This is a genomic window from Sphaerochaeta sp. PS (genome assembly GCF_032144095.1).
Taxonomy (GTDB): Bacteria; Spirochaetota; Spirochaetia; order Sphaerochaetales; family Sphaerochaetaceae; genus Sphaerochaeta.
Window position 1 is genome coordinate 55,536 of record NZ_JAVSNJ010000004.1, and the last position, 103,038, is coordinate 158,573.

Sequence of the window (103,038 nt, forward strand, 5' to 3'; positions counted from 1 at the left end):
CTCCTTTTGCTGGACGAACCTTTTGCCTCGCTTGACGAACAGACGAGGGAACGGCTACAGGATGAGGTAAAGACCTACGTCAGGGAACGTGGCATTACCTTGCTCATGGTAACCCATAGCATCAAGGAGGCTGTTTTTATGGGGGAGAGGATCGTGGTGATGACCCCTGGGGGCATCTCCCATGAGACAGCCAATCCCTACCATGGAGTTGGCGACCTGCGCAGCAGCATTGAGGCCTTTGCCTTGGAGAGGGAACTACGCTCCCATCTAGGAGGAAAGGCATGAAATACCTGCGAGGTTCCCTGGTCGTGCTTGTAGCCTGGTACCTGCTTGCCTTGGCTGTACACTCCCCTATCATCCCCTACCCCCATGCCGTATTTGTCTTCCTGCTACGGAGCATGCAAAAATCCAAGACCTATCTGCACCTGGCATTTTCCCTCTATCGCATCCTCATGGGAATGGCCCTTGCCTTACTGTTCGCCATTCCCACCGGCATGGTAGCCGGCCGTACGAAACGGTTGGACCAGATCATCTCACCGGTGCTCTATCTGCTCTATCCCCTTCCGAAGATTGCTTTTCTGCCGGTGTTCATGGTGCTCTTCGGTATCGGGGAATTGTCCAAGATCATCCTCATAGCCGTCATCATCTTCTTTCCTGCAGCAGTTACCATCCGCGATGGGGTAAAGGAAATCCCCCCGGACTACCTGCAGCTTGCCCAGGCCTACCACCTTTCTCCGAAACAGGTGACCAGAGCCCTCATCTGGCCGGCTATCCTGCCCCGGATCTTCTCTTCGCTGCGCATTACCCTCGGCATCTCTCTTTCGGTACTCTTCATCAGTGAAAACTACGCATCCACCTTTGGTCTTGGCTACTACATCATGAACAACTGGATCATGGCCCAGTATGTGGGCATGTATGCAGGCATCGTCCTGCTCAGCCTGCTTGGGTTGGCCCTCTATGTAGCCCTCGATGGTCTAGAGCGTTTGGTCATTCCACCGCAGACCCGCTAGAAGGCAAAAGGAGGAACAAGCATCATGCTTCTTCCTCCTTCTTTCTCTGTGGCTACGCTATTGTTTGTGTGCTCAACCTCGTTCGCGTGCATCCTTGAGAGCTGTCGCCCACCAGGAAAGCTGGTCAAGCATCGCACCTACCTGTGGTTCAAGCCCGGCTAGGTCCTTGACCTGTTTCTGCCCGTTCATGATCGGGTAGAAGTCATTCCCCTGTATCAGGACGGATTGCCTGACCGGCGCCATCTGAAGCTCGACGCAGATGTCCTTGAGATGCTGGACTGCACGGGCACCACCGGCAGAGCCGTAGGAGAAGTATGCAGCTGCTTTGCGGTTCCATTCGGGGTAGGCATAGTCAAGGGCATTCTTCAAGGCTGCGGTAATGCTGTTGTTGTATTCGGCAGTGACGAAAATGAAGCCGTCAAGACTCGCAACCTTTTTCTGCCAAGCCTGGGCAACCGCATTGGTTGAGGGGACATAGGCGTTCGAGGCAACCTCATCAAAAAACGGCATGGGGTAATTCCGAAGGTCAACTATCTCAAAAGAAAGATCGGTGCGCTTCCTTGCGACCGACGCAACATATTCTGCTGCCTGCTCCCCTATTCTTGCTGCTCTGGTACTGCTTATGACAATTCCTATCTTTGGTACGCTCATGGTACATCTCCTTATCGATTCTAGATTGCTATATATATAGTAGCATACAATAATATTTTGATATCGTCAAATGGTAGGAGCATCTTTTCTTGACCTCCTTGTGAGCGGCATCTTCTGACAAGATTGCTTTTCAACCGGTGCTTCCTCATGTATACTGGCCCTATGCAAGAGATACCCATCAACACAGTGACCTCGCCCAATGTCATTTTGGAACTGATCTACCGCCTCAAGGTCAAGGACGTGATGACCACCGACCTGGTGACCGCCACCAAGGAGACCTCCCTCAGGGAGATCCAACACATCATGCGCGAAAGGCAGGTTACCGGGCTTCCCATCGTCATGGGCAAGCGCCTTATCGGGATAGTGAGCATGGACGACATCATCCAGGCCCTCGACAAGGGCTACATCAACGAGAAGGCGCAGGACCACATGACGCGCAACCTCATCGTCCTGGAGGACGACATGCCCGTCTCCTTTGCCATCAACTATTTCGACAGGTTCTCCTACCATAGGTTCCCGGTGCTCAACAAGCACAAGGAGCTGGTCGGGATGATCACCAACCGCGACATCACCAGCACCCTGCTGGTCGAGATAAACCGGGAGATCGAGGAACTGGAGAGAAGGACCAGCTCATCCAGCATGAGCGATGAGATGAACGGGGAGATCCACACCTACTCGATCATGAAGAACGACTTCGAGAATGCCGGCTTTGCCAGCACGGAAATAAAGAAGCGTCTCAAGAAGGCCGGGGTCATGCCCCACATCATCCGCCGCGCCGCAATCGCAAGCTACGAGTTGGAGATGAACCTGGTGGTCCATTCCGATGGCGGGGAGCTCATAGCGGAATATACCCCGCAAACCCTGCAGATAACGGCAAGGGACAGCGGACCGGGGATACCCAATGTGGATGAGGCTATGACCGCCGGATGGTCCACTGCAAGTGAGTGGATCCGGTCTCTGGGTTTCGGTGCCGGGATGGGTCTGCCCAACGTCAAGTCTGTTGCAGATGAGTTTGCGATCGAGAGCGACATGAATGGAACAACCGTCTGCTGTAGCATCAAGCTACAGAGCGATGAGGAGAAATAGCATGCAAGTAAAGGATTTGGCCGCCTTGGAAGGGTTTGTCACACAAACCATGGAGAATGGGGATGATAGTGTCCTTGATGCCTATGCAGGGGACCTGCTGAGCGACGTGATGGGCAATGCCCCCTCAGACAGTGTGCTCATCACCATCCAGGCCCACAAGAACACCGTAGCAGTGGCCTCCTTGGCAGGGATCAAGGCAATCATAATCTGTAACCAGAGATCCACTCCCCCTGATATGCTTCAGGCAGCAAAGGAAGAGAGCATAGCGGTCTTCACCTTTGACGGGACACAGTTTGAGGCGAGTTGCAAGGTAGCATGTCTGCTAGGAAAGGTTGATGCTCGTAAAGGTTGACCTGCACAACCACTCCTGTCTCTCCCCCTGTGGAGACGACGACCTAACCCCTGCCCTCCTCGCTGTAGAGGCGATGGAGCAGGGCATCGAGATCCTTGCACTCTCTGACCACAACTGTGCGCGCAACCTCCCGGCCTTTGACCAGGCCTGCCAGCTCTGCTCCATCATGGGCCTGTTCGGCATCGAGGTTACCACCGTGGAAGAGGTCCATGTCCTTACCCTGTTTGAAAAGCTCAAGGATGCGATGGAATTCGGCAAATTCATAGAATTCCTTCTTCCTCCCATAAAGAACGACATCCGGCTCTTCGGCAACCAGCTGGTGGTCAATCTGGAAGGGGAGGTGCTGGAGCGTGTGGAGAGGCTGCTCATCACCACCAGCGGCATCAGTTTCGGGGAGGTTGTGGAAGAGGCCCTCAGCAGGGATGCCCTGGTCATCCCCGCGCATATCGACCGGTATGCAAACAGCGTCCTCGCCAACCTGGGCTTTCTTCCCGACCTTCCCTACTCTGCGCTGGAAGCGATACGGCTCCCTGTCCAGGCAGAGACCTACCACAAGACCATTCTCACCGCCTCCGATGCACACAGCCTTGCACAGGTCGGCAGACGATCCTGTTTTCTCGAACTCGAGGAGATCTCCTTTGAGGGCCTCAAGGCAGGTCTTTGTCGCGGATTAGTTTCGTACAAGTCATAACTTCTCCGCAACTTATCCCACCCACACCTAGGTCATATGGGCTGTCAGTAATCGCTAGATGTCTTTTGACACAACCCCACATCGTTCAAAAACCTCTTACCAACAAACATGCGTTTGGAGTGTCTACCGATAGTTTCTTCACTGTCATAAGTACTCTGTTACGCAACTTATACAAAAACATACAACATTGCCGAACATGTGATATGTTATAAGTTACACACATCAACCTCTCACATGTGACATTCTATAATTTTCTACAATATAACGATTTACATAATTTTTATGTTGACATCTTCTTTCACTTATTCCATCATATAGATGTAACAAGTACAAAAAAGGAGAGAGCACATGAAGAAGTTAGCAACCACATTGACAATCATCATTCTTTTGGCAGTAGCCACTTCATCCCTCTTTTCTGCAAACGCAAACAACACTGCAGTCCTGAGACTGACCGCCTATATTGCCGAAAAGACAACCATCACAGCCAATGACGATGGATTCATCATCACCAGCAATACGGACAACTTCTCCTATTCAGTTCAGGAGAACGCAAATGCGAGGATGTTGTTTGTGGTAGCAAACTAGAACAGAGAAGAAACAAAGCGGGTCCGGACAGACAAGCTTGCAAGCTAAGGGGCCAGGGGATTTGGGAAGATCCACTGGCTCCTCCTTTTATTTCCCCCGATCCTTCAGAAAGACAGAGATCAGGTGCCGCCCTTCCTTTCCTGAAGTATGGAAGCATATGGGCCTGCACCAAAACGGGGCTGTTCAACGGAACAGCCCCATGGGTACATATACTGCTTGCCAAGATGGCCTACCTGTTGGAAGACCTTCCGAAGATCCTGAGCAGGAACAGGAAGATATTGAGGAAATTGAGGTAGAGGGAGAGGGCGCTGATGATGCTCATCTTGGTGAAGGTATCCTCATCCATGGAAGAGCCATACTCGTTGTTCATCCGCACAAGCTTCTGGGTATCGTAGGCGGTAAGGCCCAGGAACACGGCTACCCCAAGAAAGCTGAGGATATAGTCGAAGCCTGAGGAGCGGAAGATGAAGTTCATCAAGGATGCGATGATCAGGCCCCAAAGAGCCATCCTGAGGTAGTAGCCCAGGCCGGAAAGATCTCGCTTGGTGGACATTGCATAGACGCTCATTCCCGCAAACATCAAGGCCGTTGTCAGGAAGGTCTTGTAGATGACCGCCCCGGTGTATACGACAAAGAGGGAGCTGAACATGATCCCGGTAAGGACCGAATATGCCAGGAAGGCCCCGATGGCACTGCTTTGGCTCATCTTGTCCAGACGTGCCGTAAGATAGATGATGAGGGCGAACTCACCGATGACCACAAGCATCAGGCCCATGCCATTGCCGATGAGGGCTTTCATCAACGGTGGATTGCTTGCCAAGAAATACGCCACTACCCCGGTCAAGCCAAGGCCTGCTGTCATCCAGAGATAGACATTCCTTACTATACTCTTTTCTCGAGCCACTACATTATGAAGCATCGAAGTCTTGTTTTCTGCCATATGGGCCTCCTACTGAAACACTCACCTATAATGTCAGCATTTTTATCCTTATAGTCAAGCTATGGTACCGCTTGTTCTGCATTCTGCAACCCTTTTTCCCCTCAAGTAGAAGCTAGGCAAGAGAAGGATGCAATGGTATAGTCAAACCCATGAAAAGGTATCTTCCCCTACTCATCCTACTGCTCCTCATCAGCGGATGCTCCACACTACCTAAACAAAAGGAGCAGAACCTTGAGGAGATCAGCACAGCCCTGAGGGAGGTGGTCGTCACAGCCAGCGAACGCATTGAGGCGGGCTTGCATGCCCAGACCTCCCTCATCACCCTGGTACCCCCCTCCTCTTCCCCCTTGCTGGACCAGGCCCAGATTCCTCGGCTGGATGAACACCTGCAGCTCTGGTCCAAGCAGGTCCTTGCCGCATTCAGGCAGGCGACCATTGCCATGCCGGCCCTGCTCAAGCCCTACATCGAGGCGATGGAGTTCGATAACCCCATCGCTACCAGGAAACTTAGCGAAAGCAGCGCCTCAGAAGCATTGGAAACACAATTCCGATCGGAAATTGAGCACGATACCCGCCTGATGCTCGGCTCCTATCTTTCCGAAAGCAAGGGGACGTGGGACCTGTTGACAGACCGCTACGCCATCTGGTCACGTGCAAAGACCCTGCTTGGTGAACAGGCCCTGCCGGCCCTTGGGGGGGATCCAGACGACTACCTCGTAGGGTTGTTCCTCTCCACATACAGGGACCAACTTGCAAAAGAGGAGACCTACCTCAGGACAACTCCTGTATTCCAGGGAACAGGCTCATTCTATGAACTACTCAACCAAAGGGCAGAACCATGAACCTATTTGAAGAAGCGAGCGAAAAACAGGCCGAGAAGAACCAACCACTGGCCTATCGCATGCGCCCCAGAAACCTGGATGAGTACATCGGCCAGGATGAAATCATCGGCCAGGGACGGCTGTTGAGGCGGGCCATCCAGGCTGACCAACTATCCTCTGTCATCTTCTATGGCCCTCCAGGGACAGGCAAGACTACCCTTGCCAGGGTGATAGCAAACACCACCAAAAGGCATTTCAGCACCCTCAATGCTGTGCTTTCGGGGGTGAAGGAACTGCGCTATGAGATTGACGAGGCAAAGAGCAGGCTCCAGCTCTACGAGCAAGGGACCATCCTCTTCATCGATGAGGTACACCGCTGGAACAAGAGCCAACAGGATGCCCTCCTTCCATGGGTAGAGAATGGGACGTTCATCCTCATCGGAGCTACGACAGAGAACCCCTTCTTTGAGGTGAATGCGGCTTTGGTGAGCCGTTCGAGGATCTTCCAGCTCAAGAGCCTGACAAGCGAGGACCTGAAGAAGATCGCCATACAGGCCCTGGAGGACAAGAGCCGGGGGTATGGCAGATATACCGTCACCTTTGACGAGGGTGCTCTCGACCATCTCATAGAGGTTGCCAACGGTGATGCCCGTTCCCTGCTCAATGCGCTGCAGCTTTCGGTGGAAACCTCCGTCGACAGCTACCCGCCACCGGAAAAGAGCCATATCCACATCACCTCGGATGCGGCAGAACAGAGCATCCAGCGCAAGGCGGTGCTCTATGACAAGGAAGGGGACTACCACTTCGATGTCATCAGCGCCTTCATCAAGAGCCTGAGGGGAAGCGACCCCGATGCCTCCCTCTACTGGCTTGCAAGGATGGTCAGTGCAGGGGAAGATCCCAAGTTCATCTTCAGGAGGATGCTCATCAGCGCCTGCGAGGATGTGGGTCTTGCAGACCCCAACGCCATCGTTGTGGTTGAGGCAGCTGCACAGGCCTTTGAGAGGATAGGGTTCCCTGAAGGGAGGTTCCACCTCACCCATGCCGCCCTATACCTTGCAACAGCTCCCAAAAGCAACTCGTCGATGGCATTCTTTGATGCACTGAAGGGTGTGGAAGAGGAGGCCCAGGACGAGGTGCCCAACCACCTCAGGGATGGCAACCGCGATGCCAAGGGCTTCGGCCATGGTCAGGGCTACCTCTATCCCCATGCATTCCAGGACCACTGGGTGGCCCAGCAGTACCTGCCCACATCACTGCAGGGGAAAATCTTCTACCAGCCAACCGACCAGGGCTATGAGAAAGGGATCAGAGGCGAGGTCAACCGGCGCAGGGAAGAACAGCTTGAGAGTGTCGAGCCCGATTCCTTTGTGGAGAACCTGACCTACTCGCCTGGGGACAAGGAGCGACTCAGGTGGCTGAGCAGAACAACCAGCGAACGGGGACAGATGCTGCATTCCATCCGCACCACCCTCTTCGAAAACCTCAAGAGCAGGCGAAGCGACAGGGTATTGGTCTGCAATGCAGGCCATGGCCTGTTGCTTTGGGAAGCCTTCAGGCAGACTCCGGAAGGCCTGGTTGTAGCCCAGGTGAATAGTGCTGAGCAGGCCCAGCATATCAACCACTATGCCTCTTCCCTGCAAAGCCTTGAACGGCCCAGAATCGTGTGTGAGCCCTTGCCCAAGACGCTGCTCTCCCTTGAACCAGGGCTGTTGTTCGAGACAATTCTGGGACGCAACGTCATCTCCCGCCTTTCCGAGGCAAAGCCCATACTGGAGCTGCTCCATGACCGTCTAGCCAGAGGCGGAGAGCTGCGTTTTGCCGAGGGAGTCCCCTCAGAAGGTTCCCGACTATCAGACTTTTGCACCTCGCCCCTTCGGGAAAGCTTGCTTGCCGCTGAAGCTTTCATCTATGGTCCTGAGGGCAATGCCCTCTCCAACTGGGGTTCCAAAGACCTTCTTCCTACCTTCGAATCCATGGGGTTCAGCGCCTGCATAGAAGAGAGGGATATGTTCGAAAACCGCTTCATCACCCAAACGGACATCAGCCGCTGGGTCCGCGGTGCCTATCTCGCTGCCTGGGAGAAACGAAACATACAGGTCGACCTCCCTGCCTTGGAGCTGGAACTTTCCGCTCTCCTGGGCAATAGCAGCATCAGGTGGAAACACCATCTGGTATTTGTGAAAGCTGTCCACGATTCGGATAGAAAGTAGGGACAAAAGAGAAATGTGAGAAGGGCCTGGAGGGATGGCAAAAGCCAACTAATTATCAGGCAAGGCTTTGCCTGAAAACAGTGAAAAGTTATAAAATTTCCCATAGGGTTGTTGACAAACAAATAGGTTTAAGGCATAGTAAGCAACGTTGAAACGCACTGGTAAAAACCACTGCTTCAGCTAGACATGGTGGAAGTAGTTCAAAGGTAGAGCACCAGATTGTGGATCTGGCTGTTGCGGGTTCGATCCCCGTCTTCCACCCTTAGGGTAGTGAAGCGCTCGTAGCTCAGCTGGATAGAGCGCCGGACTTCGAATCCGTAGGTCGAAGGTTCGAATCCTTCCGGGCGCAACGGTACTTGTTTTGGGTTCTTGGTTTAGGTTCTTGTTTTTTGTTAATATATTTGTCATGGGCCGCTAGCTCAGCTGGTAGAGCAGCAGACTCTTAATCTGCGGGTCAAAGGTTCAATCCCTTTGCGGCTCATCCATGGCGTGTCTCTTCGGAGGCAAGACATGCACTGCGAGAGTGGTGAAATTGGCATACACGCCAGACTTAGGATCTGGTACCTTACGGTGTAGGGGTTCAAGTCCCCTCTCTCGCATAGTACTTTTCCAATCTGTCGTTACTGCTGATTGGTATTTGCGAAAGTAGCTCAGTGGTAGAGCTCCACCTTGCCAAGGTGGATGTCGCGGGTTCAAGTCCCGTCTTTCGCTCTCAAGGCAACTATCTACTGGACGGTAGGTAGTTGCCTTTTCTTTTACCCCATGGGAACCCAACAAAACAGAAATCAGGGCGACGTAATAGACCAATTGATTTATTGCCCTCTCTTCTGTATCATGGCAATTCGTTGGACTGTACTGTGTGGACCCTACTCAGTATATGCTTGGGATGGAATGATCTCTTCTTCACTCCCAGGTTGGTTTTTTGGGGCTTTTTCTGTTTTTTTGGCAACAGGACACCCAAGTGGTGGTTGCTCTGCAACATTTGTTGTATATTAGTAGCATTGGTTTGCGTGAATTTGTGCGATGGTGCCTCTATTGTGGTCTGTCGCCTAGGATATACAGGTCTGATTGGACCGAAAGGATGAGGATAGCATGATCGCTGAAAAGAGTATTAAAGAACTGGAGAATTCCTCCGTCGCGCTGACGGTCACTGTGACCGCTGACACCATTGAAGAAGGCTACAAAGCTGCTCTGAACAAGTACGCAGCCACAGTCCAGCTCAAGGGTTTCAGAAAGGGAAAGGCTCCCCTTTCCGTGCTGGAAGGAAAGTTTGGTAAGGAAATTCGTGAAGAGAGTACCTTCAATACCATTGAAGATGCATTGAAAGATGTCCTTGAAGGCGTGGAAGAGAAGTACAAGCCTCTCTCCTACAGTACCCCTGAGCTTCAGGATGAGGAGACACTCCTTCCCTTCAAGAGCAACAGTGATGTAACCTTTACCGTCAAATATGACGTGATGCCCACCTTTGAAATGCCCACCTATACCGGCCTGACCATCACTGTTCCCAAGGTAGAGCTTCCTGAAGAGATCGTTACCGCAGAGATCGACAAGCTCAGAGAGCAGAATGCCATGGTCATCGACAAAGAGGGTAAGGCAGAGAATGGCGATATCGTTACGGTTGACTATGTTGAGCTCGATGAGGAGAACAACGAGGTTGCCGCAACCGATCGCAAGGACTTTGTATTTACCCTGGGCAGTGGCTCAAACTTCTATGAGATCGATACAGATGTCATCGGCATGCAGGTTGGGGACGAAAAAATCATCACCAAGACCTATGCCGACGACTCCACTGTCGAAGGATATGCAGGAAAGACCATCCAACTCAAGGTTGCCCTCAAGGCCCTCAAGTTCCGCGATGTCCCAGCCTTGGACGATGATTTTGCCCAGGATGTCAAGGATGAGTACAAGAGTGTCGCAGACCTGGTAAAGGCAACACGCGAGAAGCTTGAGAAGGCCCTTGCCGCAAAGCTTGAGCAGGTCAAGCTCGATGCGCTTTCCGAAGAGTTGCTCAAGGGAACGACCATCGGTGTCCCAGCCAGCATGATCGACATGGAAGTCGACCAGGCATGGAAACGGTATGTTAGGCAGACCGGCCTCACCGAAGAGCAGATCCTGAAGTTCCTCGAATACCAGCAGAAGACCAAGGAAGACATGACCGCTCCCTGGAGAGAGTCTGCCGAGAAGTCACTTCGCATCCAGCTGATCATGGAGCAGGTCAAGGAGAAGGAAAACTTCCCCGTCGACCAGGCTGATGTGGAGAAGGCTGTTGAAGAACAGCTTAAGGACGTGACCGATGAGGAACAGATCAAATACTACCGCACAATGCTTGAAGATGAGCTGAAATTCCAGAAGATCGCTCCTTTCCTCCAGGAAAACAATACCTTCATCGAAGGGGAAACGATCGGCTACAATGAGTTCATGCAAGATTCCTACGGTGCATAACAGGCCTTTGCTGCAGTAGAACATGTTGTGAAAAGGCGGTTCCTACCCGGGTTCCGCCTTTTTAATCCAAAGAATTATGAGGGGGCTTTTGCTATGAACATTCATCCTGAAAGGATGCAATCAACCATACCGATGGTAGTCGAACAGTCCGGAGTTGGAGAGCGTGCCTACGATATCTTCAGCCGGTTGCTGAAGGACCGTATCATCTTTCTCGACGGTGAAATCAATGACGCTACTGCGGACCTTGTTGTCGCCCAGATGCTTTTCCTCGAATCAGAAGACGTAAAGAAAGATATCAGCCTCTATATCAACAGCCCCGGTGGTTCAGTCACCGCGGGTTTGGCTATCTATGATACCATGCAGTATTTGCGTAGCGATATCCAGACCATCTGCATGGGACAAGCTGCCAGCATGGCGGCCGTACTCCTTGCCGCGGGAAAGGAAGGCAAGCGTTACATCCTCCCCTCCTCACGGGTCATGATCCACCAGCCTTGGGGCGGGGTGCAGGGCCAGTCAACCGACATCTCCATCCAGGCAAAGGAGATTGGCAGGCTGAAGAAGCTTACCATCGACATCTTTGTCGAGCACACCCACCAGAGCCTGGAACAGATAGCCAAGGATGTCGAACGTGATTTCTTCCTCAGTGCCGATGACGCCGTAGCCTATGGCCTCGTCGACAAAGTCATGAGAAGGAGTAAATAATGGCACGAAACTCGAAAGTCTGTTCCTTTTGTGGCAAAAGCCAGGAAGAGGTGAAGAGACTCATAAACGGGCCAGGGGTGGCCATCTGCGACGAGTGCATCAAAGTATGTAACGACATGCTCTCAGGCGACCCCAACCTACAGGAAACTGCTGTAGGGCTACCGGAAACCATACCAACTCCCCAGGAGTTGAAAGACTATATGGATGAGTATGTGATAGGTCAGGAAGACGCCAAGCGTGTCCTGGCTGTTGCAGTATACAACCACTACAAGCGGGTGAAGTACCAGAAGCAGATCACCGACCAGGGCGTTGAGCTGGACAAGTCCAATATCCTCATGGTGGGTCCTACCGGAACAGGAAAGACCCTGCTTGCCTCAACCCTTGCAAAGAAACTGCAGGTCCCCTTCGCAATCGCTGACGCCACCACCCTCACCGAGGCTGGGTATGTCGGTGAGGATGTGGAAAACATCCTGCTCAAACTGATCCAGAATGCAAACGACAATATCAAGGCAGCCGAGTTCGGCATCATCTTCATCGATGAGATCGACAAGATAGCCAAAAAGGGTGAGAACCCTTCAATAACCCGTGATGTAAGCGGAGAAGGTGTCCAGCAGGCGTTGCTGAAGATCATCGAAGGAACCGATGCCGCCGTCCCCCCTCAGGGTGGAAGGAAGCATCCGAACCAGGAGATGCTCAAGATCAACACAAGGAACATCCTCTTCATCTGTGGTGGTGCATTCGTTGGCCTGGACAAGGTCATCGAGAAGCGTACATCCTCCCATGCCATGGGCTTTGGTGCCAACATCACCAATACAGGCGACAAGGACCTTCGGGCCATCTACAACGAACTGATGCCCGACGACCTGGTTAAGTTTGGACTTATCCCGGAATTCATCGGAAGGCTCCCCATCCATGTTGCCCTGAACAACCTTTCAAGGGAAGATCTCAAGCGCATCATCGTGGAACCGAAGAACTCCATCATCCGCCAGTACGAAGCTTCCTTCAGGCTTGACGGGATAGAGTTGAGCTTCAAGGATGAGGCTGTCGCGGCTGTCGCCCAGAAGGCATTCGACCAGAAGACCGGTGCTAGAGGGCTTCGCTCCATCGTTGAGAAACTCATGATGGGCATCATGTACGAACTTCCGTCCATGAAGGGAGTCACCAAGGTCATCGTCGGTGAGGAGAGTGTCCTCAATGGTAAGGAGCCGGAAATTATCCGGGGAGCCTAAGATGTTCACCTACCCCCCTTTCGATGACGAGCTGCTGAACATCCTCAAGAGCCGAGAGGAGTTCATTGTGGTAGGACATGTCAGCCCCGATGGGGACTGCATATCCAGCCAGATGGCGATGAATGCCCTGCTCCTGAAGTTGGGCAAGACTGTCCATCTTGCAAATGCAGGTCCTTTCGAACGATCTGAGATAACCCACCTGCGGGCTGACTTTCTCAACCATATCGATGAGGAGTTGCACGCTCGCAACCCGATAGTCGTTGTGGTGGACTGCTCTGCCCCAGAAAGGCTGGGACACCTTGCCAAGGAGATCGAGGGCCTCACTACAGTGGTCCTGGACCACCATAGCAGTGGGGAACAGTTTGGTACCTATCGCTACATTGTGCCCAGGTCGGTTTCCACCACCCTGATCATCATGCAGCTCTACAGGACCCTGGACATCGAGATAACCGAGGAGATCGCAGAACACCTCTTCTTTGGCTTTGCCACAGATTCCGGTTTCTTCAGGTTCATCAATGCCTATAGGGGCGAAACCCTGCGCATGGCTGCCGATCTGGTAGACCTCGGGGTCTCACCCAATATGATGAATGACCGGATGACCGGTGGAAAGAACCTGAGCTATGTGAAATATCTGGGCAAGCTCATCGACAGAAGCGAATCCCATTTTGATGGCAAGCTCATGACAAGCACCAGCTGTCTGGCTGACAACGAGACATACGTCACCAGCGACAAGCCAAGTGACGCACTCTATTCGATGCTGCTCTCCATCAAGGGTGTTGAGGTTGTGCTGTTCTTCAAGCAGATCTCCTCCCAGGTCACTGAGGTCGGGTTCCGTGCCAGCCATCAGAGCCACATCGATGTGGGCGCCCTTGCGGAGAGTTTTGGCGGTGGCGGCCATAAGAAGGCAGCCGGGGCTACCATACCCCACCCTATCGAGCAGGTTCGCACCATGTTGCTTGAAGCGGTAGGGAATCTGGTCTAGACAAGAGTTGGCATACACATTGCATGTTCCTTGTGGAGAAAACCCACAAGGAGCAAAGCATGTATAGTACTGGTATTTCGGAAATTCAAAGCGACAGGCTTACCAAGGCCGTCCTCTCCCTACAAACACAGAAAGACAACCACGACCTGCATACCCGGGTTCACCTGATAACCCAGCAATTGCTGTACACCATCCCTTCACGCCTTAGGCTCTTGCCGGAAGAGGAGTGCTGTGAATTTCTGTTCTACTGCTATGAGACCATCGAACACTACATAGCCTCCTACAGGGCGGGAAATCTCTCCTACGTTGGGTACATCACCCAGGTGGTTCGCAAGAGAAGCCGCTACTTCATTGCCCTGAAACGTAGCCAACTCAACAAGGAACGTGCCCTGCTCGAAAGCGAACAGGATAGCTGGGATGAGGACAATGGAGCCGATGCAGTTGCAGAGGAGAAGTACTACACTCCCCTAACCTCAATATCGACAGTTCCCACATCCCTGATGCCCTCCTTGTTCGAGGAGATCCTCACCGCCCCCAAGAGTAGAGTGAACGCCCAGATAAAGCTTGACGCTGTCCAGAAGAGGCTGCAGGAAAAATTGCGGCAGGAGGTCAACCGAAAGCGGTTTGTCATCATGCTCGCCATCTCCCCTCACCTTACCAATCTCCACCTCTTGGAGGAGGTGGCATCCCTGCTCGAGGTGGATGTACTGTTGCTACACCGCTTCCTCTGCAGTGCAGAGCAGCTGCTGGAACAGAAGAGGGTATGCAAACAACAGTTTGAACAGACTTCACACCGTCATTTCAGGCGCATGATGGAGATACAGGCTGAACTGGCCCAGTGTGTCGATCCCGACAAGCAGGCAGAGCTGAAAAACCTCCTCACCTGGACCGAACGGGTCTATCGGGCAAAGGTCGAGCAGATACGGACCATGGAGTTCCACCTGAGCCACTCCCAGATCAGCAAGCTGCTCGGAGTCCCCAAGGGCACTGTCGCCTCCTCGGTGCACTATATCAAGCGCCTGATCAGGGAATGTATGGACTAAACAGGACCCAATGAGTATCTTTTCCCCTATGAACATACTATTGGCAACATCAAATACCCATAAAAAAGAGGAATTTGCAAGAATTCTAACAGAGCATACCATCGTGCTTCCCTCTGAGCTCAACCTATCATTCGACTTTGAGGAGAATGCTGAGACCTTTACCGAGAATGCCTTGGGAAAGGCTCTCTCCCTCTCCAAAGTGGTTCCCAAGGGATATGCGGTCCTTGCAGATGACTCAGGCCTCTGTGTGGACGCTTTGGGAGGCAACCCCGGGGTGAGGACCGCACGCTATGGGATGGAAGAGTTTGGACACCTGCTGGAAGCTGGACCACGCAACGAGTACCTTTTGAAGAACCTCAAGGCCTTCACCAGGAAAGAAGAACGCAAGGCCTCGTTTGTCTGCGCCTTGGCTCTTGTTGTAGACACCCATAGGATCTACACGATCGAGGAATCGGTGGAAGGCTACATCACAGAGGAGGCCGATGGCAGGGGTGGCTTTGGCTACGACCCTGTATTCTTCGTGGAGGAAGCGGGATCGACCATGGCAGCCCTGGATAATGGGAAAAAAGACCTGTATAGCCACAGGGGACGGGCAACCCGTCTCCTGAATACCTTATTGGGAGAGATATGATGGAAATCAAGAGACGATCAGAAGCAGCAACAAACGATACATGGGACCTTACCTCGCTTTTTACCGATGAGAAAGCATGGGAATCTGGGATGAAGACCCTCAAGGAGGAGATCGACAGGGCGCCCTCCTTCAAAGGAAAGCTGGGTTCGGGCAAGGAAGGCATGCTCGAAACCTTTGCCTGGTATGAGAAGACCGGCATCCTTGCCGAACGGCTCTATAGCTGGGCTTTTCTCAACTATGCCGCCGATGCCTCGGACAGCTCCAACGTCAAGCGCTACTCCCTGGTAAGCCAGGCCCTTGCACAGCTTGGTGCAAACATGGCCTATTTCGACCCTGAGCTCCTGGCCATTGAGGACAAGAGAGTCGCTTCATATCTTGCAGACCCAGCATTTTCTTCCTACAAAGTCTACCTGGAGAAGTCCCGCCGCTTCAAGGCACATGTGCTGAGCGAAGCTGAAGAGAGGATCATGGCCCTGCAAAGCGAGGTGGGCTCTACTGCACGGACCACCTTTGGGGACCTAACCAATGTGGACTTTGACTTTGGGACCATAGAGACTGAAGAGGGGCCAAAACCCCTTACCCAGAGTACCTACAGCTCATTCCTCATGAGCGAGGACAGGGCCCTGAGAGCCCTCGCCTACAAGCAGTTCTACTCAGCCTATGACAAGCACAAGCACACCATCGCACGCCTCTATGAAGGGCAGGTCAAGCAGGACAAGTTCAGCTGTACAGCCCGCCTCTATGAGAGCTGCCGCCAGAAGGCTCTCTTTGCAGACAAGGTTCCGATGAGCGTCTACGACAACCTCATCGATTCGGTACACGAGGCCCTTCCTTCCCTGCACCGCTACTATGCGTTGCGCTCCCGCCTCATGAACCTAGAGAAGCTCGCCCACTATGATGTCTATGTACCCCTGGTTTCAGGCGTACAGAAGAACACCCCCTATGAGGAGGCTGTCGAGATAATCTGCAAGGCTCTCGCCCCATTGGGGGAGGAGTATGTATCCACCCTGAAGAAGGGGCTGACAACCGACAGGTGGGTTGACCGCTATGAGAACAAGGGCAAGCGCAGTGGGGCCTTCTCCAGCGGAGGCTATACGGGCAAGCCTTACATCCTGCTCAACTACAAGGAGGATGTCCTGAAGGACCTCTTTACCGTTGCCCATGAAGGCGGCCACTCCATGCACAGTTACTTCAGTGCAAGGAACAACCCTTTCTTCCACTATGACTACACGATCTTTGAGGCTGAGGTAGCATCAACCTTCAATGAGCAGCTGGTGGCAACCTACCTGTTCGAGACAGCCGAAGACAAGAAGACCAAGGCCTTCATCCTGAGCAAGGGGCTGGACGATATCGTGGCAACCCTGTTCAGGCAGACCATGTTTGCAGAGTTTGAGGATATCACCCACCGCCTGAGTGAGGAGGGGGTCCCCCTGACCGTTGACCTGCTCAGGGAGGAGTACCGCAAGCTGCTGGTCCTCTATTTCGGACCTTCTGTGGAACTTGAGGAGGTCAGTGACCTGGAGGGACTTCGGATCCCACACTTCTACTCTTCCTTCTATGTCTACAAGTATGCCACAGGGATCAGTGCTGCAATCGCACTAAGCCAGAAAGTACTCAACGGCGGGGAAAAGGAGAAGAATGACTATCTTTCCTTCCTCAAGAGTGGTGGCAGCACCTACCCTATCGAGTCACTGAAAAAGGCCGGAGTGGACATGGAGAAGCGCGAGCCCGTACAGTCAGCACTCAAACATTTCTCCTCACTTCTCGATGAGTTTGAGGCTTTGCTGTAAAAGTTTTCGTCCAAGCCCTTTTTTCTAAAAGGGGGCTTGACGCATCACCCCTCATTGTTGTAATGTAGCCAAGGTCAGTTCGAAAGAATGACAACTATAACCTCAGTAATGCGGTAGTGGTGGAATTTGGTAGACACGCCAGCTTGAGGTGCTGGTGGGAGAAATCTTGTGCTGGTTCAAGTCCAGTCTACCGCATACACTAAACCCCTTTCAGATAAGAGATTATCAGAGAGGGGTTTTTTTATGGCAGTGTCATTTGGTCCTTTTTGGCGCATGATAGCCCATGAACCCCTCTGTAATGATCCTATTTCCCTTGATCCCCAACCCTTTCAAAGCTTTCTTGACCGACCGGACAGAATGGGAGGCTCCTGATACATAATACAGGGCAGTTTGTCCGTAGGTTGCGACAGCTGAGGTATAGGACTGCCTGAACTGTTCACGATCCTGCACAAAGGCAAGTTGCATCTGGCTATTGTTTTTCTCCAGTGCCTTGAGTTCCTCAGAAAAAAGGTGGAAATCAGAAGAAGTGTGGACCAGGATGAGTGGACGAGTCATATCATCTTTCAAGGAGTAGAGGATGGAACGGGCCGGCGTAATGCCTACCCCCATGGCAAGAAGGACTATTGGGCTGGTGGCATCCCTGACCACAAACCAGCCCAATGGGCCACGGATCCTCACGACATCCCCCTTTTGCATTGTAGTCAAGGTGTGCTTGAAGGAACTGATGGGGCTTCTTGCATGGGTGCCAAGAAGGATCATCTTCTCACTGGGGGCGCTTGCTACCGTAAAGGCCCGAAAGGGCATGCCTGTAACCCTCTTCCCTGGAAGGGTGAATGCACCATGCTGGCCAGCTTCCCATTTCATGGGGTAAGGGATCTGCAACTCTATCGTCCAATAGTCGCCGAAGACATTCTCGGCTCTCACAAAATGCAGGTCATGGGTTTCAAACAATCCCTTTAGATATCTCAATTTCATGTTCGTCCTCCGTCACTGGCAATACTACGCTGCCCAGTGGAGGAAAACAATCCTAGCCCAGGATGGTTGAGGCAGCCATCCTGACGGCCGAATACACAAGCAACAGGGAAAGTATGGCGTTCATGGCCCTTCGCGTTCTTGTTCGTTGCACGGCCAACCCGATGAGTGAGCCAAACCTTGCCCAGGTGGAGACCGCAGCAAAGCTCATCAGGGTAAAGCCAAGGGCTGAGAGGGTGATATTGGACCACGTATGGGGCATATAGAGCAGGAAGGTCGAGTAGACGGTAAGGCCAAGGATGACAACCTTGGGGTTGAGCACCTGAAGGGCCAGACCCCGGAGATAGCCCATTGGCCTGGGAAGCCCCAGCTCAGCAGCATAGCCGCTTCTGAAAATATGATAGGCAAGATAGAGAATATAGAGGGAACCGCCATAGCTGAGGGTCATGACAAGCTTGGGAAAATAGAGCTGTATGTATGCAGAAAGCAGGGAGCTGGCTAGCATGACCAAAAAGAACCCGGTTGCAATACCCAGCATATAGCCAAGCGAACGCCTATAGCCGTAGGTCAGGCCCATCGAGGCGCTGCTTATCGTATTGGGACCAGGGGTGAAGGTGGTGATGAGGGCAAAGGTGCACAGTGAAAGTATATCGACGTCCATATTCCTGCTCCCAAACAGTGATGTCAGTCTATCGATGGAGGATCCCAGATACAAGCAAATTCTACCTCCCAATTCCTTATATCATATGAATAATCCATAAATTTTATAGATTTATAATGAAATATTCCTAACACTGCCAAGATACCTATGGTAAAATATAGCTCTACGTTAAGATTGTAAAGGGAAATTACAGTGCTTTTTCACAAGCCCCGATCATGCCACTCCATGTTCCTCATATTGCTCATTGTTTTGCTGGTCTCGCTTTTTCTATTGGTACCAGCACAAACCCTCTACAATACCTATACCCATACCATCACAGAAGAGATGCAAAACCATGCACACAGTATTGCCTACACGACTGCCCTGCTGATTGCAATGGACAGTGACTCCTATAAGAATCTTGTCAGGATAGCACAACAAGACCCTACAGCAATGGACCAACACTATGCCGAGAAGATGCAAGGGCTCCTTTCCAGGCTACAACAAGAGACAGGCGTGGATTTCCTCTACATAGAGTACGATATTGAGGGTGCCTCTCCAATCATCCTTCTGAATGGAGATGTACCCAATGCAACTGCCTGCCAGATCAAAACAGGGCTAGAGGCAGAACGTGTCTGTGCACACTGCCCTATCATAGGGATCCAGGACGGTTCTTCCCTGGGCATGGTTACCGCAGGCTTCCTGAACGAAACCCTGGACAAGCAATTGCAAAACATGTTTTGCCTTATTTTGCTGATGTTTTTTCTGATCAACGTTTTGGCATCGTTGACTATCTTCATACTGCTGCGCCTGCGAAATACGTCTCTCCAGATAGAGTACCTTACCCAACTCAGTAGCAAGCAGTATTTTGAAAAACAGCTTGGGAAGATAGTCGAAAGTGCAAGAAAGAGCAAAAACCCATTCTCGCTCCTCTTGATAGACATAGACGGATTCAAGTCCATCAACGACACCTACGGCCACCTGGAGGGCGATCGTGTCCTGCAGTCAGTGGCATCGACCATCCGGGCTCAGACGGCAGGACCTGACATCTGCGCCCGAATTGGCGGTGATGAATTCTCTGTTATCCTGAAAAAAACGTCTCTGCAACAAGCCCTCACCACCGCCCAGGCAGTACAAAATGCAATCCAGGATAGCAGCATTGAGGGTAATGCTGATATGACCATTACGGTAAGCATTGGAGTGGCCCAATGGGAAGAAGGAACGAGTGCAGATGAGCTTGTCGAACAGGCTGACCGGGCATTGTACAAAGCGAAGCTCAGAGGAAAAAACAAGGTTGTCCATTAGAAACAAGTAGGGCCTTACAATGCAAATGCATCGCAAGGCCCTGTATCAGAACTCGGTAGAGTTATTTCTTTGGTCCAGCAGCAAAGGCATTCTGAGCCAAGGTAAAGAAATCACTGACGTGCATAGAGACTCCAGCGATATCATCGGTCAGACCGTCAGCACTGGTGAATTTGATCTTCTTGGGATCCTGGGTCTTGAGGAGATAGGCCTCAGTGGTCTTGGCCTGCTCATTCCATTCCTTACCAAGCTTGCTGCCCTTGATCATGCCGTATTTACCCTCAGAGGCAAAGACCTGCTTGTCATCACCGGCGGCATTCACGCCACTGTAGTAGGCATTTACAATGTTGCCATTGCTGACATACAAGGATACAAAGGACTTCCAGCCATTGGAATCAAAGGAATCGAGGCTTGCATAGTAGGTTCCGTCGGTATAGGGACCGATTTTGGTAGGACCTGCAGCAAGGGCCTTTTCGACCAGGTCATACATGGAACTGACATGGATGGAGACTCCAGCGATATCATCGGTGTGGCCTTCAGCATCGGAATATTTGATGGCCTTGAGGTCCTGTGCATCAACCAAGTGGTTCTCAACACGGCTAGCCTGCACTGACCATTCATCCTGGGCCTTGCCAAACTTCACCATATTGTAGTTTCCCGCCTTGTCGAAAGCCTTCTTGTCATCACCGGCACGGTTTACACCACTCCAGTTGATGGCAGCAATCCTACCGTTCAGTACGGTGAGGGAGACATATTCCTTCCAACCAGAAGAGCCGAACTCGTTGTCGATTGCAAAATAGGAACCGTCAGCATAGGAGCCACGACCGACAGGGCCTGCAGCGAGAGCCTTCTGGGCAAGGGAGAAAAAGCCACCTACATGAACGGAAACTCCGGCAATGGCATCAGTGTGCCCTTCGGCATCCTTATAGGTGATGGCAGCAGGATCCTGGGTTGCAAGCAGATAGTCTTCTGCACGCTCAGCCTGTACGGACCACTCGGCCTGGGCCTTTCCGAACTTGACCATGTTGTATTTTCCGGCCTTGTCATAGGTCTTCTTGTCCGCACCGGCAGAAACATTCACACCATTCCAGTCAGCCTTGGTGATCAAGCCACCGGCAACGGTAAGGGTAACATTTTCTTTCCAGCCAGAGTCGGCAAAAGCCTCATCAGCGGCAAAATAGATTCCATCCTTGTAGCCTTTATTGGTAGCAGGGGTAGTGACATTTTTGGCAACAGGGGCTTCTACAGTCTTGGCAACAGGGGCTTCTACAGTCTTGGCAACAGGGGCAGGTGTGGCCTTTGCTTCTTCTTTTGCACAACCCACGGCAAGGGTTGCTACAAGAACTGCTAAGGCAACAAGTGCCAATCTCATAGGTTTCTTCATGACTTTCTTTCTCCTTGATAGCAAGTAATCTAGTATTCTTTTATCTATAATCATATACGCATTTGTTATACAGTATCAATAATGTATACATAAAATCACTGGCAAATTCGAAAAATACTTTTTTTTACTTGTATTTTACAATATATAAAGGTTTTATTCGCATTTTCAAGCTTTTTAAAACAATATTTTTTTATCTATTTTGTTTTTATGGAAATTAATTCAATAAATTTTAATCAATATACCCCTTTTTTTAGAGTCATATAGTTACAAAAACTTAAAAATGTGCGAGACTCTACTTCGGTAAACGCCAAGGCAAGAGTCTGTATAGCATACTATTTTGCTGGTATTTATTGTGATGAATTCGTACACATCGTGCGACATAATCAGTAAAAGGTACAAAAAGGGAGCAGTAGGGAAACAACCATGGAAAAGAAACATATTGTGATACTTGGTGGGGGCTATGCAGGTGTGCATGCCGCTAAAAACTTACACAAAGCATTTCGTAAAATGCAGGACCAGGTATCCATTACCCTGATCGACCGCGGCAAACATCACATTCTCATGACTGAACTGCATGAAGTTGCAGGAAACAGGGTCAAGCAGAATTCCGTCAAGATCTCCTTTGACCGGATCTTCTCCGGGAAAATGGTCAATGTTGTCCAGGACGAAATCAAGGACATCAACTTCAAGGACCAGATACTTACAGGTGAGAGGGGTTCCTATCACTATGACCAGCTAATCCTCGGAACAGGTGGCCAGACTGCCGACTTCAGGATTCCTGGTGTCAAGGAAAACGCCTTCTACCTCTGGAGCCTGGAGGATGCCCTGGCTATCCGATACCACATCGAGACCATGGTCAAGGAAGCAGCCAAGGAGGCTGACGCAGACAAACGCAAGCAACTGCTTACCTTTGTTGTCGCAGGCGGTGGCTTCACCGGAGTGGAGCTGGTCGGGGAACTCATCGAATGGCTGCCTGTACTTTGCGAGAAGAACAAGGTCGACCACAGTGATGTGCGGATTATCAACTGCGAGGCTCTAGGCTCAATCCTCAACATGCTGCCCGAGAAACCCCGCAATAAGGCTGTGCACTACATGCAGAAGAAAGGTGTTGAGATCATGCTCAACTCCCTCATTACCGAAGTTACTGAAGACGGTTTCACCATCAGAGGCGGGGAGACCATCATGACAAAGACCCTGGTCTGGACCTGTGGTGTCCGTGGCACTGAGTTTGGCGAGAGCCTTACCATCACCGATGGCAAGATGGGCCGCAAGCTCGTCAATGAATATATGCAGTCACCCGACTACAAGAATGTCTATGTCGTTGGCGATGGCATGTACTTCCAGGAGGACAACCGCCCTGTCCCTCAGATCGTCGAGGCAGCAGAACAGAGTGCCAAGACAGCGTGTGACGGGGTCATCTACACCATCAAGACAGAACTCGGCAAGAAAGCCGAGCCACCAAAGCCCTTCAAGTCCAACTTCCATGGATACATGGTCTCGATCGGCGGCAGGTATGCAGTTTCCCATACCGCAGGTGTCTCGATGTCAGGTTTCTTTGCCCAGGCCATGAAACACATGGTCAACATGTACTACCAGTTCGGTGTATGTGGGGTCAATGGAGCATGGACCTACCTCAAGCACGAAATCCTCGAGATCAAGAACAAGCGCTCCCTCATCGGGGGTATGGCTTCCTACCGGGTCCCTTCCTATTGGACAACCTTCCTCAGGATGTTCCTTGGAGTGATGTGGCTCATTGAGGGCTTTGGAAAGATCGCCGAAGGGTGGCTTACAGACACCACAGGTTCAAAGGTCTACTGGAGTACTGCTGCTGACGCCGTTGGTTCAGCTTCAGAAGCCGTGGGTGATGCCGCTACAGCAGTAGCCGGGGTGGCAGCAGAAGCGGTCAAGCAGTTTGCACCGCCACTTCTTGCACAGCCCTTGGCCCTCTACACCTGGATCAATGAAACCTTTGTCTCCCAGGCTCCCTACCTCTTCCAGATCATGATTGTTCTGGCTGAAGTGGGCATCGGACTCTGCTTCCTGGGCGGTCTTTTTACCTTCCCTGCAGCTATCGTCTCGCTCGGATTGTCAGTCATGTTCCTGATAGGAGCCTTGGCAGGCAAGGAGATCCTCTGGTACATGGCAGTCTCCATTGTGATGCTCGGAGGCGCAGGACGTGCCTTTGGCCTCGACTATTGGGTGATGCCCTACCTGAAGAAACTCTGGAACAAGACACCGCTTGCAAAGAAGACCTACCTGTTCATGGGCGAACCTGAATTCACCAAAAAGCAGATGAAGCGCAAACTTGACAGGACCCAGGACTGAAGCAATGCATGAGTTCTACGAAGATGAGCCTGAATTACAACAAGAACTAACCAGTGTGCGGGCAACCATTGTGAAAACAGTGGAAAGCTCGCACGGCTTCATACGAGCCCTTCTCCTTTCCCATGTGCAGTCCGGGGGCAAGATGTTGCGCCCGGCTCTTGTCCTTCTCTGTTCTTCCCTTGGGGAAAACAGTGACCGGAAAAGAGCCATAGAGGTTGCCAGCGTCCTGGAACTGATCCATCTCGCTTCGTTGGTGCATGATGATATCATCGACTCTGCAAAGACACGCAGAGGGGTGCCGACCATCTTTGCCCAGGTCGGTGCAAAACAGGCCGTCCTTGCAGGAGACTACCTGCTGGCACGGGCCCTCTCCCTTGTGGGATCTGACAGTGGCGAGATGGATAGCCGTGTGATATCGAATGCCTTGGGCCGACTTTGCGAAAGTGAGCTCGAGCAGGATGCCGGGCAAGGGGATTTCTCCATTTCCAAGGCCACCTACTATAGAAGGATTGCAGGAAAGACAGCATCGCTGTTTGCCCTCAGCTGCTATGCAGGCTCAGCCGTTGCAAAAGTGACAGAAGTTGAAAAAATGGTCTGTCATCGCATAGGCTACGCCATGGGCATGTCTTTCCAGATACAGGATGACATACTCGACTACGTGGGTAGCGAAGAAAAATTGGGGAAACGCACAGGAAAGGACCTCAAGGAGGGTGTACCTACCCTTCCGCTTCTCCTTGCCCTGGAAGCAGAAAAGGCGATGCCTGAGCATGATAGGAAACTAACCATCCTCCTTTCAAAAAAATCAGGGCCGTTGTCGAAGGCAGCAGTGGCCAAGGCAGTTTCCCTGGTAGTAGCCCTTGATGGTGTACAAAAAGCTGATTCTATTGCACAATCCTACAAAGACCGAGCCCTGAAGGATATTCAGACTCTCAGGGATCGGAAAACAGCAATACAACTGACCCAGCTCTTTGAAAAGTTGGCTGTACGGTCAGGATAGGAAATGTTACTCATGCAAGATTTTGACGATGAAAAGCCATCCTCAGAAGAATTGGCTTTTCGTGATGCCTATGAAAATACGCTCCAGTTTCTGGAAAACCGAATCAAGCTTTCCAATCTGGCTCTCAGTGACCTGGAAGGGGAACTCCACCACCTGACCATCTATGAAGGCCAGGACTGGGGTGGCCGGGGAGAGTTGAAGAACTCTGAGATCCAAGGCCAGATCTACGCCTACCTGGCTGTGATAGACAGGGTAAAGAAAAACAAGGAAAAGCCTAAGAGAGGATGAACCTCCCCTAGGCTTTTTTTCGTCAGTCAGAGAGGAGCTTATTACCTTCCAGGCTTCTCAAGCTTGAGATCTCCTCGGTCACTTCCATGACTCCAAGATACTCCCCTTTCTCCGAACGCACAGCATAGTAACGGATAAGGACAAAGGCACTCCCTCTCTGTAGCCAGAAGGACTCCTCATCCTTTTTCCCTTGCTTGAATTCTTCAACAAGTTTTTCTACCACATGGAGGCTCTTCGGTGGATGGCAGTGTGCAACATCGCGGCCGATGATGCTGCGTGTCCTTGGGAATACCCGCTCCTTGCCTTCCGAGAAATAGCGGACCTTGTCATCCTTGCCTACAAAGGTAATATCGGCTGGCATGGTGTTGAGCATGGAGGTCAGTTCTTCGAGACTCAGGGTTCCGCTAGGAAGTATTACCCTGTCCCCTTCCTGCTCAAGAACATCTTCCTTGCCGCTGAGGCTGGCATTCCAGCGATACCAGGTAAGGGCATCGGAGGGTGATGCACCCTCAATCCCACCATTGAAACAGTACCCGATGTCTGCACTATCACGGGCAACGGTCAGCCAGTCTTCGGCATCCATGTTCTCCAGCAGCATCGGGGTAAGGATGTTGTTCTCCTTGGTGATCATGCTCCTGACCTGTGCCAACAGCTTTTCCACATCCGGCAGCACGGCCTTGCCTTTGCTTGGTAGGTAGGCAAGCACTCCTTTCCAAAGGGAACGGATCTCGTCATCAACACCCCACATCACCTTTGGGGGTGCAGTAATCCCGGCCTTCTCCAGGTATGGGAAGAAGAGGTTCTCCTTTCTCTGGTAGTGGAGATGCAATTTGGAAAGACTCTTCACTGCCTGCATCAGGTCCTCCTTGTTGGACTCAGTGCCGTCGGCAGCATAGGCGTGTAGTGCAGGTTCAAACTCCTTATCAAGAAAGGCCGTCAGCCCAGCATTCTCGCCTTTGAAGACAAAGGCAGGGTGTCCTGGGATGGAGTCAACCTTCTTGCTTGAGTGGACAGCCTGAAGATTGTCCTCAAACACAAAGGCATGGACATCACAGAGCTTTTGCACCTGCTCGAGCTTCATGCCCTCTTCCATCAGCTTCTTCTCCGCTGCCGCCAGGTCTTCGGCGCTGACGCTGCCGAACTCCCGTAGGAACTCCTGCTTCACCGACTCCGGGGATGCTCCGGCGTGAAGCTTGCCTATGATATTCTTCAATACATCTTGTTTATCTATATCCATGGTATTCTCCTTCTATGAATGTAATAATATTAGGCCTACGCGGCTACCCTAAACAAGGGGAGCTGCATAGACCTAGTATGTGCTGCAAATCCGGTCAATATGGGCTGGTAATGTACTGTTCCAGTTCCCCTATCTGGAAGTCACGCTCGTGCAGGGAGAGCTTGACCACATCCCCTATGGAAATCATTCCCACCAGCTTTCCTTCAGACACAACCGGGAGATGGCGGAAATGGCCGGCTGTCATCAGTTTCAGGCAGTCATCCAGGCTCTGACTTGGGTTAACATGGGTTACGGCTGTTGTCATCACTTCCCTGACATTGATGGATGCAGTATTCAGATGTTCCAGCTTCCGGGAAAAATGGCGTATGATATCACGCTCTGAGAGTATGCCCTTGATGTTTTTTTCCTCATCGACAACCAACAAAGCTCCGATCTTATGTTCGGTCAACTTCAATAAGGCGTGGGCGAGAGAATCCTCTGTACCAATGGTGAAAACTTTGCTTCCTTTCTCATCCAAAATAGTCTGAACATTAGCCATACACTACCTCCATTTTGTAGTTACATCGACACCCTAGCCAAAGGGTAGCTTACCGATGACCAAAGCGCAAGGTAATATTACCGGTTGTATATGAAAATCCGTTTTTTGCTGGTAAAAGTTCATAAGGAACATAAAATTGTCCATCAGCTACCATTAAAGGGGGGAGGGATCTGTCCTCCTCCCCCCTTTGGTCAAGATTGGGTAAGCCTACACGGTGCTACTTGCTTGCAACCTATGGAGGGGAAGAGACAAATCCCCAGCAAACTAGTTGCTATTAACAATAATTTACTGTATATAATGGTCATCTCCTCTTGGAAAAGGACTTACCGATGAATATCGTACTCTATGGAGGGACAGCAATCCTGTTGTCTCTCTCTTTCCTGAAAGACAGGGAAAAGACAAAAAAAGCCCTCATGAAAGCGTGGAAGGCGTTTGAGAACATCCTGCCCCAGCTATTGGTTGTCATACTGGTTGTGAGCCTGTTGCTCTCCCTCATGGACAATGCCATGATCCTACGCATCATAGGTTCAGAATCGGGCTGGCTGGGTGTTGTCCTTGCTTCCCTTGTGGGCTCTGTAACCCTCATCCCCGGCTTTGTGGCCTTCCCTACCGCAGCCATGCTGCTGAAGGGTGGAGCGGGCTATATGCAGATAGCGGCCTTCATCTCATCGCTAATGATGGTAGGCATCGTGACCCTCCCTGTTGAGATGAAATACTTTGGAAAACGCCTGGCTATCTATAGGAATATCCTGGCCTTCTGCTTTTCCTTTGTCGTCGCAGCGGCCATCGGGTATACAGTAGGAGTCCTGTCATGAAAGCATTTCTTCTCCGTTACAAAGCCTTTTTCATTGTCCTATCGCTTCTGCTGCTCTATGGGGCCTTCAACTGGGAAGTGGGAGAGAAGGTAGTGAAGACCACCATCTTCCAGCTCAGGGAGATGATGATGGTGATCCCTCCGATCTTTGTGCTGTTGGGACTGCTCGACATCTGGGTACCCAAACAGACCATGGTCAGATTCATGGGTGAGAAGTCTGGACTCAAGGGGATAGTGCTTGCACTCTTCATCGGTTCTGCTGCGGCAGGACCTCTCTATGGAGCCTTTCCAGTAGCGGCTGTATTCATGAAAAAAGGGGTGAAATTCACCAATATCCTCATCTTCCTGGGTGCCTGGTCAACCACGAAGATCCCGATGTTCCTCTTCGAAGTAGCCTCCCTAGGAGCAGTTTTCGCCGTCACAAGACTGCTCATCGACATCCCTGGGATCATCATCATTGCCTACCTGCTCTCAGCCCTGATGCCCAAGGCCGAGGTCCAGGCCATCTATGAACGGGCCCAGAACCTCTGAGGCGCTCACTCCACCAGTACCGATAGCTCCTGCAGACGCGCAAGGTCGAGGATGCGGATGGTCTTGGCCCCTACGCTTTCGATCACCCCTTCCTCTTCCATCTGTGCCATCTTCCGGCTGAGCGTCTCCCGGGCCAATCCAAGATAGTTGGCCAACCCTTCCCTACTCAGGGGAAGGGCAATCTCCAGGTACTCTCCTTGCTTCTGGCCATAGGTATCCTTGAACTCCAACAGCAGGGAGGCTATCCTCAACTCCGCATTGCGGGAGCCCATGCTCTGCATTACCAGTTCCAGGCGGCTCATCCGGTTTGCCATAGCCTCTATGATCTGCAAGGCCACCTCGCTGTGCTCTGCCAGAAGCGCTATGAACTGCGCCTTGGAGAGGATACAGACCTTGGCATCCTCCAAGGCCTCGACTGAATAGGGAACCTTCTCCTCGGTCAGCAAAAAACGTGCCCCAAAATAATCATTGGCAGGAAAAATATAGAGAATCTGCTCCCGTCCGTCAAAGGTGGTCCGGTAGGCCTTGGCACTTCCTTCACGAATTACCGTAAAGCCCAACGGGCGGTCCCCTTCATGGACCATGACCTCACCCTTCTTGAAGGTCTTGTGAGTCATCTGCGCAGTCAGGGCGTGCATCGCCTCCCGGTCGAGGGTGGCAAACAGGGGCATGGTTCTGATGCAAAGATCGTTGGAACAATCTACACATGGTTCATGACTATCCACAAAAAAATCCTTTCTTGTTGTACAAGTGTGATTTAGATCACAGAAAAAAAAATCAGTACATGGTACACCTTGGCCATGAGGGCATGGAAACATGCACCCAAATACTATAGCAGAGGAAACACATGAACGCTACACCAGAACGGAACCAGCAGGATATATACGAAATAAATACACGCGACTTCATTGTGAAGAACTATACCCCTTTCGATGAGGAACCTACCTTTCTCGCAGAACCAACTGCAAAGACAAAAAAGCTCTGGGAGGAGGTTTCCTCACTTCTCGCTATCGAGCGTGAGAGGGGTGGCATGTATGCCATCGACGAACATACCATCTCGACGATCACCAGCCACGACAAGGGGTACATCGACCAGGATCTTGAAGAGATCGTTGGCCTGCAGACAGACGAGCCCCTCAAGCGGGCCATCATGCCCTTCGGCGGCATCAGGCTTGTCCATACCGAACTGAATGCGTACGGCAAAACCCTGCCTGAAGATATTGACCAGGTCTTCAAATACAGAAAGACCCATAACGACGGCGTCTTCGATGCCTACACCCCTGAGATGAAGATGGCCCGTCACACCGGCATCATCACCGGCCTGCCCGATGCATATGGAAGGGGGCGTATCATCGGTGACTATCGCCGCGTCCCCCTCTATGGGACCGACTACCTCATCGCGCAGAAGAAGCAGGCCAAGGACCTCTACTCCTTTGATGTCATGGATAGCGATACGATCAGGGACCGCGAGGAGATCAGCGAGCAGATCAGGGCCCTTCAGGAACTGCACCAGATGGCCCTCTCCTACGGATTTGACATAGCAAAACCGGCTACAGACACCAAAGAGGCAATCCAGTGGCTCTATTTCGCCTACCTCGCTGCGATCAAGGAACAGAACGGTGCTGCTATGAGCCTTGGGCGCGTCTCCACCTTCCTGGACATCTACAGCGAGGCAGACCTTGCCAGCGGCAAGTATACCGAAAGCCAGATCCAGGAGTTTGTGGACCACTTTGTCATGAAGCTGCGCATCGTGCGCTTCCTCAGGACCCCAGCATATGATGAGCTTTTCAGCGGCGACCCCACCTGGGTAACAGAGACCATCGGGGGCATGGCCCATGATGGGCGGCATATGGTAACCAAGATGAGCTACCGTTTCCTGCACACCCTCACCAACCTGGGCCCGGCACCTGAGCCAAACCTTACCGTCCTTTGGAGCGAACGGCTTCCCGAGAGCTTCAAGCGCTACTGCGCGAACCTCTCCATCGAGACCTCCTCGATCCAGTACGAGAACGATGACCTGATGAGGGTCGACTATGGTGACGACTACGGCATCGCATGCTGTGTCTCCGCCATGAGAATCGGCAAGCAGATGCAGTTCTTTGGCGCCAGGGTCAACCTTGCCAAGACCTTGCTCTATGCCATCAACGGAGGCAGGGACGAGAAGAGCGGGGAGCAGGTAGGCCCGAAAAGCCAGGCCATCACCAGCGAATATCTTGACTATGACGAGGTCATGGACAAGTTCGAGACAATGAGTGGATGGCTATCCAAGCTCTACATCGAAACCCTCAATGTCATCCACTACATGCATGACAAGTATAGCTACGAACGGATCGAGATGGCCTTGCATGATGAGAAGGTACTGAGGACCATGGCCGGTGGCATTGCAGGGCTCAGTGTAGTTGCAGACAGCCTGTCGGCCATCAAGTATGCAAAGGTACGCCCTATCTATGACGCGAACGGCCTGGCAGTGGATTTCGAGATCGAAGGGGACTATCCCAAGTTCGGCAACAACGACGACCGTGTCGATAAGATTGCAGTCAATGTGGTGAAGATGTTCATGCAAAAGATGAGAAGCCACCACACCTACCGCAAGAGCCTCCCCACCCTCTCGGTGCTCACCATCACCAGCAATGTGGTGTATGGAAAGAAGACAGGATCCACCCCTGACGGAAGGAAGAAGGGGGAGCCGTTCGCACCTGGGGCAAACCCCATGCATGGCCGTGACTCCAAAGGATGTGTTGCCAGCATGAAGAGTGTGGCAAAGATTCCCTACGACTATGCCAAGGATGGGATCTCCTACACCTTCTCCATCATTCCCGGAACCCTGGGGAAAGATAGAGAGATGCAGGCAAACAACCTGGTCACCCTCATGGATGGATACTTCCATGAGAGCGGACACCATATCAACGTCAATGTCATGGAGAAGAGCACCCTCCTCGATGCCATGGACCATCCCGAAAAGTACCCGCAGCTGACCATCCGTGTCAGTGGATATGCAGTCAATTTCATCAAGCTGACAAGAGAACAGCAGCTCGATGTCATCCACAGAACCTTTCACGACCACCTGTAAGGAGTGAACATGAGTATACAAGGAACCGTGCATTCAGTAGAGACCTTCGGAACCCTCGACGGGCCGGGAGTTCGGTATGTGCTCTTTCTCCAAGGCTGTTCGCTGAGGTGCCGTTATTGCCATAACCCCGACACCTGGTCAATGAAAGGAAAAGGGGTGACCGACAGTGCAACTGTAGTCAAGGAGATCCTCACCTACCGGTCCTTCATCGGCAAGGGAGGGGTAACCCTCAGCGGTGGAGAACCTCTGATGCAGCCCGCCTTCGCCCTGGACATCATCCAGAGATGCAAGAAAGAGGGGTTGCACACGGCCCTCGATACTGCCGGAAGTGTTCCCCTGGAGTTCTCCAGGCCAGTCATCGATGCGGCCGACCTCATCCTGCTGGACATCAAGAGCCTCGACGACAGGCAGAGCTTCAGCCTTACCGGCATGGGCAATGCCAATACACTCGCTACGCTTGAGTACTGTGAAAGCATCGGGAAGAAGGTATGGCTGCGCCATGTACTGGTTCCTGGCTGGACACTGGATGAGAAGCGATTGGAAGCTCTGGCAGCCTATCTCAAGGATTTTTCCTGCATCGAGCAGGTGGAGCTTTTGCCCTACCACAGCATGGGCCAGTACAAGTGGGAACAGCTCAAGCTGGACTACACACTCAAGGGTGTGAAAGAACCATCAGAGAAGGAACTCACCATGGCCAGGGCCGTATTCGAAAGGCAAGGCCTGAAGGTCCTGATGAGCGGGATTGCCAAGCAGAAGGCCGATACCAAAGTCGGTTGAGCAAGACGAAGGCCGGATTACAACAGCGTTGTACCGGCCTTCCCTTTTGTCTCTACTCCGACCTACCTTCTCCGACCATTGCCAGGTTGGTTGCCCTGTCTTCCTTGCCCCATTGGCTGAGGGAGGGATTGCATACCCTGCGCTCCCATGTGTTGCATAAGAGGCTGCCTGCCCTGTGCCATCTGCATCCTGCCCTCATACGTAGCCTGTTGGTTCAGCCTCTGTCCCTGGCCAGCCCAAGGAGGGAGACCAGCCTCACTGAGAAAGGCATACCTCATGGCATCTGGCGCCGGTGTTACCGCCGAAAGATTAGATCCTCGGCCAAAGGTTCTACCTGCCAGATTCCCTTGCAGGGCTGTGTCCGATGCGGCAAATGCTCCAGTTGTTACCACCACCAGAAGCATGACAACGATAGCGATTTTTCTTGTGTCCATTGAAGACCTCCACAATCTTGATGATCTCACAATGATGGTTCGCCATGAAGTTACGACTCTAGTATGGTAAAGATTGGGTAAATGAGATGATCACTTTCGTAGAAGCCTCCGACACTATCGTTATGCTCCAACGGTGTGCCTCAACGATCGCCTTGACGATGGAGAGCCCAAGCCCCGTCCCTTCCGTTGCCCTTGCGCCATCACCACGGTAGAGACGGTCAAACATGTGTGCAAGGACTTCTGATTTTACTGTGCCCTCATTCTCCATGCAGAGCGAAGTTGCCTCTCCCTGGTCATTGACCGTCACAACAAGCTGGACCACACCTCCCTCCTTGCCATATTTGATGGCATTGGCAAGGAGGTTTCCGAGGGCCCTCTCAAAAAGGGAGGGGTCTGAGGCCAATGTGGCTTTGGGAGAAACGACTTGTAGGGTCACACCCCTTTGTCTGGCAAGCGGGTCATACTGGGAACACACGGAGAGCAGCAATGACTCTACATCGATATCCTGGAGTTTCGGAGCAAAGCCAGGGGTCTCAAGACGTGAAAGCAAGGACAGACTGTTTACCAGAGTCTCCAGCTTTCCCGTTTCCTGCACCAATTTTGACAGACGGGCTTTCTCTGGCTTGAACACCCCATCTTCCATCGCTTCCAGTTGAGCACGCAATACAGAAAGGGGGGTTCTCAGGTCGTGTGCCACATCCTCTGCCCACTGCCTCCGCAGCTGTTCCTCAACTACGAGATGCTCTTGCAGCACCTGGGATGCAACAGCTATGTCATTGAATTCTGCAACGTTTCCTATCAGCAGGGGAACAGAACGCTGTCCACCTGCCATGCTTTGCAAGGCCTGGACAACGTTCTGGCTCTCCCGTTTCAACGGCCTGGTAAACAGGAATGCAAGGAAGAACGAAAGGAGTGCAGAAACCAGAAACGCCACAAAGAGCAGCAGCTTGTAGGCAGCTATGAGGAACTTGTTGGACTGAACCTCGTCAAAGGCCGGCAGATGGAAGGCAAACCTGAATGCCAGCGACCCATCAGGGAGCCGTACATCGTTCCACTGCTGTTCATCCTTGAGATTCTTGAGACCCATCCTTGCTCTCCCGGTCCCTCGCTCAGTTTCCTTGTAGGAATAGAGCAACGAGCCGTCAGCATTGGTGACCATCAGGTATCCGGGGGAGAAAGGCATGCCTTCAAATGCACGGCTCAACTCTAGTTGGGTGATCTGATTTCCAGAAAGGTTTGCACCTATTTGCAGATCCTCCAACGTGGTACCTACATACTCCACCAAGGAGTGGGTTTCGTCATCGTGCCAGACCTGCATGATCTTGCCAAGACCGAAACTCAGCAAGAGAGCCAGTACCAGGGCAAAGGTTGTGACGGACACAAGCACCAGCAAAAGAGCGCGAACAGTAAGGCGCCTGGAAACATCCTGCAGCTTCTTCTTAATCATCGGCCCTCTTCCCCTACCCATTTATACCCAAACCCTCGCACTGTCTCTATCCAAAGTCCTTCCCCAAGCTTCAGGCGAAGATTCTTCAGATGGGTGTTTACCGTCCTGTCCGATCCATCATGGAGGTAGTTGAGGCACTCCCCCAGAATCCTCTCACGGCTGATAAGCTGGCCAGGATGGGAGGAAAGGAAGCTGAGGATCTTCCATTCTACGGGGGTAAGGGAGAGTTCTTGATCGTTTACTGAGGCGGTATGAGTCATCTCATCCAGGCTCAAGGTACTGCCTTCGGTGAACCACTGTCTGGATGTGCCACCTACAGTCCCCTGTGATACATCAAGCCTCCTGAGGATGGCCTGCACACGCAACACCAACTCCCGTGGGGAGAAGGGTTTCACCATGTAATCCTCTGCCCCAAGCTCCAGGCCAAGGATACGGTCACTCTCAGCCTCCCTTGCAGTGAGGAAGAGAAACGCAATATCCTTATTGGCCTGACGGATGCGCTTGGCAAGGTCAAAACCATTCCCATCGGGAAGCATCACATCCAGAATGCAGAGCCGTGGGGTCTTGAAGGCAAGGCTTTCCACGACAGAGGCGACCCTACCAAACTGTTCAACCTCATAATCGGCCAGTTCCAGATAGGAACAGATCGTCTCCCGGATGGCATCATTGTCTTCCACAACATATATCATGTACTGAGTGTACGCCCTCCAATGCAGGGGAAGCAAGAACGAACAGCCACCAAAATATGCATTGCCTGGCCATCTTTACCAAATCTTTACCTGGGACCTGGCAATGGATCGAGGGCAGACTCACTTTTTTCAATCGGTATTCTCGACACAAGGACATAAGAATCCCCCAGAGAGAGCTCTGAGGGAGGTACATAAAACTTCTTTGGCTATCGCTCTTTTTGCTCTACCAACCGTAGCGATGACAAGTCGTATCCTTGAGCTGTCGCAATCTCCTTCATCCTTTGGAGCAATGGAGGGGAAACGGTGGGGGTCCTGGAGAGGAACCAGAGAGAAGAGCGACTATTGTCCCCTACTACAGCCCAGCTATAGGATATGTCATCAAGGCCAAAGACCAGATAATCAGAGGCAAAGAGGTGGAAGAACCTGACTTTCAAGGCTCCAGGGACAGCCTCATCGGGCCTCCATGCTATTGCCTTGGCCTTGACGTACCTGCCGTCAAGCCTATGCATGAACCCACTGTTGAGCACCCCGACCCGACCATCCTTTCTCAAGGTATACTCGGCGGTAACACCAACCAGCTTTTTCTCAAACCCATGCTCAAACCTCGCTACCTCATACCACAGGCCAAGATACCTGGAAAGATCAAGGGTCGGTACCGTCTGCAAAGGCTTCATCAATTCACCCATCATGCACCTCCTCGATGGCTACCGGTCATTTTTTTTCAGGGCGCCCCTTTCTTGTTGTCCTGAGTTGCTCAAGGGTTTCGTCCAGCATCTCCTGTAACAGAGAGAACCTCTTCCCCTGTGCTTCCTTGTCTCCTGATAGCAGGCATGAGCCTATGTGCTCAGGAATGGAGATCGCTCTCTGCTCCAGGTCCCGGCCTTTCTTGGTAAGACGAACCTCAACGGTCCGTTCATCGGAAGGAAGGCGTTTCCGCTCGACAAGCTTGGCAGTTTCCAGACGCTTGAGCAGAGGGGAGACGGTACCGGTATCGAGGCTCAGGGCCGAACAGAGCTCACCGACGGTTGCCTTGTCATGTTCCCACAGGTAGAGCAGGGTTATGTACTGGGCATAGGTAAGACCGAGCTGGTCCAAGACAGGACGATAGGCTGCCATCAGCTCCCGTTCCAGGGCATAAAAGCGAAAACAGAGCTGGTTGGAAAGTAATAGTTGTGGATGTGCCATCTACAGTACCCCCTCAATTGCAGGTTTCATATCTTTGGGTTCGGTGTTTGAGGAAAAGCGTTCGACACGTTTTCCATCCTTGGCTACCAGGAACTTGGTGAAGTTCCATTTTACGGAGGAGCCCAACACCCCAGGAGCCTGCTTCTTGAGCCAGACATAGAGAGGAGCGGTCTGCTTGCCGTTGACATCGATCTTGCTCATGATGGGGAAGGTCACCCCATGGTTCACCCTGCAGAATTCGGCAATCTCCTGGTCTGTCCCCGGTTCCTGGTGGGCAAACTGATCGCAGGGGAAGGCTATGATGGAAAGCCCCTTCCCTTTATATTGCTGATAGAGCTCCTCAAGCCCATCATATTGTGGGGTAAAGCCGCACTTGCTAGCGGTGTTGACGATAAGAACAGGTTTCCCTTCAAGGGAGGAAAAGGAGAAATCCGATCCGTCATTGCTTTTTACGGTAAAGTCGTAGAGTGTAGATTCCATAGGTAAGACTCCAAAGAATAATTTAGTTGTGTAAAATATAACAGAGAGCAATTGTCTTTGTCAAGATTACCTACCACGCATTATAATGAGCAAAGGCCACACCCCCTTGCGAGGATATGGCCTTCATGAACCATCTGAGCGATTGCTATCAGCCTTCGGTACTGGAGCGTGCCCATAGGTTGATGTTGCCATCCTGGGCATAGAGATCGATCTCCTTCAGCTCATCATCGGTGAAGATGAGGTTGTCCAGAGCACCCACATTCTCCTTGATCTGGGCAGAAGAGCTGGCACCGATCAGAACTGAGGTCACCTCCTTGCGTCGCAGGACCCAGCTGAGGGCCATCTGGGCAAGGCTCTGTCCACGCTTCTTGGCGATCTCATTCAGGGCTCTGATCCTCTCCAGGTTCTCCTTGGTCAGCATCTTCGTCGAGAGGGCCGTCCCTTCCTTGGCAGCCCTACTTCCCTCTGGTATGGCAAGCAGGTACTTGTCCGAGAGCATCCCCTGGGCCAATGGGGAGAAGCAGATGGTACCGACCCCCAACTCACCCAACGTGTCCAGCAACTCATCCTCAACCCAGCGGTTGAGCATCGAGTAGGATGGCTGGTGGATGAGCACCGGCACATTGCGGCTCTTTAGTATCTCATAGGCTTCCCTCGTCTTTTTTGCCGAATAGGAGGAGAGGCCAACATAGAGGGCTTTTCCTTGCCTGTAAGCGGTTTCCAACGCGCCCATGGTCTCTTCAAGAGGGGTATTGGGATCAAAACGATGGGAGTAGAAGATGTCCACATAGTCCAGGCCCATCCTCTTGAGGCTCTGGTCGAGGCTGGAAAGCAGATATTTGCGGCTCCCCCACTCACCGTAGGGACCCGGCCACATGTAGTACCCGGCTTTTGTCGAGATGATCATCTCATCACGATAGGAAGCAAAATCCTGGGCGAAGATCTTACCGAAGTTCAGCTCTGCAGACCCTGCGGGAGGGCCATAGTTATTGGCCAGGTCGAAGTGGGTTATCCCAAGGTCAAAGGCTGTGTGCATCATATCCCGGGCATTTGCCAAAGAGGTGGCATCCCCGAAGTTATGCCAAAGGCCCAAGGAGAGTGCAGGAAGCCTCAAGCCACTCTTTCCACAATATTGGTAAAGCATCGAATCGTACCGTTTCTCTGAAGGTGTATACATGGTTCCCCCTTAAAGTTGTTGACTATATATTTTTATGCTATCAGCATATCTATTAGCATTACCCGTGCAGGCATTTCTGTCAATGCCTCAAGAGGTACCCCTGTTTTGTTTTGACAATACTGGGAGCAAAGCATACACTGGGACAGGAAAGGCGAAGGTATAAGGAGCTTCAATGGCTATCGGCTATGCGTGTCTTACGATCGGGGTGCCTGACAGTGGGATGAAACGGCTAACGCTCTCCCAGGTTACGGAAAAAACCTTGTTCGATTGCTGTGAACACAACCTCTCCCACCTGAAGAACATCCTGCTCTACAACAGGGAGAACAACCTGCGCTTCTTTCGCATCAGCAGTGACATCATCCCTTTGGCCTCCAGAGTCGAGAATACCCTTCCCTGGTGGGAGATCTTCTCCCAACAGCTTGAAGAGTTGGGCTCGATAGCAAAACAGGGTAGCATGCGCCTATCGATGCACCCAGGGCAGTACACCGTGCTCAACTCCCCTCGGGAGGATGTGGTGGAAAATGCAATCGAGGACCTTATCTACCATGCCAGGTTTCTGGACAGTATGGGCCTTGATGCCACCCATAAGCTGGTTCTCCACGTAGGCGGGGCGTATGGGAACAAGGATGGGGCCCTCGATCGGTTTGCCCAGAACTTTGCAAAACTGCCCCAGGGGGTCAAGGGTCGGCTCATCCTGGAAAACGATGACAAGCTCTACACCATCGGTGAGGTGCTGGCCCTAGCCCGCCAGGTAGGGTGTCCTGCGGTATTTGACAACCTGCACCACAGCCTCAATACCGACAAAACTGACAAAAGTGAGCAAACCTGGATCGAAGAGTGTGCCACAACCTGGAAAGCTGAGGATGGCAGGCAAAAGATACACTATTCCCAGCAGGACCCCAAAAAGAAGCAAGGCTCCCACTCCCCTACAATCTCCCTGGATGACTTTCTCGCCTTCCATGCAGAGCTCCCCGACAAGGGGATCGACATCATGCTGGAGGTCAAGGACAAGAACATCTCTGCCCTGAAGTGCATGCATTGCCTTGAAGGCACGACAGAGCAGAGGCTCTACGACCAATGGCTCAACTACCTGCCCCTGGTCACCGAACGGGACCCCTCCAAGGTCTGGGAGTTCGAACAGCTATGCAAGGACGGCACAGACACAAAAGGGCTCAGCCTCGCCTTTTACTCCTTGCTGGAAAAGGTCCTGGGCCTGGAAATCGACAGGGACCAGGCTGCCATCACAGCAGAGGCCGTTGCAGAGAAATGTTGCAAAACGGAGGCTGAGAAACGACAGCTCCTTGCAAGGATAGCTCTCTATGCAAAAGCAGAAATAGATCTGGACAAGCTTAAGCAGTCCATCCAGAATCTCGCAGAAAAACATGCTGTTCACGAGGTCCTACGCTCGTACTACACCATGATGTAGGAGGCGCTATGCCCAAAAGACAATCACTCGGACCAACCTCTATCCTGGTAACCATCACCTTCATCATGATGGTCACCGTCAACGCCCTTGCAAACATCCTGCCCATCGCAGGAATCACCACCGGGGCAGTCTCGGACTCCTACCCCAACCTCTTTGCCCCGGCAGGCATCACCTTCACGATCTGGGGCTTGATCTACCTCCTGCTTGCCCTCTATACCCTCTACCAGCTGGGACTCTTCAGGGGCAAGGATGATGACAAGGCAGAAAAAGAGCTCCTCAAGCAGGTAGGCAATCTCTTTGCCTTCTCCTCAATCATAAACTCCATCTGGATATTCTGCTGGCATAACAGGGTCATCTTCCTCTCGTTTGTCCTGATGCTTCTCATCCTCATATCGCTTATGGCCATCTACCAGCTCATCAGAAAAGCGACCCTTACCAAACGACAGTGGCTTTTCATCAGCCTTCCTTTTTCTGTCTACTTTGGCTGGATAACGGTGGCAACCATAGCAAATGCGACCACACTCCTGGTCGATCTGGGATGGGGAGGCTGGGCCATCAGCGAAGCTGGATGGACAGCTACCATGCTCATCATCGGGACTCTCATCGGCATGGCTACAGCCATAACGGCCAAGGACATCCCCTATGCGGCCACCCTCATCTGGGCCTTTGTGGGAATCCTCATCAAACACCGCTCAGCAGACGGCTTCAAGGGTGCCTACCCAATGGTTCTCATAACCGTGCAACTCTGTCTGCTAGCTTTGGCCGGGACCGTAGTGCTCATCATCTTCATGAAACGAAAGAACGTTCAGTAACGACCTGTCATGCAAGCCAGACAATGGGAGCTCACCCTTCTCAAAACACTCCTATGGAGCTACATAGCCCTCTGCCTGATCATTGCCTCCCTAAACTGGGGCTATGTTCCTTCGGCCTCGCCAAAGGTGGCTACTGCAATTACAAAGCTGTGGCACTTCTATGAGAATTGGATAAAGACGATCCTCATCGTAGTGTGTGGCATCCTTACCCTTCGGATACGAAAGAGGAAGGCAAGCATAGCAATGCGCAAGAAGAACATGGTGGGCTTTGCCCTGGCAGCCCTTTTGGTCCACATCGCACTGCCCATCTTGCTGAAGAACCCAGAGCTCTACTATTTTGCCATGCCCCTTCCGTGGTCCACCATTCCCCTACAGGTTCAGGTAGAAGGGACAGCCATCCAGAAGGGCCTTATGCAGAGCATAGGGCTTCAGGGTATCAAGCTTTCCCTGGTGTTCTTTTGGCTCTATAGCGGGTTCATCCTGGTAGGGACACTGCTCTTCGGCCGTAGGCTGCAATGTTCGTCCCTCTGCCTGTTCAACGGCTTTGCATCAGAGATATTCGAACCGGCTTTCCCCTTGCTGGGCAAGAAGAAGGCACCCCTTGGCAAGCATGGGCTTCGCTCTATATCTGTTGTCAGAACACTATTCTTCATCCTTTCCCTGGCCTTTACCTCCTATTGGATTCTCCAAAGCATAGGGGTGGGCCTATCGGGAAACAGAGAAGGATTCTCTTCGCTGGAAACCTACAAGTACCTCATCTTTGAACTGCTCATGGCCATGTTCTTCTGGGTTGCCTTCATCGGACGGATGTACTGTTACTACTGCCCGGTAGGGACCCTGCTCAGCTGGATAGCAAAGGTTGGAGGGCAGAGAATCATCACAGACAAGACGCATTGCATCCAATGTGGGAAATGCAACGCCACCTGCCAACTCTCCATCGACATACAATCGTGCGCAAAGGAGAAAGGACCTGTAATTTCATCCTACTGCGTAGGTTGTGGCCACTGTGTGGATGTTTGTCCTGCAAAGACCTTGGGATACTGTACAAATTTTACACATTTCTTTCATATTATTAGCTGTAAGTACAAACACAAAGGAAAACTTACCCGAATGCCAGAAACGAAACATTGACAGGTGTCAAAATGCAATGGTAGGGTTAAAGTATAGGCCCAACGGAGGAAACCGAATAGTGAAGCGGATTTACAGAAGACAGGCAAGCGGGAAAAAATCCGTCTTCATCGCGCTTTTCCTAATCCTTGTCCTCTTTCTTTCCGCTGGCTTTCTGGGCGTACGGTACTTCGAGGATTTCTACCACAAGGAGAAAATCCAGGAGGCAACATTCCTGGCATATGCCTATGCCAACTCCATGGAATCACTAATCGATGCAAGGTCCCTCCTGACCGAGCAATTTCACAAGACACTTACGGTTGCCGGACAGATAACGGCCATGCAACAACAACCCTATTCAAACGAGCTGCTCACAGACCTGGCCACATCCCTCAACGTGGACGTAATCTACGCCTATGACGATAACCTTACCATCGAATACACCAGTGACAGCCAGTATTTGGGATGGGTTGCCCCCAAGGATCATCCGGTAAGACGGTTTTATGAAAGCGGTGTTGCCCAGGCAGTAGACGGTGTGAGAACCGATACGGAATCCGGTATCTACTTCATGTACAGCTACCAACGCCTTGATGGGGGAAAATTCCTGCAGGTAGGGCTCAGGGTGGAGAAACTTGCTGATCTCTATGAAAGGCTCAACGCACAGTGGCTCATAGACCAGATAGCCAACAAAAGCCCAAACACCCATATTGCCTTCATAAACAAGAACAACATCATTCAAGCCTCAAGCGACCCCAGGGAAAAAGGTACCTATGTTGACCTTATCCTGAAACCTGAAACCTTTGGCCAAGAATCCACAACCCAGCCCTATATTGAGGAAACACCCAGCAAAGACCTGAAATTGTTCGTTCCCATATATGTTGGTGGTGTATACCAAGGGATGCTTACCATAGTTTTTGACCAGAGCAATGTAAACAAGCTGGTCATACAGGTAACGGTGATAGTATTCATCTCCCTTATCTTCCTGTTCATCCTTTTCAGCATCTCAATAATCAACATTGCACGCAAGAACAAGAAGATCTTCTCCGTAGCCTACTACGATGAGCTGACAAGCCTGCCAACCGTACGCCTGCTAAAAGAAAAAATGAAAACAGAAAGCCATGATGACCTTGCCCTGTTCATCATACATGCCATAAACCTCAAGGTCATCGAACTTACCTACGGCTACAGTGTTGGCGATACCATCGTACAGGAGATTGCGCACAAGCTGGCAGATCTCAGCCACAACGAGGTCAAGCTGCAGGCCTTCCGGTTCTCCGATGACCAGTTCATCCTGCTTGTCCAGAACTACGGCAGGCAGGAAGTATTGGTCGAACTCTGCACCCTTATCGCCAACATCCGTGTCTCGACTGAAAGGACAGGGTCGGTAACCCTTTGCATGGGCATCGTGGAGATGGAAGGGAAGAGCGGAAACTTCAACCAACTCATCAAGGAAGCATCGATAGCCTTGCATGCAACGACCCTGGACAAGAGGGTGCAGTTCTATACAAAGGCAATGGAGGAGAAGCTCATACGTGATGAGGCCATTGAGCAGGAGCTCAAACAGGTCATAGCAGGAAAGAGCGAAGCACTCTCGCTTGTCTACCAACCGATAGTCACCATGGATGATGAAATAATCATAAGCCTGGAAGCGCTTGCCCGTATGGAAAGCACACAACTAGGCCCGATCTCACCTTTGGAATTCATCCCCATTGCAGAGGAGAGGCATCTCATTGTCCCATTGGGAAACATCATCTTCCAGAAGGCCTGCATGTTCATGCGCACCCTCACAGAACTGGGCTTTGGCTCCTGCCGTATTGCGGTGAACTTCTCCGCCATCCAACTGATGAACAGGGAGCTCATCACCTCCTTGAAGGAATATGCCTCGGCTGCTGGCATTGATATCCGACAGATGGAGGTAGAGCTGACCGAGTCGGCTTTCACTGAAAACTTTGAGTTGCTTGCCCATCAGGTACAAAGCATCCATTCCCTGGGAATCGGGATAGCAATCGATGATTTTGGGACAGGATTCTCCTCCCTAAACCGCCTCCAGAACCTGGATATCGATACCCTGAAACTCGACAAGAAATTTGTTGATACCCTTTCGGCACCCTTTGCACAGGGAATTGCCTCAGACATCATCTCCATGGCACACCACCTCAAAAAGCCTGTCACCGCTGAAGGTGTCGAAACCGAAATGCAGCGACAACTATTGCTTGGGATGGGGTGTGACTATATGCAAGGGTATCTGTTCAGCAAGCCTATCCCGGAAGGCGACGTCATCGCCCTTCTTGAGAAGCAGAGGGTCGGTAACTGATGAACCCACCACCACGGGTGGTACTCTCCAGCCAGGAGCCAAGGTCAATCTTCCAGGAAAGAGCTGCGTCATAGACCGTTACAGAGACACCCTGCCCTTCTTCCTCCCCTTCAATACCAACCAAGGTGACCCAGTGCCACTCATCCAGGTTGGTCAGGGAGCCTCTTGAGAGGTTGAGAAAGGCAACGGGAGAATCGGCCTTGAAGGAAGAGATCAAAAAGTCGACCACTTCAGACAGTGAGGGACGCCTCTCCTTTGCCCTGGAAATCTTCAGGGTGTGGGCCTGTAGCTCGAAAGAGGTTGAAGCCAGATAGGCATCGAACCCTTTGGTAAACTGGCTAAGCAGATGCACACCCATGATACCTGGGGTGATGAGCTTCCACATCTCCTGCATCAATTGGATCGCCTCTTCCTTCTGGACTCTCTTCGGATGAAGCCTTTGCTGGAAATAGAGCATCATATTGCTGGCCGTGGTCGGACCACAGCCGGCTCGCCTTTGCCAGAGCATGGGGAACCACTCCTGGTCTGCACCAAAGGAGATGATCCCAGCGTTGTCATGGATAGAGAGATATTCAGGATGTTCTATGGTTTGTAGTATCAAAGCATTACCTCAACGAACCGTCTCAAACGGCCAATTGATGATCCCACCGAAATCAAGGACACCGGTATAGCCAAGGGCCACAAGCTTCTTGCTGGCCTGGGCACTGCGGGCACCACTGCGGCAATAGACCAGGATGGTTGCATCCAGATCGGGCAGTGCCGCGACCTTGTAACTACCAATGGTCTCATTCGCTATGTTGATTGCCCCTCGTACATGCCCCTCCGCAAATTCCCCAGGGGTACGCACATCAAGGATGGTGAGCTTTACGCCACTGTCCATCATCTCTTTTGCCTTTTCGGCTGATATTTTTCGATACGTAGCTTTTTCTCCTTCCAAGGGATGACTATCCTGTTTGCCTTTGGCAAAAGCCTTCAGCCCAAGAAATATCAGAAACCAGATGATCAGTATGATGAGGATGATGATGGTGACTTTATTCATGTGATAGGATCTCCTATCAACAAGATGGCAATTCTCCTCCTGTTGGTCAAGAGAAGAATTGCCATTATGGAGAAAAACATCAATTGATGCTCATGTGAGCAACTACCCTATAGGTCTTTATTGAGCTGGCTTTCCAGATACTCCATCATAACCGTGGCCTTTGCCTCAGCCATCGCCAGTTTTTGCTCCAAGGCCAGGGTTTGTTGCTTGTAGGCATCCTTGAGATTCTTCACAGGATAGGAGGAAAGAACCCAGACAGTTCCATCAGGTGCTGTGTAGCGTTCGGCTACCGACACCCCGCGCAGCGCTATGTTGACCGTCTGCACGCTCAGGCTCTGCAGGACCTCAAGCGACTGCTGGTTTCTCAGTGTCTCCCCTGCCTCCTCCACAAAGGTCACCAGTGCGTTGTCAACAGTGGTTGAAGCCCATCTGCCTATCGCATCCTTGGCTGCTGACTCTGCCCGAAGCAGGCTGAGCTGGGCAGTCGACTGCTTTGCCGATCCTACCTCATAGTGGAGGGTACTGGTATTCTTAGGGGTGGAGGTTGTCCAGTAGGGTGATCCGTCAGGGTTTGGCTTGGGGGTGGAAGCACAGCTTACCAGGACGAGCAGTAGGCCAATGCTGCACAGTAGGGCCATATGTTTCTTGTTCATAGGTAACTCCTTATTCCGTGATGGAGGCAAGGCTCCAGTAGGTATCGGTCTCGGGTTCATAATATCGGTCCACGATGGCAAAGCCCACCAACAGGCCCCGTTGTGCCTGGTAGAGCACACGATCCATCGCCTTGGCACTCCCGTCCCTTGTGGTATCGAGGGCTACCGAATAGGCATGCTCGGTATAGAGGTCCAAAAGGTTCTGCGCTGCCGCAAAATCAGAGGCCTCCAACGAGTCGTTCAAAAAGTAGTACGCCTTGCTGCTCCCTACCCCAAACCGGTAGCCATCCAGAGAAGGGTAGCTTGTAAGCCATGGGGGACGACCTTCGAAGTCTGGCCCTGCCGGGTAGGTGCGCCTGGTCTCTGGCTTCCTGGAGTATCGGGCAAGTACTACCGCCCCAGCCCTGCTGTCAAACGATACGGAGAGCAAGGTAAGGTCTTCTATGACGCCCTTGAGGCCCTCTTCATCATAATAGGCCATCTCCTTCACCGCAAATGCCTTGGCGGCTCCATCCTGCATCACCAGGGTGGAGTCAAGGGCCAGGGCCTCTTCCAGGAGGATGCTCCTGGCACAGGAGATGATGGCCCTCTCTACCATATGTTCCTCCGTTGCATAGGGGCCCGAAAGCCCCACATAGACATTGGCCGGATAGGTATGGATTTCAAGCAAGGAGAGGGAGAGCGACTGCTCACCTCTCTCGGGATGCCCCCCTGTGGAAGAGCATCCGAGCAAGGGGAGGAGCATGAGAAGGACTATCCCTATCCGAGCCATGGCTTAGCGGTCGGTCTTCTTGAGGAGGTTGGCGAAGGCATCCTTCATCTTTGCGTTTGCCGCAGCTGCTGCATCGCTTTCGACAAAGGCCTCTGCCACCGCCTCTGCAGCGGGCTCGAAGCTCTTTTCGATGTTGGCTAGCGGGATCGAGCAGAGTACCCATACCCCACCGTCAGCATCGATCCACATGCTTTCCGTAGTCACCCCTGACAGGGTCGCCTCAGCAACCTGCTGGCTGATGGTCTCCATGGCATCCATTGCCTGTCGGTTATCGCCACTGCCGGCGTCATTGACATAGGTGACGACCACTTCCTTGACCGAGGTACTAACCCAAGCTGCAATCTTGTTCTTGGCTTCGACAGTTGCACGTTTGATGGAGATCTGCTTGTCGCTCATCTTTCCATATCCGGATTCAAAGTGCATGTCCTGGGTAGAGACTGCCTTATAGACCCACTCTGGCTGTGGGATGCCATCGGCGCCTAGGACTACTTTCACCACCGGCTTTGGGGCTGGGGCATCTTTTTTTGTGGTTGTACATCCGCTCAAGCCGAACAGGACGACAGCAGAAACAAGCATGATCAAAAGCTTCTTCATGAGAGACCTCCAAGAGAGAAATATTACATACTATCCCCAAGCCTTTTCTGCAAGAGGGTGAAAAACTCGGAAACGGAGAGGGTGGTTGCCTGGATGAGGGCTTTCTTCTGGGCATCCTCACTGCTCAAGGCAGCTTCACGCTCACTCACCTGGTAGGTGAAGAGTGTAACATCACCACTGACCAGCTGGGCTGAAAGCGAATAGCGTACGTATTTGTATGGGCTGTCCTTGAGTTCAATAGGGGTACTCTCATAGTGCAGGTTCAGGTAAGCCGAGGGATTCGCATCCAGGGGGACGATCGAGAAGCCGAGGGCCACCAACTTTTGGGAGAAGGCTGAGAACAGCATCTGGTGGTCACCAAGGCTGTCGACGGTCACCGCTACCCGCACCGAGGAGGCAATCGTTGCCAGTTCGCGCTCCAGCGAGAACAGGGTTGAGTTTTGGCTCTTTTTCAGAAGCACCTGCATCTGGTCATAGAGGTCCTGCTGCCTTTGGGCAAAGGAAAGGGCCTTCAACAGGGTAAAATACCGTGCAAGTGGTTCTGTCCGTGTGATGAGCTCCCTTCGTACTGACATGATGGAAATGTCCAGCTCATCAATCTCCTTCTGGTAGATTTCCGCCGTTTTCTTACGGTCGAGTGCAACTCGGACGTATACCCTGGCCGTGTCATCTACATAGGTATTGACCACCTGGGCCCCCACGATCTTATCGGTGCTGGAAGTGACGCTGCCTTGGTCCACCATCTCCGAGAGGGTGGAAAACTTCACCTGACCGTCCCCACTATCCTGGGCCGTGGACCGGGACAGGACGGTGGTGACTGAGCGAACCTGGGAATTGAATACCTGCGAAAGCGAGGAGAGGGCGGCATCGGTGGCCTTTTCCCGGGAGGAGCCGCTGCCGAGGGCACAAAGATAGGTATCTTCATCGTACTGCCTGTCATAGAGGGTATCCAGCCAGTGCGGGGCCGAACCTGAAGCGAGAGAGGAGCAGCCACTACCAAGCGATAGGGCTACAAAGAGCAACACCACAAAGAGGGCCGATCTAGCATGCTTCATACGTATTACTGCCTTATCCTAGAATTGGTATTTGCTTTGCTTGACCATCTTCTTGATGGTCTCTTCCCCAACCCAGACCTTCTTGTTGGTCTCGATGTCGATGAGCTCGGCAGACACGTAGTAGGTACGCACCGACTTTCCGCCAACCTGGTCAAGATTGGTCCGGACAGACCCCTGCAACAGGTAGTCTGCCCCGATCTCCTTACCCAAGGCCTTGGCAGTGGATTCGCTTGCAAAGTACTGCTGCTCCTCCCGTTCATCACGCACGGAGGCCCTGAAGGAAACATCGGCAACCATGTCAACCTTTCCTGAATTGATGAGCTCTATCTCATACCGTTTGGCTATGATCGAGGTATCGATATGTTCGCTGCTGCGGTTCAGGAAGCTTCCCACGATCACCACGGGGTTCTTCATCTTGTGCATCCTGAACTGGTCAAGCCAGGGACTGCGCAAGCTATCCTTCACCAGGGCCTCAGAGACAAGTCGAATATCGGTATCGTTCCAGTTGCCGCTCAGGTCGATATTTACATCAGAGGAAAGCCTATCGACAGAGACGGTGGATTGGCAAGAGATCAGCAAGGCAACGAGCACCAGGGCAAGGGCGCTCAATTGTATCTTTTTCTTCATAGGTTCACTCCCTTATAGTGGATAACAACCATTGTACACCAGTATATACGAGGTTTATAGAAAATTACCCAAAGAAATGTCTGAATGGGGAGAACAGAGGGTGAAAAGAGGTATCTTGCTCCCTGTTCCTACCCTACAGGGAGGAATATGTGCAGCATTGTCACAGCAGTTTCAAAACTGCTCCCCTTTTTTCTCTGTTGCAACTTGGTCCCAACAATGCTACATTTTTGTATATAGCCGAAAACCAACTATGTGTGGCATAAAGGAATCGTGGACAGATGAGAAAAATTACCTTGTTGCTCTTGCTGGTCCTTCTCCTGCTGCTGGGTGGCTGTTCCTCGGTCATAGACATCTCAAATACCGAAAATCTCTATAGGCAGGGCAATTTCAAGGCAGCATATGAGAGTTTGCTTGCCAAGCAGGCCTCCATCATACAAAAGCAAGGCTCGCTCATCATGGACCTTGATGCAGGGCTCCTCTCCCGCCTGTATGGCAACTACCAGCTTTCCAACGAACAACTCTCCTCCTCCGAACGGAAAATCCAGGAGGCCTACACCGAAAGCATCACCGCAAACATTGCATCCTTCATCATCAATGACAATACCAGGGAGTACCAGGGCGAAGCGTATGAGGATATCTACATCAATATATTCAAGGCCCTGAACTATCTGCATCTGGGTGAAGAGGAATCTGCCCTGGTTGAACTGAACCGTAGCCTCGAGAAACAGAGCCTCCTGAAACAGAAGTTTGAAATACAGATGCAGAAGGCCGCCAAGTATGCAGACGACAAGGGAGTCAAGAACGTCACAGAGGGCACCTACTCAACCTCCTTCTCCTCCTCGGCCCTGGCCAACTACCTTACGATGGTGGTAGCCAAAGGCCTTGATGAGGAGGGCCTATCCACCTACTCCCTCAACCAGGTGCGCCGTTCGTTCCAGACACAGGAGAGCTTGTACCCATTTGCCATCCCCTCCTCCCTCGATGCCGAAGAGGTTCCTGCCCCGGAGGGCAAAACAAGGCTAAACCTATTGGCCTTCAATGGACTGGCCCCACAGAAGTATGAAGCCGTTGACGCCGTCTACGTCTCCAGGAACAACTATGCGAAGATTGCCTACCCTGTCATGGCAGCACGCAAATCCCCTGTCCAGAGGGTTGTTGTCTTTCTTGAGGATGGCAGCAGCTTCCCCCTGGAGCGGCTGGAGAGCCTGAGCTTGATAGCCATGGAGACCTTCAAGGCCTCTTCCTCCCTGGCAAGGATGAAAGCAGTCATACGCTCCACCCTCAAAGCCCTTGGGGTTGCGGTCTATGACAGCGTAACCAACCATGAAAAGACGGCAACAGCCGGGGAAGAGCTGTTGAGCTGGCTGTTCAAGCTTGCAAACTATGCCTCAGAGAGTGCAGATGTACGCTCCTCCCACTTTTTGCCCTCCACGGCATGGGTAGGGTCAGCCAACCTCAGACCGGGGGAGTACACCCTGAAGGTTGCATTCCAGGACCAGGGAGGCAGGACCCTCTATACCCAGACCATACCCAAGTTCAAGGTAGAGGCCTCAGGCAGCAACCTCGCAGAGGCGGTCTGCCCTCTATAGACAAGGAAGCCCACACACCATAGGCATGGGGGCCATCACGGGAGGAGTCCTCAATACTCCTCTTTGTCTGAGATCATATCCTCTTCCTCATCGTGGAGTTTCCGTTTTTTGGGTTCTGGTTTTGGTGGTGCAATCCTATCGTCCTTATCCCAATCGGGGACCATTTCACGGTCGATAGGTTTCCTGATAGTTTCACGTTTCTTGTTCATAGTTCGCTCCTCTAGCCATTTCTGGCAAATGTGGATCACAAAACAAAAAAATAGTTCTCTGCATGCAAGCAGAGCCAGTGGATAGTGAGAAATCAAGTCTTTCCTGTGTGATGTTTGTCATATCCTAGCTATACAATCGTACAGAGTTTGCGATTCGTCAAGGGTTGGGTCGGATAATTCTCACTTCTGCAAAAGAGAGGACAAGCCTTATACAACAGAAGAAGAGCCCGACCCTTCAGCCTCGCCCTTCTCGATGATGTAGGAGTAGAGGTCCTGGGGGACGCTCTGGGGCAAACGGAAGATCATCTCCACGATGGGCAGGAGCTTTCCCTTGTCGTTGAGTATGGTCTTCTGCTCGTTGGCCAAAAATTTCAGCTGTCCCAAATAGTAGAAGGCCAACCCTTCATCATTGCTTTTCTGGACAAACAGCAGATTCTCCATCGGGCCTTTCTCACCCCTGATGTAGGGAGGCTCGGTTCCCTGCAGTTTGATGTTGTTGCGTGTTGTCCACCGCAGCAGGTCCCGACTGAGAAAGCCATCAGGATAGTTGGTACTCGCATTGATGGTCTCCTTCTTCTTGTGGTAGGTCACGAAGATGGGGCAAGTTTGGCTCTCCTTGTGCACCCGATAGCCGTAGATCGTCGAGGAGTCATCCCGCGTCCAGTTCAAGAGGCGACACACCTCCTGACGGGTATACTTTTGGTACAGGACCAGGTCGTGCTCACCCCTCCCTTCCAGGTAGTGTTGTCGGTACTCATACTCGCCCAATGCGAGCATCTGCACAAGTTCCTCCCTGTAGGCCCTGTTTTGCAGGAGGGTGGAAAACTCCTGGGTAGGGACAATGGCACTGCCTCTCCTTTCGCAATAGAGAAGGTTTCCAAAGGCATTACACCTTGCCTGGCTAAAGAACCCACACCGAAGCATCTCAATCGAGGAGAGAAGGGAGGCTTCATCTGCAACGAACCCATATCGGTCCTTTACTTGTAACTGGAGATGCTCCAGGGTTATCCCTTGGTGTTGGTCGATCAAGAGGCCGACCAGCAGCCCCTCATAGGGACGAATTCCCTTGGGAAGTATCTGCGAAAAGAACAGAAGGCTCTTCAGATGTAGGGGGGTGAGAGATCCTATCTCCACCTCCCCAATAGAGGCCTTGAACTGGAAATAACTCTTGGCATAGTCGATGAAAAGCAGGGGGGAGATCGCATTGAGTCGGACAAAGTCCATCATCGTCGGGACCTTGTCCAACTTTTTCTTGACCTTCATATACTCTTCAGAGAGAAATCTCTTTTTTTGGAAGGAAGCTGCGTTGATGGAAGCGTATATCCGCTCCTTTGCAATCTTGTCGAAACTCACCGTCGACGGGCCAGGAATGCTGAGGCTTTCCCCGCTTACAAATTTGCGAAGCGTGTCCTTCTTGTAGCTTGTATCGCCATATAGTGCTATAGGAATCATATAGTTATTATCATAATTTGCTACGAAATCGATAACAGTCAGATACTCCTTTCCTGGATGCTTCCGCAACCCTCGTCCCATCTGCTGCACAAAGATGATGGCTGACTGGGTTGGACGGATCATCACCACCTGGTTGAGGGAAGGGATGTCGATACCTTCATTGAAAATATCGACAGCAACAAGGTATTCGAGCATACCCTCCCCGTCTTCCATCTCCAGGCGCCTAAAGGCCTCGTTGCGGACCTCCACCTCATCGGACCCGCTGAGGGCCAGAGCCTTGATGCCCAAGGAGCAAAGCCCCTCAGAGAGTCGTTTCGCCTCCTCATTTTGGCTGCAGAAGATGAGACCACGACGGCGGTAGGTGCCGATGCTGTAGCGGTCGAGCATCTGCTTGACCTTCACCGCCTGGTTTTCCAAAAAGGAGAAGCTTGAAAGGTCTTCGAAAGGGACCCCGTCCACATCCAGGGATGAGATGCCATAGTAATGGAAGGGACAGAGCAGATTGGCTTCCAAGGCCTGGTGCAACCTGATCTCATAGGCAATGGTATGGTCAAACAGCCTGTAAATGTCAAAGCCGTCTGTCCTTTCGGGGGTTGCTGTCATACCCAACAGGAAAGAGGGCTTGAAATATTCCAGAATTTTGAGGTAGGAGTCGGCTCCACTTCGATGTACCTCATCAACTACGATATAGTCAAAGTGGTCAGGGGCGAATGAGTGCAAAACCTCTTCCTGGGAGAGGGTCTGGACCATGGAGAACAGATACTGCACATCGAGCTCTGCATACCCACCCCCCAACTGGCCGCAAGAGATGTCAGATCCCAGGATCTCCTTGAACGCTTCCATGGAGGCCTGGGCTATCTGCTGCCTGTGTACCACAAACAGGAACCTTTGTGGCTTTTGGCTAGCAACATCAAAGGCACTGAGGAAGGTCTTCCCCGTACCGGTAGCCGAGATGAGCAGGGCCTTGTTCTTCCCCGCTCTACGAAGGGCCTCGAGAGAGGCCAGGGCTTCCTGTTGCATGGAGTTGGGAACTATTTCAGTAAAACCAAGGACGGGCCATTGTGCAGGCTCCTCTGCATAGACAGGGACAAAGCCCTCCTGGACAGATCTCTTGTGGCTATCGTAGAGCATGCGGTAATGGCCTAGCCATGCTGGGCTGACCTCAATTGCCCTATCCCAGGCACTGGCAAACTCCTCCTGGGTTTTCTTCAGCAGTTCTCCCTCCTGGAGCGACACCAGGCGGACATTCCACTCCCTGTTGGTTGAGAGGGCCCCATGGGTGATGTTTGAACTGCCTACAATAAGGGAGGAGATGCCCTGGTCTGCATGATGGAACAGATAGCCCTTGGCGTGGAAGGATGCCTGGCTGTACACCTTCAGCTCGAAGGAAGGAAACTGGTTCATCAGGTGCTCAAGCGCCCTTGGTTCTGTGAAGGTCAGGTAGTCTGAGGTGAGTATCCTTCCCTCTACCCCACGGCTCTGGGCCTCAAGGAGGGCCTGCTGCAGCATTGCCAGCCCCCCTGTGGTGATAAAGGCAACGGAGAAATCAAAGGAGGTGCACCACTGCAGTTCCTTGAGCAGCGTGGAGAGCACCTTGCTCCTTGGAGGGTCATTGAGCACAAGATTGGGGCGTAGGTCCCCGGAAGATTCGATGGACTCATCGAGGAATCCTGTCCCCACACTCTTCTCCAGGGACATCCGCATAGAATCACTCATACCTACCCCAACAAGAAGGAGACGGCCTTGACGATGGGAAGGTCTGCTTCAGCCCAGGGCACTGAATAGAGCTCATCCTTTCCCAGCCACCTGCAACAGAGATGCTCGCTGAGGGTAGGCTCCCCTCGGATGATCTCACAAAGATAGCCATGCATGGTCAAAGAGAAGTTCGTATACTGGTGTTCGACGGTAAGGAGAAGCTCATTGGCAACGATCTCAATGCCAAGTTCCTCGAAGATCTCCCTGACAATGGCCTCTTCGCCACTCTCACCTTTTTCCAGCTTGCCACCGGGGAACTCCCATTTGAGGGCGAGTTCTCCCTTGTCTGCCCGTTGTGCCGCAAAAACCTTGTGACCCTGCACTAGAATGGCAGCAGCAACCTCAATATGCTTCATCATCACCACCTCCAGAAGATCATCGTAGCAGCACTCACCCTCTTGGTCCAGGAGAATTATCCATATTCTCCTCACCATAGCCGGAAAATTGTCTGCCAAATGCAGGGAAAACCCTACTCTCTGCAAGGTTTTCCCACGCTTCACCATATTTCTTTATCAATTTCATTAAAAATTCAGCAAGGTTCTACAAATCATCACTAAGGCTCGATTGACATTCCGTTCTTCTCGTGGTAGGATGCAGTTGCTTTAGTTTTTTGAGTTGCAGCTAGTCCGTTATCCTATCTTAAGTATGTATGCATTCTTTACTGAATCCTCCAGCAGACAGGCTAAAAGTTCGAGACTGCGCCAAATAGAGCAATATTTTGAATACAGGCCAAGCCTGTAAAGGATGCTTTTAATGGCAAAGAAAATCTACGTTGGTAACATGAGTTACAACACCTCCGAAGAAGAACTTCGGGACCTGTTCGCACAGTACGGTAACGTTCTGAGTGCAAATATCATCATTGACCGCGAAACCCGTCGCCCCAAGGGCTTTGGTTTCGTAGAGATGGAAGAGGATTCTGCTGCAGAAGCCGCTATCTCCCAGCTCGACGGTAAGGAAATCGATGGCCGTAACCTCCGCGTTAACGAAGCCATTGCAAAACCCCGCCCGTCTTACAACAACAACCGCTACTAGTCCTCGGACGAACGGCAATGGAAGGGAACCTAGGGGTTCCCTTTTTTTGTGCCCATCCAAGCCCTACCAGAAGCAGGATTCAAGATAGATACAGAGCCAATGATAGATCGGAAGATGGAGTTCCTGGACCTTGAAGGTCTCCCTCTGGGGGACCCTGATGCAGACATCACACAGGCTCTTGAGCGCTCCTCCCCCCTCACCGGTCATACCCAAAACCTTCAGGCCCTTGGCCTTGGCCACTACTGCAGCATAGAGGACGTTCTTTGCATTCCCCGATGTGGAGATGCCCCAAAACAGATCACCTGCCTGGCCATACCCACCCACCTGCTGGGCATAGGACATTGCGGGCTCTACATCATTGCCAAATGCTGTGGAAAGGGCTGTATGGGCCGATAGGCAGATGGCGGGGATGCTACCCTCCAGGAGGGATGCGATCATTGCTCCCCTCTCTGGGTCGGTCTCCACAAGGGCCTTTTCAAGTTCTTTGGCGATGGGCCGCTTTTTTACGAAGCTTTTCATCAGCTCCCCCACAATATGGTCTGCATCGGAAGCACTTCCTCCATTGCCACAGACAAGGATCTTGCCTCCGGAGGTGATGCTCCTCTCAAGCAGATGGGCAGCTTCAGAAAGCGTATCCTCCATGCTGGCAAGCTCTGGATATCTCATAAGCAACTCATGTAGTCCGTACTTCATTATCGGCCTCCTTTCTGGGCATACCTGTCCATCGCAATCCCCAGGGCTGCCATGTCCCCAAGAAACTCCCCAAGGGCAGAGGGATAGACCTTGCAAGCCTGGGCACTCTGTGCCAGAGCCTCTTTCTCTATTTCCTCTTCCATGATGGACCTGAACAGGCCCTCACATCGACAGAAGATACTTCCTATGACAATTCGTTCAGGATTGAGCAGGTCGATGAGAAGGGCAAGCCCTTGCCCAAGGGTCTTGGCACTGAGGGTCATCACGGAAAGGGCTGTCTCGTCACCTTCTTCTGCCAAAAGGCATATCTCCTTGGCAGAAATGCTCTGGCGTGTCTTCTCCCTGTACAGGGAGCTGATGCCTGCACCGCTACAGAAGCTCTCCCAGGATCCCCGCTTTCCGTAACACATGGGTCCATCATCCTTCATTCGCCAGTGCCCTACCTCCCCAGCAAGCATCCCCTTGCCACGGTAGAGCCGCCCATCAAGGATAAGACCGGCACCCAATCCTGTCCCGAAGGTCAGGAAGATCATGGAGGAGCACCCCTTTCCACTGCCCCAAAGCCATTCGGCCAGGGCACAGGCATTTGCATCATTCTCCAGATAGGCAGGGATGCCTGTCCTATCCTGAAACAACTGGACTACAGGGATATCATCCCAGAAAGGAAGGTTGGGAGGACTTTGGATGAGGCCCCTCTTGCTGTCCAAAGGACCTCCGCAGCTTATCCCAATGGCTTGTACCCTCAGCCTGTCGAACCCTTTGAGGAGCTCATCAATGGCAAGATAGCAATCAGAGAGTACCTGCTGCGGCCCCTTTTGTGTGGGAAACTGTATTTTGTTGAGGATTGCACCCTCTTCATTCCCTATGCTTACGGAGGTCTTTGTTCCCCCGATATCAACACCAATGAACAGAACGTCTTCCATGGCTACCCCTTTTCAAAACGCACAATACTGGGACAATATCCTACCAGCAGGACGTTTGGCTACGTTTCCTGCTCTATTCCAGGCAAAGGTAGACATCTCATGAGAGCAGCTCTTCTATCTGACGCTCCAATTGCCCGATGAACTCAGCCTCCGGAACTGCCTTGGAAAAAAGGAACCCCTGATACTGTCCACAACCGATCTGTTGCAGGAACTGTAGTTGTTCTTCTGTCTCCACCCCTTCTGCCACAACGGTCATCCCAAGTTCCTTGGCAAGAAGGACCACCGTCTTGTAGATGGTAATGGCATCGGGATCGGGGTAGTTGGCTATGAAGGAGCGGTCAATCTTGATCTTGTCAATGGAAAGCTCGATCAGGTAGGAGAGGGAGGAGTAGCCAGTACCAAAATCATCGATGGTGATCCCCACCCCTATTGCATGGAGTTGTTCCATTCCCTGGTCGGCTGAATGGAGATTCTCTACTGCTGTACGTTCGGTCAGCTCCAGTTCGAGAAGTTGTGGGTCTACCTGCTTTTCACGCAGTTCCCTACCGATGAGCTCAATGATAGCAGGGTCAGTCAGTTCCTCTGCACTGAGGTTGATGGCCAGGGAGAAATCAGGGTTGACCATTTTCAAGAGTGTACCATGGTCCTGCAAGAAGCGTACTGCCGCCCGAATGACAAACTCACCCAGCAAACCGCACATATGATTTTGTTCCAGAAGGGGGATAAACTCATCGGGGGCAATGAATCCCAACTCAGGGTGTATCCAGCGGATCAGGGCCTCAGAACCAAGGATTCGGCCACTTTCCACATCAACCAGAGCCTGATAGTAGAGATCAAGTGAATCAGAGAGGAGGGCTTGGGGAAGGGCTGCAAGGATCGCCTGTTTGCGCAAGAACTGCCTATTCACCATCTCGCTGAATTGCAGGGAATTGCCAATCGGGGAGGCCTGTATCGCCTGGGTTGCCAGGGAGGCTTGCATCAGGAGTGTCTCAATGGACATCCCTCCCCCAGTATAGCTTGAAAAACCACAGATTGCCTTCAGATGAGTGGAAGCGGATACATTGCCATACTTTTGTTCCAACCCTCTCAACAATTCTTCGACCTTCATGACCACTCGGCCTGTATCATCCCCTTCCAGGAAGACAACATAGGTAACGTGAGAGAATGCATACACTGCATGTTTCGTTCCTAACAGGCCTGCAATATGGGCAGCCACGGCAAGAGAAAAGCTACTCTGCTCCATCAACATGGTATGAAAGTCATATTTTTTGTGTTGATCCAAGTGGATCAGCAGGCAGAACAGGGGCCTTTGCTGCTGCAATTTTTCGTTCACTGAGGAGAACAGGAGCGAGGGGAGTCTATTTTGCGGATCCTTCCCTACATAGGAGATAAACTCGGCTACCTTCCAGTCGGAGCCGACATACACCTCAACAATGAACTCTTGTTTCCTTGACACAATACCTACATGTGTCTGGGTAAGGTTTACCATGTAGTGGTTGCCATCACGGTTACTGACCCAGACAGGAGTACTCTCCAAGGATGCTTGGGTTTCCTCACTGCGCCCAAGCAACAGGTCTTGGCTACTTTTTCCCATAAGTTCGCTTTGGCTGTACCCTGAAAGCACTTCAAAGGCATGGTTGCAGAAGGTTATGCGATGCTTCTCATCGGTTACCGCAATACCATTGCCCGAGTAGCTTGAGATGAGGGAGCTCACCCGCAGCTGCAGCTTGTCGGCATTCCTCAACTGGAGAAATACTATATAGAGTATCCCAAAAAACAAGAGAAGAAAGGCAAGGACCCATTTCAGGTAAGATGCCCTCAGCAAGGGATGTTGGCTCAGTGTAGGCAAATCAGAAAGCTGGAAATAGCTTACAACCGTCCACAATCTCCCTTCATCGGGATACCAGGATAGCTTTTGGGCCGAGGTCACATGTACCGCCTGGTAGGCATAGGCCAAATCCTGGGAAACATAATGCCCTGTATACTGGGTACGTATCTGATCCTCAATACCCGGGGCCTGCTCAAATAGCGAACCAAAGCCATCTCCAAAATGAAGCTGGTAGTCAAAACAGATATTGGCCCCATATTTGATCCACTTCCCGCCATTGTTGATCAAGCCAAAAACAATATCCTTTGTCATGGAAACCTGATAGTCCTTCAGGAAGGAGAGGAATGAACAGGCATCATAATCCATGATAAGTAACCCTTTGAAAGAACCTTCCCTGTAGACAGGGATGGTAAGGAACATTGCAGGGCCTGCATGACCATCGTTATTGTTCTGGTGGCTCTCCAAGCTTATGGGAGAAATATACAGGGTATCCGGACCTTGGCTGAGGGCAAAGTGGAGCAGGTCCGTATCACGATAATCCTTCATCGTTGCTGGATCAGAAGGGATTGCATCAGTATCAGGATAGTGGTCGATCTTGATGGTCTCCATCCCTGTTGCATCGAGCAACCGTATATGGTTTATGTATTTTTTCTTGTTCGCAATCCTCAGGAAAAGTTGTTCAAGCTCATGGTGGGAATAGGGAGTAGTCTCCTGGAAATAGTTGTAAAACTCATTCGAATCGTACACGGTGAGAAGGTCTGATACGAATTGGAACAAGGTCCCTTCCAATTGGTTCGCGATTATCGCATTTCCCTTCTCTTGTTCATTTTGCAGAAGGAGGGTTGCCTGTCGGGCAAGGGAATTTTCATAGAGGGAGAAGAGCAGGAAAAAGAGAGCCACCAAGGGCAAGACAATTACCACTGTACGCTTGATAATACTGGTACGGTCCCTGGGGTGAATTCTCACACTACACCGCTCTTTCAAGAAAATCAGCGCAGGGAGAACAATACCTCAAGTTCATCTGGAATATCTCAATTTTCTGAACCATAGGAGAACAATACCATGGGGGAGTGGAAAAACATAGGGCAGATATTTTGTGAGAAAGAAAATAACCCTTTTTTTCCTTTTTTTTGTGTATGGTTTTTATACACATAAATAAAAATGTAATAAAATCAAAGACCACAAACCATCAGATACTCCCCATCTGGTCAGAAACAGAGTAAGGAAAAATCTGGGACAGAAGAAGCTCTTCTTTTCATTGGAGGCTTTCCTGGAGGAATGCAACGGTATGCTCGATAACCAATTTCTGTTGAGCCATGGCTTCTATGCCAGCCTTGGTGTCGTTCTTCTGGATCTTGCCCCCGCCATACAGTGCAAATTGGGTGTGGTTGGCCCCTTCGATCACCAAAAACCGGGTATCGGAGGGGAGGAACGCCTTGCCAGCCTCTATCTTCTGGGGAGTTGCCAGTCCGTCGTTGGAACCGCTGATGGAGAGTACCCTCAGCCCTGCATCCCTGAGGGAGTGCTTTGCATCGGTATAGGAGGCATAGAGGATGAGTGCCTCAAACCGGGTATCCTGTTTTGCCAGGGCAAAACATGCGGCTGTCCCCCCCAACGAGAAACCTGAAAGATACCAATGCTCAATCTCAGGATACCTATCGGGATAGGGATAGGCGGCGCCGATGTCGAAGATGGCCAAAGCAAAAGGCACCTTGAGGATGATCACCTGAAAGCCTGCCTCTGCGATGCCCCGACCTGCATAGGCAAAACTCTGTGGCGCCACATTCCCCCCAGGATAGTAGACCAAGGCAACCGTTGTCTTGCCGCCTGCCGGGGTAAAGACAATATCGTCCTTTGACTCTGTGACAGTTACTTGGTCATCAGAGACCATTGCCTGGTAGTTGATGGGATCGGCAGGTGCCTCCTGGCGTAGATAGAGCCAGAGGGAGAGCAACAGGAGACAAAGCACAAGGATGGGGATGAGCACTCGTTTCTTCATATGAAGCAAGTATACTGTAGGCAAAGCATAGGATACAAGAATGGTACACCCCCGGGGCCCTTCCTGCATGGTGATGCCTACAGCTCTAGAGCCTTGCCCCATCTTTCACGTTTTTCTTCAAAGCTCAGCGTATATGCCGCACTGGTTGAGGGAAGCGTTACAAAGGCAATGTTCTCTGGATAGAATCCGACCAGCTTCTTGTACAGAGCCTCGGCCTTCTTTCCATTGAACAGGACCTTCCGAATGATTGGATGGGAGGCCAGGAACAGCTTGAGGTCATTGGCAACCACCGTTGTATAGGAGGAGTCCAAGGACCCTTTGCGTTCAAAGCTCGCAAGGACATCCCACAGGGCGATGTCATGGTCGAGCAGCAGAAGCCATTTCTGTTCGTAGGTCTCGATCGCCCCTCCCAGAAGAGAGCTCAGTATCGGCCAGAACGCATTGCGCTCATGGCCGTAGTACTGTTGCTTTAGCTTGGAGCGCACACTCGGTCCTGTTCCCAGGATCAGGGTGTGCGACCGTTCGCTCTCGATGGGAGGAAAGCCTGTCAGCATCCAAGATATCCAACTACGCTATCGGCACAGTTCACGCCATCCATGGCAGCGCTTATGATACCTCCAGCATACCCGGCACCTTCGCCACAGGGGAATAGCCCTTCCAGCTCAATGTGCATGTTGGTCTCCTTGTCGCGGAGGATCCTCACAGGGCTGCTGGTCCTGGTCTCACCAGCTATAAGCACTGCATCGTTGGTAAGGAAGGTATGGGCTTTCCTGCCAAAGGCAGAAAATGCCGTTGCCAGACGCTCGGCGATGAACGAAGGAAGAATCTTATGCAGGTCTGCATTGACGAGGCCCGGTCCATAGGAGGTGTCAGGAAGGTCCTTCGATAGCCTGTGGTTGACAAAATCCGTCATCCTCTGCGCTGGAGCCGCAAGAGTGCCGCCCCCTGCCTTGAAACACCGTTCCTCCAAGGCCTGCTGGAAGTGCATCACCCCAAGGTTCCCGCCAAATTGTTCCTGGGGAAGGTCCTCAGGGTGCAATTCAACGACCATGCCGCTATTCGCAAACTGCCCTTTTCTGGATGAAGAGCTCATGCCGTTGACCACAAGCTGGCCTTCTGATGTCATCGCAGGGATAACAAAGCCGCCAGGGCACATGCAGAAGGAGTAGACACCGCGGCCGTCAACCTGTGTAACAAAGGAGTACTCTGCTGCAGGAAGAAATTCGCCCCTGCCCTTCTCGTTCTTGTACTGGATCTTGTCGATGAGGATCTGTGGGTGCTCAAGGCGCACCCCGATGGCCAGGGCCTTCGCCTCTATGGCGATATGTTCCCGATCCAGATATTCATACATGTCCCGTGCGCTATGGCCGGTTGCCAGGATGACAGGGCCTGCAAAGGTCTCGCCGTTTTCGGTAATGACACCCTGGACCTTGCCTCCCTTTTTGTGGAAGCCAACAACCTTGGTGGAAAAATGGACCTGCCCTCCGCTAGCCAGGATGGTGTTGCGGATCTGTTCGATGATCAGGGGAAGCTTGTCCGTCCCAAGATGGGGGTGCGCCTCATAGAGGATTTCAGTAGAGGCTCCGTGCTGGCACAACAGGGAGAGGATCTTTCCCACATTCCCACGCTTGGTGGCCCGGGTATAGAGCTTGCCATCGCTGAAGGCACCTGCCCCACCCTCGCCGAAGCTGTAGTTGCTCTCGCCGTTCACTACCTTTTGTGTGGAGAGGGCCGCGATGTCCTTCTTGCGCTGGCGCACATTAACCCCGCGTTCGAGCACGATCGGTTTCAGGCCCTTCTCGATGAGCCGCAGTGCGGCAAACAGGCCGGCAGGGCCTGCCCCTACCACGACTACCTGCTTCTTGTCCCCTACAAACGGGAATTGCGTTGTTTCGAACAGTTCTTCCTCAGCATCGCCGGTGAAGAGGCGAACGCTCATATCTATAACTGGTGGATTACGCCTGGCGTCGACACTGCGACGAAGAATGCGCATCCCTGTAACTTCTTCCAATGGCAACTTGGCCTCTTTGGCGGCCATCTCTTGCACGGCCTTGTTGTCTACAGCTGTCGCTGGGGACAGTCTGAGTGATATATCTTTAGTCATGCCCTCATTGTACTGACCCTGCAATGGAGAGGTCAACGCCAAGGCAGAACAAAGAAGAATATTGACCGAAAGAGAATTCGATTGCCCACCCTTTTTATTTTGTACAGACTGCTGTAATCATTGTATCGGTTGTGGTATTGTCAGCCCTATGGACAGGAACCTAGTCATAGGACAGCTGCTCGGGTTGCTCACCGCAGCCTGTTGGGCACAGAACTCGATCATCTACCGCTACCTTGGCGCCAAAGTAGGTTCTGATGCAGTTGCGCACGTGCGCATGTGGCTGGCACTGCCGGCAATCCTTTTGCTTGCCTACCTTACCGAGGGGAGCTTTTTCCCCACCTCTCTCTCCGCACAGACCTACCTGGTGCTCTTTGCAAGCGGGGTCATCGGATACTTCATTACCGACATGTTGCTCTTCTATGCCTACGTATGGCTGGGACCCCGGGAATCGATGATCATCATGACACTCTCCCCGGTAGTAACGGCCCTGTTCTCCTACTTCCTGTTCGCCGAACGGCTGAAGGCCTCCCAGATCGTAGGAATTCTGCTGACAATCCTCGGAGTGGTTTTCATGGTAGTCGGGGGGATGAGGGCAAAAAAGAATACCACTGAGGAGAGACAAAGGACCAAGGGCATGGCCTTCGCCATTCTCGGCTCGATTCTCCAGTCACTCTCCTTTCTGCTTGCAAAGTATGCCCTGGACTCTACCGGTCCGGTATCGACCAATCTTTTGAGAAACGTGGGTGGCCTGATGGCCTTCATCATCTACAGCTTCATCATCAAACGGAACGCCCGCTCACAGTTTGCAGCCTTCAGGAACCCCAAACTGCTGTTGCTCCTCTTCCTGGCCGCCATGGTAGGACCTGTGCTGGGCATGTCCAGCCAGATGAAGGCCTTTACCCTGGCGCCCGTGGGAATCGTCACCACCATTACCCAGACGACACCCATCCTCCTCCTGCCCATCGACAAGTTCATCCTCAAGAAAAAGATATCCACTTCAAGCCTATTGGCTACCTTTGTTTCCATTCTCGGCATTGCCATCCTATTTTTGGCAGCCTGACGAGAAGAACCCTTGAGGCATATTGCCCAGCCCACCCCATTACGGTAATCTTAGGCCATGAATGTACTCTCAGTTGAAAATATCTCAAAAACCCTTAACGACGAGCCTCTGTTCGAAGGCGTCACCTTCGGCCTCGAAGGTGGGGACCATGTAGGGCTCATTGGACAGAACGGGACAGGCAAGTCAACCTTCCTCAGGCTTCTGAAAGGGGAGCTTTACTCAGATAGCGGCACCATAGCTACCGCCCGTGATACCGAGCTGATCATGCTCACCCAACAGATCTTGTTTGACGAGAACGATACGGTCCAGACCTACCTCTACAAGGGAGACGGGAAGCGCATCGCCCTGCTGAAAGCCTACCATGCCGTCATTGCCAAAGAGCAGACCAAGCAGGCCAAGGCTACCCTTGCAGACCTTACCGAACAACTCGACCTTACCCAGAGCTGGAACCTTGAGAGTGACTATACCTCTCTGTTGGGCGAATTGGGCCTCTACGATGTGCTCTCCCTTCCGATGAAGACCCTCTCAGGGGGTATGCAGAAGAAGGTTGCCCTGGCACGGGTCCTCTGTGCCAAGCCAACGCTGCTGCTGTTGGACGAACCTACCAACCACCTCGACATTGAGACCATCGAATGGCTGGAACGGTATCTGAGCCAGAGCCCCATGACCATGATCATCGTCACCCACGACCGCTACTTCCTCGATGCCGTGTGCAACGCGATCCTCGAGCTCGACCGTGGACGGATCTACCTCCACCCCGGCTCGTTCTCAGCCTTCCTTGAACGGAGGGCCCAGAGGCTGAGCATGATGCAAAAGGAGCAGGACCGGCTCACCACCATCCTCCGAAGGGAACTTGAATGGCTCAAACGTGGGCCACGGGCAAGGACAGGCAAGGATACCAACCGACAGGATAGGATCAAGGGGATGATAGCATCCCAAAAGGATGTGTCGGAAACTGCCCAGAGCAGCTTCAGCTCCTCCTCAAGGAGAATGGGCAAGAAGATCCTGGAAGTGAAGGCGATCTCCAAAAGCTATGGGGACTCTCCCATCATCACTGATTTTTCCTACTCCTTTACCAAGGGACAGAAGATCGGGGTGGTCGGACCCAACGGGTCGGGCAAATCAACCCTACTGGACATGCTTTGTGGCCATCTCCAGCCTGACAGCGGGGAGATAGACAAGGGGGTCAATACCGTCTTCGGCTATTATGACCAGGGAGGGAGAAACCTCGCCTCCGACAAGGCAATCCTGGAGTTCATCCAGGACATCAGCGAACGCATTACCCTCAGCGAAGGGCAGACAGTGACCGCCGCCAGATTCCTGGAGATCTTTGGCTTCGATGCCTCCATGCACAGGAGTTCCATCGCATCCCTCTCCGGTGGGGAACGGCGCAGGCTCTACCTTGTCTCACGCCTGGTTTCCGACCCCAACTTCCTGATGCTTGACGAGCCTACCAACGACCTTGACCTTCCCACCATGGAGAACCTTGAGCAGTATGTGCAGGATTTTGCTGGGTGTACACTGGTTGTCTCCCATGACAGGGCATTCCTCGACCTGACCTGTGACGAACTGTTCGTACTGGACATGGAGGGCGAGGTCAGCTTCTACCCAGGGCCGTACAGCGAGTGGCGTGGCTTTGTCCAGGCCCAGAAGGATGAGGAACAGCAACAGCAGAACCTTGCAAGACGGGAGAGCCCAGCCAAAGGGGAATCAGGGTCCAGAAAAAGCGAAAAGAAGGGCCTGAGCTTTCGCGAGAAAAAGGAGCTGGATGAGCTAGAGGAGAAGATGGAAGCGCTGCAGGGCCTGCAGGCTCTTCTGGAAGCGAGCTTTTCCGATGGCCAGGAGACCGAACTGGGCACGTTGGCTGAAAGGACGGAACGCTACCATACCAACAGCACAAAGCTTGAAAAGATGGAAGACCGCTGGCTAGAACTCTCAGAGAAGGAGTAAACGATGAAAAGGATACAACTCCTGTCACTGTTTCTGCTCCTGCTATCGATGACACCCCTTGGCGCGGTTTCCATCACCCACCTCCACATGGGCTTGGGGAACGATTGGTACACCATGGGCCTGGGCGACAATCTGGACGACGGGCTCTCCTTCGGCGGCCATCTGATGGTAACCGCAAAGGATATAGCCTCGATCAAGGTCGATGCCCTGGGCTTTACCGACAGGCTCAGGACAGAGAGGCGATATGACCAGGTAAACATCAATGTATACACCCCTTTCTCCTTCACAGCAGATCCCTTTATCTTCATCTACACCCCCCTGATAGGGGTGAGTGTGGAGGGTAACCTAGGATTCGACACCATTCAGAATGGCCTCCACGAGAGGATAGACCGCCCCAAACTGACGCTGGACTATGACAAGCAAGAGAGCACGGCCCATCTCAACCTAGGCTCGACAGCACAAATACTCTTTCCTTTCCGCTGGGTGAAGCTTGGCCTTGAACTCTCCTACCTCCATACCTTCGGGTGGGAGGATTCAACGCAGGCAGTTGGCCTCATCAAGCTGGGGGACTCACTGACCATCAAGGCTGGCTACTCCTTCATGCAGGATTTCGATGACGAGCCAGCACACTCAGAAATGGTCAAGCATTTCACAGGGCCCACCTACTCCTACTACTTTGACGGTGGGCTTGTCACCAACTCTTGGGTCTACCACCAGCAGAGTGGTTCCTCCTATGGGGTATTCGGCATAGATGTGATGCAGCTTTTCCAGCCCAAGACCTATGAGAGCTCTGAATTTGTCTACTCATTGGGAATCCTCTATGACATGCAAGGGCATCAGAACAGGCTGTTCTCCCTGGCCTTTGACCACTTCATCATACAGACCCGGCATAAGAGCGGGCCCCTGTACAACGATATGGATAATCAGGAGAAGAGGATGACAGTCGCCTCATTGGTAGCTGGCTACCAGCAGCAGTGGCAGGCCACGCCGTTCATCTACCCCTACCTCAAGGGGCTGGGAGGATTCCAGCGGCTCAACCTCCAGGAACATTTCACCGAGGTAAAGATCGAGGAGATCAGGCCAACACTCTTGCTGGAACTTGGAGTGCGGTTTGGCAGGGATGGCCAGTGGGTAACCCAGAACAACAGCTATCGCCCCAGGCTGTCCGCGACCTTGCAGTATGTCTTCTGGACACAATCCATCAGGGAGAAAGATGCCTATTTCGCCCCGCATGTAGGGCCCTGGCTCTTTCTGGTCGGAATTGGCCTAGATATCGGCAACGACCCCCATTGACCTAAGCTCTGTACCCAGAGCCTTTCCATCCAGACCAACGGTAAAACTGAAAGCCCCCCCTTCCACCCGATAGGAAAGGACCACAAACGGAGTCACCTCCACCCCGGTCCCCAGGACCATGGAGGCTGTGAGCCGGGCCGATGCGATGAGTTCCTTGTCCCACATCAGGGCCATACCATCATGGTAGAGGGCCGTTTGCAACGAGAGTGAGAGCCCAAGGCCTGTAAGCCCCCCATAGGGGATCGGCTGGTCGAGCAACCCAAGGGGAATGTGATACCGGACTGAAAGGAGGGCCTTTGCCTTCCCATCGAGGGCGATGGCTGAAAATCCCTCATAGGGGAGCACATCCTTACCCAGGCTCCCTTTGCTGATGGCCATTGCCTCCACCTCCGCCTCCACCATCTGAGAAGAGGAGAACAGCCGGCCCTGATAGGCCATACCCCCCATGACACGAAGGCGGTCAGGGGCCAGGAAGTTGTAGGCAAGGGCCTGCATCCCCAGTGAGACAGAGCCATGGGAGGACCCAAAGAAATCCTTGGGCATGCTTCTTTCCTGCCACTGGTAGCCAAGGGAGGAGGAGAGCCCATAGGCAGATTCCGACTGCCCCATCACAAACTGGAGTCCTGTCCCCAGGGAAAGCAGGGAAGAACCATGGATAGAGGCTGAGTACCATAAGGGCAAGGAGAGGTTCACTGAGGCCCTACGTAGCTCCAGCAACGAGATATTCACACCAAGCGAATAGGATCCAGGGCTGTAGAGGTAGTCAAGGTTGGCAAGCAGCCTCCCCTCCTGGAGATCCCACCCCGCCTGGCCTGTTAGTTGGTGCCTCCTGAGCAGGCTCTGGCTATGGAAATACAATCCGGGTTGCAGGGAGCTTTCCGTGGCAAACGGAAAGGGAATGACCAGATTGAGACGTAGGAGGTCTGCATAGGGCCTAGAGGGATAGTCCACTAGTGCAGCGGCTGGGGGAGCAGGCTCGCTTTCTTGCATCCTGATGGGAGTGCCATGTACCATAGCCATGGGAACAGACTGTACCCCATACCCCTTTGCCGTATAGGTCTCGTAGAGAAGGGTATCCCCCTCCATTCGGGCAGCGAGCACCCCTTGGGGATCTTCCAGCAGTTTCTCCACCTCCCCTGTGGAAAAGTCATACCGGTAGAGAGCCATCCCCAGCTCATTGTCCGAAACAAAGAGCAAGGATTCATCGTCGACAAACCTAGGGGAGCGTATCTCGCTTCTTGTTGGACCGACCAGAACAAAGGCCTTTCCGTCCTTGCCGATGGAGAGCAGCGAGGAGTTACCCCCACCAATCTCCACCACTACGATATGGGCCTTGTCAGGAGAGATCTGGGGTTCGTACACACTTGCATGGGGGTTTTCATAGAGGAGGGAGGTCTCTCCGCTTCTCTGGTCGACCTGCACAAGGAGATACCTGTCACCCTTCTGCTCGATGGCAACCAGAAGAGTCCCATCCTCGCTGAGAGCTGGGTGGGAGAGCATCTTGCCTTGGGTGATGCGCAAGAACCTCTCCAGGGAAAAATCATAGAGCATGAGGTCGCTGTATCCATCAGAGGCAAGGGGAAGGGAGTGGGAGCTGAACGAATCAGCCCACACGAAGGAGAAGACAGCCTTGCTGAAAGTCAGGGAGATCGATTCCCTGTCGACATGGCCCAGATCCTCTACCGTATCGAATGACCCATCCTCATTGTACCTGATAAGCTCCCCCCCCCTTTCCAGGGAATAGGAGTACCCCACCAATCCAAGCTCTGTCCGGATAGGAAGGTAGTGGTCCCCTACCCTGGATGGCGAAATACGGGTCCCTAGGGAGGGAATGGCTGGGATTTCCGCCTTTCGCTCTGCAACTGCCAAGGAGAAGAGGGCCTTTGGGGAGAGGCCTGTCTCTTTCCTGAGGGCACCGTTCAGGCCAAGGAAGGGAAACCATGCGTAGGTGGCGTTTGCCCTGGCAAAGCTCTCCCTTCCGTAGTGGCGAACCAGGTAGTCAACCATAAGGTAGCCAGTGGTGTAGATCCTGCCGTTGGGAGGAAAGGCCGAGTTGTACCGGCCTTGGCTGAGGGTCCAGAGGGAATCCTCCACCATGGGGGAGCTCCAGGAAAGGGTGAAGAGGGCCTCATCACCCCGACCGCCGGAAGCGAAGGCCGATTCTGCATAGGTGGAGATTCCTTCGACCCACCACCCAGGCATGAGGACGGTGTTCAAGGCTGGCACCTCAGGGCCAAAGAAACGCAGGTATTTGGCAACTCCCACCGGGGAGGTGAGGTGCAGGTAGTGGGTCAGCTCATGGGTATAGAGGCTCCTCAGCCAGGAAGAGGAACGCGAACCGAGGAACCGGTCAACAGGACTGGTAAGATAGAGGGTGATGGAGGCGGGAAATGGGGAGAACATACCATTCGCCCATGCTGGCCTGCCTGCCAGGATGACCGGGACCCTCTCTTTGGGAAGGTGGTCGAGCATCTGGGCAAGGGAGAGGAGGACCTCATCGGCAAAGGAGGCCAAACTCTGGGCCTGGTCCACATCCTCCTGTGCAAAGATGATGGTGGTATATTCGGTCTCAATCCTATTCCAGGGGCCTGCGGAAAGGGAAGGTCCCAAAAAGAGGAGAGACAGCAGGATAGGGAGCACTCTTCTCACCATTTCGTCTCCTTTCCCCTCACTCTATACCACCGCAGCCAATTTGTAAGCATCTTGAGGGGTTTCCTGTGCGATCTCCTATAGAGGAAGATAGGGAAACCGGCTTTCCTATTCAGCGAGGCTAAGAACGAGAAACACCTGCCTCGCAAAAGACAGGTGCATTCCGATGGTCTTTGTTTGGGAAAAGGGCCTAGGCTATCTCGTGGATCCACCCCTCAGGGGCCTCGATCCTACCCATCTGAATCCCCGTGAGGGTGTCGTAGAGCTTCTGGGTAACCGGGCCCATGGTGTCCATTCCGCTAGGCATGTTGATGACTCCCTCTGCTGTCGTGATGGACCCGATGGGGGAGATGACCGCAGCAGTACCGCACAGTCCGCCCTCCTTGAAGGATGCTACCTCGGTGAGGAGGATATCCCGCTCTTCCGTCTCCAGGTTGAGATAGTGCTCGGCTACATACATCAACGAACGGCGGGTGATGGAAGGCAGGATCGTCGGACTCTTGGGGGTGATGACCTTGTTGTCCGCTGTGATGAAGATGAAGTTGGCTCCCCCTGTCTCCTCTACCTTGGTCCGGGTCGCGGCATCGAGGAAGAGGTTCTCGGCAAATCCCTGTTTCTTGGCCTCATAGCCTGCATAGAGGCTCATGGCATAGTTCAGCCCTGCCTTGATGTGGCCAGTCCCTTGGGGAGCTGCACGGTCATATTCGCTTACCATCAGCTTTAGGGGTTTGACCCCGCCCTTGAAGTAGGGGCCTACCGGGGTGCAGAACATCCTGAAGGTATATTCAGGTGAGGGTGCTACCCCAATGACAGGACCACTGCCAAACAGGAAAGGTCGGATATAGAGGGTTGCCCCGCTGCCATAGGGGGGAACATAGGCGAGGTTGGCCTTCACTACCTGATCGAGGGCATCAATGAACCGTCCTTCATCAAAGGAGGGCATCATCAGCCTCTTTGCAGTGTCGCTCATGCGCTTGGCATTCAGGTCAGGGCGAAACGCCACGACCCTGTTGTCTGCTGTGGTATAGGCTTTCAGGCCCTCAAAACAGGTCTGGGCATACTGGAGAACCCCTGCACTCTCGCTGATGGTTACCTCAGCATCAGAGACCATGGCCCCTTCATCCCAGACTCCCGCTTTCCAGTGGGAAACATATCGGCTGTCAGTCTTGGTATAGGCAAACCCAAGGCTTCCCCAATCGATGTTTTTCTTCTCCATACCTACATCCTTCTGGCCAGAGGTGACCATATCGCAAGAACATTTTGAAGGAGTGTACCATCAACATATGCAGTAAGTCTATTTATATGCAGAAAAAATGCATAAAATATCCTACATGGGCAGGTATTTCTGCTCAAAGCTGCTGATGGACAGCGGTTTGTCAAAGAAATAGCCCTGGATCATATCACAGCCCATAGCTTTCATCAGGTCAAACTGGGCCTCTGTCTCCACACCTTCGGCCACCGTCTTGACCCCCAGGTTTTTGCAGATGTTGATGAATCCATCAACAAATACCTGGCCTTTCTTGCTTGAGGACATGGAATCGATCAGGCTCTTGTCCAGTTTCAGGACCCCAAGGGGAAGCGAGGTGAGGGTGCTGAGGTTGCTGTATTCCGAACCAAAGTCATCAATGCATACACAGTATCCTGCCTGGTCGATATCCTCGACCACCTTCTTTACCAGATTCCTATCCAGAGCCCCGAAACTTTCGGTGATCTCAATCTCCACAAACCGGCTCTCCACACTGTTGCGGCTGCGGATCTCCTCCATCAGGGGTATCAGGTTTTCGTCGAGCAGGGTGAGACGGGAGAAATTGAGCGAGATGGGCAGGAGCCTTTCCCCACCCTCCTTCCATCGTTTCAGGGTCTTGCACACCTCTTCAAACACAAAAAGGTCGATGTATTTTATCAGGCCATCCTGTTCCAGTTGGGGAATGAACTTCGAGGGCGATGTCAATCCATGGGAGGGGTGCAGATGACGGATGAGTGCTTCAGATCCACAGACGGCCCTGGTCGTGCTGCAAAATTTGGGTTGGAGATAGACAAGATACTCCCCTCTCTGGATCGAGGATGTCAGATCATCGAATGCCTGGTAGTGCTCACGTGGATTGGAGAGGTCCAGGGCATTTTTCCTGTTGGCCTCCAGTTCCATTGAAGCCTGGTTGTAGAGCACGGTAATCTGCATATTCTTTTCGGACCATGCCTGGGCTATCGTTGTCATACGTGGGTAGTTCTGGCTCAGGTCGCTGGCTAGCCGTTCTACCTTATGGCAAAACCCCTTATAGGTGATGTCATGGCGAATGGCTAGGAATTCATGGCTGGAGATGCGAAAGATATGCCCTTTGGGGAAGTACTGCTTCAGAAGCTGGGCAACCAGAGCTATGATCTTGTTTGCATACTCCTTGCCATGGTGCTTGTTGATCTCCTTGAGGTCGTTGACATCCACAATGGCAAGGGCAATTGAGGAGAGGCTATCCTCCACAAGGGTGGAGATGTACTGGTTGTATCCATGGAAATTCTTCAGCCCCGTCACGCTGTCATGGTAGACAAGGTACTCCTGCCGTTCGAACAGTCGGCGCTTGGTCATCTCACTACTGATAAGTTGGACAGAGTGTGCCAATACGGAGAAATCGTCCGACGAAGGGTCGAGCACAACAAGATAGCATCGTTGCATGCCCCACACCTGGAGGTTTCCTACCAGAAGGGTGGATCCATCGAGACAAGGAAACTCCCGATCCAAATCCGGAACCGCTAGTTTCTTCACCTCCTGCTTTTCAAAAAGCGTGAGGAAGGGGTCGTATGGCAACGACGGCAATGGGCCAGATGACGGGCCCGGTTCCCAATTTGCAGCAACTTCCAGGGCCCCTCCCTTCTCTTGGGTCAAGAGGCAGACACGTCTGCTTGCATAGTAGAGGCCGACCTGTGACAATACCAGAGGCATGGTCGAGCTCAAATCATCGCTGGAGAGGGTTGCATCCATGCATCCGAGCACAACCCCTTGCGCATGGGAATCCAGGAGGTTGAGGGGCCGTACCGTATCGGGGTTTTCCTCATCCTCCCATGCATAGGCGACCACCTGGTTTCGCCCTCGCTCATGGGCCTTGTCCAAGGCCAAGGAAGCCTCTTCAAGCAACAGTGCGCAAGAGCTATCCTCACGATACCTTCCGGTGGTAAATCCAAGAAAGGTGTTGAGGTTCTGCACGATGGGGACATAGAGGGAGGCGTTGGTCAGCATGTTTGCCAACCGTGCCAACTTGATCCTCATCTGGACCTTGTTGACCACCTTCTCGAAGAAAAGGGCAAAATGGTTGAAATCAAGCCGACCCACAATGCACCTTTCATTGAGCCCCAGGCGAAATACCTGGGAAATGAGTGAGAACAAGGTGAGGCTCTGGGCCCCTATGCCTTGCAGTTCGATGATGGCCAGAGCGTAGGAATCTATACCCTCTTCCCCCCCTATTTTCAGGGAGAGGTCTACCATCTGGAAAAAAGTGGGCCTGTCATAGAAGCCGCTTGCAGGATCGCGGGTTGCCTTCCCCGCCAGGCTCAGTTCGATCCTCTTCTTGCCAGTAATGTAGCGTGAAGTACCCAAGGCAAGGAGATGGTGGTTTTCCTGTTCGCGGTGCAACAACATCCTGCTCTCGAACCAGAGGATGTTCCCTCCTTCATCAAAGGACCGGTATTCCAGGCTACGCTCACTTTGGCCTCCCTCATAGGCAGCAAGAAGTGCATCCGGGCTGAACTTCTGGGCAAAGAGCTGCTTGTCCTCATCGAAGGCTATGGAATTGATAATCGAATCGAATACTTCTGAGTAGGTCTTTTGGCTGTAGTGTTCGTCTCCACCACCCCTGTCGTTGTTCCTCGTATAGAAGAGGGAGTCTTCCGTAAGGTCTGCCTTGACAACCCGCTGCAAGGGCAGCAGTTCATTGTCCTTGAGATGGTCCTCAAAAAACTGGAACCGGAGCCGTTTGGTGTAGGAGGATATGTCCTGCTCAACGGCAAAGGCGACGGAACCACTCTTATGGTATTGCACAGAGACATACCTGCCATCGTCCTCAAGATAGAAAGTCGCCGAACAGGTGTTCTGTCCTGCATGAAGCAGGGCATGCAGGCCTTCCAGATGGTTCAGGTATGTTGGGGGAGCCTGAAATCCCATGAGGGACCGGGAGGCAAGGTCATACTGCCAGACCCGCATCCCATTGGTCTGCAGGGCCTTTCGGTAGGTGTATAGGGTGGTATTTTCAGGCAAAGGGGAGCAGAAACCAGCATGGGGATTGGCAAAGAAGAGCAAATTGGTCTGCTCATCATAGAGGTATCCTAGCTGGGGCAACGAGGTGAATCGGGGCCCTACACCACAAAGGTCATTGGAGTATTCAGAAGCAAAGGCATCTCTTTGCAAGCCAAGCAGCTCATAGAAACGGTCATTGGCCCATTGTAGGACAGTGCCCCCTGAAAAACGAAAAAGACCGAGCTGGTGCAGGTCGGTCCCTAGCGAGCATGTTACAAAGGGAATCCTGTCAAGGCAAACAGACCAGCTCTTCCCCTGTTTTTGCGCTGAAAGGATGCACGGTATCCCATATACCTGCACCAGTTGGGTCTCAGAAAGATGGGGGTCCTTTGGTTGGGAGATGAGCCTGGCCAGGGACTTAAGGTAGACCTCTTCAAACAACGCCCTTGCACAGTCAAGAAAGGAGAGCAGGTCATCACTCCCATCACTAACCGTCCATAAGGCATCGTCCAGGCAATAAAACTCTACGTGATGGCTTTGAGAAGAATACATCATCCCTAACGAACTCCCTGATCTAGCACGGTTGGCCAACACCCATTTGTATGCTTAAAGCCATTGATATAGTAACATGAAAAAATTGAATTATCAAAGGAATATACCCAAAACTGGGGGCATTTTTCACGGTGGGCACAAAAACCCTACCAGGAGAGGAGTGAGGTGGTACGGCTTAGCGCGGAGAAACACACCCTATAGGTAGACCACCAATGCAAAAATGGCATGTATCGTTGCAAGGCCTAGGGTGAGATAGGCAAACCGGAAGTGGAACCGGATGTGGATCTTCACGATCTTGCGCCGGGTAAGGATGGTGATGAGGGCCGTGGTGACCAGGGATAGGTAGCTCAGGATTCCCAGGTATCCGATAAGGGGAAAGCCCAACAGCTGACGATAGGCGAGATCTTGCAGATAGTTCATGGACACTCCTAGCCAAAGGCAGCACAATCAGATTTTCTAGGGGGGGCTCGTCCTTGCTTTGGCGTCTATCCTATAGTATCAATAGAGTGCTATGCACCGCAACAAAAAAAGCTGGGTGCAGATTTAGCAAGCGAGGAGACAGCCAATGGACAAGGCTCTTAAGCATTTTTTCCTTTTGACAATACTCTTTTTCTGCTCGGTTTCCCTCTTTGCGGAAAACAGGGCAGAGTTTGGGACCGACTGGTCGTTCTCCTGGGCCTTCAAGGACGAGGAGATCGAGTTCACCATGACGGCCCCCACCACTGGCTGGATGGCCCTGGGCTTCAATCCGACACGGAGGATGAAGGATGCCGATTACATCCTTGCGTTCGTGGAGAACGGGCAGGTCTATCTCAGCGATGAGTTTGGCACCGGTCTTACGACCCACCGTAGCGATGTCACCCTTGGAGGAGAGGATTCCGCAAGGGCAATCTCTTTTCTGGAGGAGAAGAACAGGACCACCATCACCTTCTCCCTTGCCCGGGACTCAAAGGACTTGTACGATGCAACCTTCGTCCCAGGGGAGAAATGTACGGTGATAGCGGCCTACGCAACAAGCAAGAACCTCTCAACCAAACATAGGAAGCGGGATTCGGTGGACATTATCCTCTGATGTCACTTGGTCTGCAGGGCTGAGTCGAAGGCAATCTGGGAAGAGGAGAAGTTCATCCGCTTCACATAGGAGCAGCTCTCCCTTGCCCCTGTTGTCCTGTCCATGCCGGAATCTTCCCACTCTACCGAGAGAGGACCTGTATACCCTCCCCTGTTCAACTCGCGGATAATGCCGTCAAAGTCGACATTCCCATGACCGACCGATACAAAATCCCACGCCCTTCGGGTATCACCAAAGGGGAGAAAGGAACCAAGCACCCCACCCCGCTCGTTTTTGAGCAGCTTGACATCCTTCATGTGGACATGGTAGATGCGGTCGGCAAAATCCCTGACAAAGGTAACCTCGTTGATCCCCTGCCACACAAGATGGCTGGGGTCGAAGTTGAGCCCTAGCGTCTTGCGATAGTCGAACAGCCTGAACAGCCTCTCCGTCGTATAGTAGTCGAAGGCAATCTCCGTCGGGTGGACCTCTAGGGCGAACTTCACCCCACACTCGTCGAATACATCGAAGATGGGAGTCCACAGCTCGTGGATGAGGCGAAAGCCATCCTCGATCATCTTCTCTGAGGTCTGAGGATAGGAGTACCAACGGGCCCATATGGGAGAGCCGGTAAATCCATTGACAATATGCACGCCAAAGGCCTTGGCAGCCCGGGCGGTCTGTTTCATCTCCTCAATTGCCCAGGCCCTTATGGCCTCAGGCTTGCCCGAGAGATTGGATGGGGCAAAGTTGTCAAGCCTCTCGTCCCAGATGTCCCCAACACACTGGCCGGTCAGGTGGGCACTTATCGCCACACACCCAAGGCCATGGTCCCTAAGCGTTTTCCAGACATAGGGAATGTAGGAGTCGTCCCCCAAGGCCCTCGAAACATCAAAATGGGCGTGTGTAGCCAATTCAAGGCCTTCATACCCCATCTCCTTGGCCAAGGAGCAGAGCTCCTCCAATGACAGATCCCCGAACTGGCCCGAAGCCAGTGTCACTAGCCTACCCATACATTTCTCCCTTATAGCACTACTGCTGTATTGGTCTTCGCTGACTCATAGATGGCGTCGGTGATCTTCATCAGGGTCAGAGCCTCTTGAGGCGTGTTGAGGGCCGTAGCCTTCCCCTGTATGCTCTCTACGAAATTGACGGCGTTGGCAATGCGTCCCATCGCCTCATCCCTCTCGGTGATGATCTGCCGGTTGACCTGCCTGCCGAACTCCTCGGTAAAGAGGGTGCAGCTGTCCTGGCTTGTATCATCGTCACCATCAAGGTCGAAAAGGCGCTGGACCTTCCCTCCCGCCTTGGTTCCCTGGAAGGTGACCGATACGACCTCCCTCTCGTTCATTTCAGCCCATGAGTTCCGTATCATCAGGCACTGGCCATCCTCAAAGGTTACCATCGCATGGGCGGCCGTCTCCACATCCATTGCCCCCCTTCCATCTGCAATACCCCAGGGCCCTTTGAAATCGGGGTTTCCCATAAAATCATTGAAGGTGGAAGCCAGGACACATTTTGGCTTGGGAAAGCCCATGAAGTAGAGGGCAAGGTCGATCATGTGCAGGAGGTCGATCACCGGACCGCCACCCGAGAGCTCCTTGTCGGTAAACCACCCACCAAAACCTGGGATGCCAGCCCTCCGGATCCAGGTGGCCTGGGCTGAGTTGATCCTGCCGACCACCCCATGACGGATGTAGGACGCGATCGCCTGGGCTTCCGGGCGTGCCCTATTGTTGAAACCGAACATCAACTTCTTCCCTGAAGCCTGGGCGGCATCATACATAGCCTGCATCTCCGCCTCATTCCTGGCAGGTGGCTTCTCGCAGTAGACATGCTTGCCTGCCTCAAGTGCCTCGATGGCCAGTGGAGCGTGGAACTTGTTGGGCGTCACGATGGAGATGGCGTCAAGCTGGGGAAATTGTGCAAGCATCTCCGTAAGGGATGTGCAGGTATGGGCGATGGAAAACTCCTTGGCAAAGGAGAGGGCCTTTTCGGTATTGAAGTCGGCTACGGCAACCACCGTTGCCTTTGCCTGGGAGAAACCTTTGCAATGGTAGGAGGCCATGCCTCCCGCCCCGACTATTCCTATTTGCATATGCAGACTCCTATTTTCCTTTCTTGGTGCTCTGTGCTAGTACGGCAACGATGATGATGACACCGGTTACCAGACCGTTGAGGAAGGGAGGAACGTTGGCCATGATAAGCACGGTGTTGATGATGCGCAGCATCAGCACACCCAGGAAGGTCCCCAGGATCTTCCCCCTTCCGCCATCCATCGAAGTTCCCCCGATAGCTACTGCGGCGATGGCATCCATCTCATAGCCAGAGCCGGCACTTGCGGCCTGGATGGAGGTAAGCCTGCTTGCAAGCAAAAAGGCGGCCAAACCGTAGAGGGTACCGGCATAGGTGAAGATCAGCGTCTTGACCCTGTTGACATTGATGCCCGAAAGCCTTGCAGCCTGCTGGTTGGAACCCACAGCGTAGACATAGGTGCCAAACTTGGTCTTTCCCATGAGGGTGGCAGTAACAAAGGAGATGAGGATGAGAAAAAGCATCAGATGGGGGATGCCGAAGAGACGCCCTGCGGCAATGTTCCTGAAAGGGGCATACATCACCTTGCCGACGGTAAAGGGACCTCCTTGGCCGAGCTGGTTGATGACCGACCTCCATGCCGACATGGTGGCCAGGGTCACGATAAAGGGGGCGATCCTGCCCCTGGTGACCAGCAGGCCGTTGACCAGACCCACGATCATACCGCCACCCAGGCAGAAGAGCAGGGTCAGGGGAATGCTCTGCGTTGAGTTGAGAACCAGCACCCCCAGCCCACTCAGCAAGGCAACTGAGGAACCTACGGAGAGGTCTATCATCCCAGCTGAGATGATGAGGCTCATCCCCATGGCACAGATGCCCACGATGGAACCCTGCACGAACAGGTTGGTGAGGTTGTTCCAGGAGAGGAATGCAGGGCTGACGATGACAGCGACAACCAACAGCAGTATGAAACTCAGCCAGTGGCTGTAATTGGTGGTGATGTTCCTCCAATTCTCTTTCCAGTTAATGTCCTTGACCGATAGACCCTTCACTCTAGATTCCCCCTGTATGTTCCTGTTGAATACTCCATGATGGAGACCTCAGAGATGGTAGCCCTATCCAGCTGGGCAGCCACCTCCCCTTTGTAGAGGACAAAGCAACGGTCAGCCAGCTGGTGTATCTCCGGATATTCGCTGGTGAAGAAGAGCACCGACTTGCCTTGGCTAGCGAGCTCTACCACCAACTTGTAGATTGCAAACTTGGCTCCGACATCAATACCCTGGGTTGGATTGTCCATGATATAGACATCGGCATCTATCTCAAGCCAACGGCTGAGGATGACCTTCTGCTGGTTCCCCCCCGAGAGGGAGGTGATCAGGTCGAGGTCACTGGAGACCCGTATGTTCATTCGTTCGCGACTTCTTTCAAACCGTGCATGCTCTTGCTTCTGGCTTACGAACAGGCCCTTGTGCTTGGTCACCAGATAGGCAAGCGAGTTGTTGGTCCTGATGGTGAGGTCGGGCAGGATGCCCCTCTCCTTGCGGTTTCTCGGGATCATGGCGATGCCGCTCTTCATGACGGTGCGGATATCCTTGAGGGCGAGGGGCCCCCGTTTGGTCTCAATGGTACCACTTGCAAGATCGGTAGCGCCAAAGAGCGAGGTAGCCAGCTCATCGGTACCCGAACCTTGCAGGCCGGTAAACACCACGATCTCACCGTGCCTAAGGGAGAACGAGACATCCTTGAAGGTCTTTCCCGTCAGGGCCGTTGCCTTGAGCACCACCTCTTCGGTGATGGAAGAGGGAATGCCGTCCTTGATATGCGCCTCAACAAAGCGCTTGCCTACCAAGAGTTCCGTCGCCTTATGCTCGTCAATATCCCGGATATTTCCACTTTCGATGAAGGATCCATCCCGAAGGACGGTATACCTGTCGCAGATACGGAAAATTTCGGGCATCTTGTGGGAGATGTAGATGAAGGAGACCCCATCTTTCTTCAGGTTCTCCATGATGGTGAAGAGCTTCATGATCTCCTGGTTGTTCAGGGCTGTGGTAGGCTCATCCATGATGATGAGCTCTGAGGAAAAGAGCAGGGCACGGGCGATCTCGACCATCTGCTTTTGGGCTGTATCGAGCTCTGCCACCACAGTGAAGGCAGAAATGCCCGAATTCATCGAGTCCAGCACCTTTTGGGTGTGCTCGAGCTCCCTCTTCTTGTCAACTTTCCATCTATTCCTGGTGTACTCTTCACCCAAGAACATATTCTGGTAGACAGTAAGGTCGTTGCAGAGGTTCAGCTCCTGGTGGATGAACCTGATCTTCAGCTCTGCAGCCTTGCGTGGGGTCATCCCCACAACTTCCTTTCCATCGATGAGGATGGTCCCGCCATCGGGAGGGAAGGTACCGGCGAGCACGTTCATCAAGGTGGTTTTCCCGGCCCCATTCTCGCCCAACAGGCCATGGATCTCACCACCTTGGGTGGTGAAGGAGACATCTTTCAATGCATTCACCGGCCCGAAGGACTTCACAATGTTCTTCATTTCCAGAATCATGAGGCTTACACTCCCTTCCTATCTACAAAGTTGCCCAAGGAGGTAGGCTATCCTACCCCCTATGGGCAACCATACACTACAAAAGATGCAACCTTACAGGCTATAGCGGGTCTTGTAGAGGTCTCCCTGCATGTAGGCCTTGTAGTTGGTCTTGTCGATCATCTCGGTAGGGACCTTGTAGCTCTTCTCAAGCTTCTCGCCCTGCATTGCCTTCCAACCCAAATCCACTGCATCGCGGACCATGGAAGGAGAGAATGTATAGGTCATGAAATCCACACCGGTGAGGCCGGAGTTCTCGAACAGTTTCATGAAGCCCTCACCAGCGGAGACACCATTGATCAGGCGGATGTTGATCTTGGCACTTCCATGGTAGTTCTTCAGGGCCTCGACGATACCAAAGACGATCTCGTCATCATGGGTCCAGATGGCCTGGATGGATTCGATCTCAGCCTTGCTCTTGGTATTGAGGAAGTTTTCCATCTGCTCCATGGCAGTCTGCTGGCTCCAGTTGGTTACAAAGGACTGCACCAGATTGAAGTTCTTGCTTGCAGTTGAGAGGAAACCATTGGTCCTTTCCATGGGGACGGTGGAACTGTCACCCTTGAACTCAAGGTAGTTCACGCTTCCCTTTGCAAGGTCAGCCTTGAAGTACTCGTTGAAATACTTGCCAGCACCTACACCGATGGCCACGTTGTCGCCAGAGATCTCAGCAGTGGGAGTTAGGCCTTCAATGAAGCGGTCATAGACGATGAGGGGAACCCCTGCTTCCATCACAGACTGGGCTGCAGAGCGCAGTTCATCACCGGTCACAGGCCAGAGAACCATTACAGAGGGTTTCATACCGAGGATGGTCTCGACAGCATTGCTCTGTTCCCCTGACTCAGCGGCAGTCATGAAACGATAGTCAAATCCATTCTTTGCTGCAAGGGCCTTCACCTGGGCCTCGCAATGGCGGATGGACTCAGCGGTAAACCCATGGTCTGCACTGGGGGTGACTACACCCATCAATTGTTTCTTGGCAGCCGATTCTGAAGCACCGGCAGCAAAGACGACGCTGGTAGCAACCAGCAGGATAGCTAAAACGGTCAACATTTTCTTCATACGAACCTCCTGACAGGCAAATGCTAGGTTGCCTGCTTGTCCATAAGTATAAATCTTTCTGAAAACAAGTCAACTTTTTTCGTAATTCGTTGTTTTCTTGAGTATTTTCTCGATAATGTTTGCAAAACAACGAAAATAACCAAGTATCTATGAAAAATTTTTCAGTATTTACAAATTATTCTTGAATAATGGGAAGTTAGCCCCTATGCTGGAGTTCAGGAACAGAACATGATAAAACACCCAAAAAAAATAACCTATTCAGAAATATCTGCCAATTCAGGGATTTCCATTGCCACAATATCGAGAGTCATCAACAACTCCTCGAATGTCAGGGAAGAGACCCGCAATGCAGTCATCGATGCCATGAAGGTCCTGGGGTACGACACCTCGGCCCTTGAGGCACTCTCAGCCAAGACCAATGACCTGATCATCTTCAACATACCCTCCCTGGACAACCCCTTCTACAGCCTCATCATCGGGGGGGCAAAGGCTGCAGCCCAGCGCAATGGGTACAATATGCTGATAAATGAGGATCCCATCGACGACAAATCCATCGATGCGTTTACTGCCCTTCTGAAAAAGACCAACGCAGCTGGCCTGATAAGCACAAACTGCATCTCCCGGGCCAACCTTCTCAAGCTTGAGTCCCTGGTCCCCCTTGTGCAGTGCTGCGAGTGCATCCCCTCCATGGACATCCCCTTTGTCACCATTGACGATGTGGCGGCGGCAAGCAACGCGGTAAGCTATCTGATTTCCCTGGGCAAGAAGCGCATTGCCTTCATCAACGGCCCGATAGAGTACAAATACGCACAGGACCGCCTGAAGGGGTACCTGCAGGCCCTGGCTGCCGCAAAACTGGAGAAGGACAGCGACCTGGTTATCCAACTGCATGAGATCAGCTACGATATGGCGGTCTCTGCTGCGTTTCAGCTGCTCAACTCTGAAAAGCGACCCGATGCCTTCTTTGCCAGCAGTGATGTCTATGCAGCGGCTGCCATCAAGGCGGCGAGGCGCTCAGCACTGCGGGTCCCTGAGGACATTGCCATCGTAGGGTTTGACAACATTGAGCTCTCCTCGATGTGCACCCCCTCCATCACAACGGTCAACCAGCCCAAGTTCCAGCTTGGCCTGCTCAGTTGCGAGATGCTCATAAAAAGGATCTGCAAAGAGCAGATCCCCATCAGGAACATGTATATGGATACCGAACTCATCGTCAGGGAGACGACACAGAGGTGCACGACCTACCTCAAATGACCCGGGCCACCCTCTCAGCTTCCAGGGCAAGCCTGGTTGCCAGGAACACGTGTTCCTGAGTCATTGCCTCCTCTGTTCGATGGAGGCAGTCAAGGATGAACTTCCCAAAAAAGACAAATCCGATCTTCCCGGTTGCCTCATACTTGTGTTCGCCTTCCTTGTCGACAAAGTAGACATTGTCACCGCTAGGCGACGATGCTACATCCAGATACTTGCGTATCTCGATGGTCCCCTCAGTACCGATGATGAAGACTCGCCCATCACCCCAGGCTCCCATCCCGTCAGGGGTGAACCAGTCAACCCTGAAATAGCAGGTAGCCTTGTTGTCGGCCACCAGGCTGCACTCCCCCCAATCAGAGAAATCCGGATGGTCGGGGTTGTGGTAGTTGGCTTTGGCACTATGCATGACCGTAGCCTCCCTTGCCCCAGAAAAGGTAAGGAACTGCTCTATCTGGTGGCTACCGATATCCGTGAGGATACCGCCACTCTGTCGGGGGTCAAAAAACCATGGGGCTCGGGAGGAGGGGTTAAGCCTATGGGGGGCAAGGATGGTCATCGAGACTACCCTCCCCACCTTCCCTTCCCTGATGAGCTGCTCTGCAAGCAGGGCTCCCTCCACATGGATTCGCTCACCGAAATAGATGAAGTACTTGCCCTTGCTCTCCTTGCACGCCTGGCGGACCTGTTGCAGCTCCTCCTCGGTGAGCAAGCCTGGCTTGTCCACAAAGTAATCCTTTCCGGAGCGCAGGACTTCCAGGCCGAGACGACACCTCCCGTCCGGCTTGATCGCACTGGCAACAAGCTGGATCGAGGGATCACGGAGGATGCTCTCCACAGATGGTGCCATCCTAGTTTGGGGGTAGCGATTGCAGAATGCTTCCGCTTTCAGAGGATCCTCGTCAAAGACAGAGACCAAGGTTGCACCAGCCTCAAGCAGGCCATTGGTCATGGCAAAGATATGCCCATGGTCGAGGCCTATCACGGAAAAACAAAACTCTCCGGGACCAACGACCACGGTAATTTTTCCTTGGGAAACGGGGGCGTAGTTCATCCCATCCATTTTCTGCATCATTTCCTCTCCAAAAAGACCCGTTTGCCAAGCTCAGCAGATGCATAGGAGGCATAGAGCACCCTCATCGTCTCATCAGCAAGGGAGAACCCAGATTCTGGCTTCTTGCCGGTGGAAAGGCAGATGAAGAAATCCTCAAGTTCCCCGACATAGCCGCGCATCTCCTCTTCACAGAGGAAGACCTGCTGCCAACCCTTCTTGGTTTCGACCTTTTCGGTAAAGTAGACATCACCAAGCTTGGAATCATCAGTATGATAGCAGACAAAGCTGTCATTGGGGGCAATATTGCCCACATAGCAGGCGTTGGAGGTGAACGCCTCAACACTATTCCTCACTCCCCCGACGATCATATCCCCACTGGTGACGACGGCCTTGGTTCCGTCGCTGAAGGTGATGATGGTCTGAGCCCAGTCCTCCACATCCACAGGCTTGGAGAGGATCGAACCCTTCTCAGAGCGGGGCAGCTGTGCGGTTACCAATGAGGAGTCGCACAGGACGCTGCTTACCCAAATCTCCTCATTGCGGCTTTTTGCCTCCACCTGCTTTAGGTAGAGCAAGGCACTGAGGGGGTGACAACCCTGACGGATGAGGGATCCTCCCCCATTCGCCTCCCACAACGCGGCGTGGGGGGCATGGCTTCCGCTATGGGACTCTTCACCCCTGAGCAAGAGAGCCTTCTCCCCCGTGGTTTCCAAAAATTCCTTGATCTTTACCACAGCAGGAGCATAGATGAAGTTCTCGGCATAGAACAGCTGTTCTTTCCTTCCTTGCAGGTAGGAGGCAAACTCATCCAACTCAGAGCAGACCTTCTCGTACATCAGGCTCTTGTCGTCACTGCCCTTTCCGAAATATCCATTGAACGGCTTTTCACAGATGACGTGCTTGCCCATATCCATGGCTTTTCGTACCAGGGAGACATGGTCCTTGGGGGGAACAATGATGTCAATGACATCGACACTGGGGTCGGCGAGCAGCTGGTCAACCGTTGCATAGACCTTCTCAAATCCATGGACAGCAGCAAAAGCCTTGCTCCCCTCCAGGTCTGCAGAGACCACAGCATAGAGGATTGCCTCAAAGCCGGGGACCCTCTTGTAGGCATGGGCATGCAAGGCGGCTGCAAAGCCGCCACCAATAAATCCTATCCTAAATTGTTTCATGAACGGTTCCTTTTCAGTATTTTCAGCAATCCCGTCTGCCCGAGGATCATGAAGACGATGATCGCCAGGAAGAAGAGACAGATCGGACGCTGGAGCATCGGCAGAAGCGACCCATCTGAAAGACGAAGGCCTCGCCTAAGGTTTGAGTCAGCCATGGGCCCAAGTATGACACCAAGCAGGAACGGAGCTGCCGGGAAGTTAGCCGAGGTAAGGGCCAAGCCTATCAGGCCAAAGACAAACATCACCTTGATGTCGAAATAGGTGTAGTTGATCAAGTAGGAGCCGACTACACAGAGCAAGAAGATGACCGGCATGAGAATCTTCTTGTTGATCCCCAGAATACGTACGGTTCCCCGTGAGATGATGAGTGCCAGGACCCACATCATCAGGGAAGCTCCAATGAGGTAGATGCTCACATTATAGACAAACGAGGGGGACTCGGTCATCAGAAGGGGGCCAGGACGATAGCCATGCATCAAAAAGGCTGCCAAAAGCACTGCCGCGGGGGCCGAGCCGGGGACTGCCAGGCTGAGTACGGGAATGAGAGCCCCACCGATGCAGGCATTGTTGCCTGTCTCTGCAGAAATGACTCCCAGTTCATTTCCATTACCGAAGCTGTCGGGGTCCTTGCTCCTGGACTTGCTCGCCCAGTAGGAGAGCCAGCCGCCGGTATCTTCGCCGACACCAGGGATGATGCCAACCACGACCCCGATTATGGAGGAGCGTATCACTGCAGTCCAATTCCTGAACACAGAGGAGAGGCCACGCTTGAACTGGAACTTTGCTACCTTCAGGGGAATGCCGGAACCTTCACGCTTGAAGGATTTTACCACCTCAGGAAAGCCAAACAGGCCGATCATCACCGGTATGAGCTGTATGTTGGACATGAGGTTGACGTTCCCAAAGCTGAAACGGGCAAAGGTATCCACTGTATCCAACCCGATCATGGCGACCAGAAGACCAAGAATGCCGCTGAGCCAACCCTTGAGGGCGTTGCCTGGGGCCGTAAGGGCACCGCAGATGAGAATTCCGAAAATTGAGATCAGGAAAAACTCCCAACTGGCGAACTTCAGGGCGAGGTTCGTAAGAAAGGGGGTAAGGGTCAAGACAAAGATAACGCTGATCAAGGTGCCGAGGGCACTGCTAGTGGTCGCAAGGAGGATTGCATGCCCACCATCGCCACGCTTGGCCATGGGAAACCCATCCAAGGCGGTGGCAGCCGAAGCTGGAGTCCCCGGAATATTGAGCAGGATTGCCGACTGGCAACCACCGGAGATAGAACCTACATAGACACCAAGCAGGCCGATGAGTGCAGACTGTGTAGGGAGATTGTAGGTAAGGCCAGTGAGCAGGGCTATGGCCATGGTGGCGCTGAGGCCGGGAAGCATACCCATGACAAGCCCTGCCCCAACTGAGAGGAAGAGTACGAGCATATTCATGGGAGTCAGCACAGTAAAGACTGCCTGCATAAGATATTCAAAAACCATTTCAGACCTCCATTAGGGTAAGGACACGTTAAAGACGACTTGGAACAACACTATGACCAGACCTACGGCAAAAAAGGAGATCAGGATAATTTTCCATACTTTGGTTGCCCGCAAGAATGCCATGAGGGCTATAAGGTACAAAACGGAGGAGAGCCAGTATGGCAGCAGTCCGATAAGGAAGAAGGAATAGACAGCCATGATCACCATCCCAATGACCATCAGGCGAATGTCTGTATCATGGATGGCCTGCTTGCTCCAGGCCAGCAGGTCTGAGAGTTGGGTTCGAAAGCCAGTTCCCTTAATGCTTTTTGCCAACAGGACAATGCTCAATATAAGCAGCATCGCTCCAAGGACAGTGGGCATGAAGCCGGGAGAGATAGAGAATTGCTCAATATTGTAAGGGGGTCTTGCGGCCTTCCTGTACATACGTACCCCCTCTATTGTGGTGTATAGGCCGAGGCCAACCAACACTAAGGAGATGTTGAAGTCTTTTTGTTTCATTTCCATGGGGAAGTTTCCTGAATTGTTTGAGGTGTCAAAAACCAGGGTGTACAGAACCTGTACACCCTGGAAACAAAGGAAGCTTAGCGGGTAAAGCCAAACTTTGCGGGATCGATTGCAACAGCACCTGCATCAAACATGAGGTAGGCAGCCTTGCTTGCAAAGGTGTCAAGATACTTCTGGGATTCAGCCCTTCCCATTGGGATGGCAACGAAACTCTTCAGCTTGACAAAGTCGAGGAAAGCCTTGTCCTTGACAGCAAATGCAAATGCATCGTCAAGTACAGCAAGCTTGTCTTCGCTCAGGCCCTTGGGAAGCAGGATACCGGTAACCTCGCCCATGGGCAGGAATTTTGCAGCCTCAGGGTAGTCCTTTCCGATTGACTTCACTACGACACCAGGAGCAAGCTCGATATCACCATCAGAGAGGGTTCCCAGGCAACGCACGTCGCCACTGATGATAAGGTCCTTGTATTCGGCAAGGAGCTGTGGGCAGAAGTCCACTTCACCAGCAAGGGTTGCAGTCAGGGCAGGGCCACCGCCAGCATAGGTGATATGCTTGTAGGGAGCTCCGGCAATAGCCTTCACGACTTCAGCACCAAAGTGACCACCTGATCCGATACCAGCAGTTCCTGCTGTGATCTTGCCAGGGTTTGCCCTGATGGCAGCAACAAGGTCGCCGAAGGTCTTGTAGGGGGAGTTCTTGGGTACGATGATCGCATTGGGTGCGAATGTGGCAATCCAGATATCCCAATCGCGGTAGGTCTTGTCGGTGTAACCGTTGATGGGCATGGTGGTGAAGGCCAGCATACCGTTGGCAAGCAGGGTGTACCCGTCTACCTTGGAATTCTGGACGTTCAGGGAACCTGCGCTTCCACCGGCTCCGGGTGTGTTGACTACGTTGATGGTGGTACCCATCTTCTGTCCCATGGCGTTGGCCAGGGCACGTCCGGTCAGGTCAGTTGTTCCACCAGCACCATACGGGACCGTCATGTTAATGGACTTGGTGGGATAGGTTTCTTCTGCTGCGCCTTGGGCGAAACAGAAACCGACAGCCAGCAAAAGCACTATGCATACAGCTAGAGTCTTCTTCATTCTTCTCTCCTATTCGAAATATCATAAACAGAACTTCCTTCCACTAAGGAACAATCCTGAATTATGTGCTGAAATGGAATATCCTCTTCACTCTGGATTTGCGCCAGAAGGAGGTTTGCCGCTTTCTTACCTAGGGCCAGGTCGTGCATGTCCACATGGGTAAAGTCATTGGTACCAGCGTTTACCCACTCGGGACTCCCGATGATGACCACCGAAACCTGCTGGGGAATAGCGATCTTCCTCTCTGAAAGGCATTTGATGCCGCCCAAGGCCTGTACATTGAAGCCGAAGAAGATGGCGGTGATGTCGGGCTGGCTATCCAGAAGGCGGGCGGTGAGCCTGTAGCCCGATTCCTGGGAGAAATCTCCCTCTGCCACATAAACCTGGGCACCAAACTCCTTGGCAACGTGCAAGACCGCCTCACGCCTTGCATCAAGGTCCTTGATCTTGCTATCCCAACCGACATAGCCAAGGGTGCGGTGCCCCTTCTCCATGAGATGGCGGGCACCCACAGAGCCACAGCCATAGTTGTTCGTGGCGACCCAGAAGAAATCCCCTACATCGGTAAGCGGGCGGTCCACGACCACCATCTTCATCCCCACCCTTCTGACAAGGGCAGTATTCTCACTACCGTTTGCAGTCGGGGTGATGATGATGCCATCGACCCGTTGCTGGACCATCCGATTGAGGATGGCCTTCTCCCGCTCGGGCTTGTCCAGGGTATTGCAGATAATGAGGTCATAGCCGTGCTTCACGAAGATTGCCTCGCTGGCGATGATGATCCTGGTGAAGAACTGGTTCTCAAACTGTGGGATCATGATGCCTATGAGCTTGCGCTTTTTTCCCTTCAGGGAGGAGGCGCCATTACACTTGACGTAATCGAGCTCCTGGGCAGCAGAGAGAACCTTGCGTTTGGTCTCTTCGCTGATGTATCTGCCCTCTTTCTCATTGAGGACGTACGACACCGTGGCTGCGGTTGTTCCAGCCAGTTTCGCTACGTCTTTTAGGGTTGCATAGTTTTTCAATGAGAGCTCCTTACCCATAGGCAAACGTTTGCTTACTCGCATAAGCGTGTAGGCAATCGATTGCCTACCTATAGCATACAGGAGATTCTCAAGTTGTCAATATATATTTATTGATTATTTCCCAAGTGTATTTTTTTCATTTCATCGCCTTCTGGGTGCCAGAAAGCCTGGAATCTTCAGAATCCAGGCTTTCAAAGCGCAAGAAGACAAGGATTACAAAACGTCCTATTCTGCTGGCTTGACCATGAGCAACGGGGTTTTTACCGTATGCTTGAGATGGTGGGAGACACTGCCATAGAGCAGGTCACCAAAACCCTTGTGGCCATGGGTCCCCATTGCCACCAGGTCATAGGGACCTTGGTTGATCTCCTTCTCAAGTTCAACCTCCGGCTCTCCACTCAAAAGAAGCTTGGTCACAGCCCCGGCCTGTGCAGCAAGGAACTGGGTGTAGACCTCCTCCAGGCAGGTATCGGCCTGGTCCTTGAGGGCTCGGTCCTGGTCGAGGGTGTGCGAATGGACAACATGAACCAGGGTAACGTCGGTTTTAGAGCCTTCCAACAGCTTGAGGACAAGTTCGATGATCGCCTTATCGGCATAGGAACAATCGATGAGAACCAGTATGTGTGAGAAGGGAGACATCATACACCTCCTGAAAAGGTTGAATACAACAAATACATGTTGAGCAGGATGACAACGGCTGATATGCCGATCATCGCGGAAAACTCAAGGACACTGCTCTTGAATGCCCCCATGATCTTCTTTTTCCGGCAAAGGTAGAGCAAGGGTATCAAGGTGAAAGGAAGCTGGATACTGAGGATGACCTGGCTAAAGATCAGGATCTTGTAGGTATCCATCCCAAGCAGAATGATCAGGAAGGAGGGAATGGCGGTAACGAAGGTTGCTACCCGATAGAGCAAGGTCTTTGGGTCCTCAGGTTGACCGAGAAAACCTGTTATGACATTCACCTCAGCCATCGAGGAGGTTACTGAGGACCCCACTCCGGAAAATACCAGAGCCACGGCAAAAAAGAACCCTGCCAGGGGTCCGGCAAGAGGAACCAGTGTCTTGGAGGCTTCCTCAATGCTGGTGATAACCAATCCGTTACCATGGAACACCTTTGCAGCCACAATGATCATCGCCCCATTTACCAGCAACCCCAATACAAGGGAGGTGGTGGTATCGATACGCTCATATTTGAGCAAGGACAATTTTTCCTTGTCGTCGATACCCCATTGACGGGAGTGGATCACATTGGAGTGCAGGAAGATGTTGTGTGGCATCACCACTGCCCCGATCATCCCCATTGCGATGTAGATGCTTGAGGAACTCAACCGGGGTACGACAAACGAAGGGAGAGCCTGGCCCCAGTCCGGTTTGACAAGTATCAGTTCGGCAAGGTAGCAGAGGGCAATGACGCCGAGGAACCCAATGATGGTACGCTCAAGCTTGTGGTACCGTTGCCCTACGATAAGGAAGACCTCCAGGAACACCGTAAGGAGGGCACCGAACCAGAGAGGAAGACGAAACAGGAGCTGAAAGCCGATGGCCGCACCTAGCAGTTCTGCGACGTCGGTCGCGACACAGGCACCTACCACCGTCAATCCGACAATGGCCGTAATGGGTTTCGGTAGATGCTCGCGGATGTTAACTGCCAAGGATTTACCCGTAGCAATGCCCAGCTTGGCCGCTGTATGTTGGATTACCATCAGCATAAGGGTACTCAGGGTTATGACCCACAGCAGGGTATATCCAAACCTTGAGCCACCCTCAATGTTTGTTGCCCAGTTCCCTGGGTCGATAAAGCCTACGGTAATGAGGAAACCGGGGCCAAGGAACGATAGGATTTTCTTAAGTTTGCCTTTCTCTTGCATAATGGATAACTATACTCCTCCGACCCGGAGATTCCAATATACATGTGCAAAAATAGTACGAGCATAGATAGGTTGGCCCTTATGCAATTGCTCTCTCCAACCACCAGGAAGAAATGAGCTGGCAAGCATTTTTCTCCTCACATCACCTTGGATACCCTACCCTTTTACGGCACCTATCATGACACCCTTTACGAAATACCGTTGCAGGAAGGGGTATAGGACGATGATGGGCAGGGTGCTGGTTATGATGACAGCACTCTTGATGGATATGGCAATGGTTGTCTTGTCCCCCGATCCGGCGGCATCGCCGACCATGCTTGTCCCGGTAACGATGTTCCGCAAAAAGAGCATGACTGGGAACTGGGAACTCTTGAGGTAGATCAGGCCGTTGAACCAGTCGTTCCAGAAAAAGACTGCGGTGTAGAGACCTACCGTAGCGAGGGCTGCCCCACTGAGGGGAAGGATGATCCTGATGAGGATGCCGAAGTAGTCCAGCCCATCGATGATGGCAGCCTCCTCCAGGTCATTGGGGATCGAACGGAAGAAGTTGATGAGCAGTATCAGGTTGAACTGGTTGATGGCAAAGGGGAGCAACATCGCCCAGCGGGTATTGACCAGGTGCAACGAAGAGACCAGAAGGTAGTTGGGGATGAGCCCACCGGTGAAGAACATCGAGAAAATCACCAGTTTCATCAGGGTCTTTTGCCCCCTGAGCTTGCTTTTGCTCAAGGGATAGGCAAAGAGGACCATCAGGCCAAGGGAGATGGCACTACCTGCAAAGGTGTAGAAGAGGGTATTCCCATAGGCATGGAAGAAGTTCGGGTAGGTGAAGATCTGTTTGTAGGATTCAAGGTTGAATCCCTTTGGCCAGAGAAACACCTCGTTGTTGATGATGGCCTTCGGGCTGGAAAGCGAGAGGGCTATCATATAGACAAACGGGGTCAGACAGAGAAGAAGAGAGGTGAGCATCACCAGATTGACAAAGAGGTTGAACAGGCGGTAGGAAAAAGTCTTGTATTGCCTCATATCAGTATATCCCATCGCCAGTAAGGCGTTTGCTCAGGCTGTTGCTTCCTGCGACAAGGATTATGCCTATGATACCACTGAACAGGCCGATGGCAGTAGCATAGGAGTAGTTCTGGTTTGCAAGACCTGTGCGGTAGACCAGGGTATCGATGATATCGCTGACCATGCTGTTGTCAGGGGTGTACATCAACAGGACCTTCTCAAAGCCCAAGGAGAGCAGCCGCCCCACGTTGAGGATGAGCATCACCATGATGGTGGGCATGATGGAGGGGATGGTGATATAGAGAATCTGTTGGCTCTTGTTGGCCCCATCGATGGTAGCCGCCTCATAGAGGTCCTGGGGAATGGCTGTGATGGCCGCCAGATAGATGATGGCAGTCCATCCGGTATACTGCCAGGTGTCCACCAGGATGTAGATAAGGCGAAAGAAGGTAGTGTCATTCATGAAGTAGATGGCTTTCTGTCCAAGGACCTTCATGCGGAAGAGGTTGACGATACCCGAGGATGGGGAGAGCAACTCCCCAAGGATGGCGATCACCACCACAGTGGAGATGAACCGGGGCATGTAGGAGACTGTCTGCACAACCTTCTTGAAAGCCAGATGGCGCACCTCGTTTACCAGGATGGCAAAGATGATGGGGATGGGAAAGTTGACCACCAGGTTGAGCAAACTCAAGACCAGGGTATTCCTGAAGGCCCTCCAGAAGGCGGGATCCTCGAAAAACCGTCTGAAATAGGTAAGGCCCACCCATTCGGTTCCCCAAGCACCCATTCCTGGACGGTAGCGGCGGAAGGCCAGGACGTTCCCAACCATCGGTACATACTTGAAGATGATGAAATACAAAAGAGGGAGGACGATCATCAGATAGAGTTGCCAATATCTGGCCAGGTACTTTCTGGTCGTAATCGTTTGGTCAGCAGAATCCGGTCTCTTCATCCATCCCTCCAGGAACAGCTGCCCTGCCAGAACCCTGGCAGGGCAGAACCCATTACAGACTGGTGTTATACAGGTCGGTGAACTTCTCGATGCCCAGGGCCTTCATCTCCTTGACATAGGCATCCCAATCACGGCCGATATCCTTGCTTCCTGTCAGGAAGGCCGAATTCCACCGTTCAAATGCATCGGAAAGCGGAGTCTGCAAGGTCCCAGCCTGTTCGGCCTGACGATCGTCAAACTTCGGGTTTGGGGGAATGGCCTGAATGACGTCTCCAATGGCCTCAACTTCAGCGTTGATCCGTGCATAGTTCTCATCATACTTGGTCATCTCACGGGAATTTACCCATACCATCTGGGTGACATCACTGCCGCAGCCGTACTTGACCTGCAGGCTCTTGTAGATACCTTCACTTGAGTTGAGAATCTCAGGGACGAACTGGACTTTCCCATCCTTCATGGTGTAGGTAATTCCCTCAACCCCAAGGCACCAGAGCTTGGCATTCTCCGTGGAGAAGAACATCTCATCGACGGCCCTTACCAGAAGCTCAAAATCGGCCCGTTTGGAGGTCTTGATCGGGAAAAGGATTCCACTTCCTGTCTTGCTCTTGGGCTGGTGGTGTGCCCCGGCAGGCCCAGCCAGGGCTGGATACATCTGCAACTTGAACCCTGGGATGGTAGTCGTTGCCGTTACCCCTCCGACCTGGTCATAGTAGGCATAGGTTGCCATGGACTTTCCGGTGGCAAGCTTCTGAGACCACTTGTCCCCATCGATGGGGTCAGCCATCTCAGGATCGAGCAACCCTTCGGCGTAGAGCTTGTGGAAAAAGGTAATGTAGCTCTTGTACTCTTCGCTGATGGCACCGGCAAAGTAGCGTTTGTTGGCATAATCCCAACTGAGGGTGTTGGTACCACTTGCTCCATTCTTGCCAAGTGAGATACCCCAGGAAGGCATCGTCATTCGGTAGAGGACCCGAGGCCCTGCAAGGATGGTCAGCGGATAGGAAGCAGGGTTATTCTGCTTGAACACCTTCAGTACATTGTAGAGCTCATCAAAGGTCTTCGGTGCCTTCAGGTTGTACTTGGCCAACAGGTCCTCCCGAAGTATCAGGCCTCCATCATAGAAGGGAACATCAAAGAGCGAAGGGAGGAAGTAGCGCTTGCCGTCCTTCAGCTTCAGGCCAGCAACATCGTCACCTAGGCCAAACTCCTTTACCCTTGCATTGAAATTCGGTGTCCATGCCTCATAGTCGCTGATGGGGACCAAGGCACCATTGAGGGCCAAAGCTGCATTCTCGCCTTTGGTGGACTGATAGAGGATCACATCAGGGGCATTGGTCCCGGTATTCAGGGCCAGAGAAACTTTCGTCTGGTAGTCGGCGATGGGGATAATCTCAAACTCCACCTTGGCATTCACCCGCTTCTGTGCCTCGGTTACCGTCAGCCAATCCTGCTTGAACGGAAGTGTGGCATTGTCCGAATAGTACAGGGAAAATGCGATGGGACCATCACTCTTTTTCTCTTGCACACCTGCAGAACTCAGAGTTAGTGCAACCGCCATGAAAACCAACAGAGTAACACATAGGGTTTTCTTCATAGACCCCTCCTTGCATATTTGAAAAACCGCAGTGCGGTGTTTCGTGCAATCGGTCCCTCAGGGTGTTGTACAATGCTTAGCAGGATGAGTGAGGAGCTCTTGTGTAGTATAGACCGCGAAATGTTGCCAGAGCAATAAACATTTTTATAAAAACCAAAAAATAGTATGAAAATATTTTCCAGCTACAGGATAATCTTTCCCATAACCACCGCATGGGAGGCCCCGGTAGCCTTCACCAGCGTGTTTTCCCTTCCACAAACAGCCTCATTGGCCAAGATGGCAAAGGCAACAGCCTCCTTGCTGTCGCTATTGTGGCCAAGCCCTTCCTGGGTAAGGACCTCAACAGAGGGCAACAGGCGCCCGATGGCCCTCACCAGGATCATATTGTGGCTACCTCCCCCACTGACTATCAACTGGTCTATGGGAACGGAAGAGAATAGTTCAACAGAGCGTTGCACACAGAGAGCGGTATATTCAGTAGCAGTCGCCAGAAGATCCAGGAGGGAGAGGCCCATGGACATTGCCTGCCTCTGCAGGGCATCGACATAGTGGGAACCATATCGTTCCCTGCCGGTGGTCTTCGGAGGAGGGAGTCGGAGGTATTCATCCTCACCCTCCATCCATGCCAGCAATGCAAAGTTGACGATCCCCTTGCTTGCCGTCTTGCCACCTTCATCAAAAAGAGAACGCCCCTCGCTGAAGCGATAGATGAGCTCGTCGATCACCATGTTCCCAGGCCCTGTATCAAAGGCGACGACCTCTTCAGGGGTGCATGCCTTTGGTAGGATGGTGATGTTTCCCACCCCACCCAGATTGAGCAGCGCCACGCTGATGCTGTCCTGGCGAAAAAGCAGATAGTCGGTATAGGGAACCAGGGGTGCCCCTTGACCTCCTGCGGCCATATCCCTGACCCGAAAATCACTGACGGTGGTGCAGCGAAATTCCTCGGCAAGCAGGGATGCCTCCCCTACCTGTAAGGTACCCCGCACCTGGGAACCGAAATACTCCTGCCCCCTTGGAATATGGTAGAGGGTGTGGCCGTGACTGCCGATGAGGTCAATGGCACTGTAGGGTGTAGAGGTCTTTTCACACAGCTGTTTTGCAGCCTCGACAAAGAGCTCGCCCAGACGGAAACTGGCAAGGCAGAGCTCTTCACTGCCTCCGCTCTTGCCTTGGGAGAGCAAGAGCAAACGCTTGCGGAAGGAGGGCTCGTAGGGGAGTGAGACAAAACCAAGCTCCTCGACCCGGGTAGCAAGCCCGTTTCCATGGAGACGCACCAGCGAGGCATCGATACCGTCACAGCTGGTACCACTCATCAGGCCAATGACCAGCTTTTCTTCCTTTGAGGCCAGAGCCTCTACCCTTCTCATGGCTTTACCCCCAGATAGTCCTTGTAGATCCCTGGCTTGGACCCCTCTATCAGGGTTGCCCCAACACACTTCTCATAAAACTGCACGGGGCCGACCCCACCGATGATGGCATATCCGTAGCCCTGGTCCTTCAGGGCATAGAGGCTCTTGAGCAACAGGGCCTTTCCGATTCCTTTGCCCTGCTCAGCTTCCAGGACCCTGGTAGGACCAAAGAAGTTGGGGGCCGTGGCATTGTAGCAGGCAAAGCCCAGGATCTCAGATCCCCTGGTGGCAAGGAAGAGGGAGATGGGGGTATGGGAAAAACAGACATCCGCCTCCCCCACAGCCCCTTGGGTGGAGTGCTCGCCTATCCAGGCCAGGATGCGCACCTTGTCAGGGGCCATGGCACGGCGAATCTGGAGCCCCAGACCATCCATCTGCTGGAGGATAGTCTCCAACTCAGGCAATGCATACAGTTTTACCAACATATCAGGCATAGCGACCTCCTACAGTGTTACCGGGACGTTTCCCGTTGCGACAATCTCCTGGGTCAGTAGTTTTGCCAAAGCATCAAAGAGATCGCGCGTATAGGCAAAGGCGGCAATGGTATGGACATTGGCAGGAAGATCTGCCAGGTCGTACGGGTTGCGTAGCGCTATCGCACAGATGGGAAGGCCAAGGGTGCTGAGGCGTCTGACCAAATCCAGTTGCCCTAGGTGCAGATGCCCATTATAGGTGGCCACCACCAGGGAACTGTAGTAGGGGGCCTTGTTTGCCACCTCCTCTATCTCTGCAGCCTCAGGATTGTCGGAGAGAACCAGGGAGCCTCCAGGAATGCGCTTTTCCATTTCAGAGGCGAAGGAGAGCATCTCCTCGTCATTGGATACATTGGTTGCCTTGAAGCATCGGGGCCCGACAAACAGGGGCTTGTCCCCAAGGATGAAGCCTTGGTCATTGACCAGGCAGAGGGATTTTTCCACCAACAGCTGTGAACGGAGGCTGTGCTCTCTACTGCCTACAACCGAGAAGTCGACGCTATCCTGCTCAGAGAGCATCCTTTTTGCAAGCAGTATCTTCCTGGTAGAGAGGTCCAGCTCCTCCTCACTGAGGCTCTTGTCAAGCAATGCCTGTTTGACACGCTCGATGGCCTTGCAGGCAAGACCAACATGGTGGCTGATACAGACCATGTCCACTCCCGCCTGTAGGGCAGAGAGGGAAGCCTCGACAGTTCCATAGTAGCGGCCAATTGCCTGCATCTCCATGCAGTCAGTGAAGACCAGGCCTTTGAAGCCCAGCTCCCCCTTGAGAAAATCGGTGATGATGGCGCGGCTCATTGTCGCAGGGAGATACTTCTTTTCCAGTGCTGGAAATAGGATATGGCTGCTCATGATGCCTTGTATCCCTGCTAGGACAGCGGCTCTGAAGGGAGCGATATGCTCCTCCAGGGCCTCCAGGTCGGCATCAACGGTAGGGAGGGCGAGATGGGAGTCAAGATGGGTATCCCCATGGCCAGGGAAGTGTTTCCCTACAGCCATGATGCCCTGGCTTTGCAACCCTTCGGCCATGGCCAGGCCATACTCTATGACCCTCTCCTTTGTGTCGCCGTAGCTGCGTACCCCAATGACAGGATTCTCCTTGTTACTGTTCACATCCAGCACCGGGGCAAAGTCGCAGTTGATGCCCAAGGCCCTCAGTTCGCTTGCGGTGATGGTACCCGCCTCATAGGCAGAGGCCCTTTCCCCTGTAGCACTGATGGCCATGGCCCCTGGGACGTTGGTGCAGTCAGCGCTGAGTCGGGTCACCATACCCCCCTCCTGGTCAATGCCGATGAGGGCATCGGTTCCGCACTCCTTGCGGACCAGGGCCTGGATCGATTCACAGAGGGTTCTTACCTGGGCCTTGCTCTCAATGTTACGGGCAAAGAGGATGACATTGGCTATCTTATAGGTTCTGACAGCCTCTATGAAGGTCTCGTCCATGGTTGTTCCGGGAAACCCACAGACGAAGTGCTGTCCAATCTTGGTTGTTCTATTCACAATCTTCTCCTTCATCCATAGAGATGGTATGGTTTTTTCTTCTTGGCAAAGGCTTCGCTTTGGCTTCTCCACCTCTGGACAAGCTTCTCAACATCGTTGAGCAGCAAGGGTATGCTCCCCTTGCCGGCAAGCCTTTCAAAGCCTGACAACGATCTTTCATGGTGGGTTGGCAGGAATACAAACTCTGTTGGATACTCTTCCGCTATGAGGCTGATAAGGCGGAGTGCCGTCTCTACAGGCCTAAAGCGATTCTTGTCCAACAGATGCAGATACAAACCCTTACACATCTGGTTGGCGTACTTGCTCGCACTGGGGGTGAAATGTGCTGGGGTAAAGGCCACCCCGTCCAGGGCGAGGGCGTTTGCCTCCCTTGCCAGGGAGAACGGGTCGATGAAAGGACTGCCTATCAGCTCAAAGGGGGCACTGGTACCCCGCCCTTCACTGAGGTTCGTCCCCTCAAACAAACACATCCCCGCATAGAGCAAAGCGGTGGAAAAGTGCCCGATGGCTGGGCTGGTCATGATCCAAGGGCGTTGGATGTCGTCAAAATATTGGGTTCGTTTCCAGGATAGGAGGGGCACCACGGTGAGGTCACAGCCTAGAGCCTCTGTTGCATTGAGGTAGAGGGCCAACTCCCCGATGGTAAGGCCATAGCGGATGGGTATCGCTGCCGGTCCAACAAAGCTGAAGGAGTCCCCACCGAGGAGGTTTCCTTCAACCACCTCCCCACCAAGGGGGTTGGGCCGGTCCAGGACAATGAGAGGAAGGCCAAAGGTTGCACAATCCTTGAGAAGGTTCTTCAACGTTGCAATGTAGGTGTAGAACCGCAATCCAAGGTCCTGGATATCGAATACCAGGGCATCAAGGCCCTCAACCATACTGATCTGGAGTCCCTTGGACTCGGCAGTGTAGAGGCTATGCACCTCTAGCGACCGTTCCTTGTCAAACCAGGATTGCACACTCGATCCCGCACCCTGGTCGGAGTAGAGCCCGTGTTCTGGGGCAAAGAGGGATCTGAGGTTGTACCTGGATGCAAAAAGGTCGATGCTGGAGCACAGATGGGCATCGACGGCACTGGGGGTGGTTACCAGCCCTAGGCGCTTGTTATCAAAAAGATGGGGGTATGTGGAGATACGGTCCAAGCCACAAGTGATCATCTGTACATCCTTCCCTGCTAAGTCTTGCTTGAAGGCGATGAGGCCTTCCCCAATCTACTGCTTTTTCTGGTCGGCGAGACCTGATGCATGGCTTACCGCCTTCCAGGTGGTCGTCAACAACAGCTCTGCATCGGGTCTGCTTGCAATGAGGCTGCTGTACAGGATGTCCACAACCACCAGCTGGTTCAACCGCGAAAGGGTCGCGCCCTGGCGATAGAGGGCCTCACTATCAGGGACGGTGAGTACCACATCAGCGATCTTGGAGAGGGAGTTTCCCCCTACCCTGGTGACAGCAACGACTGTGGCCCCTGCCCTCTTCGCCTGTTGTGCAACCTGGCGCATGGTCTTCGTCTCCCCAGAATAGGAAAAGATGACAGCAACACTCTGCTCGTCCAAGGCACAGGCGTTGACTATCTGCAGGTCAGGTTCACTAGGAAAACTGGCGTACATACCCAGCCTTCCGAGTTTCTGGTAGAGGTCCATGGCGGCAAGGGCCGAGGCTCCGATACCTGCCAAGAGAATCTTCTTGCGGGTAAGCAGCAGCTCTACGGCAATCTCCAACTGGCCGCTGGAGAGGACTCCCTTCAGGGAGGTGATGCTTTCGCAGACGGTATCGACCATCATGGTGGCTATGGACCCTACCCCTTCAGCCTTGGAAAGGTCAAAGATATAGGGGCCCTCGTTCCGGGGTGCACTATTTCCATACACCTCCTGGGCCAAGGCGAGCTTGAGGCTGCCATACCCTTCGAACTGGAGACGTTTGCAGAGCCTGACAACGGCAGCTGTGCTGCTGCCGCTCTCCTTTGCAAGGGTCGTGATGCTCTGCTTTACCGCCAGTGTGGGGTGTTCAAGTAGGTAGGTAGCTACCTTTGCCTCAGAGGGAGAGAGGTATGAGAGTGCTTGTTGTAAGAGAGTGGTACATCCTTCCATACCCCTAGCATACCATACTGGTACATATTTTCATCAACAATTGAAAATATATGTTGCAACAACCACAACCCCATCCCATACTTCCCCCATGAAAGGAATATATTATGGGCTTGATGGAGGGGGCACCCGATGCCGCCTTGCCATCTGGAATGAGGAAAAACAGATAATCTACCAGGATGAGGGGGCAAGCTCCAACCCCTATGCAGTCGGCTTCGAGCAGGCTGCAAAGAATGTGCTCTTGTTGCTGGATAAGGCAAGGGGACAACAGATACTCCAAGGCATGAGCATCAAGGCCTTCTGCTTCGGCAGTGCCGGCCTTGCAAGGCAGGTGGAACAGGCTAAGTGGAAGGCTGTGTTCGACTCCTATTTCATGGAGGATTTTCCCCGGGTTCTGGTAAGTGACGCGGAAATCCTGCTCACAGGCTCACATTTGGATGTCAGCGGCATCGCCCTCATTGCAGGAACCGGGTCGATCTGTATGGGGCGTAATGATCGGGGTGAGACGGTACGCTCAGGAGGCCTGGGCAGTGCCCTGGGCGATGAGGGTTCTGCCTGGTGGATCGCGATCCAGGCTGTCCGCAGGACCCTGAGAAGCAAGGAGGGTCGTGACCTTGAAACAACCATGGATGGTACTATCCGTTCATTTTTCCATCTGGGGGATTTGCAGGAGTGTGTGCCGTTCTTCAATGACAAGAACCTTGCCAAGGCAACCGTCGCCCAGTTTGCCCCGTATGTGACCAGCTTTGCAGACAAGGGGGACCCACTTGCAAAAGCCATCCTCAAGGAGGCAGCAGAAGAGTTGGTACATCTTGTCATCTCCGTGCAAAGCAGGCTTGCCATGCCCTTCAGGCAGCGACTTACCCTCGCAGGGGGAGTCCTGGAGCAGGACAAGACCATCAGGGCACTGTTCCTCAAAGGCCTGCCGTCAGAGATTGTTGTCTGCCCGACAAAAGGGACTGCCCTCGAAGGGGCCCTGGTGTTGGCCTATGCCTGCCATGAGCGAGTATACCTCTAGGGAGAAATACTCCCAGTTTATCCGATTCTCCCAGTGCAGGGCTCATCCAGATCGGGGCATTCACCCCTCTGGAAGAGCTTTTTCATCTCCCCTCCACCCCAAGCTACCTGGTAGCCCTGTTTTTGGGCATCCTCTATACCTGTATGGTAGACGGCCATTTCTCCTTTCATAGCAGTGCCAACATCCCCCGGGCATTGACCAAGCTCGCAATCTACTACCTGCCGTTCCTTCCCCTCTCAACCTGGATTGGTAGGGCCTTGGTTGAGATTGGATGGAACGACTATCAGGTAGTTTCCCTGATGATGATCGCCAACTTCGTAGTAGCGTTTTTCTCAGCAAGTTCTTCATCTACCGTAATGCAGGAAACAAAAGGCCACGAAAACGAAAGATGCGTAGTCCTTTTGGGAACGGCAACACTGCGTAGGAAATCCTAGAGAAGTCTGGCAACCTCTTCGGAGAGCTCTGCCATGTCATGGGTGGGCTCTTCGCGTAGTCAGGATCTGCCTTTGCCAACATGTCGGCAAGGACCGGTGCTATTGGATGATCTGTGGAAAACCTCTCGAATCCCTGCTTCTTCTTCAGATAGGTGAAGAGGGGTATTTCATGCTCCCCGTTTACCTCACCTTTCGCAAATCGGGGAAACTTGGTCCCAAACGTGAGGGTACAGATCTGATATCAGCGTCTGATTCGGGTGCCTGGCCGGCTTACTGGCTGGAAGGAAAATCCAGGATTTCAAAGCCCTTCGCCTTGTATTGCTCATACATCGCTTCGAGTTCGGAATATTGGCAGTTGAACCCACAATGGGTTGCACTGTTCACGATCAGGAGGACTTTTCCTTTGTAGGAGGAGAGGGAGAAGGCTTCACCGTTTCGTCCTGTACCTTCATGCTCATATTCGCTCAGGGGAACCTCCTTATATATTGTGCACTATTGTATTTTCACACTATATAAGGATGGAATAGGGCACTTGCCCATTGGTAAGGAAAAACCCTACAGAAGTTTCTCTATTTCTTGCCTGATGCTTTCAAAGCTTGCCGTTGGCTCGAATCGAGCAATAACCTCACCACGCCTGTCCACGAGAAACTTGGTGAAGTTCCATTTGATGGAAGGGTCCTTCTCAAACTCAGGGTCAGCGTCCCTCATCCGTTTTGTGAGGGAAACACTCTTTTCATGGGAGGGGTCAAATCCTGCAAACCCCTTCTGGGCTTTCAGGTATGCATATAGGGGTGCCTGGTGCTCACCATTGACCTCAAGCTTGGCAAACCGGGGGAACTTGGTTCCATAGGTCAGGGTACAGATCTCGTTGATAGCGGCAATATCCTCAGGTGCCTGTTCCTTGAACTGGTTGCAAGGAAAGTCCAGCACGGCAAAGCCACGCCTGCCATAGAGCTCATACAGCTCTTCCAGCTGAGCATACTGGGGGGTGAACCCACAGCGGGTTGCTGTGTTCACGATCAGAAGCACCGTATTCCGATAGGTGGAAAGAGGAACACTCTCCCCCTTCATCCCGATCACACTGTAGGCATATACACCCATGTTCTCTCCTTATCTTCTTCAGTCACAATGAACTGATGGTAAAATCCTGATGATGGACACCTCTGTATGTCTGATTTACAGGAAGTGCTCCTTGAGTATCCAAGCAAGGATACAGATACCCTTCACCGGGACTAGGTACGAGTCCACTATACACTCAGCTTTGCTGCCTGGATAGTTCTGTTCAGGGCCTAATCCAAACCTATACAAGGATTGTTGGCCAGTTTGCATGGTTTGATACGCTCACTGACAGGGAAAAAGAGCTAGTTGGGCTGATCATCACCGGGCATGACAACCAACAAATTGCTGAGAAACACAACCTCGAAGAGCTGGCTGTCAGCTTGCGGAATAGGGCCGGTTGGAGAAAACAATCACCTACCACTGAGAGGATTCAGAAGATTTAACCATACACATTTTCAATTTTGTCACTATTCTTTCACTCTTTTGTTTATACGTAAGAGAGTGTTTCTATTCCAATGTATGAAAACAAAGAAGGTGGCATATGGACAAACGAAAAATCAGAATACTTTTGGTTGTTACTCTTGCAATTCTCTCCCTCTCTCCTCTCTCAGCAAGAAGCAACAATGTAGCAGTAGGTTTTCAGGCAGGGTTTGCCGCAACTGGATTTGTCGTCGATGTCGGGTTAGGGCCGCTCTACCTCAATGCCGGGCTAAACTACCCCTTGGGGTATTCTTACATCGCAGCCAATACAGACCCCTCAGAAGCCTTCCCCAAGTTGGCAACTGTTACCCTCGACGTTTCCACTGCATTCCCCCTCAGTGACAGTTTTGACCTCAAGCTTGGCTTTGGAGGGATCGCCCTGACCGACTTTGGCCCGTCATTCGGAGGGCTTGCAGGGCCTGTCATCAAAGGAGAGTATTGGATCCCAAACAAGAACTATGGGCTCTTTTTGAACATCAATGTCCCCATTCTTCTCTTTGGAGTCCTGGTAGGTGACTATGACGAAGAAAACACTGCTGCTGTACTTTTCAGCCCCCTGCTTCCTCTTCTTGGCCTGCTAACCACAACGGTGGGAGTCCTCTACAGTTTCTAGGCAACCACATATGTACGTCCATACCCTCGCAGAATCCTGGCAACCTAGCTTGGAGGTACACTACTATATAGCTCTCATGTAGAGACTTTTTTGAAAGGACCTCAACCCTATCAGGGAACCCTGCATACCTACCCTATCGCTACGATTGGTCAAAATTCTCAGTTACTTTTGCCAAGGGCAAGGAGTAGGACTGGACAGAGGGCCAAACCACCCCTCAGAATTGCTCTATATCCTCACATCTGCCTATAGGAGGAACCAATGAGAAGAGTATGGGTGCTTTGCCTGGTCCTTTCTGTTTCCCTTTCACTCTCGGCAAGGGAGAACCCAATTGCAGCGGGCTTCCAGGTCGGCTATGCGATGACCGGGTCTGTAATGGATATCAATCTTGATCTTATATCGGTAAACCTGAGCCTTGGCATCCCCTTGGGATACCCTCAGGTTGCCTCCCTCTTCACCTACGATCCCGACCGTACCGGATATGGGGTATATACCATCTCCACCGATGTAAGCATCTGGCTTCCTCTCAGTGAGGAATTGCTTATCAAGGTAGGGATAGGCTCAATAACCATGACCGACTTCGGCCCTCGGGTAACAGGGGTGGTCGGCCCTGTCTTCAAGGCGGAATATTGGATTTGGGAGAGCAACTCAGCCTTGGTGGTGACCGTCATGGTCCCCATGATGCGGTATGAGAAGATCTCCCATTGGAATGGAGCTACCACCAGGGAGATGCGTTCCATCCCCGGCCTTTCAGAGGATTGGCTCTTGACCAGTTCCATCGGATTGCTCTACGGCTATTAGGGACAGAAAGAGCAATGCTCGCGAAGAGACTTCTTGGTTGAAAAGATACTAAGCAGGATCTTACCCAATTTATGGATATCCCGCAATTTCTCCTGATACTTTTACCATTTCCCTTACCCTCTGAGAAATACGGACAGGGTAGCAAACAATTACCTTGACAGAAAGACAAATCCGTTCAGATACTTATGCATATTTGCTGGAATATGCAAAAAATCAGGGAGGGAGACAATGAACTTCACCATTACAATCAT

General features: G+C 52.5%; 96 protein-coding genes and 6 tRNA genes (1 of these 102 cut by a window edge). 44 read left to right on the forward strand and 58 right to left on the reverse strand.

The genetic code is table 11. From position 1 onward, the window contains the following. Both ROJ03_RS05905 and ROJ03_RS05910 read left to right on the forward strand, forming a co-directional pair. Positions 1–285: the final stretch of an ABC transporter ATP-binding protein gene (locus ROJ03_RS05905; RefSeq protein WP_313726082.1), read on the forward strand. The gene continues 402 nt to the left of window position 1, outside the view; the window shows 285 of its 687 coding nt (coding positions 403–687); the start codon falls outside the window, past its left edge; it ends in the stop codon at positions 283–285. Beyond that, a complete protein-coding gene (locus tag ROJ03_RS05910) occupies positions 282–1,010 on the forward strand; it encodes an ABC transporter permease (RefSeq protein ID WP_313726083.1) in 729 nt (242 codons plus the stop codon). Before ROJ03_RS05905 ends, ROJ03_RS05910 begins: the two co-directional genes overlap by 4 nt. Before the next feature lie 72 nt (positions 1,011–1,082). On the opposite strand, the gene ROJ03_RS05915 is transcribed toward ROJ03_RS05910, so the two are convergent. Beyond that, positions 1,083–1,661, reverse strand: a complete 579-nt coding sequence (locus ROJ03_RS05915) for an NAD(P)H-dependent oxidoreductase (protein ID WP_313726084.1) — start codon at positions 1,659–1,661, stop codon at positions 1,083–1,085. Between the two features lie 162 nt (positions 1,662–1,823). Between ROJ03_RS05915 and ROJ03_RS05920 the strand changes: the two genes are divergently transcribed. The 4 genes from ROJ03_RS05920 to ROJ03_RS05935 all read left to right on the forward strand — a co-directional run bounded on the left by ROJ03_RS05920 (position 1,824) and on the right by ROJ03_RS05935 (position 4,375). Next, positions 1,824–2,747 (forward strand): CBS domain-containing protein, encoded by a 924-nt coding sequence (locus ROJ03_RS05920; protein ID WP_313726085.1) that lies wholly within the window; start codon positions 1,824–1,826, stop codon positions 2,745–2,747. Between the two features lies 1 nt (position 2,748). Further along, positions 2,749–3,099: an iron-sulfur binding hydrogenase gene (locus tag ROJ03_RS05925; protein WP_313726087.1), complete on the forward strand. Its 351-nt coding sequence runs from the start codon at positions 2,749–2,751 to the stop codon at positions 3,097–3,099. Beyond that, positions 3,083–3,790: a PHP domain-containing protein gene (locus ROJ03_RS05930; RefSeq protein WP_313726088.1), complete on the forward strand. Its 708-nt coding sequence runs from the start codon at positions 3,083–3,085 to the stop codon at positions 3,788–3,790. The genes ROJ03_RS05925 and ROJ03_RS05930 overlap by 17 nt, the downstream gene beginning before the upstream one ends. A gap of 348 nt (positions 3,791–4,138) precedes the next feature. After that, positions 4,139–4,375 carry a hypothetical protein gene (locus tag ROJ03_RS05935; protein ID WP_313726089.1) on the forward strand — a complete coding sequence of 79 codons (237 nt, stop codon included), beginning with the start codon at positions 4,139–4,141 and terminating at the stop codon, positions 4,373–4,375. Between the two features lie 229 nt (positions 4,376–4,604). On the opposite strand, the gene ROJ03_RS05940 is transcribed toward ROJ03_RS05935, so the two are convergent. Further along, positions 4,605–5,315, reverse strand: coding sequence for a Bax inhibitor-1/YccA family protein (locus ROJ03_RS05940; RefSeq protein WP_313726090.1), 711 nt, complete (start codon positions 5,313–5,315; stop codon positions 4,605–4,607). 149 nt (positions 5,316–5,464) lie between these two features. Between ROJ03_RS05940 and ROJ03_RS05945 the strand changes: the two genes are divergently transcribed. The 15 genes from ROJ03_RS05945 to ROJ03_RS06015 all read left to right on the forward strand — a co-directional run bounded on the left by ROJ03_RS05945 (position 5,465) and on the right by ROJ03_RS06015 (position 17,363). Next, positions 5,465–6,157 carry a hypothetical protein gene (locus tag ROJ03_RS05945; protein ID WP_313726091.1) on the forward strand — a complete coding sequence of 231 codons (693 nt, stop codon included), beginning with the start codon at positions 5,465–5,467 and terminating at the stop codon, positions 6,155–6,157. Then, entirely contained in the window at positions 6,154–8,349 is a 2,196-nt protein-coding gene (locus ROJ03_RS05950; RefSeq protein WP_313726092.1) for an AAA family ATPase, read from the forward strand. Before ROJ03_RS05945 ends, ROJ03_RS05950 begins: the two co-directional genes overlap by 4 nt. Before the next feature lie 189 nt (positions 8,350–8,538). Then, positions 8,539–8,610, forward strand: a tRNA-His gene (locus ROJ03_RS05955). A gap of 14 nt (positions 8,611–8,624) precedes the next feature. Further along, positions 8,625–8,698 (forward strand) — tRNA-Arg (locus tag ROJ03_RS05960). Between the two features lie 59 nt (positions 8,699–8,757). Further along, a tRNA-Lys gene (locus ROJ03_RS05965) sits at positions 8,758–8,830 on the forward strand. 36 nt (positions 8,831–8,866) lie between these two features. After that, positions 8,867–8,948, forward strand: a tRNA-Leu gene (locus ROJ03_RS05970). A gap of 40 nt (positions 8,949–8,988) precedes the next feature. Next, positions 8,989–9,060 (forward strand) — tRNA-Gly (locus ROJ03_RS05975). A gap of 381 nt (positions 9,061–9,441) precedes the next feature. Beyond that, on the forward strand, positions 9,442–10,791 hold the full coding sequence (gene tig, locus ROJ03_RS05980) for a trigger factor (protein WP_313726093.1): 1,350 nt from the start codon (positions 9,442–9,444) through the stop codon (positions 10,789–10,791). 93 nt (positions 10,792–10,884) lie between these two features. Further along, positions 10,885–11,493 carry an ATP-dependent Clp endopeptidase proteolytic subunit ClpP gene (clpP, locus tag ROJ03_RS05985; RefSeq protein ID WP_313726094.1) on the forward strand — a complete coding sequence of 203 codons (609 nt, stop codon included), beginning with the start codon at positions 10,885–10,887 and terminating at the stop codon, positions 11,491–11,493. Next, positions 11,493–12,722 (forward strand): ATP-dependent Clp protease ATP-binding subunit ClpX, encoded by a 1,230-nt coding sequence (gene clpX / locus ROJ03_RS05990; RefSeq protein WP_313726095.1) that lies wholly within the window; start codon positions 11,493–11,495, stop codon positions 12,720–12,722. The genes clpP and clpX overlap by 1 nt, the downstream gene beginning before the upstream one ends. 1 nt (position 12,723) lies before the next feature. Beyond that, positions 12,724–13,704: a DHH family phosphoesterase gene (locus ROJ03_RS05995; RefSeq protein WP_313726096.1), complete on the forward strand. Its 981-nt coding sequence runs from the start codon at positions 12,724–12,726 to the stop codon at positions 13,702–13,704. A gap of 59 nt (positions 13,705–13,763) precedes the next feature. Continuing rightward, entirely contained in the window at positions 13,764–14,747 is a 984-nt protein-coding gene (locus ROJ03_RS06000) for a hypothetical protein (RefSeq protein ID WP_313726097.1), read from the forward strand. A gap of 28 nt (positions 14,748–14,775) precedes the next feature. Further along, positions 14,776–15,378 (forward strand): non-canonical purine NTP pyrophosphatase, encoded by a 603-nt coding sequence (locus ROJ03_RS06005; RefSeq protein ID WP_313726098.1) that lies wholly within the window; start codon positions 14,776–14,778, stop codon positions 15,376–15,378. Beyond that, entirely contained in the window at positions 15,378–17,168 is a 1,791-nt protein-coding gene (pepF, locus tag ROJ03_RS06010; RefSeq protein WP_313726099.1) for an oligoendopeptidase F, read from the forward strand. Before ROJ03_RS06005 ends, pepF begins: the two co-directional genes overlap by 1 nt. A gap of 110 nt (positions 17,169–17,278) precedes the next feature. Beyond that, positions 17,279–17,363 (forward strand) — tRNA-Leu (locus tag ROJ03_RS06015). A gap of 57 nt (positions 17,364–17,420) precedes the next feature. On the opposite strand, the gene ROJ03_RS06020 is transcribed toward ROJ03_RS06015, so the two are convergent. Further along, on the reverse strand, positions 17,421–18,143 hold the full coding sequence (locus ROJ03_RS06020) for an FAD-dependent oxidoreductase (protein ID WP_313726100.1): 723 nt from the start codon (positions 18,141–18,143) through the stop codon (positions 17,421–17,423). Between the two features lie 52 nt (positions 18,144–18,195). Continuing rightward, positions 18,196–18,801, reverse strand: a complete 606-nt coding sequence (locus tag ROJ03_RS06025) for a LysE family translocator (protein WP_313726101.1) — start codon at positions 18,799–18,801, stop codon at positions 18,196–18,198. Between the two features lie 192 nt (positions 18,802–18,993). On the opposite strand from ROJ03_RS06025, the gene ROJ03_RS06030 reads away from it, so the two are divergent. Then, a complete protein-coding gene (locus tag ROJ03_RS06030; protein WP_313726102.1) occupies positions 18,994–20,085 on the forward strand; it encodes a diguanylate cyclase in 1,092 nt (363 codons plus the stop codon). A 61-nt stretch (positions 20,086–20,146) separates the two neighbouring features. Here the strand turns inward: ROJ03_RS06030 and ROJ03_RS06035 are convergent, their stop codons facing one another. Continuing rightward, positions 20,147–21,466 (reverse strand): hypothetical protein, encoded by a 1,320-nt coding sequence (locus tag ROJ03_RS06035; RefSeq protein WP_313726103.1) that lies wholly within the window; start codon positions 21,464–21,466, stop codon positions 20,147–20,149. Between the two features lie 423 nt (positions 21,467–21,889). Between ROJ03_RS06035 and ROJ03_RS06040 the strand changes: the two genes are divergently transcribed. The 3 genes from ROJ03_RS06040 to ROJ03_RS06050 are packed head-to-tail and all read left to right on the forward strand — an operon-like array spanning position 21,890 to position 25,076. Further along, positions 21,890–23,791, forward strand: a complete 1,902-nt coding sequence (locus ROJ03_RS06040; RefSeq protein WP_313726104.1) for an FAD-dependent oxidoreductase — start codon at positions 21,890–21,892, stop codon at positions 23,789–23,791. Positions 23,792–23,795: 4 nt separating this feature from the next. Continuing rightward, positions 23,796–24,788 (forward strand): polyprenyl synthetase family protein, encoded by a 993-nt coding sequence (locus ROJ03_RS06045; protein ID WP_313726105.1) that lies wholly within the window; start codon positions 23,796–23,798, stop codon positions 24,786–24,788. Between the two features lie 12 nt (positions 24,789–24,800). Beyond that, positions 24,801–25,076, forward strand: coding sequence for a hypothetical protein (locus ROJ03_RS06050; protein WP_313726106.1), 276 nt, complete (start codon positions 24,801–24,803; stop codon positions 25,074–25,076). Between the two features lie 22 nt (positions 25,077–25,098). Here the strand turns inward: ROJ03_RS06050 and ROJ03_RS06055 are convergent, their stop codons facing one another. Further along, a complete protein-coding gene (locus tag ROJ03_RS06055; RefSeq protein WP_313726107.1) occupies positions 25,099–26,313 on the reverse strand; it encodes a DUF438 domain-containing protein in 1,215 nt (404 codons plus the stop codon). Between the two features lie 94 nt (positions 26,314–26,407). Next, complete coding sequence (locus ROJ03_RS06060) at positions 26,408–26,851, reverse strand: CBS domain-containing protein (protein ID WP_313726108.1); 444 nt, start codon at positions 26,849–26,851, stop codon at positions 26,408–26,410. Positions 26,852–27,180: 329 nt separating this feature from the next. Here ROJ03_RS06060 and ROJ03_RS06065 point away from each other — a divergent pair, with 329 nt between their 5' ends. Together ROJ03_RS06065 and ROJ03_RS06070 are read left to right on the forward strand one after the other, a co-directional pair. Further along, the gene (locus tag ROJ03_RS06065) at positions 27,181–27,666 is read left to right on the forward strand and encodes a permease (protein WP_313726109.1); all 486 of its coding nucleotides are present in this window, start codon (positions 27,181–27,183) and stop codon (positions 27,664–27,666) included. Continuing rightward, on the forward strand, positions 27,663–28,196 hold the full coding sequence (locus ROJ03_RS06070) for a permease (RefSeq protein WP_313726110.1): 534 nt from the start codon (positions 27,663–27,665) through the stop codon (positions 28,194–28,196). Before ROJ03_RS06065 ends, ROJ03_RS06070 begins: the two co-directional genes overlap by 4 nt. Before the next feature lie 5 nt (positions 28,197–28,201). Here the strand turns inward: ROJ03_RS06070 and ROJ03_RS06075 are convergent, their stop codons facing one another. Then, positions 28,202–28,921, reverse strand: coding sequence for a Crp/Fnr family transcriptional regulator (locus ROJ03_RS06075; protein WP_313726111.1), 720 nt, complete (start codon positions 28,919–28,921; stop codon positions 28,202–28,204). A gap of 122 nt (positions 28,922–29,043) precedes the next feature. Here ROJ03_RS06075 and pflB point away from each other — a divergent pair, with 122 nt between their 5' ends. Together pflB and pflA are read left to right on the forward strand one after the other, a co-directional pair. Then, entirely contained in the window at positions 29,044–31,266 is a 2,223-nt protein-coding gene (gene pflB / locus ROJ03_RS06080; RefSeq protein ID WP_313726112.1) for a formate C-acetyltransferase, read from the forward strand. A 9-nt stretch (positions 31,267–31,275) separates the two neighbouring features. Continuing rightward, positions 31,276–32,043, forward strand: a complete 768-nt coding sequence (gene pflA / locus ROJ03_RS06085; protein WP_313726113.1) for a pyruvate formate-lyase-activating protein — start codon at positions 31,276–31,278, stop codon at positions 32,041–32,043. Between the two features lie 62 nt (positions 32,044–32,105). Here pflA and ROJ03_RS06090 read toward each other — a convergent pair whose 3' ends face one another. From ROJ03_RS06090 to mgrA, 7 genes are all read right to left on the reverse strand, one after another. Then, positions 32,106–32,477 carry a hypothetical protein gene (locus ROJ03_RS06090; protein WP_313726114.1) on the reverse strand — a complete coding sequence of 124 codons (372 nt, stop codon included), beginning with the start codon at positions 32,475–32,477 and terminating at the stop codon, positions 32,106–32,108. 58 nt (positions 32,478–32,535) lie between these two features. Then, a complete protein-coding gene (locus ROJ03_RS06095; protein WP_313726115.1) occupies positions 32,536–33,924 on the reverse strand; it encodes a HAMP domain-containing sensor histidine kinase in 1,389 nt (462 codons plus the stop codon). Next, positions 33,921–34,613: a response regulator transcription factor gene (locus ROJ03_RS06100; RefSeq protein ID WP_313726116.1), complete on the reverse strand. Its 693-nt coding sequence runs from the start codon at positions 34,611–34,613 to the stop codon at positions 33,921–33,923. Before ROJ03_RS06100 ends, ROJ03_RS06095 begins: the two co-directional genes overlap by 4 nt. Positions 34,614–34,819: 206 nt before the next feature. Then, positions 34,820–35,299: a lipocalin family protein gene (locus ROJ03_RS06105; RefSeq protein WP_313726117.1), complete on the reverse strand. Its 480-nt coding sequence runs from the start codon at positions 35,297–35,299 to the stop codon at positions 34,820–34,822. 25 nt (positions 35,300–35,324) lie between these two features. Next, positions 35,325–35,798 carry a MarR family transcriptional regulator gene (locus ROJ03_RS06110; RefSeq protein ID WP_313726118.1) on the reverse strand — a complete coding sequence of 158 codons (474 nt, stop codon included), beginning with the start codon at positions 35,796–35,798 and terminating at the stop codon, positions 35,325–35,327. After that, positions 35,799–36,278, reverse strand: a complete 480-nt coding sequence (locus ROJ03_RS06115) for a glutathione peroxidase (RefSeq protein ID WP_313726119.1) — start codon at positions 36,276–36,278, stop codon at positions 35,799–35,801. It abuts the gene before it with no gap. A gap of 148 nt (positions 36,279–36,426) precedes the next feature. After that, a complete protein-coding gene (gene mgrA / locus ROJ03_RS06120) occupies positions 36,427–37,455 on the reverse strand; it encodes an L-glyceraldehyde 3-phosphate reductase (protein WP_313726120.1) in 1,029 nt (342 codons plus the stop codon). Positions 37,456–37,627: 172 nt separating this feature from the next. Here mgrA and uvsE point away from each other — a divergent pair, with 172 nt between their 5' ends. The 4 genes from uvsE to ROJ03_RS06140 are packed head-to-tail and all read left to right on the forward strand — an operon-like array spanning position 37,628 to position 43,114. Further along, positions 37,628–38,881 carry a UV DNA damage repair endonuclease UvsE gene (gene uvsE / locus ROJ03_RS06125; RefSeq protein WP_313726121.1) on the forward strand — a complete coding sequence of 418 codons (1,254 nt, stop codon included), beginning with the start codon at positions 37,628–37,630 and terminating at the stop codon, positions 38,879–38,881. An 8-nt stretch (positions 38,882–38,889) separates the two neighbouring features. Beyond that, a complete protein-coding gene (locus ROJ03_RS06130) occupies positions 38,890–39,693 on the forward strand; it encodes a tryptophan-rich sensory protein (protein WP_313726122.1) in 804 nt (267 codons plus the stop codon). Positions 39,694–39,702: 9 nt separating this feature from the next. Then, entirely contained in the window at positions 39,703–40,824 is a 1,122-nt protein-coding gene (locus ROJ03_RS06135) for a 4Fe-4S dicluster domain-containing protein (protein ID WP_313726123.1), read from the forward strand. Between the two features lie 58 nt (positions 40,825–40,882). Then, a complete protein-coding gene (locus tag ROJ03_RS06140; protein ID WP_313726124.1) occupies positions 40,883–43,114 on the forward strand; it encodes a GGDEF domain-containing phosphodiesterase in 2,232 nt (743 codons plus the stop codon). Here the strand turns inward: ROJ03_RS06140 and ROJ03_RS06145 are convergent. The 7 genes from ROJ03_RS06145 to ROJ03_RS06175 form a co-directional block, all read right to left on the reverse strand. Continuing rightward, positions 43,077–43,715 carry a hypothetical protein gene (locus ROJ03_RS06145; protein WP_313726125.1) on the reverse strand — a complete coding sequence of 213 codons (639 nt, stop codon included), beginning with the start codon at positions 43,713–43,715 and terminating at the stop codon, positions 43,077–43,079. The two genes, ROJ03_RS06140 and ROJ03_RS06145, sit on opposite strands and share 38 nt — an antisense overlap. A 9-nt stretch (positions 43,716–43,724) precedes the next feature. Next, positions 43,725–44,153, reverse strand: a complete 429-nt coding sequence (locus ROJ03_RS06150; protein WP_313726126.1) for a rhodanese-like domain-containing protein — start codon at positions 44,151–44,153, stop codon at positions 43,725–43,727. A gap of 107 nt (positions 44,154–44,260) precedes the next feature. Further along, on the reverse strand, positions 44,261–44,806 hold the full coding sequence (locus ROJ03_RS06155) for a hypothetical protein (protein WP_313726127.1): 546 nt from the start codon (positions 44,804–44,806) through the stop codon (positions 44,261–44,263). A gap of 10 nt (positions 44,807–44,816) precedes the next feature. Continuing rightward, a complete protein-coding gene (locus ROJ03_RS06160; protein WP_313726128.1) occupies positions 44,817–45,578 on the reverse strand; it encodes a hypothetical protein in 762 nt (253 codons plus the stop codon). 3 nt (positions 45,579–45,581) lie between these two features. Then, positions 45,582–46,172, reverse strand: coding sequence for a hypothetical protein (locus ROJ03_RS06165; RefSeq protein WP_313726129.1), 591 nt, complete (start codon positions 46,170–46,172; stop codon positions 45,582–45,584). A 23-nt stretch (positions 46,173–46,195) separates the two neighbouring features. After that, the gene (locus tag ROJ03_RS06170) at positions 46,196–47,227 is read right to left on the reverse strand and encodes an LPP20 family lipoprotein (protein WP_313726130.1); all 1,032 of its coding nucleotides are present in this window, start codon (positions 47,225–47,227) and stop codon (positions 46,196–46,198) included. A gap of 18 nt (positions 47,228–47,245) precedes the next feature. Beyond that, positions 47,246–47,854, reverse strand: a complete 609-nt coding sequence (locus tag ROJ03_RS06175; RefSeq protein ID WP_313726131.1) for a penicillin-binding protein activator LpoB — start codon at positions 47,852–47,854, stop codon at positions 47,246–47,248. Between the two features lie 278 nt (positions 47,855–48,132). Between ROJ03_RS06175 and ROJ03_RS06180 the strand changes: the two genes are divergently transcribed. Then, entirely contained in the window at positions 48,133–49,443 is a 1,311-nt protein-coding gene (locus ROJ03_RS06180; protein WP_313726132.1) for a hypothetical protein, read from the forward strand. Positions 49,444–49,493: 50 nt separating this feature from the next. On the opposite strand, the gene ROJ03_RS06185 is transcribed toward ROJ03_RS06180, so the two are convergent. From ROJ03_RS06185 to ROJ03_RS06195, 3 genes are all read right to left on the reverse strand, one after another. Then, positions 49,494–49,652, reverse strand: a complete 159-nt coding sequence (locus ROJ03_RS06185; RefSeq protein WP_313726133.1) for a hypothetical protein — start codon at positions 49,650–49,652, stop codon at positions 49,494–49,496. A 207-nt stretch (positions 49,653–49,859) separates the two neighbouring features. After that, positions 49,860–52,820 carry a DEAD/DEAH box helicase gene (locus ROJ03_RS06190; protein WP_313726135.1) on the reverse strand — a complete coding sequence of 987 codons (2,961 nt, stop codon included), beginning with the start codon at positions 52,818–52,820 and terminating at the stop codon, positions 49,860–49,862. A gap of 2 nt (positions 52,821–52,822) precedes the next feature. Beyond that, entirely contained in the window at positions 52,823–53,218 is a 396-nt protein-coding gene (locus ROJ03_RS06195; RefSeq protein WP_313726136.1) for a (deoxy)nucleoside triphosphate pyrophosphohydrolase, read from the reverse strand. A gap of 394 nt (positions 53,219–53,612) precedes the next feature. Here ROJ03_RS06195 and ROJ03_RS06200 point away from each other — a divergent pair, with 394 nt between their 5' ends. Beyond that, entirely contained in the window at positions 53,613–53,891 is a 279-nt protein-coding gene (locus tag ROJ03_RS06200; protein WP_313726137.1) for an RNA-binding protein, read from the forward strand. 63 nt (positions 53,892–53,954) lie between these two features. Here ROJ03_RS06200 and ROJ03_RS06205 read toward each other — a convergent pair whose 3' ends face one another. The 6 genes from ROJ03_RS06205 to ROJ03_RS06230 form a co-directional block, all read right to left on the reverse strand. Further along, positions 53,955–54,584, reverse strand: coding sequence for an SIS domain-containing protein (locus ROJ03_RS06205; RefSeq protein WP_313726138.1), 630 nt, complete (start codon positions 54,582–54,584; stop codon positions 53,955–53,957). Beyond that, positions 54,584–55,507 (reverse strand): ROK family protein, encoded by a 924-nt coding sequence (locus ROJ03_RS06210; protein ID WP_313726139.1) that lies wholly within the window; start codon positions 55,505–55,507, stop codon positions 54,584–54,586. The genes ROJ03_RS06205 and ROJ03_RS06210 overlap by 1 nt, the downstream gene beginning before the upstream one ends. Before the next feature lie 97 nt (positions 55,508–55,604). After that, positions 55,605–58,301, reverse strand: a complete 2,697-nt coding sequence (locus tag ROJ03_RS06215; RefSeq protein WP_313726140.1) for an EAL domain-containing protein — start codon at positions 58,299–58,301, stop codon at positions 55,605–55,607. A 289-nt stretch (positions 58,302–58,590) separates the two neighbouring features. After that, complete coding sequence (locus ROJ03_RS06220; RefSeq protein ID WP_313726141.1) at positions 58,591–59,334, reverse strand: alpha/beta hydrolase; 744 nt, start codon at positions 59,332–59,334, stop codon at positions 58,591–58,593. Between the two features lie 77 nt (positions 59,335–59,411). Further along, complete coding sequence (locus ROJ03_RS06225) at positions 59,412–59,888, reverse strand: DNA-deoxyinosine glycosylase (protein WP_313726142.1); 477 nt, start codon at positions 59,886–59,888, stop codon at positions 59,412–59,414. Then, complete coding sequence (locus tag ROJ03_RS06230; protein WP_313726143.1) at positions 59,882–61,438, reverse strand: FAD-dependent protein; 1,557 nt, start codon at positions 61,436–61,438, stop codon at positions 59,882–59,884. Before ROJ03_RS06230 ends, ROJ03_RS06225 begins: the two co-directional genes overlap by 7 nt. Before the next feature lie 148 nt (positions 61,439–61,586). Between ROJ03_RS06230 and ROJ03_RS06235 the strand changes: the two genes are divergently transcribed. Genes ROJ03_RS06235 through ROJ03_RS06245 form a run of 3 tightly spaced genes read left to right on the forward strand, consistent with a single transcriptional unit; the run spans position 61,587 to position 65,741 of the window. Next, complete coding sequence (locus ROJ03_RS06235) at positions 61,587–62,498, forward strand: DMT family transporter (RefSeq protein WP_313726144.1); 912 nt, start codon at positions 61,587–61,589, stop codon at positions 62,496–62,498. Between the two features lie 57 nt (positions 62,499–62,555). Next, positions 62,556–64,448 (forward strand): ABC-F family ATP-binding cassette domain-containing protein, encoded by a 1,893-nt coding sequence (locus tag ROJ03_RS06240; protein WP_313726145.1) that lies wholly within the window; start codon positions 62,556–62,558, stop codon positions 64,446–64,448. A 3-nt stretch (positions 64,449–64,451) separates the two neighbouring features. After that, positions 64,452–65,741: a hypothetical protein gene (locus ROJ03_RS06245; protein WP_313726146.1), complete on the forward strand. Its 1,290-nt coding sequence runs from the start codon at positions 64,452–64,454 to the stop codon at positions 65,739–65,741. On the opposite strand, the gene ROJ03_RS06250 is transcribed toward ROJ03_RS06245, so the two are convergent. From ROJ03_RS06250 to ROJ03_RS06265, 4 genes are all read right to left on the reverse strand, one after another. Further along, on the reverse strand, positions 65,715–68,393 hold the full coding sequence (locus ROJ03_RS06250; RefSeq protein ID WP_313726147.1) for a hypothetical protein: 2,679 nt from the start codon (positions 68,391–68,393) through the stop codon (positions 65,715–65,717). The two genes, ROJ03_RS06245 and ROJ03_RS06250, sit on opposite strands and share 27 nt — an antisense overlap. A gap of 187 nt (positions 68,394–68,580) precedes the next feature. Further along, complete coding sequence (locus ROJ03_RS06255; RefSeq protein WP_313726148.1) at positions 68,581–69,636, reverse strand: branched-chain amino acid aminotransferase; 1,056 nt, start codon at positions 69,634–69,636, stop codon at positions 68,581–68,583. Positions 69,637–69,717: 81 nt separating this feature from the next. Then, entirely contained in the window at positions 69,718–73,167 is a 3,450-nt protein-coding gene (locus ROJ03_RS06260) for a GGDEF domain-containing phosphodiesterase (RefSeq protein WP_313726149.1), read from the reverse strand. A gap of 192 nt (positions 73,168–73,359) precedes the next feature. Then, complete coding sequence (locus ROJ03_RS06265; RefSeq protein WP_313726150.1) at positions 73,360–73,584, reverse strand: hypothetical protein; 225 nt, start codon at positions 73,582–73,584, stop codon at positions 73,360–73,362. Positions 73,585–73,729: 145 nt separating this feature from the next. On the opposite strand from ROJ03_RS06265, the gene ROJ03_RS06270 reads away from it, so the two are divergent. Next, the gene (locus tag ROJ03_RS06270) at positions 73,730–74,236 is read left to right on the forward strand and encodes a DOMON domain-containing protein (RefSeq protein WP_313726151.1); all 507 of its coding nucleotides are present in this window, start codon (positions 73,730–73,732) and stop codon (positions 74,234–74,236) included. Between the two features lie 2 nt (positions 74,237–74,238). Here the strand turns inward: ROJ03_RS06270 and ROJ03_RS06275 are convergent, their stop codons facing one another. From ROJ03_RS06275 to ROJ03_RS06295, 5 genes are all read right to left on the reverse strand, one after another. Further along, the gene (locus ROJ03_RS06275) at positions 74,239–75,228 is read right to left on the reverse strand and encodes a sugar phosphate isomerase/epimerase family protein (protein WP_313726152.1); all 990 of its coding nucleotides are present in this window, start codon (positions 75,226–75,228) and stop codon (positions 74,239–74,241) included. Between the two features lie 11 nt (positions 75,229–75,239). Continuing rightward, a complete protein-coding gene (locus ROJ03_RS06280) occupies positions 75,240–76,313 on the reverse strand; it encodes a Gfo/Idh/MocA family oxidoreductase (RefSeq protein ID WP_313726153.1) in 1,074 nt (357 codons plus the stop codon). Positions 76,314–76,323: 10 nt separating this feature from the next. Then, entirely contained in the window at positions 76,324–77,301 is a 978-nt protein-coding gene (locus tag ROJ03_RS06285) for an ABC transporter permease (RefSeq protein ID WP_313726154.1), read from the reverse strand. Then, positions 77,298–78,788 carry a sugar ABC transporter ATP-binding protein gene (locus ROJ03_RS06290; RefSeq protein ID WP_313726155.1) on the reverse strand — a complete coding sequence of 497 codons (1,491 nt, stop codon included), beginning with the start codon at positions 78,786–78,788 and terminating at the stop codon, positions 77,298–77,300. The genes ROJ03_RS06285 and ROJ03_RS06290 overlap by 4 nt, the downstream gene beginning before the upstream one ends. 105 nt (positions 78,789–78,893) lie before the next feature. Continuing rightward, on the reverse strand, positions 78,894–79,901 hold the full coding sequence (locus tag ROJ03_RS06295) for a substrate-binding domain-containing protein (protein ID WP_313726156.1): 1,008 nt from the start codon (positions 79,899–79,901) through the stop codon (positions 78,894–78,896). 228 nt (positions 79,902–80,129) lie between these two features. On the opposite strand from ROJ03_RS06295, the gene ROJ03_RS06300 reads away from it, so the two are divergent. After that, positions 80,130–81,155 (forward strand): LacI family DNA-binding transcriptional regulator, encoded by a 1,026-nt coding sequence (locus tag ROJ03_RS06300; RefSeq protein ID WP_313726157.1) that lies wholly within the window; start codon positions 80,130–80,132, stop codon positions 81,153–81,155. Here ROJ03_RS06300 and ROJ03_RS06305 read toward each other — a convergent pair. From ROJ03_RS06305 to ROJ03_RS06380, 16 genes are all read right to left on the reverse strand, one after another. Beyond that, a complete protein-coding gene (locus ROJ03_RS06305) occupies positions 81,148–82,227 on the reverse strand; it encodes a Gfo/Idh/MocA family oxidoreductase (RefSeq protein ID WP_313726158.1) in 1,080 nt (359 codons plus the stop codon). The two genes, ROJ03_RS06300 and ROJ03_RS06305, sit on opposite strands and share 8 nt — an antisense overlap. Continuing rightward, positions 82,224–83,381, reverse strand: a complete 1,158-nt coding sequence (locus ROJ03_RS06310) for a Gfo/Idh/MocA family oxidoreductase (protein WP_313726159.1) — start codon at positions 83,379–83,381, stop codon at positions 82,224–82,226. Before ROJ03_RS06310 ends, ROJ03_RS06305 begins: the two co-directional genes overlap by 4 nt. Then, positions 83,378–84,868: a tripartite tricarboxylate transporter permease gene (locus ROJ03_RS06315; protein ID WP_313726160.1), complete on the reverse strand. Its 1,491-nt coding sequence runs from the start codon at positions 84,866–84,868 to the stop codon at positions 83,378–83,380. Before ROJ03_RS06315 ends, ROJ03_RS06310 begins: the two co-directional genes overlap by 4 nt. A 12-nt stretch (positions 84,869–84,880) precedes the next feature. Next, a complete protein-coding gene (locus tag ROJ03_RS06320; RefSeq protein WP_313726161.1) occupies positions 84,881–85,375 on the reverse strand; it encodes a tripartite tricarboxylate transporter TctB family protein in 495 nt (164 codons plus the stop codon). Positions 85,376–85,452: 77 nt separating this feature from the next. Beyond that, entirely contained in the window at positions 85,453–86,463 is a 1,011-nt protein-coding gene (locus tag ROJ03_RS06325; RefSeq protein WP_313726162.1) for a tripartite tricarboxylate transporter substrate binding protein, read from the reverse strand. Further along, the gene (locus ROJ03_RS06330) at positions 86,460–87,488 is read right to left on the reverse strand and encodes a LacI family DNA-binding transcriptional regulator (RefSeq protein WP_313726163.1); all 1,029 of its coding nucleotides are present in this window, start codon (positions 87,486–87,488) and stop codon (positions 86,460–86,462) included. The genes ROJ03_RS06325 and ROJ03_RS06330 overlap by 4 nt, the downstream gene beginning before the upstream one ends. A gap of 225 nt (positions 87,489–87,713) precedes the next feature. Further along, the gene (locus ROJ03_RS06335; RefSeq protein ID WP_313726164.1) at positions 87,714–88,127 is read right to left on the reverse strand and encodes a universal stress protein; all 414 of its coding nucleotides are present in this window, start codon (positions 88,125–88,127) and stop codon (positions 87,714–87,716) included. Beyond that, positions 88,127–89,359 carry an Nramp family divalent metal transporter gene (locus ROJ03_RS06340; RefSeq protein WP_313726165.1) on the reverse strand — a complete coding sequence of 411 codons (1,233 nt, stop codon included), beginning with the start codon at positions 89,357–89,359 and terminating at the stop codon, positions 88,127–88,129. Before ROJ03_RS06340 ends, ROJ03_RS06335 begins: the two co-directional genes overlap by 1 nt. A gap of 156 nt (positions 89,360–89,515) precedes the next feature. Further along, positions 89,516–90,385: a carbohydrate ABC transporter permease gene (locus tag ROJ03_RS06345; RefSeq protein WP_313726166.1), complete on the reverse strand. Its 870-nt coding sequence runs from the start codon at positions 90,383–90,385 to the stop codon at positions 89,516–89,518. A gap of 1 nt (position 90,386) precedes the next feature. Next, complete coding sequence (locus tag ROJ03_RS06350; protein ID WP_313726167.1) at positions 90,387–91,322, reverse strand: ABC transporter permease subunit; 936 nt, start codon at positions 91,320–91,322, stop codon at positions 90,387–90,389. Positions 91,323–91,374: 52 nt separating this feature from the next. After that, positions 91,375–92,916, reverse strand: a complete 1,542-nt coding sequence (locus ROJ03_RS06355) for an extracellular solute-binding protein (RefSeq protein ID WP_313726168.1) — start codon at positions 92,914–92,916, stop codon at positions 91,375–91,377. A 182-nt stretch (positions 92,917–93,098) separates the two neighbouring features. Beyond that, complete coding sequence (locus tag ROJ03_RS06360) at positions 93,099–94,286, reverse strand: anhydro-N-acetylmuramic acid kinase (RefSeq protein WP_313726169.1); 1,188 nt, start codon at positions 94,284–94,286, stop codon at positions 93,099–93,101. Further along, positions 94,283–94,762, reverse strand: a complete 480-nt coding sequence (locus ROJ03_RS06365) for a GNAT family N-acetyltransferase (protein ID WP_313726170.1) — start codon at positions 94,760–94,762, stop codon at positions 94,283–94,285. Before ROJ03_RS06365 ends, ROJ03_RS06360 begins: the two co-directional genes overlap by 4 nt. 9 nt (positions 94,763–94,771) lie before the next feature. After that, the gene (gene nagZ, locus ROJ03_RS06370; RefSeq protein ID WP_313726171.1) at positions 94,772–96,301 is read right to left on the reverse strand and encodes a beta-N-acetylhexosaminidase; all 1,530 of its coding nucleotides are present in this window, start codon (positions 96,299–96,301) and stop codon (positions 94,772–94,774) included. Between the two features lie 11 nt (positions 96,302–96,312). Beyond that, a complete protein-coding gene (locus ROJ03_RS06375) occupies positions 96,313–97,458 on the reverse strand; it encodes a DUF1343 domain-containing protein (RefSeq protein ID WP_313726172.1) in 1,146 nt (381 codons plus the stop codon). Between the two features lie 54 nt (positions 97,459–97,512). Continuing rightward, positions 97,513–98,388, reverse strand: coding sequence for a MurR/RpiR family transcriptional regulator (locus ROJ03_RS06380; RefSeq protein ID WP_313726173.1), 876 nt, complete (start codon positions 98,386–98,388; stop codon positions 97,513–97,515). A gap of 88 nt (positions 98,389–98,476) precedes the next feature. Here ROJ03_RS06380 and ROJ03_RS06385 point away from each other — a divergent pair, with 88 nt between their 5' ends. Next, entirely contained in the window at positions 98,477–99,403 is a 927-nt protein-coding gene (locus ROJ03_RS06385; RefSeq protein ID WP_313726174.1) for an N-acetylglucosamine kinase, read from the forward strand. A gap of 143 nt (positions 99,404–99,546) precedes the next feature. Beyond that, the gene (locus tag ROJ03_RS06390) at positions 99,547–99,837 is read left to right on the forward strand and encodes a hypothetical protein (RefSeq protein WP_313726175.1); all 291 of its coding nucleotides are present in this window, start codon (positions 99,547–99,549) and stop codon (positions 99,835–99,837) included. A gap of 270 nt (positions 99,838–100,107) precedes the next feature. Here ROJ03_RS06390 and ROJ03_RS06395 read toward each other — a convergent pair whose 3' ends face one another. Both ROJ03_RS06395 and ROJ03_RS06400 read right to left on the reverse strand, forming a co-directional pair. Next, a complete protein-coding gene (locus ROJ03_RS06395; RefSeq protein WP_313726180.1) occupies positions 100,108–100,323 on the reverse strand; it encodes a hypothetical protein in 216 nt (71 codons plus the stop codon). A gap of 69 nt (positions 100,324–100,392) precedes the next feature. Beyond that, positions 100,393–100,938, reverse strand: coding sequence for a glutathione peroxidase (locus tag ROJ03_RS06400; protein ID WP_313726176.1), 546 nt, complete (start codon positions 100,936–100,938; stop codon positions 100,393–100,395). Between the two features lie 499 nt (positions 100,939–101,437). On the opposite strand from ROJ03_RS06400, the gene ROJ03_RS06410 reads away from it, so the two are divergent. Beyond that, positions 101,438–101,989, forward strand: a complete 552-nt coding sequence (locus tag ROJ03_RS06410; protein ID WP_313726177.1) for a hypothetical protein — start codon at positions 101,438–101,440, stop codon at positions 101,987–101,989. A gap of 258 nt (positions 101,990–102,247) precedes the next feature. Next, complete coding sequence (locus ROJ03_RS06415) at positions 102,248–102,787, forward strand: hypothetical protein (protein WP_313726178.1); 540 nt, start codon at positions 102,248–102,250, stop codon at positions 102,785–102,787. Positions 102,788–103,038 lie beyond the last annotated feature (251 nt).

Bases quoted from the DNA above. Each gene is read 5' to 3' on its own strand.
- ROJ03_RS06280 (WP_313726153.1), bottom strand. From the start codon at position 76,313: ATGCAAATAGGAATAGTCGGGGCGGGAGGCATGGCCTCCTACCATTGC.
- ROJ03_RS06290 (WP_313726155.1), bottom strand. From the start codon at position 78,788: ATGAAGAACATTGTGAAGTCCTTCGGGCCGGTGAATGCATTGAAAGAT.
- ROJ03_RS06170 (WP_313726130.1), bottom strand. From the start codon at position 47,227: ATGAAGCATGCTAGATCGGCCCTCTTTGTGGTGTTGCTCTTTGTAGCC.
- ROJ03_RS06115 (WP_313726119.1), bottom strand. From the start codon at position 36,278: ATGGAATCTACACTCTACGACTTTACCGTAAAAAGCAATGACGGATCG.
- ROJ03_RS05945 (WP_313726091.1), top strand. From the start codon at position 5,465: ATGAAAAGGTATCTTCCCCTACTCATCCTACTGCTCCTCATCAGCGGA.
- ROJ03_RS06020 (WP_313726100.1), bottom strand. From the start codon at position 18,143: ATGAAATTGAGATATCTAAAGGGATTGTTTGAAACCCATGACCTGCAT.
- ROJ03_RS06110 (WP_313726118.1), bottom strand. From the start codon at position 35,798: ATGGCACATCCACAACTATTACTTTCCAACCAGCTCTGTTTTCGCTTT.
- ROJ03_RS06000 (WP_313726097.1), top strand. From the start codon at position 13,764: ATGTATAGTACTGGTATTTCGGAAATTCAAAGCGACAGGCTTACCAAG.
- ROJ03_RS06155 (WP_313726127.1), bottom strand. From the start codon at position 44,806: ATGAACAAGAAACATATGGCCCTACTGTGCAGCATTGGCCTACTGCTC.
- mgrA (WP_313726120.1), bottom strand. From the start codon at position 37,455: ATGTATACACCTTCAGAGAAACGGTACGATTCGATGCTTTACCAATAT.
- ROJ03_RS06130 (WP_313726122.1), top strand. From the start codon at position 38,890: ATGCCCAAAAGACAATCACTCGGACCAACCTCTATCCTGGTAACCATC.
- ROJ03_RS06265 (WP_313726150.1), bottom strand. From the start codon at position 73,584: ATGAACTATCTGCAAGATCTCGCCTATCGTCAGCTGTTGGGCTTTCCC.
- ROJ03_RS06150 (WP_313726126.1), bottom strand. From the start codon at position 44,153: ATGAATAAAGTCACCATCATCATCCTCATCATACTGATCATCTGGTTT.
- ROJ03_RS06135 (WP_313726123.1), top strand. From the start codon at position 39,703: ATGCAAGCCAGACAATGGGAGCTCACCCTTCTCAAAACACTCCTATGG.
- ROJ03_RS05995 (WP_313726096.1), top strand. From the start codon at position 12,724: ATGTTCACCTACCCCCCTTTCGATGACGAGCTGCTGAACATCCTCAAG.
- ROJ03_RS06355 (WP_313726168.1), bottom strand. From the start codon at position 92,916: ATGAAGAAAACCCTATGTGTTACTCTGTTGGTTTTCATGGCGGTTGCA.
- ROJ03_RS06185 (WP_313726133.1), bottom strand. From the start codon at position 49,652: ATGAACAAGAAACGTGAAACTATCAGGAAACCTATCGACCGTGAAATG.
- ROJ03_RS06105 (WP_313726117.1), bottom strand. From the start codon at position 35,299: ATGGGTGAATTGATGAAGCCTTTGCAGACGGTACCGACCCTTGATCTT.
- ROJ03_RS06300 (WP_313726157.1), top strand. From the start codon at position 80,130: ATGATAAAACACCCAAAAAAAATAACCTATTCAGAAATATCTGCCAAT.
- ROJ03_RS06040 (WP_313726104.1), top strand. From the start codon at position 21,890: ATGGAAAAGAAACATATTGTGATACTTGGTGGGGGCTATGCAGGTGTG.
- ROJ03_RS06305 (WP_313726158.1), bottom strand. From the start codon at position 82,227: ATGATGCAGAAAATGGATGGGATGAACTACGCCCCCGTTTCCCAAGGA.
- ROJ03_RS06340 (WP_313726165.1), bottom strand. From the start codon at position 89,359: ATGCAAGAGAAAGGCAAACTTAAGAAAATCCTATCGTTCCTTGGCCCC.
- ROJ03_RS06045 (WP_313726105.1), top strand. From the start codon at position 23,796: ATGCATGAGTTCTACGAAGATGAGCCTGAATTACAACAAGAACTAACC.
- ROJ03_RS06365 (WP_313726170.1), bottom strand. From the start codon at position 94,762: ATGCCTGATATGTTGGTAAAACTGTATGCATTGCCTGAGTTGGAGACT.
- ROJ03_RS06325 (WP_313726162.1), bottom strand. From the start codon at position 86,463: ATGAAGAAGACTCTAGCTGTATGCATAGTGCTTTTGCTGGCTGTCGGT.
- ROJ03_RS06195 (WP_313726136.1), bottom strand. From the start codon at position 53,218: ATGATGAAGCATATTGAGGTTGCTGCTGCCATTCTAGTGCAGGGTCAC.
- ROJ03_RS05930 (WP_313726088.1), top strand. From the start codon at position 3,083: ATGCTCGTAAAGGTTGACCTGCACAACCACTCCTGTCTCTCCCCCTGT.
- pflA (WP_313726113.1), top strand. From the start codon at position 31,276: ATGAGTATACAAGGAACCGTGCATTCAGTAGAGACCTTCGGAACCCTC.
- ROJ03_RS06385 (WP_313726174.1), top strand. From the start codon at position 98,477: ATGAAAGGAATATATTATGGGCTTGATGGAGGGGGCACCCGATGCCGC.
- ROJ03_RS06315 (WP_313726160.1), bottom strand. From the start codon at position 84,868: ATGGTTTTTGAATATCTTATGCAGGCAGTCTTTACTGTGCTGACTCCC.
- tig (WP_313726093.1), top strand. From the start codon at position 9,442: ATGATCGCTGAAAAGAGTATTAAAGAACTGGAGAATTCCTCCGTCGCG.
- ROJ03_RS06275 (WP_313726152.1), bottom strand. From the start codon at position 75,228: ATGGGTAGGCTAGTGACACTGGCTTCGGGCCAGTTCGGGGATCTGTCA.
- ROJ03_RS06220 (WP_313726141.1), bottom strand. From the start codon at position 59,334: ATGAAGAAACGAGTGCTCATCCCCATCCTTGTGCTTTGTCTCCTGTTG.
- ROJ03_RS05940 (WP_313726090.1), bottom strand. From the start codon at position 5,315: ATGGCAGAAAACAAGACTTCGATGCTTCATAATGTAGTGGCTCGAGAA.
- ROJ03_RS06175 (WP_313726131.1), bottom strand. From the start codon at position 47,854: ATGAAGAAAAAGATACAATTGAGCGCCCTTGCCCTGGTGCTCGTTGCC.
- ROJ03_RS06375 (WP_313726172.1), bottom strand. From the start codon at position 97,458: ATGATCACTTGTGGCTTGGACCGTATCTCCACATACCCCCATCTTTTT.
- ROJ03_RS06225 (WP_313726142.1), bottom strand. From the start codon at position 59,888: ATGCTGACAGGCTTTCCTCCCATCGAGAGCGAACGGTCGCACACCCTG.
- ROJ03_RS06205 (WP_313726138.1), bottom strand. From the start codon at position 54,584: ATGAAGTACGGACTACATGAGTTGCTTATGAGATATCCAGAGCTTGCC.
- uvsE (WP_313726121.1), top strand. From the start codon at position 37,628: ATGGCTATCGGCTATGCGTGTCTTACGATCGGGGTGCCTGACAGTGGG.
- ROJ03_RS06230 (WP_313726143.1), bottom strand. From the start codon at position 61,438: ATGACTAAAGATATATCACTCAGACTGTCCCCAGCGACAGCTGTAGAC.
- ROJ03_RS06200 (WP_313726137.1), top strand. From the start codon at position 53,613: ATGGCAAAGAAAATCTACGTTGGTAACATGAGTTACAACACCTCCGAA.
- ROJ03_RS06360 (WP_313726169.1), bottom strand. From the start codon at position 94,286: ATGAGAAGGGTAGAGGCTCTGGCCTCAAAGGAAGAAAAGCTGGTCATT.
- ROJ03_RS06400 (WP_313726176.1), bottom strand. From the start codon at position 100,938: ATGGGTGTATATGCCTACAGTGTGATCGGGATGAAGGGGGAGAGTGTT.
- pepF (WP_313726099.1), top strand. From the start codon at position 15,378: ATGGAAATCAAGAGACGATCAGAAGCAGCAACAAACGATACATGGGAC.
- ROJ03_RS06240 (WP_313726145.1), top strand. From the start codon at position 62,556: ATGAATGTACTCTCAGTTGAAAATATCTCAAAAACCCTTAACGACGAG.
- ROJ03_RS06070 (WP_313726110.1), top strand. From the start codon at position 27,663: ATGAAAGCATTTCTTCTCCGTTACAAAGCCTTTTTCATTGTCCTATCG.
- ROJ03_RS06090 (WP_313726114.1), bottom strand. From the start codon at position 32,477: ATGGACACAAGAAAAATCGCTATCGTTGTCATGCTTCTGGTGGTGGTA.
- ROJ03_RS06060 (WP_313726108.1), bottom strand. From the start codon at position 26,851: ATGGCTAATGTTCAGACTATTTTGGATGAGAAAGGAAGCAAAGTTTTC.
- clpP (WP_313726094.1), top strand. From the start codon at position 10,885: ATGAACATTCATCCTGAAAGGATGCAATCAACCATACCGATGGTAGTC.
- ROJ03_RS06165 (WP_313726129.1), bottom strand. From the start codon at position 46,172: ATGAAGAAGCTTTTGATCATGCTTGTTTCTGCTGTCGTCCTGTTCGGC.
- ROJ03_RS06160 (WP_313726128.1), bottom strand. From the start codon at position 45,578: ATGGCTCGGATAGGGATAGTCCTTCTCATGCTCCTCCCCTTGCTCGGA.
- ROJ03_RS06055 (WP_313726107.1), bottom strand. From the start codon at position 26,313: ATGGATATAGATAAACAAGATGTATTGAAGAATATCATAGGCAAGCTT.
- ROJ03_RS06320 (WP_313726161.1), bottom strand. From the start codon at position 85,375: ATGGAAATGAAACAAAAAGACTTCAACATCTCCTTAGTGTTGGTTGGC.
- ROJ03_RS06335 (WP_313726164.1), bottom strand. From the start codon at position 88,127: ATGTCTCCCTTCTCACACATACTGGTTCTCATCGATTGTTCCTATGCC.
- ROJ03_RS06235 (WP_313726144.1), top strand. From the start codon at position 61,587: ATGGACAGGAACCTAGTCATAGGACAGCTGCTCGGGTTGCTCACCGCA.
- clpX (WP_313726095.1), top strand. From the start codon at position 11,493: ATGGCACGAAACTCGAAAGTCTGTTCCTTTTGTGGCAAAAGCCAGGAA.
- ROJ03_RS06415 (WP_313726178.1), top strand. From the start codon at position 102,248: ATGAGAAGAGTATGGGTGCTTTGCCTGGTCCTTTCTGTTTCCCTTTCA.
- ROJ03_RS06250 (WP_313726147.1), bottom strand. From the start codon at position 68,393: ATGGTGAGAAGAGTGCTCCCTATCCTGCTGTCTCTCCTCTTTTTGGGA.
- ROJ03_RS06260 (WP_313726149.1), bottom strand. From the start codon at position 73,167: ATGATGTATTCTTCTCAAAGCCATCACGTAGAGTTTTATTGCCTGGAC.
- ROJ03_RS06255 (WP_313726148.1), bottom strand. From the start codon at position 69,636: ATGGTCACCTCTGGCCAGAAGGATGTAGGTATGGAGAAGAAAAACATC.
- ROJ03_RS06390 (WP_313726175.1), top strand. From the start codon at position 99,547: ATGGTAGACGGCCATTTCTCCTTTCATAGCAGTGCCAACATCCCCCGG.
- ROJ03_RS05915 (WP_313726084.1), bottom strand. From the start codon at position 1,661: ATGAGCGTACCAAAGATAGGAATTGTCATAAGCAGTACCAGAGCAGCA.
- ROJ03_RS05950 (WP_313726092.1), top strand. From the start codon at position 6,154: ATGAACCTATTTGAAGAAGCGAGCGAAAAACAGGCCGAGAAGAACCAA.
- ROJ03_RS06050 (WP_313726106.1), top strand. From the start codon at position 24,801: ATGCAAGATTTTGACGATGAAAAGCCATCCTCAGAAGAATTGGCTTTT.
- ROJ03_RS06310 (WP_313726159.1), bottom strand. From the start codon at position 83,381: ATGAAACAATTTAGGATAGGATTTATTGGTGGCGGCTTTGCAGCCGCC.
- ROJ03_RS06095 (WP_313726115.1), bottom strand. From the start codon at position 33,924: ATGATTAAGAAGAAGCTGCAGGATGTTTCCAGGCGCCTTACTGTTCGC.
- ROJ03_RS06410 (WP_313726177.1), top strand. From the start codon at position 101,438: ATGGACAAACGAAAAATCAGAATACTTTTGGTTGTTACTCTTGCAATT.
- ROJ03_RS05935 (WP_313726089.1), top strand. From the start codon at position 4,139: ATGAAGAAGTTAGCAACCACATTGACAATCATCATTCTTTTGGCAGTA.
- ROJ03_RS06035 (WP_313726103.1), bottom strand. From the start codon at position 21,466: ATGAAGAAACCTATGAGATTGGCACTTGTTGCCTTAGCAGTTCTTGTA.
- ROJ03_RS06065 (WP_313726109.1), top strand. From the start codon at position 27,181: ATGAATATCGTACTCTATGGAGGGACAGCAATCCTGTTGTCTCTCTCT.
- ROJ03_RS06190 (WP_313726135.1), bottom strand. From the start codon at position 52,820: ATGAGTGATTCTATGCGGATGTCCCTGGAGAAGAGTGTGGGGACAGGA.
- ROJ03_RS06245 (WP_313726146.1), top strand. From the start codon at position 64,452: ATGAAAAGGATACAACTCCTGTCACTGTTTCTGCTCCTGCTATCGATG.
- ROJ03_RS06295 (WP_313726156.1), bottom strand. From the start codon at position 79,901: ATGAAGAAAATGTTGACCGTTTTAGCTATCCTGCTGGTTGCTACCAGC.
- pflB (WP_313726112.1), top strand. From the start codon at position 29,044: ATGAACGCTACACCAGAACGGAACCAGCAGGATATATACGAAATAAAT.
- ROJ03_RS06180 (WP_313726132.1), top strand. From the start codon at position 48,133: ATGAGAAAAATTACCTTGTTGCTCTTGCTGGTCCTTCTCCTGCTGCTG.
- ROJ03_RS06345 (WP_313726166.1), bottom strand. From the start codon at position 90,385: ATGAGGCAATACAAGACTTTTTCCTACCGCCTGTTCAACCTCTTTGTC.
- ROJ03_RS05925 (WP_313726087.1), top strand. From the start codon at position 2,749: ATGCAAGTAAAGGATTTGGCCGCCTTGGAAGGGTTTGTCACACAAACC.
- ROJ03_RS06005 (WP_313726098.1), top strand. From the start codon at position 14,776: ATGAACATACTATTGGCAACATCAAATACCCATAAAAAAGAGGAATTT.
- ROJ03_RS06025 (WP_313726101.1), bottom strand. From the start codon at position 18,801: ATGGACGTCGATATACTTTCACTGTGCACCTTTGCCCTCATCACCACC.
- ROJ03_RS05910 (WP_313726083.1), top strand. From the start codon at position 282: ATGAAATACCTGCGAGGTTCCCTGGTCGTGCTTGTAGCCTGGTACCTG.
- ROJ03_RS06210 (WP_313726139.1), bottom strand. From the start codon at position 55,507: ATGGAAGACGTTCTGTTCATTGGTGTTGATATCGGGGGAACAAAGACC.
- ROJ03_RS06100 (WP_313726116.1), bottom strand. From the start codon at position 34,613: ATGATATATGTTGTGGAAGACAATGATGCCATCCGGGAGACGATCTGT.
- ROJ03_RS06270 (WP_313726151.1), top strand. From the start codon at position 73,730: ATGGACAAGGCTCTTAAGCATTTTTTCCTTTTGACAATACTCTTTTTC.
- ROJ03_RS05920 (WP_313726085.1), top strand. From the start codon at position 1,824: ATGCAAGAGATACCCATCAACACAGTGACCTCGCCCAATGTCATTTTG.
- ROJ03_RS06380 (WP_313726173.1), bottom strand. From the start codon at position 98,388: ATGGAAGGATGTACCACTCTCTTACAACAAGCACTCTCATACCTCTCT.
- ROJ03_RS06350 (WP_313726167.1), bottom strand. From the start codon at position 91,322: ATGAAGAGACCGGATTCTGCTGACCAAACGATTACGACCAGAAAGTAC.